General features: G+C 71.7%; 103 protein-coding genes, 3 tRNA genes, 3 pseudogenes and 3 riboswitches (2 of these 112 cut by a window edge). Of the genes and pseudogenes, 71 read left to right on the forward strand and 38 right to left on the reverse strand.

The annotated features are described in order from the left end of the window. The 4 genes from dnaG to KIK06_RS02620 form a co-directional block, all read left to right on the forward strand. A protein-coding gene (gene dnaG / locus KIK06_RS02605) for a DNA primase (RefSeq protein ID WP_268641764.1) crosses the window boundary here: on the forward strand, window positions 1-667 show its 3' portion. It extends 1,220 nt beyond the left edge of the window; only the last 667 of its 1,887 coding nucleotides appear in the window; its start codon lies beyond the left edge, outside the window; it ends in the stop codon at window positions 665-667. Between the two features lie 113 nt (window positions 668-780). After that, window positions 781-1,857: an RNA polymerase sigma factor RpoD gene (gene rpoD, locus KIK06_RS02610; RefSeq protein WP_268641766.1), complete on the forward strand. Its 1,077-nt coding sequence runs from the start codon at window positions 781-783 to the stop codon at window positions 1,855-1,857. 139 nt (window positions 1,858-1,996) lie between these two features. Then, the gene (locus KIK06_RS02615; RefSeq protein ID WP_442789733.1) at window positions 1,997-3,316 is read left to right on the forward strand and encodes a glycoside hydrolase family 18 protein; all 1,320 of its coding nucleotides are present in this window, start codon (window positions 1,997-1,999) and stop codon (window positions 3,314-3,316) included. An 87-nt stretch (window positions 3,317-3,403) separates the two neighbouring features. Then, window positions 3,404-6,346 carry an FAD-binding and (Fe-S)-binding domain-containing protein gene (locus KIK06_RS02620; RefSeq protein ID WP_268641767.1) on the forward strand — a complete coding sequence of 981 codons (2,943 nt, stop codon included), beginning with the start codon at window positions 3,404-3,406 and terminating at the stop codon, window positions 6,344-6,346. 135 nt (window positions 6,347-6,481) lie between these two features. Here the strand turns inward: KIK06_RS02620 and KIK06_RS02625 are convergent, their stop codons facing one another. Continuing rightward, window positions 6,482-7,000, reverse strand: a complete 519-nt coding sequence (locus tag KIK06_RS02625) for a hypothetical protein (RefSeq protein ID WP_268641768.1) — start codon at window positions 6,998-7,000, stop codon at window positions 6,482-6,484. Then, entirely contained in the window at window positions 7,000-7,338 is a 339-nt protein-coding gene (locus tag KIK06_RS02630) for a hypothetical protein (protein WP_017599621.1), read from the reverse strand. Before KIK06_RS02630 ends, KIK06_RS02625 begins: the two co-directional genes overlap by 1 nt. Window positions 7,339-7,502: 164 nt before the next feature. Between KIK06_RS02630 and KIK06_RS02635 the strand changes: the two genes are divergently transcribed. Together KIK06_RS02635 and KIK06_RS02640 are read left to right on the forward strand one after the other, a co-directional pair. Next, window positions 7,503-7,575 (forward strand) — tRNA-Asn (locus KIK06_RS02635). A gap of 344 nt (window positions 7,576-7,919) precedes the next feature. Further along, a tRNA-Asn gene (locus KIK06_RS02640) sits at window positions 7,920-7,992 on the forward strand. A gap of 119 nt (window positions 7,993-8,111) precedes the next feature. Here the strand turns inward: KIK06_RS02640 and KIK06_RS02645 are convergent. Further along, on the reverse strand, window positions 8,112-8,999 hold the full coding sequence (locus tag KIK06_RS02645) for an SAM-dependent methyltransferase (RefSeq protein ID WP_017599622.1): 888 nt from the start codon (window positions 8,997-8,999) through the stop codon (window positions 8,112-8,114). A 586-nt stretch (window positions 9,000-9,585) separates the two neighbouring features. Here KIK06_RS02645 and KIK06_RS02650 point away from each other — a divergent pair. Beyond that, window positions 9,586-10,293, forward strand: coding sequence for a RibD family protein (locus tag KIK06_RS02650; protein WP_268641769.1), 708 nt, complete (start codon window positions 9,586-9,588; stop codon window positions 10,291-10,293). Continuing rightward, window positions 10,290-10,760: a deaminase gene (locus tag KIK06_RS02655; RefSeq protein ID WP_268641770.1), complete on the forward strand. Its 471-nt coding sequence runs from the start codon at window positions 10,290-10,292 to the stop codon at window positions 10,758-10,760. Before KIK06_RS02650 ends, KIK06_RS02655 begins: the two co-directional genes overlap by 4 nt. Window positions 10,761-10,917: 157 nt before the next feature. Here KIK06_RS02655 and KIK06_RS02660 read toward each other — a convergent pair whose 3' ends face one another. Next, window positions 10,918-13,410 carry a DEAD/DEAH box helicase gene (locus tag KIK06_RS02660; protein WP_017599625.1) on the reverse strand — a complete coding sequence of 831 codons (2,493 nt, stop codon included), beginning with the start codon at window positions 13,408-13,410 and terminating at the stop codon, window positions 10,918-10,920. A gap of 177 nt (window positions 13,411-13,587) precedes the next feature. Next, window positions 13,588-14,577, reverse strand: coding sequence for a malate dehydrogenase (locus KIK06_RS02665; protein WP_268641771.1), 990 nt, complete (start codon window positions 14,575-14,577; stop codon window positions 13,588-13,590). A 264-nt stretch (window positions 14,578-14,841) separates the two neighbouring features. On the opposite strand from KIK06_RS02665, the gene KIK06_RS02670 reads away from it, so the two are divergent. Beyond that, window positions 14,842-14,915 (forward strand) — tRNA-Ile (locus KIK06_RS02670). A gap of 162 nt (window positions 14,916-15,077) precedes the next feature. Here KIK06_RS02670 and KIK06_RS02675 read toward each other — a convergent pair. Beyond that, window positions 15,078-15,653 (reverse strand): DUF4870 domain-containing protein, encoded by a 576-nt coding sequence (locus KIK06_RS02675; protein ID WP_268641772.1) that lies wholly within the window; start codon window positions 15,651-15,653, stop codon window positions 15,078-15,080. 530 nt (window positions 15,654-16,183) lie between these two features. On the opposite strand from KIK06_RS02675, the gene KIK06_RS02680 reads away from it, so the two are divergent. Beyond that, window positions 16,184-18,115 carry a GDSL-type esterase/lipase family protein gene (locus KIK06_RS02680; protein WP_268641773.1) on the forward strand — a complete coding sequence of 644 codons (1,932 nt, stop codon included), beginning with the start codon at window positions 16,184-16,186 and terminating at the stop codon, window positions 18,113-18,115. Window positions 18,116-18,139: 24 nt separating this feature from the next. Here the strand turns inward: KIK06_RS02680 and KIK06_RS02685 are convergent, their stop codons facing one another. Together KIK06_RS02685 and KIK06_RS02690 are read right to left on the reverse strand one after the other, a co-directional pair. After that, a complete protein-coding gene (locus tag KIK06_RS02685; RefSeq protein WP_017599628.1) occupies window positions 18,140-18,760 on the reverse strand; it encodes a TetR/AcrR family transcriptional regulator in 621 nt (206 codons plus the stop codon). Window positions 18,761-19,019: 259 nt separating this feature from the next. Next, on the reverse strand, window positions 19,020-19,742 hold the full coding sequence (locus KIK06_RS02690; RefSeq protein WP_017599629.1) for a glycerophosphodiester phosphodiesterase: 723 nt from the start codon (window positions 19,740-19,742) through the stop codon (window positions 19,020-19,022). Window positions 19,743-20,008: 266 nt separating this feature from the next. Here KIK06_RS02690 and KIK06_RS02695 point away from each other — a divergent pair, with 266 nt between their 5' ends. Continuing rightward, window positions 20,009-20,779, forward strand: coding sequence for a DeoR/GlpR family DNA-binding transcription regulator (locus KIK06_RS02695; RefSeq protein WP_017599630.1), 771 nt, complete (start codon window positions 20,009-20,011; stop codon window positions 20,777-20,779). Between the two features lie 62 nt (window positions 20,780-20,841). Here KIK06_RS02695 and KIK06_RS02700 read toward each other — a convergent pair whose 3' ends face one another. Together KIK06_RS02700 and KIK06_RS02705 are read right to left on the reverse strand one after the other, a co-directional pair. Then, window positions 20,842-21,291, reverse strand: coding sequence for a VOC family protein (locus KIK06_RS02700; protein ID WP_241479638.1), 450 nt, complete (start codon window positions 21,289-21,291; stop codon window positions 20,842-20,844). A 97-nt stretch (window positions 21,292-21,388) separates the two neighbouring features. Continuing rightward, entirely contained in the window at window positions 21,389-22,666 is a 1,278-nt protein-coding gene (locus KIK06_RS02705; RefSeq protein ID WP_268641774.1) for an MFS transporter, read from the reverse strand. A gap of 290 nt (window positions 22,667-22,956) precedes the next feature. Here KIK06_RS02705 and KIK06_RS02710 point away from each other — a divergent pair, with 290 nt between their 5' ends. From KIK06_RS02710 to KIK06_RS02720, 3 genes are all read left to right on the forward strand, one after another. Continuing rightward, window positions 22,957-24,573: a sensor histidine kinase gene (locus KIK06_RS02710; protein ID WP_268641775.1), complete on the forward strand. Its 1,617-nt coding sequence runs from the start codon at window positions 22,957-22,959 to the stop codon at window positions 24,571-24,573. A gap of 69 nt (window positions 24,574-24,642) precedes the next feature. Further along, window positions 24,643-25,305, forward strand: a complete 663-nt coding sequence (locus KIK06_RS02715) for a response regulator (protein WP_017599633.1) — start codon at window positions 24,643-24,645, stop codon at window positions 25,303-25,305. A 61-nt stretch (window positions 25,306-25,366) separates the two neighbouring features. Next, window positions 25,367-26,065, forward strand: a complete 699-nt coding sequence (locus KIK06_RS02720) for an HD domain-containing protein (RefSeq protein ID WP_268641776.1) — start codon at window positions 25,367-25,369, stop codon at window positions 26,063-26,065. A gap of 43 nt (window positions 26,066-26,108) precedes the next feature. Here the strand turns inward: KIK06_RS02720 and KIK06_RS02725 are convergent, their stop codons facing one another. Next, window positions 26,109-26,390, reverse strand: a complete 282-nt coding sequence (locus tag KIK06_RS02725) for a DUF4031 domain-containing protein (protein WP_017599635.1) — start codon at window positions 26,388-26,390, stop codon at window positions 26,109-26,111. Continuing rightward, complete coding sequence (locus KIK06_RS02730; RefSeq protein ID WP_017599636.1) at window positions 26,387-26,854, reverse strand: Lrp/AsnC family transcriptional regulator; 468 nt, start codon at window positions 26,852-26,854, stop codon at window positions 26,387-26,389. The genes KIK06_RS02725 and KIK06_RS02730 overlap by 4 nt, the downstream gene beginning before the upstream one ends. Window positions 26,855-27,053: 199 nt before the next feature. Between KIK06_RS02730 and KIK06_RS02735 the strand changes: the two genes are divergently transcribed. The 3 genes from KIK06_RS02735 (at window position 27,054) to KIK06_RS02745 (ending at window position 30,792) form a co-directional block, all read left to right on the forward strand. Then, window positions 27,054-27,932: a tryptophan 2,3-dioxygenase gene (locus tag KIK06_RS02735; RefSeq protein WP_268641777.1), complete on the forward strand. Its 879-nt coding sequence runs from the start codon at window positions 27,054-27,056 to the stop codon at window positions 27,930-27,932. 39 nt (window positions 27,933-27,971) lie between these two features. Beyond that, window positions 27,972-29,210: a kynureninase gene (gene kynU / locus KIK06_RS02740; RefSeq protein ID WP_268641778.1), complete on the forward strand. Its 1,239-nt coding sequence runs from the start codon at window positions 27,972-27,974 to the stop codon at window positions 29,208-29,210. 709 nt (window positions 29,211-29,919) lie between these two features. Further along, a complete protein-coding gene (locus KIK06_RS02745) occupies window positions 29,920-30,792 on the forward strand; it encodes a hypothetical protein (protein WP_017599639.1) in 873 nt (290 codons plus the stop codon). Window positions 30,793-31,065: 273 nt separating this feature from the next. Here KIK06_RS02745 and KIK06_RS02750 read toward each other — a convergent pair whose 3' ends face one another. Genes KIK06_RS02750 through KIK06_RS02760 form a run of 3 tightly spaced genes read right to left on the reverse strand, consistent with a single transcriptional unit; the run spans window position 31,066 to window position 34,574 of the window. Next, on the reverse strand, window positions 31,066-32,418 hold the full coding sequence (locus KIK06_RS02750) for a dihydrolipoamide acetyltransferase family protein (protein ID WP_268641779.1): 1,353 nt from the start codon (window positions 32,416-32,418) through the stop codon (window positions 31,066-31,068). Further along, entirely contained in the window at window positions 32,415-33,461 is a 1,047-nt protein-coding gene (locus KIK06_RS02755; protein ID WP_268641780.1) for an alpha-ketoacid dehydrogenase subunit beta, read from the reverse strand. Before KIK06_RS02755 ends, KIK06_RS02750 begins: the two co-directional genes overlap by 4 nt. Further along, the gene (locus tag KIK06_RS02760) at window positions 33,462-34,574 is read right to left on the reverse strand and encodes a thiamine pyrophosphate-dependent enzyme (protein ID WP_268641781.1); all 1,113 of its coding nucleotides are present in this window, start codon (window positions 34,572-34,574) and stop codon (window positions 33,462-33,464) included. Window positions 34,575-34,708: 134 nt separating this feature from the next. Between KIK06_RS02760 and KIK06_RS02765 the strand changes: the two genes are divergently transcribed. Both KIK06_RS02765 and KIK06_RS02770 read left to right on the forward strand, forming a co-directional pair. Further along, window positions 34,709-35,146 carry an Lrp/AsnC family transcriptional regulator gene (locus KIK06_RS02765; protein ID WP_017599643.1) on the forward strand — a complete coding sequence of 146 codons (438 nt, stop codon included), beginning with the start codon at window positions 34,709-34,711 and terminating at the stop codon, window positions 35,144-35,146. Window positions 35,147-35,225: 79 nt separating this feature from the next. Further along, a complete protein-coding gene (locus tag KIK06_RS02770; protein ID WP_268641782.1) occupies window positions 35,226-36,017 on the forward strand; it encodes a PhzF family phenazine biosynthesis protein in 792 nt (263 codons plus the stop codon). Window positions 36,018-36,209: 192 nt separating this feature from the next. On the opposite strand, the pseudogene KIK06_RS02775 reads toward KIK06_RS02770, so the two are convergent. Further along, window positions 36,210-36,269 (reverse strand): annotated as a pseudogene (locus tag KIK06_RS02775) (RNA-guided endonuclease TnpB family protein); the annotation flags it as partial. 110 nt (window positions 36,270-36,379) lie between these two features. Further along, on the reverse strand, window positions 36,380-36,730 hold the full coding sequence (locus KIK06_RS02780; protein ID WP_268641783.1) for a hypothetical protein: 351 nt from the start codon (window positions 36,728-36,730) through the stop codon (window positions 36,380-36,382). A gap of 144 nt (window positions 36,731-36,874) precedes the next feature. Here KIK06_RS02780 and KIK06_RS02785 point away from each other — a divergent pair. The 6 genes and pseudogenes from KIK06_RS02785 to KIK06_RS02810 all read left to right on the forward strand — a co-directional run. Next, window positions 36,875-37,663: pseudogene (locus KIK06_RS02785) on the forward strand (PhzF family phenazine biosynthesis protein); the annotation flags it as partial. A gap of 23 nt (window positions 37,664-37,686) precedes the next feature. Further along, window positions 37,687-38,130: a hypothetical protein gene (locus KIK06_RS02790; RefSeq protein ID WP_268641784.1), complete on the forward strand. Its 444-nt coding sequence runs from the start codon at window positions 37,687-37,689 to the stop codon at window positions 38,128-38,130. A gap of 57 nt (window positions 38,131-38,187) precedes the next feature. Continuing rightward, window positions 38,188-38,703: an isochorismatase family protein gene (locus KIK06_RS02795; RefSeq protein ID WP_268641785.1), complete on the forward strand. Its 516-nt coding sequence runs from the start codon at window positions 38,188-38,190 to the stop codon at window positions 38,701-38,703. Between the two features lie 246 nt (window positions 38,704-38,949). Then, window positions 38,950-40,710, forward strand: coding sequence for an ABC-ATPase domain-containing protein (locus KIK06_RS02800; RefSeq protein WP_268641787.1), 1,761 nt, complete (start codon window positions 38,950-38,952; stop codon window positions 40,708-40,710). Between the two features lie 338 nt (window positions 40,711-41,048). Next, window positions 41,049-41,975 carry a proteasome assembly chaperone family protein gene (locus KIK06_RS02805; protein WP_017599649.1) on the forward strand — a complete coding sequence of 309 codons (927 nt, stop codon included), beginning with the start codon at window positions 41,049-41,051 and terminating at the stop codon, window positions 41,973-41,975. Then, a complete protein-coding gene (locus tag KIK06_RS02810; RefSeq protein WP_268641788.1) occupies window positions 41,972-43,120 on the forward strand; it encodes a quinone-dependent dihydroorotate dehydrogenase in 1,149 nt (382 codons plus the stop codon). The genes KIK06_RS02805 and KIK06_RS02810 overlap by 4 nt, the downstream gene beginning before the upstream one ends. Window positions 43,121-43,275: 155 nt before the next feature. Here the strand turns inward: KIK06_RS02810 and KIK06_RS02815 are convergent, their stop codons facing one another. Together KIK06_RS02815 and KIK06_RS02820 are read right to left on the reverse strand one after the other, a co-directional pair. Next, a complete protein-coding gene (locus KIK06_RS02815) occupies window positions 43,276-44,832 on the reverse strand; it encodes a polysaccharide deacetylase family protein (protein ID WP_268641789.1) in 1,557 nt (518 codons plus the stop codon). A gap of 123 nt (window positions 44,833-44,955) precedes the next feature. After that, complete coding sequence (locus tag KIK06_RS02820) at window positions 44,956-46,521, reverse strand: polysaccharide deacetylase family protein (RefSeq protein ID WP_268645831.1); 1,566 nt, start codon at window positions 46,519-46,521, stop codon at window positions 44,956-44,958. A gap of 245 nt (window positions 46,522-46,766) precedes the next feature. Beyond that, window positions 46,767-46,978, forward strand: a riboswitch (cobalamin riboswitch). 144 nt (window positions 46,979-47,122) lie between these two features. Here KIK06_RS02820 and metE point away from each other — a divergent pair. Continuing rightward, entirely contained in the window at window positions 47,123-49,405 is a 2,283-nt protein-coding gene (gene metE / locus KIK06_RS02825) for a 5-methyltetrahydropteroyltriglutamate--homocysteine S-methyltransferase (RefSeq protein WP_268641790.1), read from the forward strand. 89 nt (window positions 49,406-49,494) lie between these two features. Here the strand turns inward: metE and KIK06_RS02830 are convergent, their stop codons facing one another. Next, window positions 49,495-50,511: a DUF3558 domain-containing protein gene (locus KIK06_RS02830; protein WP_268641791.1), complete on the reverse strand. Its 1,017-nt coding sequence runs from the start codon at window positions 50,509-50,511 to the stop codon at window positions 49,495-49,497. Window positions 50,512-51,166: 655 nt separating this feature from the next. Then, window positions 51,167-52,249, reverse strand: coding sequence for a coiled-coil domain-containing protein (locus tag KIK06_RS02835; RefSeq protein WP_268641792.1), 1,083 nt, complete (start codon window positions 52,247-52,249; stop codon window positions 51,167-51,169). A gap of 454 nt (window positions 52,250-52,703) precedes the next feature. On the opposite strand from KIK06_RS02835, the gene KIK06_RS02840 reads away from it, so the two are divergent. The 7 genes from KIK06_RS02840 to KIK06_RS02870 all read left to right on the forward strand — a co-directional run bounded on the left by KIK06_RS02840 (window position 52,704) and on the right by KIK06_RS02870 (window position 59,290). Next, window positions 52,704-53,660 (forward strand): methionine ABC transporter ATP-binding protein, encoded by a 957-nt coding sequence (locus KIK06_RS02840; protein ID WP_017599656.1) that lies wholly within the window; start codon window positions 52,704-52,706, stop codon window positions 53,658-53,660. A gap of 86 nt (window positions 53,661-53,746) precedes the next feature. After that, window positions 53,747-54,388 (forward strand): methionine ABC transporter permease, encoded by a 642-nt coding sequence (locus KIK06_RS02845; protein WP_241479641.1) that lies wholly within the window; start codon window positions 53,747-53,749, stop codon window positions 54,386-54,388. An 81-nt stretch (window positions 54,389-54,469) separates the two neighbouring features. Further along, complete coding sequence (locus tag KIK06_RS02850) at window positions 54,470-55,333, forward strand: MetQ/NlpA family ABC transporter substrate-binding protein (RefSeq protein WP_268641793.1); 864 nt, start codon at window positions 54,470-54,472, stop codon at window positions 55,331-55,333. 175 nt (window positions 55,334-55,508) lie between these two features. After that, window positions 55,509-56,906, forward strand: a complete 1,398-nt coding sequence (locus KIK06_RS02855) for a GH1 family beta-glucosidase (RefSeq protein ID WP_268641794.1) — start codon at window positions 55,509-55,511, stop codon at window positions 56,904-56,906. A 66-nt stretch (window positions 56,907-56,972) separates the two neighbouring features. Further along, on the forward strand, window positions 56,973-58,040 hold the full coding sequence (locus KIK06_RS02860) for a LacI family DNA-binding transcriptional regulator (RefSeq protein WP_394296856.1): 1,068 nt from the start codon (window positions 56,973-56,975) through the stop codon (window positions 58,038-58,040). A 142-nt stretch (window positions 58,041-58,182) separates the two neighbouring features. Further along, window positions 58,183-58,407: a hypothetical protein gene (locus KIK06_RS02865; protein ID WP_268641795.1), complete on the forward strand. Its 225-nt coding sequence runs from the start codon at window positions 58,183-58,185 to the stop codon at window positions 58,405-58,407. A gap of 205 nt (window positions 58,408-58,612) precedes the next feature. Further along, window positions 58,613-59,290, forward strand: coding sequence for a hypothetical protein (locus KIK06_RS02870; RefSeq protein ID WP_268641796.1), 678 nt, complete (start codon window positions 58,613-58,615; stop codon window positions 59,288-59,290). Window positions 59,291-59,317: 27 nt separating this feature from the next. Here KIK06_RS02870 and KIK06_RS02875 read toward each other — a convergent pair whose 3' ends face one another. Next, window positions 59,318-60,568: a M15 family metallopeptidase gene (locus tag KIK06_RS02875; RefSeq protein WP_268641797.1), complete on the reverse strand. Its 1,251-nt coding sequence runs from the start codon at window positions 60,566-60,568 to the stop codon at window positions 59,318-59,320. 588 nt (window positions 60,569-61,156) lie between these two features. Between KIK06_RS02875 and KIK06_RS02880 the strand changes: the two genes are divergently transcribed. From KIK06_RS02880 to KIK06_RS02940, 13 genes are all read left to right on the forward strand, one after another. Continuing rightward, window positions 61,157-64,507 (forward strand): sensor histidine kinase, encoded by a 3,351-nt coding sequence (locus KIK06_RS02880; RefSeq protein WP_268641798.1) that lies wholly within the window; start codon window positions 61,157-61,159, stop codon window positions 64,505-64,507. Between the two features lie 235 nt (window positions 64,508-64,742). Continuing rightward, window positions 64,743-65,144 (forward strand): roadblock/LC7 domain-containing protein, encoded by a 402-nt coding sequence (locus tag KIK06_RS02885; RefSeq protein WP_017599665.1) that lies wholly within the window; start codon window positions 64,743-64,745, stop codon window positions 65,142-65,144. Between the two features lie 98 nt (window positions 65,145-65,242). Then, window positions 65,243-65,659 (forward strand): DUF742 domain-containing protein, encoded by a 417-nt coding sequence (locus tag KIK06_RS02890; protein WP_369974511.1) that lies wholly within the window; start codon window positions 65,243-65,245, stop codon window positions 65,657-65,659. A 34-nt stretch (window positions 65,660-65,693) separates the two neighbouring features. Further along, window positions 65,694-66,287, forward strand: coding sequence for a GTP-binding protein (locus KIK06_RS02895; RefSeq protein WP_017572034.1), 594 nt, complete (start codon window positions 65,694-65,696; stop codon window positions 66,285-66,287). An 82-nt stretch (window positions 66,288-66,369) separates the two neighbouring features. After that, on the forward strand, window positions 66,370-68,085 hold the full coding sequence (locus tag KIK06_RS02900) for a DUF885 domain-containing protein (protein ID WP_268641802.1): 1,716 nt from the start codon (window positions 66,370-66,372) through the stop codon (window positions 68,083-68,085). Window positions 68,086-68,298: 213 nt separating this feature from the next. Next, the gene (locus tag KIK06_RS02905; RefSeq protein ID WP_017599667.1) at window positions 68,299-68,874 is read left to right on the forward strand and encodes an HIT family protein; all 576 of its coding nucleotides are present in this window, start codon (window positions 68,299-68,301) and stop codon (window positions 68,872-68,874) included. A 191-nt stretch (window positions 68,875-69,065) separates the two neighbouring features. After that, window positions 69,066-69,695, forward strand: a complete 630-nt coding sequence (pgsA, locus tag KIK06_RS02910; protein ID WP_017599668.1) for a phosphatidylinositol phosphate synthase — start codon at window positions 69,066-69,068, stop codon at window positions 69,693-69,695. Between the two features lie 31 nt (window positions 69,696-69,726). Beyond that, window positions 69,727-70,668: a phosphatidylinositol mannoside acyltransferase gene (locus tag KIK06_RS02915; RefSeq protein ID WP_268641803.1), complete on the forward strand. Its 942-nt coding sequence runs from the start codon at window positions 69,727-69,729 to the stop codon at window positions 70,666-70,668. Continuing rightward, window positions 70,665-71,858, forward strand: coding sequence for a glycosyltransferase family 4 protein (locus tag KIK06_RS02920; RefSeq protein ID WP_327084623.1), 1,194 nt, complete (start codon window positions 70,665-70,667; stop codon window positions 71,856-71,858). Before KIK06_RS02915 ends, KIK06_RS02920 begins: the two co-directional genes overlap by 4 nt. A 33-nt stretch (window positions 71,859-71,891) precedes the next feature. After that, window positions 71,892-72,419 (forward strand): hypothetical protein, encoded by a 528-nt coding sequence (locus KIK06_RS02925; RefSeq protein WP_268641804.1) that lies wholly within the window; start codon window positions 71,892-71,894, stop codon window positions 72,417-72,419. Between the two features lie 182 nt (window positions 72,420-72,601). Then, window positions 72,602-73,513 (forward strand): pyridoxal 5'-phosphate synthase lyase subunit PdxS, encoded by a 912-nt coding sequence (gene pdxS, locus KIK06_RS02930; RefSeq protein WP_017599672.1) that lies wholly within the window; start codon window positions 72,602-72,604, stop codon window positions 73,511-73,513. A gap of 75 nt (window positions 73,514-73,588) precedes the next feature. Beyond that, entirely contained in the window at window positions 73,589-74,197 is a 609-nt protein-coding gene (gene pdxT / locus KIK06_RS02935; protein WP_327084624.1) for a pyridoxal 5'-phosphate synthase glutaminase subunit PdxT, read from the forward strand. Next, window positions 74,194-74,943, forward strand: a complete 750-nt coding sequence (locus KIK06_RS02940; RefSeq protein WP_268641806.1) for a YebC/PmpR family DNA-binding transcriptional regulator — start codon at window positions 74,194-74,196, stop codon at window positions 74,941-74,943. Before pdxT ends, KIK06_RS02940 begins: the two co-directional genes overlap by 4 nt. Window positions 74,944-75,054: 111 nt before the next feature. Here the strand turns inward: KIK06_RS02940 and KIK06_RS02945 are convergent, their stop codons facing one another. Then, window positions 75,055-75,987, reverse strand: a complete 933-nt coding sequence (locus KIK06_RS02945; protein WP_268641807.1) for an NAD-dependent epimerase/dehydratase family protein — start codon at window positions 75,985-75,987, stop codon at window positions 75,055-75,057. 136 nt (window positions 75,988-76,123) lie between these two features. Here KIK06_RS02945 and KIK06_RS02950 point away from each other — a divergent pair, with 136 nt between their 5' ends. Beyond that, a complete protein-coding gene (locus KIK06_RS02950) occupies window positions 76,124-76,822 on the forward strand; it encodes a TetR/AcrR family transcriptional regulator (protein ID WP_017599677.1) in 699 nt (232 codons plus the stop codon). Between the two features lie 35 nt (window positions 76,823-76,857). Here KIK06_RS02950 and KIK06_RS02955 read toward each other — a convergent pair whose 3' ends face one another. After that, window positions 76,858-77,352 (reverse strand): hypothetical protein, encoded by a 495-nt coding sequence (locus KIK06_RS02955; RefSeq protein WP_268641808.1) that lies wholly within the window; start codon window positions 77,350-77,352, stop codon window positions 76,858-76,860. A gap of 197 nt (window positions 77,353-77,549) precedes the next feature. On the opposite strand from KIK06_RS02955, the gene KIK06_RS02960 reads away from it, so the two are divergent. Beyond that, window positions 77,550-78,026: a DUF4282 domain-containing protein gene (locus KIK06_RS02960; protein WP_017599679.1), complete on the forward strand. Its 477-nt coding sequence runs from the start codon at window positions 77,550-77,552 to the stop codon at window positions 78,024-78,026. 11 nt (window positions 78,027-78,037) lie between these two features. Here KIK06_RS02960 and KIK06_RS02965 read toward each other — a convergent pair. Next, window positions 78,038-78,235: pseudogene (locus tag KIK06_RS02965) on the reverse strand (PPOX class F420-dependent oxidoreductase); the annotation flags it as partial. Window positions 78,236-78,310: 75 nt separating this feature from the next. Here KIK06_RS02965 and KIK06_RS02970 point away from each other — a divergent pair. Continuing rightward, window positions 78,311-78,640 carry a DUF6247 family protein gene (locus tag KIK06_RS02970; RefSeq protein ID WP_017602422.1) on the forward strand — a complete coding sequence of 110 codons (330 nt, stop codon included), beginning with the start codon at window positions 78,311-78,313 and terminating at the stop codon, window positions 78,638-78,640. Next, entirely contained in the window at window positions 78,641-78,892 is a 252-nt protein-coding gene (locus KIK06_RS02975) for a hypothetical protein (protein ID WP_017602423.1), read from the forward strand. A 134-nt stretch (window positions 78,893-79,026) separates the two neighbouring features. Here the strand turns inward: KIK06_RS02975 and KIK06_RS02980 are convergent, their stop codons facing one another. The 8 genes from KIK06_RS02980 to KIK06_RS03015 form a co-directional block, all read right to left on the reverse strand. Next, on the reverse strand, window positions 79,027-79,296 hold the full coding sequence (locus tag KIK06_RS02980; protein ID WP_268641810.1) for a hypothetical protein: 270 nt from the start codon (window positions 79,294-79,296) through the stop codon (window positions 79,027-79,029). A gap of 308 nt (window positions 79,297-79,604) precedes the next feature. Continuing rightward, the gene (locus KIK06_RS02985; protein WP_268641812.1) at window positions 79,605-80,030 is read right to left on the reverse strand and encodes a PPOX class F420-dependent oxidoreductase; all 426 of its coding nucleotides are present in this window, start codon (window positions 80,028-80,030) and stop codon (window positions 79,605-79,607) included. A 9-nt stretch (window positions 80,031-80,039) separates the two neighbouring features. Next, on the reverse strand, window positions 80,040-81,383 hold the full coding sequence (locus KIK06_RS02990; protein ID WP_268641813.1) for an adenylosuccinate synthetase: 1,344 nt from the start codon (window positions 81,381-81,383) through the stop codon (window positions 80,040-80,042). Next, complete coding sequence (locus tag KIK06_RS02995; protein WP_268641814.1) at window positions 81,380-82,375, reverse strand: hypothetical protein; 996 nt, start codon at window positions 82,373-82,375, stop codon at window positions 81,380-81,382. The genes KIK06_RS02990 and KIK06_RS02995 overlap by 4 nt, the downstream gene beginning before the upstream one ends. 49 nt (window positions 82,376-82,424) lie before the next feature. Next, window positions 82,425-83,534, reverse strand: coding sequence for a J domain-containing protein (locus tag KIK06_RS03000; protein WP_268641815.1), 1,110 nt, complete (start codon window positions 83,532-83,534; stop codon window positions 82,425-82,427). A 67-nt stretch (window positions 83,535-83,601) separates the two neighbouring features. Continuing rightward, complete coding sequence (locus KIK06_RS03005; RefSeq protein ID WP_268641816.1) at window positions 83,602-84,402, reverse strand: NUDIX hydrolase; 801 nt, start codon at window positions 84,400-84,402, stop codon at window positions 83,602-83,604. Between the two features lie 113 nt (window positions 84,403-84,515). After that, the gene (locus KIK06_RS03010) at window positions 84,516-84,920 is read right to left on the reverse strand and encodes a type II toxin-antitoxin system VapC family toxin (RefSeq protein ID WP_268641817.1); all 405 of its coding nucleotides are present in this window, start codon (window positions 84,918-84,920) and stop codon (window positions 84,516-84,518) included. After that, entirely contained in the window at window positions 84,913-85,176 is a 264-nt protein-coding gene (locus tag KIK06_RS03015) for a type II toxin-antitoxin system Phd/YefM family antitoxin (protein WP_268641818.1), read from the reverse strand. The genes KIK06_RS03010 and KIK06_RS03015 overlap by 8 nt, the downstream gene beginning before the upstream one ends. Window positions 85,177-85,340: 164 nt before the next feature. Here KIK06_RS03015 and ruvC point away from each other — a divergent pair, with 164 nt between their 5' ends. The 7 genes from ruvC to KIK06_RS03050 all read left to right on the forward strand — a co-directional run bounded on the left by ruvC (window position 85,341) and on the right by KIK06_RS03050 (window position 93,256). Next, entirely contained in the window at window positions 85,341-85,889 is a 549-nt protein-coding gene (gene ruvC / locus KIK06_RS03020; protein WP_026127900.1) for a crossover junction endodeoxyribonuclease RuvC, read from the forward strand. 45 nt (window positions 85,890-85,934) lie between these two features. Next, entirely contained in the window at window positions 85,935-86,546 is a 612-nt protein-coding gene (ruvA, locus tag KIK06_RS03025; protein ID WP_268641819.1) for a Holliday junction branch migration protein RuvA, read from the forward strand. A gap of 21 nt (window positions 86,547-86,567) precedes the next feature. Then, the gene (gene ruvB / locus KIK06_RS03030; protein ID WP_268641820.1) at window positions 86,568-87,653 is read left to right on the forward strand and encodes a Holliday junction branch migration DNA helicase RuvB; all 1,086 of its coding nucleotides are present in this window, start codon (window positions 86,568-86,570) and stop codon (window positions 87,651-87,653) included. Between the two features lie 348 nt (window positions 87,654-88,001). Next, a complete protein-coding gene (gene yajC / locus KIK06_RS03035) occupies window positions 88,002-88,310 on the forward strand; it encodes a preprotein translocase subunit YajC (RefSeq protein ID WP_193789779.1) in 309 nt (102 codons plus the stop codon). A 95-nt stretch (window positions 88,311-88,405) separates the two neighbouring features. After that, window positions 88,406-88,960, forward strand: coding sequence for an adenine phosphoribosyltransferase (locus tag KIK06_RS03040; RefSeq protein ID WP_268641821.1), 555 nt, complete (start codon window positions 88,406-88,408; stop codon window positions 88,958-88,960). 639 nt (window positions 88,961-89,599) lie between these two features. Beyond that, window positions 89,600-91,777 (forward strand): RelA/SpoT family protein, encoded by a 2,178-nt coding sequence (locus KIK06_RS03045; protein ID WP_017600289.1) that lies wholly within the window; start codon window positions 89,600-89,602, stop codon window positions 91,775-91,777. A gap of 387 nt (window positions 91,778-92,164) precedes the next feature. Beyond that, entirely contained in the window at window positions 92,165-93,256 is a 1,092-nt protein-coding gene (locus tag KIK06_RS03050) for an IS110 family transposase (protein WP_268641451.1), read from the forward strand. A 172-nt stretch (window positions 93,257-93,428) separates the two neighbouring features. Here KIK06_RS03050 and KIK06_RS03055 read toward each other — a convergent pair whose 3' ends face one another. The 4 genes from KIK06_RS03055 to KIK06_RS03070 all read right to left on the reverse strand — a co-directional run bounded on the left by KIK06_RS03055 (window position 93,429) and on the right by KIK06_RS03070 (window position 96,901). Beyond that, window positions 93,429-93,896, reverse strand: a complete 468-nt coding sequence (locus KIK06_RS03055; protein ID WP_017600288.1) for a nitroreductase/quinone reductase family protein — start codon at window positions 93,894-93,896, stop codon at window positions 93,429-93,431. A gap of 80 nt (window positions 93,897-93,976) precedes the next feature. Next, window positions 93,977-95,170, reverse strand: coding sequence for an acyl-CoA dehydrogenase family protein (locus tag KIK06_RS03060; protein ID WP_017600287.1), 1,194 nt, complete (start codon window positions 95,168-95,170; stop codon window positions 93,977-93,979). Window positions 95,171-95,246: 76 nt separating this feature from the next. Further along, window positions 95,247-96,509 carry a CaiB/BaiF CoA transferase family protein gene (locus KIK06_RS03065; RefSeq protein ID WP_017600286.1) on the reverse strand — a complete coding sequence of 421 codons (1,263 nt, stop codon included), beginning with the start codon at window positions 96,507-96,509 and terminating at the stop codon, window positions 95,247-95,249. Between the two features lie 8 nt (window positions 96,510-96,517). Next, window positions 96,518-96,901 carry a DUF3870 domain-containing protein gene (locus KIK06_RS03070; RefSeq protein ID WP_017600285.1) on the reverse strand — a complete coding sequence of 128 codons (384 nt, stop codon included), beginning with the start codon at window positions 96,899-96,901 and terminating at the stop codon, window positions 96,518-96,520. 215 nt (window positions 96,902-97,116) lie between these two features. Beyond that, window positions 97,117-97,231, forward strand: a riboswitch (SAM riboswitch). Between the two features lie 58 nt (window positions 97,232-97,289). On the opposite strand from KIK06_RS03070, the gene KIK06_RS03075 reads away from it, so the two are divergent. The 3 genes from KIK06_RS03075 to KIK06_RS03085 all read left to right on the forward strand — a co-directional run bounded on the left by KIK06_RS03075 (window position 97,290) and on the right by KIK06_RS03085 (window position 100,092). After that, window positions 97,290-98,627, forward strand: a complete 1,338-nt coding sequence (locus KIK06_RS03075) for an aminotransferase class V-fold PLP-dependent enzyme (RefSeq protein WP_268641822.1) — start codon at window positions 97,290-97,292, stop codon at window positions 98,625-98,627. A 215-nt stretch (window positions 98,628-98,842) separates the two neighbouring features. Next, window positions 98,843-99,559, forward strand: coding sequence for an SAM-dependent methyltransferase (locus KIK06_RS03080; RefSeq protein ID WP_026127899.1), 717 nt, complete (start codon window positions 98,843-98,845; stop codon window positions 99,557-99,559). Continuing rightward, window positions 99,550-100,092: a DinB family protein gene (locus tag KIK06_RS03085; RefSeq protein WP_026127898.1), complete on the forward strand. Its 543-nt coding sequence runs from the start codon at window positions 99,550-99,552 to the stop codon at window positions 100,090-100,092. Before KIK06_RS03080 ends, KIK06_RS03085 begins: the two co-directional genes overlap by 10 nt. A gap of 31 nt (window positions 100,093-100,123) precedes the next feature. Here the strand turns inward: KIK06_RS03085 and KIK06_RS03090 are convergent, their stop codons facing one another. Then, complete coding sequence (locus KIK06_RS03090) at window positions 100,124-102,238, reverse strand: primosomal protein N' (protein WP_268641823.1); 2,115 nt, start codon at window positions 102,236-102,238, stop codon at window positions 100,124-100,126. A gap of 178 nt (window positions 102,239-102,416) precedes the next feature. Here KIK06_RS03090 and fmt point away from each other — a divergent pair, with 178 nt between their 5' ends. The 11 genes from fmt to KIK06_RS03145 form a co-directional block, all read left to right on the forward strand. Next, window positions 102,417-103,352: a methionyl-tRNA formyltransferase gene (gene fmt / locus KIK06_RS03095; protein ID WP_026127897.1), complete on the forward strand. Its 936-nt coding sequence runs from the start codon at window positions 102,417-102,419 to the stop codon at window positions 103,350-103,352. Between the two features lie 99 nt (window positions 103,353-103,451). Next, on the forward strand, window positions 103,452-104,918 hold the full coding sequence (locus KIK06_RS03100; protein ID WP_017600280.1) for an RsmB/NOP family class I SAM-dependent RNA methyltransferase: 1,467 nt from the start codon (window positions 103,452-103,454) through the stop codon (window positions 104,916-104,918). 268 nt (window positions 104,919-105,186) lie between these two features. After that, window positions 105,187-106,200, forward strand: coding sequence for a serine/threonine-protein kinase (locus tag KIK06_RS03105; RefSeq protein ID WP_268641825.1), 1,014 nt, complete (start codon window positions 105,187-105,189; stop codon window positions 106,198-106,200). Between the two features lie 106 nt (window positions 106,201-106,306). After that, a complete protein-coding gene (rpe, locus tag KIK06_RS03110) occupies window positions 106,307-106,978 on the forward strand; it encodes a ribulose-phosphate 3-epimerase (protein ID WP_017600279.1) in 672 nt (223 codons plus the stop codon). 178 nt (window positions 106,979-107,156) lie between these two features. Further along, window positions 107,157-108,197 carry a phosphatase PAP2 family protein gene (locus KIK06_RS03115; RefSeq protein WP_268641826.1) on the forward strand — a complete coding sequence of 347 codons (1,041 nt, stop codon included), beginning with the start codon at window positions 107,157-107,159 and terminating at the stop codon, window positions 108,195-108,197. A gap of 76 nt (window positions 108,198-108,273) precedes the next feature. After that, window positions 108,274-108,404: riboswitch (FMN riboswitch) on the forward strand. Window positions 108,405-108,513: 109 nt separating this feature from the next. After that, entirely contained in the window at window positions 108,514-109,146 is a 633-nt protein-coding gene (locus KIK06_RS03120) for a riboflavin synthase (RefSeq protein WP_268645833.1), read from the forward strand. 79 nt (window positions 109,147-109,225) lie between these two features. Beyond that, entirely contained in the window at window positions 109,226-110,518 is a 1,293-nt protein-coding gene (locus tag KIK06_RS03125) for a bifunctional 3,4-dihydroxy-2-butanone-4-phosphate synthase/GTP cyclohydrolase II (protein ID WP_017600275.1), read from the forward strand. Window positions 110,519-110,610: 92 nt separating this feature from the next. Next, complete coding sequence (ribH, locus tag KIK06_RS03130) at window positions 110,611-111,084, forward strand: 6,7-dimethyl-8-ribityllumazine synthase (RefSeq protein ID WP_017600274.1); 474 nt, start codon at window positions 110,611-110,613, stop codon at window positions 111,082-111,084. Between the two features lie 113 nt (window positions 111,085-111,197). After that, window positions 111,198-111,659: a PH domain-containing protein gene (locus KIK06_RS03135; RefSeq protein ID WP_017600273.1), complete on the forward strand. Its 462-nt coding sequence runs from the start codon at window positions 111,198-111,200 to the stop codon at window positions 111,657-111,659. Window positions 111,660-111,773: 114 nt separating this feature from the next. Beyond that, window positions 111,774-112,934, forward strand: coding sequence for an XdhC family protein (locus KIK06_RS03140; RefSeq protein WP_268641827.1), 1,161 nt, complete (start codon window positions 111,774-111,776; stop codon window positions 112,932-112,934). A 173-nt stretch (window positions 112,935-113,107) separates the two neighbouring features. Beyond that, window positions 113,108-113,452: the 5' portion of a nucleotidyltransferase family protein gene (locus KIK06_RS03145; RefSeq protein WP_268645834.1), read on the forward strand. It continues 228 nt past the right edge of the window; only the first 345 of its 573 coding nucleotides appear in the window; the start codon lies at window positions 113,108-113,110; the stop codon falls past the right edge of the window.

A 113,452-nucleotide genomic window follows, 5' to 3' on the forward strand; every position in this document is an offset into this window, starting at 1 on the left:
CATCCGCGACGAGGGCGTGCGCCGCAACTACGGTGCGAGCCTGGACCGCTGGACCGGGATCATGGACGAGGCCCTCGTCCAGCGCCGGGTCGCCCAGCACATGCGCGGGTCCGCCGCGCGCGGGGGAGAGCGGCGGCCGCGAGCCGACGCCCGTCCGGTCCCGACCCCGGACGCAGGGGAGGCCCCCTACGACCTGCGCGATCCCTCGGTCCAGCGGGAACGCCAGGCCCTCAAGATCGCCGTGCAGTTCCCGGGTCTGGCCCGGGGGTTCGACGAGTTCACCGATGAGGACTTCACCGTCCCGCAGCACAGGGCGGTGCTCGCCCTCATCGCCCAGGGCGGTGGGGTGGCCGCCGCACATGATCCGCAGGGCTGGGTGAACGACCTGCGCGAGGCCGCGCCGAATGAGGCCCAGCGCGATTTCCTCACGCGCTTGGTGGTCGAACCCGTGGAGTTCTATGGAGAACTCGACGAGCATTACGCCACTCAAATGCTGGGCACAGTCAAGACTCATTCCATCAATCGGCGGGTGGCAAACCTCAAATCCGAGCTCGCTCGGCTCGAAGGTACTTCTCAAGTCGATGAGCAGCAGCGGGTATTCACCGAGCTTATGCGCCTTGAGCAGGAAAGACGTGCTCTTCGAGAGTATGGCCAGGGGGCAATGTAGCAGTGGGGTGACAATAATGGGTCTCCCCTTAAGGGTGCCCGGACCGGCACAATGTAGTGGTGGCTCCCACAGTTGTGACGCACGAAATGCCGTCGGTTCGACAAGTGGTCCGGATGCTTCCGGACGCGGCTCGGGGAACGGTCAGTCGCGGTGAGGTCGCCTCTGCCCTGGAACGGCTGGACGCGCCCCCCGAGTCCCTGGATGAGGCAGTGCGGCATCTGGCCCGCATCGGGGTCGAGGTCGCCGACGCGGAGGAGAGCGGTCCTCCGACCGACGGCGGCAGACGCTCCGGGGCGGACCTGGTCCGCCTCTACCTCGGCGAGATCGGTCGGGTGCCGCTGCTGACCGCCGAGGAGGAGGTCGACCTCGCCAAGGCGATCGAGGCGGGCCTGTACGCCCAGCGCCGCGAACCGGACGCGACGGTGTGCACGGCCGAGGAGCTCGACGCGCTGGTGGAGGAGGGGCGGCGTGCCAAACGGCGGCTGATCGAGTCCAACCTCCGACTCGTCGTGTCGATCGCCAAGCGCTACATGGGGCGGGGCCTGCTCTTCCTCGACCTCATCCAGGAGGGCAACCTGGGCCTGATCCGCGCGGTGGAGAAGTTCGACTACACCAAGGGCTTCAAGTTCTCCACCTACGCCACGTGGTGGATCCGCCAGGCCATCACCCGAGCCATCGCCGACCAGGCGCGCACGATCCGGATCCCCGTGCACATGGTGGAGACGATCAACAAGCTCCTACGCGTGCAGCACCGGCTCCACCAGCAGCTGGGCCGGGAACCGAGCACCGCCGAGATCTCCTCCGCCATGGGGTTCGGCGGCGAGCGGGTCCTGGAGATCCAGCGGATCGCCCGCGAACCGGTGTCGCTCCAGTCCCCGATCGGGGAGGAGGAGTCCGACTTCGGCGACTTCATCGAGGACTCCGACGCCGTCGTCCCGGCGGAGGCGGCCTCCTTCACCCTCCTCCAGGAACAGCTGCGCACCCTGCTGGGCGACCTGTCCGAACGGGAGCGGCGGATCATCCGGCTCCGCTTCGGCATGGCCGACGGCCATCCGCGCACGTTGGAGGAGGTCGGCCGCGAGTTCGGCGTGACCCGCGAGAGGATCCGCCAGATCGAGGCCAAGACGCTGACCAAGCTGCGCCACCCCTCCCGGGCGGGCACCCTGCGCGACTACCTCACGAGCGGCTGACCACCGGGCGATGGCACCGCGAACGTGTCAGCGGCGCCCCGGGTTCCCCGTTCGCGGCGCAACGGAGCGATCTGGCCTGATGTGGCCGTCCCGGCCGGAAGGCCCTGCGCTCGCGCCGTTCGGTGCCTAGGGTCGAAGGGTGCAGGTCAACCGAACCTCCCCGGCCCGCCCCCTCCACCGCCGTCCCGTGACCCTCCTGGCCGCGGCGCTCGCGGTCGGCTCCCTCGTCGCGACCGCCCTCGTCCTGATCGGCGGCCGTGAACCCGAACGCGTCGCCTACTTCGCGGGCTGGAACGTGGCCGCTCGCGACTTCACCGTCGCGGACGTGGCGGCCAACGGCGCACCGGAACACCTGACCCGCCTCATGTGGGCCTTCGGGGACATCGACGAAGACGGCCTGTGCCACATCCCCACCGGTCGCGAGGACCAGCCATGGGAGCTCTACCAGCGGCCGTACACCGCTGGGGAGAGCGTCGACGGCCGGGCCGACGATCCCGACCAGGAACTCGCCGGAGGCCTCCACCAGTTGCGGCTGCTGCGCGAGGAGCACCCCGACCTGGGGGCGAGCCTGTCCCTGGGCGGATGGAGCTGGTCGACGCACTTCTCCACGGCGGCCCGCACCCCCGAGTCGCGTGCGGCCTTCGTCGCCTCCTGCCTGGACCTGTGGATCCGCGGCGACCTGCCGGTGCGCGACGGCGGACCGCAGGGTGGCGAGGGCGCGGCGGCCGGGGTGTTCGACGGCATCGACCTCGACTGGGAGTGGCCGGGGGGAGGAGGCCGGCCCGGCAACACGGTCCACCCCGACGACGCCGCGAACTTCACCCCGCTGGTGGCGGAGTTTCGCCGCCAACTCGACGCGCTGTCCGAGGAGACCGGGCAGGAGTACACGCTCTCGGTGTCGCTGCCGGGCGGCGCCGAGCAGAGCGCCGCCTACGACGCCGAACTGTTCGAACTCGTCGACTTCGCCACGGTCCAGGGTTACGACTTCGCGGGGCCCTGGAGCGAGCGGACCGCCCACCACTCCAACCTCCACGCCCCGGGGAGCGATCCCGACGCCAACAGCGTCGACCGTGCCGTTCAGCGCTACCTGGACCTGGGCGCGCACCCCTCACGACTGGTCGTGGGCGTGCCCGCCTTCGGCCGCGGCTGGCAGGGCGTGGGACCGGAGGGCGCGGGGCGCGGCCAGGTGCCCGAGGCGCCCGCCGAGGACGCCTACGACGGTCCCACCATGGCCTTCGCGGACCTGGAGGAACGCGAGGGGCGGCGCTTCCTCGACGAGGAGGCGGGCGCGTACTGGATCTACGACGGCGACACCTGGTGGACCTACGACAACACCGACGTGATCACGCTCAAGGGCGAGTACGTGCGTGACCGGGGGTTGGGCGGGCTCATGATGTGGAACCTGGACATGGACCCGGACGGCACACTGGTCCGGGCCATGGACGAGTCCCTGGACTGAGCCGGGGCGAGGGGCCTCCCCAGAACCGGTGACGATCCGGGCGCGCCACGGTTGCCACGGCCGGACCCGGGCGGCCACGCTGAGGACATGGCCGACGCGCAGCTCACCTCCTCCCGCACCGCCCCCGCCGACCTCCGACACGACCTGGAACGACGGGTCCGGGGCACGGTCGCCTTCGACCCGGGAACGCTCGCCCTGTACACCTCCGACGCCTCCAACTACCGCCGTGTCCCGCTCGGCGTCGTCATCCCGGAGACCGTCGACGACTGTGTGGCCGCCGTCCGCACCTGCGCCGAGCACGGTGTGCCGGTCGTGCCGCGCGGCGGAGGCACGTCGATCGCGGGCAACGCCATCGGCACCGGCGTCGTCATCGACACCTCCCGCCACCTTCGCGCCATCGAGGACATCGACCCGGTGGCGCGCACCGCCACCGTGCAGCCCGGTGTCATCCTCGACGACCTGCGCCGGGCGACCGCCGAACACGGGCTCACCTTCGCACCAGATCCCTCCACGCACAGCCGCTGCACGATCGGCGGCATGGTCGGCAACAACGCCTGCGGCTCCCACTCCGTGGCCTGGGGCACCACCGCCGACAACATCGTCTCCCTCGACGTCCTGCTCTCCGACGGCACCCGCATGACCGTCGGTTCCCAGCACAGTGCGCAGGAGTGGGAGGAGCTGACCCGGCGCCCCGGACGCGAGGGGCGGATCTACGCCGAGCTCACCCGGATCGTCGAGGACCACCGCGCCGAACTGCGCACCGCCATGCCCGAGTTCCGGCGCCGCGTCTCCGGCTACGCCCTGGACCGGCTGCTCCCGGAGAAGGGTCGCGACGTCGCCGCCGCCCTCGTCGGCACCGAGGGCACGTGCGTGTTCGTGCTCGGCGCCACGGTGCGCCTGGTCGAGTCGCCGCCCGCCCGCGCCCTGGCCGTCCTGGGCTACCCGGACGCCGCCTCAGCCGCCGACGCCGTGCCCGACCTGATCGGCCACGCCCCGCTGACGGTCGAGGGCATCAACGACCGTATGGTCGCCGCCCTGGACCGCCAGGGTTCCCGCTCCCGCGTGCCACTGCCCGAGGGCGGCGCCTGGCTCCTGGTGGAGATCGCCGGAGGGGACCCGGCCGAGGCCGCCGGGGCGGCGGAGCGGATGCTCTCCGGGCTCAAGGGCGCCTCCCGCCCGAGGGACGCGGTCGTGGTCACCGACGCCGCCCACCAGAGGGCGCTGTGGCGGATCCGGGAGGAGGGGGCCGGACTCACCCAGCGCACCCCCGACGGGAACGACGCGTGGTCCGGCTGGGAGGACGCCGCCGTGCCGCCGGAGAACCTCGGCGGCTACCTGCGGGCCTTCGACGCCCTCATGGAACGGCACGGCCGCTTCGGTGTCGTCTACGGGCACTTCGGCGACGGCTGCCTGCACGTGCGCATCGACTTCGGCCTCACCCACGAGCGGGGGCGGCGGGAGTACCGGGCCTTCATGGAGGAGGCGGCCGACCTCGTCGTCGCGCACGGCGGCTCCCTGTCCGGCGAGCACGGCGACGGCCAGGCCCGCTCCGAACTCCTGGGCCGCATGTACCCCGAGTCGGTCATCCGGGCGTTCGGGGCCTTCAAGCGTGCGTGGGACCCCGACGGCCTGTTGAACCCGGGCATCATCGTCGACCCCCTCCCCCTGGACGCCGACATCCGGGTGGCCTCCGACCTCCGGCCCGAGCTGCCGCTGCTGTCGGAGGTCGCCCTGGCCTACACCGACGACGACGGCGACTTCGCCCGGACCCTGCGCCGGTGTTCCGGTGTGGGCAAGTGCCGCCGCCAGAGCGGCCCCGGCGTCATGTGCCCGAGCTACCAGGTCACCCAGGAGGAACGGCACTCCACCCGCGGGCGCGCCCACCTGCTGTTCGAGATGGCGAACGGCGAGGTCATCACCGACGGCTGGCGGTCGGAGGAGGTGCGCGAGAGCCTCGACCTGTGCCTGTCGTGCAAGGGCTGCCTGAGTGACTGCCCGGTCAACGTGGACATGGCCGCCTACAAGGCCGAGTTCCTCCACCAGCACTACAAGGGCCGTGTCCGACCCGCGGCCCACTACTCGATGGGCTGGCTGCCCGTCTGGGCCCGCCTGGCGGCCCTGGCACCGGCCGAGACCAACCGGGCGGCACGCCTGCCCGGGGTGTCGCGGCTGGCCAAACGGCTCGCCGGGGTGGCTGTCCAGAGGGAGCTGCCCGCCTTCGCCGCCACCACCTTCACCCGCGCGTTCCGGCGCCGCGCCGCCCGCGGGGAGGCCCGCACGACCGGACGCCGGGTCGTGCTGTGGCCGGACACCTTCGGCAACCACCTCAACCCGGGGGTGCTCGCGGCCGCCACACAGGTCCTGGAGGACGCGGGCTGGACGGTCGTGCTGCCCGAGGGGCAGGTGTGCTGCGGACTGACCTGGGTGTCCACGGGTCAGCTGGACGTCGCCCGCACGGTGATGCGCCGCGCCGTCCGTGCGCTGGCGCCGCTGGTCGCCCAGGGGCTGCCCGTCGTCGGTCTGGAGCCCAGTTGTACGGCGGCCCTGCGGCACGACCTGGTGGAGCTGCTGCCCGGACGGGAGAGCGAGCGCGTCGCCGAGGCCGTACACACCCTGGCGGGTTTCCTCAACACGTACGCGCCCGACTGGCGGCCGCCCCGGCTCTCGGCGAAGGCATTGGCACAGGTGCACTGCCACCAGCACGCCGTGATGGGTTTCGACGCCGAGCGCGATCTCATCGCCAGGGCGGGGATCGACGGGGAGGTCCTGGACTCGGGCTGCTGCGGGCTCGCGGGGGACTTCGGGTTCACCGAGGGGCACTACGAGGTGTCCACCGCCATCGGGGAGCGCGAACTGCTGCCTCGGGTGCGCGCGGCGGACGCGGACACCCTGGTGATGGCCGATGGTTACAGCTGCCGCACCCAGATCGGCCAGGGCACCGGACGCAGGGCGCTGCACCTGGCCGAGGTCCTCGCCCGGGGGATCGCCGCGAGGGGCGTACCGGGTCCTGCGGGACGAGGCAAGCCGTGAACGAGGAACGAGCGGCAGGCGCCGCCGGGGACGAAGGATCCCGGTTCTTCGCGCCCCGAGCCCAGGCCGGGCGCGCGAGGCCGCACGAGCACGCGACGCGTGACGTGCGAACTCGTGGGCCCGCATGAACAGAGCTCAGACGCCCATCTGGTCCCGGAGCGTGCCCAGGACGCGTGAGACGGCCTCCGACAGGGCCTGGTCCTTCGGGTCCAGGCCCTCGCTCAGGTGCACGCGCCAGTGCGCCTCGCTGCCTCCGGGCGGCCTGCGCGCCACCAGGCGGAAACCGGTGGCCGAGTCGCCGCGGGGGTAGGGGAAGAAGCGGTTGACCAGGATGGTGGCGGTGACGCGCTCAGCCACCGTCTCGGCCATCCGGCGATAGTCGACGGCGTCCTCGGCGGGCTCGGAGCGCAGCCGGACGGTGCGCCGCCCCTCGCCCTCCTCGTCGAAGGTCAGTGTGTCCGGTGTCCACCGCGCCTGGTCGATGTTCTGCCAGGGCACCGCGTGCCCGTCGGGCAGGTACAGGGCCAGCGTGGTGGCGACCAGGAGGGGTTCCTCGCCCCCGGCCGCGCGCACCGGGGTGCGGGCGAGCACGCGCTCGCCCCTCTCCAACCGGGCGCGGACCGATTCGGGAACCCCCTGGCGGAACAGGCCCACTAGCGGTCCTGAGGACTCTCGGACGAGCCGTTCGCGCTCGACGGTCCGCCCTCGGCCATGTGCCGCTCCCACTCGACCAGTTCCCTCTCCTCCGCCGTGGGGCGGGCGAGGAAGTCGCGCAGGGAGGTGACGGGAAGGGTGTCGACGGCCTTGTCGTAGACCGTGCGCCCGGCGTTGCTGACCTGCGCCCCGACGAGCCCGGCCACCTCCTGCACCACGGGGCTGTCGGCGACCTTCCGGGCGGTGCGGGTGAGCTGGTCGTAGCGGGCCCTGCCCGCCTTGGCGCCCAGGACGTAACCGATGGCGAGTCCGGCGGCGAAGGTGATCCGGTAGCGCATGGGCTCCCTCTCCAGGCCTTGGTGGCGTTCGGGACGGTTCGTGCCCTGACGTTACCGCGTCGTGGCCGTGGCCACACGGCCCGACACCGGTCACGAGCACTCCGAAAAGCGCGCTAGGCTAGTGGCTGTCGCCGCGGCCCCGTGAGGGAGCCGGGCGGGCGCGATCCCGCGTAGCTCAATCGGCAGAGCAGCCGGCTGTTAACCGGCAGGTTACTGGTTCGAGTCCAGTCGCGGGAGCCGAACAAGGGTCCTTCCCGGCGGGGAGGACCCTTCGTCGTGCCGCGGCGGTTCCAGAAGGTCACTTCTCCCCGATGACGTCGATCAGTTCGTCGACGATCCCGTGCCGCCCGAGCCCGATCTCCTCTCGACAGCGCTCCGGTGTGCCGTGGATCCTTCGCGGGGGCTCCCGACCACGGTGCGGGGTTCTTCGCCACGGACCGTCGCACGTGCGGGGTCGGGAGGTGGCCCGGATCGCCGAACCCGGGGGAGCCGAGGGCAAAGAATGTGTCACGAGCACCCCTCGGGAGGCGCTAGGCTAGTGGCTGTCGCCGCGGCCCCGTGAGGGAGCCGGGCGGGCGCGATCCCGCGTAGCTCAATCGGCAGAGCAGCCGGCTGTTAACCGGCAGGTTACTGGTTCGAGTCCAGTCGCGGGAGCCGAACAAGGGTCCTTCCCGGCGGGGAGGGCCCTTCGTCGTGCTTCCGGGTGCACGCTGACGCCCCTCACCCGCTGTCGGGCCGGAGGGCTCCAACGCGGGGGAGAGGGGGCGACGGGTTCAGATCCTGCCCATGCCGCCGATGATCAGTCGGCGGTTGCGGCGCGGCATCTGGTAGCAGCCGGGGACGGGCGGCGCGACGGGCAGCGTGTGCCAGCGCTGGATCTCCAGGACTCCGGGGCTGAGGATCTCCCAGCCGCCGAAGAGGGCCTCCACCTGGCCGTGGCCGCGCCACCAGCCGGAACCGAGGCTCTCGACGAAGACATCCTCCAGGCGGTCGGCGCGCAGCGCGTCCTTGGCGTACCGGCTCCGGTCGGGGCGGCAGTAGTGACTCAGGACGAGGTGGCTGCCGGGGGCGAGCGCCTCGCGCAGGGTCGCGATGTGCTCCGCCGGGTTCTCGTCGTCGGACACGTGCGGCACGACGCCGGTGAGGAGCAGCCCGACCGGTCGGTCGAGGTCGAGGAACCGGCGGGTCTCGGGGTCGCTCAGAACCCGTCCGGGTTCGGTGAGCCCTCCGTGCACGGCGGTGGTGGTGCGGCCGTCGCAGAGGAGGGCCCGGTGGTGGGTGAGCACCATGGGGTCGTCGGTGGCGTAGACGACGCGGGCCTCCGGAGCGCTCTCCCGGGCGATCTCGTGCGGGTCCCCCGGCGCGGGCAGCCCGGCCCCGAACTGGAGGAACTGCGTGATCCCCGCCTCCTCCGCCAGCTGCCGGACGGCCCGTTGGAGGAAGGCGCGCTCACCGAGCACGATCTCCTGGAAGCCGGGCGCGGCCTGGTCGGCGCGGGTGGCGAGCTCGCGGTCGCCCTCGAAGTGGTCCTTGCCCTTGAGGTGGAAGGAGCGTAGTCGCGCGATGCTGGGCTGGGCCAGATCGACGACGGGCGGCGGCTTGGCTCGGAGGTGTTTGTCCCCCGCCTGCCTCAGGAAAGGGGGGGAGGTGAATCGCGACATCGCCGTCCTCTTGTCGTGAGGTGGGGAAGTGTGCTCGACTCCTGGGATTGTATTCCTCACGGGCGGTGTTTGTTAACCGAGTCGAGGATACGGGTCGTAAAAAAACGCGCGCTCAGGGATGCCCTTGTCGCGTCCCGTGCCGTGGGTCGCTCCAATCCAGGACGACCAGGTCATATACCCCTAATGTCCATTTTGTGGGGAATCCGGAGGGGGTGGAGCGTGTGTCGCGTGGGGCCGTGCCGCCGGCCTCGCGGCCCTACGGGGTAACCGATCGCGCGCTCCCGCGGGTGTGTGGGTGGCGTGGCCGGGGGCACTTCCTCGAACACGCGTCGGAACGTGGATTGTCCACCTATGTCGCCAAAGGGCCACGGGCCGCATACGGAGCGGAGTAGAATAAGGTCGCCGCCAAAACGGTCGAATAATTCCCTGTGCACACTCGCGGCCTGCGCGAATCCACTCCGGCCGCCACGAAAGCGCAGGAAGGGCGAAGGCGCGGTCGCCGTCGAAAACCCTTCACCGCCCGCACCGTCATGTCACGCGGCCTGAGCGGCTCCGTTCGGCCGCGCCGCGCGGTTAGCCTGGGGGGATGGACCGTCCCCACACCATCCTGAGCTGCGCCGTGTCGGTCGACGGGCGCATCGACGACACCGGCCCCGAGCGGCTCCGGCTGTCCAATGAGGCGGACTTCGCCGAGATCGACGAACTGCGGGCCGAGTGCGACGCGATCCTCGTCGGCGCCGGCACCCTGCGGGCGGACGATCCACGACTCCTCGTGCGCTCCCCGGAACTGCGCGCACGCCGTCGCGCCCAGGGCCGCTCCGGGAATCTGCTCAAGGCCGTGGTCACCCGGAGCGGGGACGTCGATCCGGCGGCCCGCCTCTTCTCGACCGGGGACGCCGGCGCGGTCGTCTACACCGGAGGCGGCGGAGTTCCCCTGGCCCGCGAGCGCCTTGCCGCGCGCCCGACCGCCGAGCCCCCCGCCGAGGTCGTGGACGCCGGAGACCCGCCCACCGCGGAGGCGATCCTGGCCGACCTGGCCGCGCGCGGCGTCGAGCGCCTGCTCGTGGAGGGCGGCGGGCACATCCACACCCTCTTCCTCACCTCGGGCCTGGTGGACGAGCTCCGCCTGGCGGTCGCCCCCTTCTTCGTGGGAGAGGGGGACGCCCCGCGCTTCGTCCTGCCCGGGGCCTTCCCGCACGGGCCCGGGGCGCCCATGCGGCTGATCGAGACCCGCGCGCTCGGCGACGTCGCCGTCCTGCGTTACCGCCTGGGGGCCGCGGAGGAGAGCAGATGACCGTCGGACCGCCCCCGGCCGAGGGCGGCGCCGACGCGTACTGGCTGCGCCGCGCCGTCGACCTCTCCCGGAATTGCCCGCCCTCGACCACGGCCTTCTCCGTCGGCGCGGTCGTGGTGGCCGCCGACGGAACCGTCCTGGGCCAGGGTTACTCCCGCCGTGACTGCCCGCGAGACCACGCCGAGGAGGTGGCCCTCAGGGAGGTGGAGGCGGACGACCCCCGTCTGGGCGGGGCCACCCTCTACTCGTCGCTGGAACCGTGCAGCGCCCGTTCCTCCCGCCCCGTGCCCTGCGCGGAGCTGGTGCTGGGTACCCGGGTCCCGCGCGTGGTCTTCGCCTGGCGCGAGCCGGAGCTGTTCGTGGACTGCGACGGCGCCGAACGGCTGCGCCGCGCGGGCCGGGACGTCGTGGAACGCCCCGACCTGGTCGGGGGCGTACGCGAGGTCAACGCCCACCTGCTGGGATAGAGGCCGGAACGCCCGGGGCGGGCGGCGCCCGAACAGAGTGGGTGCCGCGCCGGAGGCGCCGGTCGAGGGCGCCCGCTCCGCCGCTGAGCGGCCCCTCGGGCGGTGGCGGGCGACGGGCGGGCCGAAGCGAAGCGGCGGGCCCAGTGCGGACACGGCCTCAGAGCCGGTTGACGTCGGTGACCCGCACGACCGCGTGCCCCTCGGCGTCGGAGGCGGCCAGGTCGACCTCCGCGCTGATCCCCCAGTCGTGGTCGCCCGCCGGGTCGGCGAGGATCTGACGGATCCGCCAGAGCCCGTCCTCCTCCTCGATGAGCAGCAGCGCGGGGCCCCGAGCGTCGGGGCCGGTGCCGATCTCGTCGTGCTCGTCGAAGTAGTCCTCCAGGGACTCCTCCCAGGCCTCGGCGTCCCACTCGCCGTCGGTGTCCAGCTTCCCGAGGTCGACGTAGCGGCGGCGGGCGGCCAGCTCGACCCGGCGGAACATCTCGTTGCGCACCAGAACCCGGAAGGCGCGCGCGTTGGCCGTGATCGGGCGCACCCGCTCCTCGGCCTCGGCCTCCCCGTCCGGAGACTCCTCCTCCGGGTTGGTGAGCTGCTCCCACTCGTCCAGGAGGCTGGAGTCGACCTGGCGGACCAGCTCGCCGAGCCACTCCACGAGGTCGCGCAGCTCCTCGGTCTTGGCGTCGTCGGGCACGGTCTGGTTCAGGGCCTTGTAGGCGCTCGCCAGGTAGCGCAGCACCAGCCCCTCCGAGCGAGCGAGCTCGTAGAAGCCCACGTATTCGGTGAAGGTCATCGCCCGCTCGAACATGTCCCGAGCCACGGACTTGGGGCGCAGCGGGTGGTCGCCCACCCACGGGTGCCCGCGCCGGTAGACCTCGTAGGCGTGGTCGAGCAGTTCCTCCAGCGGCTTGGGGTAGTCGATCTCCTCCAGCCGCTCCATCCGCTCCTCGTACTCGATCCCGTCCATCTTCATCTGCTGGACGGCCTCGCCGCGCGCCTTGTTCAACTGGGCGCCGAGGATCTGCCGTGGGTCGTCCAGCGTGGACTCCACGACGCTGAGCACGTCCAGTGGGTAGCTGGGCGACTCGGCGTCGAGCAGCTCCAGGGAGGCCAGGGCGAAGGTGGACAGCGGCTGGTTGAGCGCGAAGTCGGCCTGGAGGTCGACCGTGAGCCGTGCGGTGCGCCCCTGCTCGTCGGGCTCGGTGAGCGTCTCGACGATGCCGCCGTCCAGCAGCGACCGGTAGATGGCGATCGCTTCGCGGATGTGACGGCGCTGGGTCCTGCGGTCGTCGTGGTTCTCCGTGAGCAGGTGCCGCATGGCGGTGAAGCAGTTGCCGGGGCGGCCGATCACGCTGAGCAGCATCGCGTTGCTGACCCGGAACCGGGAGGTCAGCGGTTCGGGCTCGGCGTCGATGAGCTTGTCGAAGGTGGCCTTGTCCCAGGAGACGAACCCCTCGGGAGCCTTCTTGCGCACGACCTTGCGCCGCTTCTTGGCGTCGTCGCCCGCCTTGGCCAGCGCCTTCTCGTTCTCGATGACGTGCTCGGGCGCCTGGGCGACCACGTTGCCGACGGTGTCGAACCCGGCCCGCCCGGCCCGCCCGGCGATCTGATGGAACTCACGGGCGCGCAGCCGCCGGACGCGCGTGCCGTCGTACTTGCTCAGGGCGGTGAACAGCACGGTGCGGATGGGCACGTTGACGCCCACCCCCAGGGTGTCGGTGCCGCAGATGACCTTGAGCAGCCCGGCCTGGGCCAGCCGCTCGACCAGCCGCCGGTACTTGGGCAGCATGCCCGCGTGGTGGACGCCGATGCCGTGCCGTACGTAGCGGGACAGGTTGCGGCCGAACCTCGTGGTGAAGCGGAAGTTGCCGATCTCCTCGGCGATCGCCGCCTTCTCCGCCTTGGTGCACATGTTGATGCTGGTCAGCGACTGCGCCCGCTCAACCGCCTGCGCCTGCGTGAAGTGCACGATGTACACGGGCGCCTGGCCGGTGGACAGGAGCTCCTCCAGCGTCTCGTGCAGGGGCGTGGCCCGGTAGTCGTAGTAGAGCGGGACGGGACGCTCGGCGGAGGCGACCACCGCGGTGGAGCGGCCGGTGCGCCGGTTGAGGTCCTCCTCGAACCGTGTGACGTCGCCCAGGGTGGCCGACATGAGCAGGAACTGGCACTGCGGCAGTTCCAGAAGGGGCACCTGCCAGGCCCATCCGCGGTCGGGCTCGGCGTAGAAGTGGAACTCGTCCATGACCACGGTGCCGATGTCGGCGCGGTCGCCCTCGGCGAGCGCGATCTGCGCCAGGACCTCGGCCGTGCAGCAGATGATGGGGGCGTCGGCGTTGACGCTGGCGTCGCCGGTCATCATGCCGACGTTGTCGGTGCCGAAGATCTTGCACAGGTCGAAGAACTTCTCCGAGACCAAGGCCTTGATCGGAGCGGTGTAGAACGCGCACTCATCGCGGGCCAGCGCCGCGAACAGCGCGCCCGTGGCCACCATGCTCTTGCCGGAGCCGGTGGGGGTGTTGAGGATGACGTTGGACCCGGAGACGACCTCGATGAGGGCCTCCTCCTGGTGCGGGTAGAGGGTGAGGCCCCGCTCCTCGGCCCACAAAGCGAACGCCTCGAAGAGGGAGTCGGGGTCGGGTTCGGCCGGAAGCACATCAATGAGACTCACGCTTCCTATACTGCCCGCTCTCACGCACCCTTCGGGACGGTCACTCCTCGGGCGCCCCGCCGAACGGCGAAGGGCGCGCCCCGAGGGAGGCGCGCCCCGCTGGTTCCGGTCCTTCGCTGGGACCGTCAGCCCCTTGGGGCCATCGCTCCGTGTGACGGGAGCCTAGACCAGGCCGAGCTTGCGGACGGTGTCGCGCTCCTCGACGAGCTCCTGGACGGAGGCGTCGATGCGCGCGCGGGAGAAGTCGTCGATCTCCAGGCCCTGGACGATCTCCCACCTGCCGTTCTTGGACACGACCGGGAAGGAGGAGATGAGGCCCTCGGGAACGCCGTAGGAGCCGTCAGAGGGGATGGCGGCGGACGTCCAGTCGCCCTCGGGGGTGCCGTTGACCCAGTCGTAGACGTGGTCGATGGCGGCGTTGGCGGCGGAGGCGGCCGAGGAGGCGCCCCGGGCCTCGATGATCGCGGCGCCGCGCTTGGCGACGGTCGGGATGAAGTCGTTCTCCAGCCAGGCCTGGTCGTCGACGGCCTTGGCGGCGTTGGCGCCGTTGACCTCGGCGTGGAACACGTCCGGGTACTGCGTGGCGGAGTGGTTGCCCCAGATCGTGAGCTTCTTGATGTCGTTGATCGACACGTTGAGCTTCTTGGCGAGCTGGGTGAGCGCGCGGTTGTGGTCGAGGCGGGTCATCGCGGTGAAGCGCTCGGCCGGGACGTCCGGCGCGTGGCTCTGGGCGATGAGGGCGTTGGTGTTGGCCGGGTTGCCGACCACCAGGACGCGGACGTCGTCGGCGGCGCCCGCGTTGATCGCCTCACCCTGCGGCTTGAAGATGCCGCCGTTGGCCTCCAGCAGGTCGCCGCGCTCCATGCCCTTGCCGCGCGGGCGGGCACCGACGAGCAGACCCACGTTGGCGCCCTCGAAGGCCTGGCGGGCGTCGTCGAAGATGTCGATGCCCTGGAGGAGCGGGAACGCGCAGTCGTCCAGCTCCATGGCCGTGCCCTCGGCGGCCTTGACGGCCTGCGGGATCTCCAGCAGACGCAGCTTCACCGGGGTGTCGGCCCCCAGCAGCTGACCGGAGGCGATCCGGAACAGCAGGGCATAGCCGATCTGGCCAGCGGCGCCGGTGACGGTGACGTTGACGGGTACTTGGGCCATGACGTGAACTCTCCTGACGACGAAGTGCGACCCGCGATGTTACCAACGGGTACGAAGCGGCGTCCGTGCCGGGGCGCTGGGGTCCGACCAGGCGCGCGCCGCACCTCACCACCCTAGACCGACCGTGCCCGGGGCGTGCGACCCAGGTACGGGGAAGGCGGCCACGCCCAGATGGGACCGTGCGTCAATCTCCCGTGGGCCACGGATTTACGGCGCGGAAACGTCGGACGCACCCTGTTAGGATGACGTTTGCCGAACGACGGCGGGCCGGTAGCTCAGCTGGTTAGAGCAGGGGACTCATAATCCCTGGGTCGCGGGTTCGAGTCCTGCCCGGCCTACCCCCTTGTCGAACGCGAAATCGGGTGTCGTCGCCCCGTGCCCACGGGTCGACGACAGGGGGACATCGGCCTGATGTCCCCCTTTTTCGCATTTGTGTGGGATTGTCGCCCTCGCTGGGTCGGCCCCGCAACGGATGGCGGCCGCCCCCGGCGCGTCGGCCGCTACTTCACCCAGGTGACGTTGAACGGGTAGGCGAACGGTTGCCCCTCGTTGGCGGCCTGCCCGGCCCTGATGCCCATGACCACCGAGAAGACCCACGCCGCGAGCCAGGTCAGGTAGCCGATGAGCACGACCATGAGCACGGCGGAGACCAGGTACACGATCAGCATGACGAGCTGGAAGTTCAGGGCGGCGAGCGCCTGCTGGCGGGCGTACGGGGAGTCGTCCTTCTTGATCACCCAGATGATGAGCGGGACGACCCACCCGAAGACGCCGCCGCCCACGTGGGCGAAGAAGGCCATCTGCTTGTCGTCCGGGTTGGGCTGGCCGCCGTAACCCGGCTGGCCGCCGTACCACTGCTGCTGGTCGTACGGGGAGGGGTGGCCCCCCTGCGGGGGCGGGCCGTAGCCGGGCTGACCCTGGGGCTGCCCCGGGTGGGGGTGGCCACCGGGCTGAGCCGGGTAGCCGCCGCTCTGGTACCCCGGCGGAGGGGTGTAGCCGCCGGTTCCGCCCTGGTGGCCGGGCTGGTTCCCCTGGCCGTAGGGGTCGCCCGGTGGGGGAGTGTCGGGGTGGGACATGGATGTCTCCTTCACGTGGATGTGGGACGAGGTGTTGCGGTCCTACCTCAGCAGACGGTCGCACACCGGGTATCGGTTCCGGATATCCCCGTGCGGATGTGCGCGGGTGGCGGGGCGGGGTCGGCCCGCGGCTTGTGGGCCCGGGCCGCCGCTCTCGGTGGGGCGCGGGGTCGTGACCATCATTCCAGGAGCGTGGTCCCGTGGCCGCCGGACGCGTGCCTTCCGTGCGCGGAGGACGCGCCCGCCACGCCTCGGACGTCCCGGCATTTCGTGGTGGGAACAGGTGTACCACACATATCCGCAAAACGTGAGAATCATTCATGAACTCCGCACGGCACAGTGCATTATGTTCGGTTGGCTATTCATTATGTGGATTCCCGTGTGTTCTCCCTGGCCTTCCGTCCCGTCCGTACCGCGCCTGATGTCGTGTTCCTCCCTTCCGTTTCGGATGCACGCCTTAGACTGGCGATCTGCCCAGGGCGGTGGTGTCCCACGTCTCATCAACCCCAGTGCGCCCCGCACCGTCCTCTATGTCGGTGACACGTGGATCAGTGGAGAGGCGAGTGGTGAACGCGGGCAGGAGACGGCGGCGTGCACGGACCGGGCGTCGGGGACGGCTTCCCTCCCGCCTCGCGCGTGCCGGAGCAGCCCTGGTCGTGGTCGCGCTCGTTGCCGTGGTCGTCCACGTCCTCCCCCGAGAACCCGAACCCCGGTCGTTCGAGCACCGGCCGATCACACCGGAGGCCTTCGCCGACCTCGTCGACAGCGTGGGCATCACCCGTGACGGTGCCGCACTCACCGGGGACCTCGACGGCGCGGGCAACAGCCTGTCCGCGTGGACCCTGGCCGAGGCCGGGTGGCACCCCGGCGGTGAGGTCACCGTCCTGGGCGTCCCGATCGACCTGCCCTCCTACGGTGACGGGCGCCCCGACCACCTGGTCTGTCGCGGCCAGCTCGTGGCCCTGGAGGAGGAACGCGTACGGTCGGTCGCCTTCCTCGTCACCGCGACCCGCAGCGACGATCTCGACGCCCCCGTCCTCGGTACCGGCCGCGTGGTCTACGCCGACGGCACGGAGGAGGAGTTCACCCTCTCCGTGCCCGACTGGGCGACGGGACCCGCGGCTGACGCCGTCCTCTCCCTCCCCTACACCAACTCCACCTCCCTGTTCGGTCGCGGCGCGGTGGGCGGTGCGCGCCTGTACGCCCGAACGGTTCCGGTCGACCCGCTGCGCGAGGTCTCCCACGTGGTGCTGCCCCGCGGACCGGTCGGCGGTGACATCCAGGTCTTCGCGGTGGAGGGGACGCCTGTGGGCGACGACTGGGTCGGCACCTGGTCCCGGGCCACCTCCGCCCTGTTGGAGGTCGGTCCCTGGGAGGACCAGACTCTGCGCCTGGTCGTTCGTACCAGTACCGGCGGCACGGGCGCGCGCATCCGCCTCGACAACACGTTCGCGGACCGGGCCGTCACCATCGGGGCCGCCTCCCTGGCCTTGCGCGGAACAGGCGCCGGCACGGAGGGCGCGGCGGTTCCGCTCACCTTCGACGGCGACTCCCGGGCCGTCATCCCGGCCGGGGGACAGCTCTTCAGCGACCCGGTCGCGATCGGCCTGCCCGCCGACACCGAGCTCCTGGTGAGCATGTACCTGCCGGGGCACGTGAGGAGCGCTCCAGTCCACTACGCGGCCGTGGACACCGGTTTCACGAGCGCTCCGGGGACCGGGGACCGCACCCTGGACACCAGCGGGGCCCCGTTCACCGGATTCGTCACCCAGTGGCCGTTCCTGACCGGGGTGGAGGTCCTCGGCGCGCCGGGCGCGGTCGTCACGGTCGGTGACTCCATCACCGACGGCGTCGGCGCCACCCGCGACGCCCACGCCCGCTGGCCCGACGTGCTCAGTGAACGGTTGGCCGCCCAGGACGGCATCCCCCACCTCGGGGTGCTGAACACGGGCGTGGCCGGGAACCAGGTCGTCAGCGACGTCTACCCGGGCGAGGGGCTGGCCGCCACCGCGGCCGGTGTCAGCCTGCGCCACCGGTTCCCACGGGACGTGCTGGCCCAGAACGGAGTGGACACCGTCGTCGTCTTCGCCGGGATCAACGATCTGCGGTGGGGGGTGCCCGCGCGAAGGGTGATCACCGGACTCGAGGAGATCGCCGTGCTCGGCCGGGAACGGGGGTTGCGGGTCTTCGTGGCCACCCTCGCTCCCTGCGGGGGCGAGCGCCTGTGCACATCGCGGGTGGACCGGGCCCGCCAGGAGGTCAACGCCCACCTGCGGGCGCAGGCGACCGCGCCGGACTCCGTGTACGACGGGGTGTGGGACTTCGACCTGGTGTTGCGGGACCCGGCCGATCCGACGCGTCTGCTGCCCGCCTACGACTCCGGTGACCACCTGCATCCGGGAGACGCCGGGCTGCGCGCGATCGCCGAGTCCGTGGATCTGTACGCGCTGGTCGGGGGCTGACGTCCGAGCTTCGCGCGGTTCCGGTCAGCGAGGGCAGCCCAGGTGGTGGTGGATCACCAGATCGACGTAGACCGCGCCCAGGTCGTCCAGGCTCAGGCCGCCGTCGGGGTCGTACCAGTGCAGGAGCGAGTCGAGCGTCTCCAGGACCTCGTCGGCGGTCCTGCCGGGATCGAGGATGTCGAAGTCACCCGAGACGACGCCGTCCGCGATGATGGTGCGGAGGTGCTCACGGTAGGCACGAGTGAGACAGGTGATGTCCCGGTGTCGGGAGGGGTGGACCGCACGCAGGACCGGCAGCAATTCCTGCCCGAGCGCGGTCGCCGCGCGGTGCTTCCACCCGATCTCGACGTGCCGTTCGACCAGCCGCGCCACGCGTTCCAGCGCGGAGGCGCCGGTGTCGTCCGTGTCCAACTGCCCGTCGACCCGCTCGTGGGTGGAGCGTAGGACGACCGCGTAGGCCAGGTCGAAGCGCGTCGGGAAGGCGCGTCTGAGGGAGGCGGCGTCGGCCCCGGTCTCGGCCGCGATGTGCGCGGTCAGGTCGGACATGGCGATGCCGCGTGAGCCGTGCTCGGCGAACAGGCGTGCCGCGCAGTCCAGGACGGGGGCCGTGGTGCGGAGGGCGTGAGGGGAGGTCTCGGCCGTCATCTGTCGTTGGTGTCTCGTCGATCGGAATGCGCCGCGGAGGCGGGCAGCGCGGGGACTGATTCGGTGGGAATCCGTTCCGAGGGTATCCTCAGCGCGTCGTCGCGACGGGTGGAATGCAGGAAGTCGGCGTGGAATCGTGTAGTTATGCGGCACGTGGTGTTGATGTGCCCGTTCCCAGGCGAATGGGGGCACGAAACCCGTTCCGCACGTGGTTCGACGCCCCCAGTCGATGCTGTTGACCTGCTGAATCCGCTCTTGGTCAGGCGGATTCGGCGGTTTGTCGGCCCTCCTTCTCGGCGTCCTTCGTCAGTGAGGTCAGGTCCTCGATCCGTTCCGTGGCGAGCGCGTCGACCCCCATTCCAACGTACCGAGCCATTTCCGGAAACTCATTCACGTTCCACACGGCCACGCGATATCCGAAACGGTGGATCTCGCCGATCCGTTCACGGTTCAGGAAGGTGTTCCGCACTCCGAGGTAGGTCGGGTGCAGCGTCCGCGCCACGTCTTCCGGGGGCAGGCCGGGCTGGTCCCACGCCAGGAGCAGCGGCGCCTCGGAACTCCGTGATCGCAGTGCGCCCAGTGTCTCGACGGAACCGGTGAAGAGGACCCGGTCGGCCAGCCCCCGCTCGCGCAGAAGGGCGTCCGCGGCCAGCACGGCGTCCGGTGCGGCGGCGTCGATCAGCAGGGGCGGGGCGACCCCGGGACGGAACTCCCCCAGCACCTCCATCAGGGTGGGGACGCGCCGCTCCACGTCGTCCCGGGCGGCCGCGAGCTCGGCCAGGGTGAGGTCGGTGACCGGGCGGGGCGGGGCGCCCGGTGCGGTGGCGACGCGTTCGTCGACCAGGACGGGATATCCGTCCGAGCTCAGGTGGACGTCGACCTTGACCAGGTCGGCTCCTGCGCGCCACGCTGATCGCAGGGCGGGGAGGGTGTTCCCCGGGAAATGTGCGGTGTCTCCGCTCAGTGCGATGGACAACGTCATGGTGACAGGGTGGCAAAGTCGGCGGCCGTACGTGGTGCAAACAGGAAAAACGTCGACCAAGGCGGACTGGCACCATGGATCGCGGAGCCCGGTGGCCGGGGCGGCGCATCCGGTCCTCCGTTCGCCCGTGTGGCCGCGGGTGCGGTCACTGCGAGCCGTGTCACGTCGTCAGACCGCTGTCCTGGTCCCTCGACCTGGGAAACTCTGTTACATGGCGTCGTATCCGCACGGCGTCCCCCTGTCGGCCCTTGAGTGTGAGGCGAGCGATGATCCCGGACCAGCGACGAGAGCACATCCTGAAGCTCCTTCAGGAGCGTCACGTGTTGAGCATCAACGAGCTCACGTCGATGCTGTCCGTGTCCCACATGACGGTCCGGCGTGACATCCAGGCCCTGGAGAACGACGGCAAGGTCCTGTCGGTGACGGGCGGCGTGCGGCTGGCGGCGCGGCTCAAGAGCGAGCCGTCCTACCTGGCCAAGGCGCAACTGGAGGTGCCCGCCAAGCGGGCGATAGCGCGCGCGGCCGCCGAACTCGTACGGGAGAACTTCACCATCTACCTGGACGCGGGGACCACCACGCTCCAGATGGTCCCGCTGCTCACCGACAAGGTCGGCCTGACCGTCATCACCAGCGACTTCAACGTCGTCGGGCACCTGATGGAGTACCCGGGGATCGAGCTGATCCACACCGGTGGCGTGGTGTCGCACTCCGACCACTCGTCAGTGGGCCAGTTCACCGCCGACTTCCTGCGCAAGGTCAACGTCGATCTCGCCTTCATCGCCAGCAGCTCCTGGGATTCCGAGCGCGGTTCGACGACCCCCTCGGAGGCGAAGGTCATCGCCAAGCAGGAGTTGCTGCGCATCGCCTCCAAGAGCGTGCTGACCGTCGACAGCACCAAGTACGGCAAGTTCGGCACGTTCAGGGTGGCGAGCCTGGAGCAGTTCGACCTGATCATCACCGACGACCGGCTGCCGCGCTCGGCCGTGGACGAGCTGGCCGAGCGGGACGTGCGTCTGAAGCTGGTGGAGTGCGAGTGAGTCGCTTCTAGGCCGTGTTCACTCGGGCCTTCGCTCCGCTTCGACCTGGGAGGAGCGGCGGCTCAGTCCTCGTCGTCGTCGAGCTCGGCCGGGGCGAAGAGCGCCAGCTCGGTACCGTCGGGGTCGAAGAAGACGAGGGTGGAGCCGTCGGCGTCGTGGCTGGCGGGGGTGTGCTCGACGTCCATCCTGGTGAACCGGTCCTCCCATGCCTCCAACTCGCCCAGGTTGCTCACCTGGAGGACGAGGCGGTCGAGGCCGCAGCGGCGGTGGTCGAACTTCCCCTTGAAGTTGTCCCGGTGCTGGACCAGGTCCAGGAGGAACCCGCAGGAGTGACGGCACTCGGTGCGCAGGGTGCCGTTCTCGTCCTCGCTGCGCAGCTCCTTGAATCCCAGGACCGAGCGGTAGAAGCGCACGCTCTCGTCGCGGTCACGGACGGAGAGGGTGACGCGGGAGAGTCCGCAGATCTGGGGCACCTTGACCTCTCTTCGCCGTCGGCCGGACCTGGGTTTCATGGTGGTCAGTAGATCGAGCACGGTCATCGAGCCTAGGGCCGATCAGACGGTGCCTCGCCACGCCTTAACGCGTGCTTAACACATGATGTTCCGAGGGTCACGTGCCACCGTTCCCACGTGTCGCGGAGACCGCCTCCCGGGGGTCCGTGGAATCCGCCTCCGTATCGCCCCTTCGCACGTACCAACGGCTCCGCATCACCAGCGTGTTGACCGCGACCGCGACGAGCGCACCCGCGGTGGCCAGGGCGAACGCTCCTTGGTGGCCGTAGGCGTCGGCGAGCGATCCGGCCACGATCGACCCCACCGACTGGCCCAGGATGAGGAAGCTCAGGATGAGCGCCATCGACTGTGACATCCGGCTCGGTGGAGCCGCCCGCTCGATCAGCCCGAACAGGCTCACCAGGTGCGGGCCGATCGCCACGCCGAGCGCCAGGATGGCCAAGGAGAGGCCGGTGGCCCCGTCCGCCAGGTAGAGCGGGAACGTGAGCAGGAACAGCGCGCCCGCGGCGACCCGGACCCGTGCGGGCAGGGTGAACGCGACGGGCAGGGACGCCATCATGAGACCGGCGACCGCGCTGCTGGAACCCTGGAGGGCGTACATCAGTCCGGACAGGTCGCCGTGGCCGGAGTCGGTGGCGAACGCGGTCACGCCGGTGGACATGCCGCCGAAGAACAAGCCCTGACAGAACATGGGGACGGCGATCACCATGAGGGCGGGCGTGGCGATCCTGCCGCCCGCCCCCCGTACCGGCGGTGTCCCCGGCGGCGCGGTCGGGTGCAGAGCGAACACGGCCCCGAACACCCCGATGAGCACGGCGGCGCCCAGAACGCTGGCCGAGGGGGAGAGGGTGACGGTGAGCACGCCGACCAGGGCCGGGCCCAGGACGAAGGCGGCCTCGTCCAGCACCCCCTCGACCGACATCGCCGCCGCGAGGGAGCGTTCGCGGTCGGCCCCGCGCCGGTCGGCGGCCCGGATGAGGCCCACCCACCGGGTGCGGGCCATGGGGCCGATCTGGGGCATGCACAGGCCCGACAGGGCGGCGAGCACGGTCAGGACGGCGGGTGACCGGTCCGCCGAGACCGCCGCCACGAGGAGACCGATGAGGACGGCGTCCACGAGCGCGGTGGCCAGAACCGGCCGCCGCTGCCCGTGGCGGTCGGCGAAGCGCGCGATGACGGGCCCGCCCACGGTCTCGCCCAACGCGAAGGCGCCGCTGACGACCCCGGCCACGGCCACACTGCCGGTGGCGGAGGTGACCAGGGTCAGCAGGCCGATGAGGGCCATGGAGACGGGGAGCCGGGCCAGGAACGTGGCCGTCAACAGCGGCCAACCGGCGATCGCATCCATGCGTCGCAGCGTTTCCAGTGGTGACATCCGCTCCCCGTCCCCGCCCTTCCTGCCCGTCTCCCGGAGGCCGCCGCGCGAAGGAGTGGACACCCTCGACGGACACCTTCGGCGCGGTGGCTCTCTAGGGATTGCAGCACGGAGGCTTGAACACGGACAATCGTCGGAGAGACCAAAATTCATCCCATGATATGGCCGTTTCGGGTCGGATCTCGTGGGTCCGTACGTCCAGTGCACGTCAGCGACGTGACGAAGGTGGTGTGAACCTCTGACTTTCGCTGGTTCCACCCCCTCCGGACTGACTGTGTAGGTTCGTCCGCATGGACTTCTCCGAGCCGCTTCGGGCCCTGCGCCACGCCCTGCGGCCGCTGCCCGGCTGGCCGAACCGGCGCGCGCTCACACGCGACGCCGTTCTGGTCGCCCTGGTCGGTGTGGGTCTGTTCCTGGAGGCCGCCGCGGCGTGGGGCCGAGGGGACACGGACCCCGGATCGATCCTCGTCCTCCACACGGCCCTGTTCGCGGTCGGGCTCCTGGTGATCGTGCTCACTCGCCTGTACCCCGTCCTCGCGGTGATCGTGGTCCTGTTCGGGGGGCTGACGTCGATGACCTTGGGGGTCCTGGTACCCGGCGCCGCCTTCCTCCTCGGGCGCCGCTCCCCGAGCCTGTGGCCCGCGGTCACCGTCTTCGCCACCGGCACCGCGGTCTGGCTGGCCGTCCTGGTCACGGTGTGGTCGGGCGACGTCGACGCCTGGACGATCACCGTCATCACTCTGGTCTTCTACCTCGTCCTGCCATGGCTGATCGGCGTCTACCGGCGCCAGCACGCGGCGCTGACCGCCGCCGGGTGGGAGCACGCCCGCCACATCCAACGCGAGCACCGGCTGACGGAGGAACAGGTACGACTACGCGAACGCTCACGGATCGCCCAGGACATGCACGACTCGCTCGGCCACGAACTCAGCCTCATCGCCCTGCGCGCCGGAGCACTGGAGGTCACGCCGGACCTGGCCGACGAACACCGCCGCGCCGTCGCCGAACTGCGGGCCGACGCGGTCAACGCGACCACACACCTGCGGGAGATCATCGGCGTTCTGCGCGCCGACGCCGAACCCGCCCCCATGGCTCCCGCCGACGAGGGCGTGCCCGCACTGGTCGAACGGGCCCGCGACTCCGGTATGCGCGTCATGCTCGTACGCGACGGTGACGTGTCCGATCTGCCGCCGATGGTCGGCCGGGCCGCGCACCGGGTGGTCCAGGAGGCCGTCACCAACGCCGCCAAGTACGCGCCGGACGCCTCGGTCACCGTGTGGCTCGGCGTGGGTGACACGGCCCTGGAGGTGCGGATCACCAACGCCCCGCCGGTCGGCGTCCTACCGGAGACCCCCGAGGGCGGGGGCCGGGGCCTGATCGGACTGCGCGAGCGCGTCCGGGTGGCCGGAGGGTCGTTCACCGCGGGGCCGCGCGACGGCGGTTGGGAGGTGGTCGCGACCCTACCGCTCGGGGACACGGTCCCCGTCGCCTCGGCGGACGACACCGCGCATGAGCGGTCGGACGACATCGACCGGCTGCAGCGGGCGGCCCGCCGCAGGTTCCGCGGGTGGACCGTGGCACTGGCGACCCTGCCCGTCACCCTCCTGGTGGTGGCCGTGGTCGTGTCGGTGGGACCGATATCGCTGATGGCGGAGGAGCAGATCCTCCCGTCCGAGGATCTGGCGAGGATCTCGGTCGGTGACACCCGTGAGGAGGCCGAACGGTACCTGCCGGCCGACTCGGTCCCGCTGACCACCGCCGAACACCGGATGTACCGCGAACCCGAGGACGCCCAGTGCGCGTACTACCGCGACGGGTCGCCGCTGCTCGCCCCGGAGGCCGTCCTCCACCAGGTGTGCTTCCGTGACGGTCGTGTGGTCCGCGCGGGAACCGCCACCACCGACTGAGGGTCCGTGAGGGGCCCCACCGCGTGCGCGGACCCGCGCGCGCCTACCGACCGCAGGAGGAGACCGACCGTGATCCGGGTGCTGATCGCCGACGACGAGACGATGATCCGCGCGGGTGTGCGCGCCATCGTGCAGAGCGACCCGGGGATCGAGGTGGTCGCCGAGGCCGCCGACGGGCGCGAGGCGGTGGAACTGGTGCTCTCCCACCGGCCCGACGTCGTCCTGCTGGACATCCGCATGCCGCGTATGGACGGACTGGCGGCCACCGCGGAGATCCGCAGTGTGGCGCCCGACACGGCCGTCGCCATCCTCACCACCTTCGGCGAGGACGGGTACGTCTCCCGGGCCCTGGGTGACGGCGCCGCCGGGTTCCTGCTCAAGGCGGGCGACCCGCGCGAACTCATCGCCGGGGTGCACGCCGTGGCCGAGGGCGGTGCCTACCTCTCACCGCGGGTGGCCCGGCAGGTGATCGCGCACTACGGAGGTGGGCGCGCCGCCCGGGAGGCGGCCGCCCTGGCCCGGGTCGGGGAGCTCACCGACCGGGAGAGGGAGGTGCTCGCCCTGGTCGGGGCGGGGCTGTCCAACGCTGACATCGCCCGCCGCCTGTTCCTGGTGGAGGGCACGGTGAAGAGCTACGTGAGCGCGATCCTCAGCCGCCTGGGACTGCGTAACCGCGTGCAGGCGGCGATCCTGGCCTACGAGGCCGGGCTCCCGGACGCGGTCGACACCTGATCCCCGCCATCCCCGTGGTCCGGACACGGTGCGGTCACCGGATGCGGGGAATACTCGGGACATGGTGAGGACGAGGACTTTCGAGGACCGCCCCGGGCCGAACGGGGCCGTGGAACTGGCGCCGCTGCGGGCGGCCTGGCGGGAGCTGGCGGGGCGGGGCCCCGAGGCCGTGGCGGTGGGTGACGAGCTGCTCGGCAGGTGGGGCGAGGAGCACCGCAGGTACCACACGCTGACGCACCTGTGGGAGACGCTCCGGGCCGTCGACGTCCTCGTGGACCAGGCCGACGACCCGGACGCCGTGCGGTACGCGGCCTGGTTCCACGACGCCGTGTACGAGGGGCGCCCGGGGGAGGACGAGCACGAGAGCGCGCGCCTGGCCGAGCGGCTGCTCACCGAACTGGGCGTCGATCCGGCGCGGGTCCGCGAGGTCGTGCGGTTGGTGGAGGCGACCGCCGACCACCGAACCGACCCGGGTGATGCGGACGGCGCGGTCTTGTGCGACGCGGACCTGGCGGTGCTGGCCTCGGCTCCCGACGAGTACCTGGCCTACACGGCGGCCGTGCGCGCGGAGTACCGGCGGGTGCCAGACCGTCTCTTCCGGGAGGGCCGGCTGTCGGTGTTGCGCTCCTTGAGGGGCACCCCGTACCTGTACGCCACGCCGTACGGCCGTACCCACTGGGAGGAGCGCGCCAGAGCCAACATCGACGCGGAGATCGAGCGTCTTGAGGCCGCGGAGGAGGTGGAACCGCCGCACCTGTGACAGTGCCTCCGTGACCGGTGCGTCCAGGCGCGCCGCGGCGCGGTCAGTCCCGGTCCCCGTCGGGCGGGGTCCGTCGTCGCCGCAGGCCCGAGGCGCGCAGCCGGGTGACGAGTTCGCGTCCGCTGACGTGTTCGGCACCCAGCTTCACCGCCCGTGCGTGCAGGTGCTCGGGGATGTCGTAGTGGTCGCGGTCGAAGGCGCGGGGGCCCACACCGAGTGCGCTGGCGAAGGCGTGGAGTTCGTCATAGGAGTGGTCGCTGACCAGGTGGGCGAAGAGCCAGCCGCGTGGTCCGGGCCAGAGGGGTGTGTCGATGAGGACGCTCATGAGGTGCGCGGTGTGGTCACGGCCCGCCAGGGCACGGGGCTGGAGAGGACCATGGTGCTGGAGGGGCGGCCGTGTTCAGCTAGCCGGTCGATGACCTCCTCGAAGTGCTCCATGGACCGCACCGCGATGAACAGGACGCAGCAGGCGTCCCCGGTCACCCGGTGCACCTGGAGGATCTCCGGCAGGTCCAGGGCGGTGGGTTCGCGCAGCAGGCAGTGCGCGCCGAAGCACTCCATCCGCACCAGTGCCGTCACCGGGAGTCCGGCCGCGGCCGGGTCCACGTGCGCGTGGTAGCCGGTGATCACTCCGCGGTCGGTGAGGCGGCGGACGCGGTCGGCCACGGACGGGGCGGACAGGTTGATCCGGCGGGACAGCTCGTTGAACGACAGGCGCCCGTCCTGTTGAAGCTCGGTCAGTATCCGCTGGTCAACGCTGTCCAGCGGGGTTGCCGGTCTCGAGGTCATACTTTGCGATCCCAAACTAGGAATGTCTTTTACGTCATGGATACCAGGTAAACGCCCGACTTGTGGCGTCATCGCCCATTCCTCCAGCCGCCTTCCGTGGTCGATCATGTGAACCTGCGTCACCGTGGACCGCGAGGGGATCCTCCCGCCCGCCACGGGGACGCAGCGGAAGACGACGCAGCACCGACGAGGGGTTCCCATGCTCTCCACGACCGCCCAACAGTGTCCGTACATGCCGGGCGGTGACGACGACGGAGTCGAGGCGGGCGGCGGCCCGACGCTCGCCTTCGAGCGCGCCACCCCCTATGTCGACTATGTCGGCGTGGACACCCTCCTCAGCCTTCAGAACACACGCACCGACGAGCCCGCCGAGTCCGCGTTCATCATCAGCACCCAGGTCATGGAGCTGCTGTTCACGCTCGTGCAGGAGCGTTGGGAGGCGGCCCGGGACGCCTTGGAGACCGACGACGTCCCCGGGGCGATCGCGTGGCTGCGCCGGGCCTGCAACGCCCAGGACGTGCTCAACGCCTCCTGGGGGCTGCTCGCCGACATGACGCCGACCGAGTTCAACCGGTTCCGCCCCGCCTTCGGCGAGGCCTCCGGTTTCCAGTCCTACGGCTACCGCAAGCTGGAGTTCCTGCTCGGGAACAAGTCCGCGGCGATGATCCGCCCGCACAAGGCGATGGGCGGGGTGGTCACCGAACTGACCCGCCTCCTGGAGGGGCCGAGCCTGTACGACGCGGCGCTGCGCCTGCTGTTCCGTCGCGGACTCCCGGTGCCCGAGGACCACGCTGAGCGCGACTGGACCGCCGACTACGAGCCCAGCCCCGAGGTCGAACGGGCCTGGACCGAGGTGTACCGCGACGATCAGCCCGGAAACGAGCTGTTCCTGCTGGCCGAGGCGCTGCTCGACGTCGCCGAGCGGGTGACCCGGTGGCGCCACTCCCATCTCGTCGCGGTCAAGCGCACCATGGGACGCAAGCCCGGCAGCGGCGGCTCCAACGGTCTCAACTGGCTCGCGCGCCACGTCGAGCAGGACGTCTTCCCGGAGCTGTGGTCGCTCCGGAACACCATCTGAACCACCGGTACCACTCGCATCACCAGGAAGCAGGAACCGATGACGCCCACCACCCGTGAGGAGTGCGCCGCCCTCGACGCGGCCGACCCCCTCGCCCCCCTCCGCGAGGAGTTCGTCCTCCCCGAGGGGGTGATCTACCTGGACGGCAACTCGCTGGGGGCGCTCCCGAGATCCACTCCCGGACGGGTCGCCGACATGATCGAGCGCGAATGGGGCCAGGACCTCATCCGGAGCTGGAACACCGCCGGGTGGTGGGACAAGCCGCGCACCCTGGGCGCCAAGGTCGCCCCGCTGGTCGGGGCCGACCCCGACGAGGTGGTCGTCGGTGACGGCGTCTCGGCGAACCTGTTCAAGGTCCTCATCGCGGCCCTGCGCATGTCCGACCGCTCCGTCGTGCTGGGCGAGGCGGGCAACTTCCCCACCGACCTGTACGTCACGGAGGGCGCGGTCGGGCTCGCCGGGGCCACCCAGCGCCGGATCGACCCCGACGGCCCCGCGCTGGGGGAGGCGCTCGCCGCGGGCGACGTGGCGGTCGTGCTGCTCAGCCACGTGGACTACCGCACCGGAACACTGCGGGACATGCCGGGCATCACCCGCACGGCCCACGAGCACGGCGCCCTGGTCGTCTGGGACCTGTGCCACAGCGCGGGCGCGGTGCCCATCGACCTGTCCGGCTGCGGTGCGGACTTCGCCGTCGGCTGCACCTACAAGTACCTCAACGCCGGACCGGGCGCACCCGCCTTCCTGTACGCCGCCCGGCGTCACCACCCGGTCGTCGACCAGCCGCTCAGCGGTTGGCACGGGCACGCGCGCCCGTTCGACTTCACCGCCGACTACGAGCCGGCGCCCGGGGTGTCCCGCTTCCTCAGCGGTTCGCAACCGCTCGTGGCCGACGCCGCCCTGGAGGCGAGCCTGGACGTGTGGGCCAAGGCCGACATGGACCTGGTGCGCGCCAAGAGCCTGGCGATGACCGACCTGTTCTTGCGTGTGACCGGCGAGGCGGGGCTCGTGTCGGCCACCCCGCTGGACCACGGGCGGCGGGGGAGCCAGGTGGCGCTGCTCCAGCCGGAGGAGGGCTCGGGGTACCCCATCGTGCAGGCGCTGATCGAGCGCGGAGTGATCGGTGACTTCCGCGCCCCTGACGTCATGCGGTTCGGGTTCACCCCGCTTTACCTGCGATACGTGGACGTCTTCGACGCCGCCACCGCCCTCGTGGAGGTCGTCCGGACCGGCGAGTGGCGTGAGGAGCGCTTCGCCCAGCGCGCCCAGGTGACCTGATCCGTCGCCGTAGCGGACGTTTCCCGTTGCCCCGGAGGACCGCGGTCCTCCGGGGCAACGCCTTTTCCGAAGACAGCTGGCAGGGTGACCTGGGGCACGTGACAAGGTTACGTGGCCTTTGCCACACGGGCGTGTGATCGCCTCTTGTCGGGGGTGGCCGCGATAACGCGCACTACCAGTGGGTAAACACTGTTGCTGAGGGCTTTCCGCAGGTGAGAGCTGGTGTCATCTGAGTGTGGTGCCAACCACGACCACGGTCTCCGATGTGGGTCCAGAAAGTGCTAAACCGCCTGTGAAATAGGCGTTCCGGCACTGCCGTGTCGCTTTTTACTTTGTTTCTCGGTGTTTGTCGATGACTACGACGCGTCATTTTACTCGCGATCCTTCGGCACTTTACCGAAGCGTGGGCTAGTGTCGCTCGTGATCGGTTCGTGATGAGTATCGACGATCCGATGCCGAGCCCTTGAAGGCTGAGTGCCGCAAGGGAGTCGAGACCCTCTCCCGGGAACCGGGCCGCACGAAACCACGTGCCGCCATCCGGAGTGCCGAGCCCATCGGCGCCCCTCGTTCCCGCCCGCCTTCGCCGTCGGCGACGCGGGAGCCCCATGAATGTCGCCCTGACACGGGTGTGCTCTGAGCGCGCCCGTGTGTCCAGGACGCGCCATACCCACGGTCTTCTCGGCCCTGTCGCCTACCTGGCTATTTCTTCATGAGCAACGAGACTCCGATTCAGCACGGCCACGTCACCGCTACCTACTTCTGGGACGACGGTTCCGGGATCAACGGGGACACGGGCGCCCCCGCATACGGCAAGCCCATGCAGGAAGGCCTGTTCTCCAGCCCGAGCTGGCCGCTGGGAACCGAGGGTTACATCGTCTACGAGGGCGAGGAATACGAGTTCTTCATCGGTGACCGCGGTCCGGGCGTCCCCTCCCACGACTGCGACGTGCTGCTCGACATCGACGGCAAGACCTTCGCCAAGATGACCGGCGAGACCTTCAACGACACGACCCTGACCGTCAGCGGCGGCAACGGCCACGCCGAGGTCGAGTACTACATCACCGAGTGGGGCGACGGCTACGGCACCCCCGGCGCCCCGCACCCCTTCCAGCAGCCCGACAACAAGTGTGAGGACGCGGTCTCCCCGCTGCCCGAGCCGGAGCCCGAGGAGGAGCCGGAGCCCCAGCCCACCGAGGCCGAGGAGGAGGCGAAGAAGGAGGAGTCCGCGAAGGACTCCGACGAGGTCGCCAAGCCCAAGGCCACGGAGGAGCAGGAGGACCGGTCCGAGGAGGCCGCCGCGGCCGACGCCCAGGACGGCGACGACTCCGGCGTGACCGCGCAAACCGCGGCCAACGACCTGTCCGCCATGGAGCTGACCGGTGCCGACGGCGCCCTGGGCGCCACGGGTCTGCTCACCCTGGCCCTGATCCCGGCCGTCCTCATCGCCCTGTTCTTCGCCTGGACCCGCCGCCCGTCCGGCGCCCACGCGGGTGCGGCCGACGGCGAGGGCAAGGGCCTGCTGTCCATGAGCTCCGGACGCCACGCACTGGCCTCCCTGGTCGACCGACTGCGCCGCAAGTAGCCGGAAAACCTCCCCGCGACGAGGGCCGGAAGGGGCCGCGGTGCCGACCGCGGCCCCTTCGTCGTGTTTTCTTCGGGCCCGCCGCTTCGCTTCGGCCCGTGTTCGGACGCCCCGAAGGCAGGGATGCTTCATCCTCGCCCTCGCCCGCCCGTCGCTCGCCACCACCCTCAACCGACGCCTGCGGCGCAGTCCCGTCCACAAGACCCCCGCCGGCGCCCGAACGACGAACCCCTGCGGTGACCGCTGTGCTCTGGGCGGCTGCTCAGGGAGGACCTAGACGTCCCCGATGAGCAGCCCCGGCCGCTCCACGCAGTCGGCGACGAAGCGCAGGAATCCGCCCGCGACACCGCCGTCGCACACTCGGTGGTCGAAGGTGAGGGTGAGTTCGGTGACCGGCCTGGGCACCACGGCGTCGCCGACCACCCACGGGCGACGGAGGATTCGGCCCAGGCCGAGGATCGCCGCCTCCGGGTGGTTGATGATGGCGGCCGACCCGTCCACGCCGAACACGCCGTAGTTGTTGACGGTGAACGTCCCACCGCGCAGCGCCTCGGGCCCCAACGCGCCCGACCGCGCCGCCTCGGCGGTCTCACGCAGGCGGGCGGACAGATCCCGGGTGGTCAGGCGGTCGGCGTCCCGCACGACCGGTACCACCAGGCCGCGCGGCGTCTGCGCGGCGAAACCGAGGTGCACGGGGTCGAAGCGCACCACCTCGTCACCCGCGGTGTCGAAGTGCGCGTTCAGTTCGGGGAACCGCGCCAGGCCCAGGAGCGCGAACCGCGCCACCAGGGCCAGGAGGCTCACCGGCCGCTCCGGCGCCGCCTCGTTCAGCTCCCGGCGCAGCTCCACCAGCCCGGTCGCGTCGGCGTCCACCCACACCGTCGCCTCGGGGATCTCCCGTCTCGACCGTTCCAGCCCCCGGGCCATCGACCGGTGAGCACCGCGCAGCGGCGCCCGGTGCGTGCCCGGCGGGTCCGTCCTCCGGGCGCTATCGCCCGCGGCACCGCCGGAGATCAGGGCCGCCACATCCCTGCGCAGGACCAGTCCGCCCTCCCCGGTGCCACGCACCGCCGACACGTCGATCCCGTGCTCTCGGGCCAGGCGCCGCACCAGCGGCGACACCACCCGCGTGCGCTCAGCTCCCGCCGTCCGTCCGACCCCGGAGGGGTGTCCGGCCCCGGCGCCCCGCGTGTTCGGGGGAGTGGGTGGGCCGCTGGTCCCCGTTGACCCTCGCGGCCCACCCGCCCCGCGGGCGCGCCGACGCGTGGCCGGTGCGCCCCCTCCCGTGCCGTAGCCCACCAGGACGGCTCCCGACCCCACGGATTCCCCGGCGGCCCCATCGCCGCCGACGGGGTCGGAGCCCTCCCGTGCGTTCGGCACGGTGGTCTGTGCGACGGTGATGAGGGGCGTGCCGACCGCGACCACCTCACCCACCGCGCCGTGCAGTTCGGCCACCGTGCCCGCGTACGGACACGGCACCTCGACCGAGGCCTTGGCGGTCTCCACCTCGGCCACGGGCTGGTCGACGCAGACCTCGTCGCCCACCGCCACCAGCCAGGTCAGGATCTCGGCCTCGGTCAGCCCCTCGCCGAGGTCGGGCAGTGCGAACGACCGTGTTCGGCTCACCCGTCCACCCCCGTTCCGTCGGCGTCGGCCACCCACCGCGACTCCCACTGGAGGCGGTCCACGGCCGCCAGGATCCGGTCGACCCCGGGGAGGTGGAGGTGTTCCAGCTTGGGAGGGGGATAGGGCACGTCCAGGCCGCCGACCCGCAGCACCGGGGCCTCCAGGTAGTGGAAGCAGCGCTCGCTGACCCGCGCGGCGACCTCCGCCCCGTACCCGCCGAACACCGACGCCTCGTGGACCACGACCGCGCGCCCGGTGCGGCGCACCGACGCCGTCACCACCGAGTCGTCCCAGGGGGTGAGCTGGCGCAGATCCACCACCTCCAGGGAACGGCCCTCCTCCGCGGCCACCGCGGCCGCCTCCAGGGCGGTCTCCACCATGGGCCCGTAGACGACGAGGGTCGCGTCACTTCCCGTCCGCCGTACGACGGACCGCTCCATCGGCTCGGTGCGCACCGGGAGCTCGACGGCCTCCTTGGACCAGTAGCGGCGCTTGGGCTCCAGGAAGACCACGGGGTCGTCGCACGCGATGGCCTCGCGCAGCATCGAGTACGCGTCGGCCGGGGTGCCCGGGGTCACCACGCGCAGCCCGGGGGTGTGCGTGTAGTAGGCCTCTGAGGAGTCGCTGTGGTGCTCGACTCCACCGATCCCGCCGCCGTAGGGCACGCGGACGACCACGGGCACGGACACGGTTCCCCGGGTCCGGTTGCGTATCTTCGCCAGGTGGGAGACGAACTGTTCGAAGGCCGGGTAGGCGAAGGCGTCGAACTGCATCTCCACGACCGGGCGCAGGCCGTACATCGCCATGCCGATGGCGGTGCCGATGATGCCGGACTCGGCCAGGGGGGAGTCGAAGACGCGGTCGGCGCCGAGCTCGCGGCTGAGGCCGTCGGTGACCCGGAAGACACCGCCGAGCGCGCCGACGTCCTCGCCGTAGACGACGACGTCGGGGTCCTCGGCGGCGGCGTCGAGCAGGGCCCGGTTCAAAGCGGCGCCCATCGAGACCTCGGAGGGGGCGGGGGAAGTGGGGGGTGTACGCGTCATTCAGGCCTCCCGCAGCCCGTCCACCAGCTCCTGTCTCTCCTCGCGGAGTATCGGCGGGACTTCGGCGTAGACGTCGCTGAACAGGGACGCGGGGTCGAGTTCGTCCTCGCCCGCCATCCGGTCGCGCACGGCCGTGGCCACCTTCTCCGCCTCGGCGTCGAAGGCGGCCAGCGCCCGCTCGGTCTCCTCCTCGTCACCGAGCACGCCCTCCCGGCGGATGAGCGCCGCCATCCGGGTGAGGGGGTCGCGTTCCCTCCAGTACGCCACCTCGGAGTCGTCGCGGTAGCGCTGGGGCGCGTCGGAGTTGGTGTGCGGGTCCACGCGGTAGGTGAGTGCCTCGACGATCGCCGGTCCGCCCCCGGACCGCGCCTCCGCCAGGGCGTGGGAGACCACGGCGTACACGGCCGCGGCGTCGTTGCCGTCGACGTGGTAGCCGCGCATCCCGTAGCCGACGGCCTTGTGGGCGAGGGTGGGCGCGGCGGTCTGCGCGTGCAGGGGCACGCTGATCGCCCAGTGGTTGTTCTGCACGAGGAACACCACGGGGGTGTTCCACACGGCGGCGAAGTTGTAGGCCTCGTGGGCGTCGCCCTCGCTGGTGGCGCCGTCGCCCATGATCGCGAGCGCCGCCACGTCCCGCCCCTTGCGCCGCGCCGCGTAGGTGAGGCCGACGGCGTGGGAGGCGTTGGTGGCCAGCGGCGTGCACTGGGGGGCGCAGCGATAGCGGTGCGGGTCGTACCCGGCGTGCCAGTCGCCGCGGAAGAGGGTCAGCGTCTCCACGGGGTCGACGCCGTGTGTGACCAGGGCGACGCTGTCGCGGTAGGTGGGAAAGAGCCAGTCCTGGTCGCCCAGGGCCAGCACGCCGCCGACCTGTGCCGCCTCCTGGCCCGTCGACGACGGGTAGACGGCGAGGCGGCCCTGGCGGGCGAGCGTGCTGGCCTGTTGGTTGAAGCGCCGGCCGATGACCATCGCACGGTGGAGGTCGGCGAGCCCGGTGTGGTCGGGAGCGGTGAAGAAGGAGTGACTCACACGCTGGCCGTGCCGGTCCACGAGGCGCACCGGCTCCGTCGAGGGGAGTGGAGGAACCGGTCGGTTTCGCTCATCGGTGTGCTTCATGTCTTGAATATGAGGTGAATCACCCCATACTGTCGATATCCCCATGGCGATGCTGGACGAATTGTCTCGCATCAGCCCAAGGCGGAACGGATCATCTCAGACGGTGCACGCCCGAGCGGTATGAGGTAAGACACATGGCAGCCCGGTTGGACGACACCGACAGGCGGATCATCGCGCTGCTGCGCGCCGACGGACGCATGTCCATCCGCGCGGTGGCGGAGCAGGCGCACATCTCCCGCGCCAACGCCTACTCCCGACTCGAACGGCTTCGCGAAGAGGGCGTCATCCGCGGTTTCACCGCCGTCATCGACCCGGAGAAGTACGGCACCGGGCTGTCGGCGTACGTGTCGGTCCGCATCGAGCAGCACTCCTGGGACCGGTTCCGCGGCTATCTGCGCGACATCCCGGAGGTGGACCACGCCGCGCTGGTCTCCGGCGACGTCGACCTCCTGCTGCTGGTGCGGGTCGCCGACGCGGCCGCCCTGCGCACGTTCGTGCTGGAGCGCCTCCAGCGGCTCCCAGAGGTGAAGAGCACCCAGACGATGTTCATCCTCGACGAGCCGCACCTGTGAGGGGCCGCCGCTCCACCGGGGTCCACTCCTCCCGGAATTGGCTCTTCAGGGCCGCGGGTGGACCGCCGAGAATGGACCCATGACCGAATACCGCATCGTCGACGCCTTCACCGACCGCCCCTTGGCGGGCAACCCCGCCGCCGTGCTCATCCTGGACGAGCCCTACACGGACGAGTGGGCGCAGGGGGTGGCGGCCGAGTTCAACCTCGCCGAGACGGCCTTCGCCCGTCGGATCGAGGACCCCGAGGCCGACTTCGAGCTGCGCTGGTTCACGCCCACCGTCGAGATCGACCTGTGCGGGCACGCCACCCTCGCCACCTCCCACGTTCTCACCGAACTGGGCGTTCCCGGCCCCTACCGCTTCACCACCCGAAGCGGGATCCTCACCGTCACCGCCGACGGCGACCGGTTGTGGATGGACTTCCCGGTCAACCGAGCCGAGAAGTGTGAGGTCCCCGACGGCCTCGTCGAGGCCCTCGGCGCCCCCGCCGTGTGGACGGGGACGGTGGGGGAGTTCCTGCTGGTCGAGTTGGCGGACGAGGACACCGTCCGGGGGCTCGCCCCCGACCTGTCGGCGCTCGCCGGGCAGCCCCAGAACGTCGTCATCGTGACCGCCCGGGGAACCGCGGCCGACATGGTCTCCCGTGTCTTCGGCCCCAGCATCGGCATCCCCGAGGACCCGGTGACCGGAGCGGCCCACACCGTCCTGGCGCCCTTCTGGGCCGAGCGGCTCGGCCGCACCGAGCTGACCGCCCACCAGGTGTCCCGGCGCGGCGGTGGCCTGGAACTGCGCCTTCCGGCCGACGCGCCCGACCGTGTGCTCATCGGCGGTACCGCGGTCTCGGTCGCCGCGGGGAGGCTCCACCTCTGACGGGGACCTCCCCCGGGGCGCCCCTCGGGAGAGAAACCGGGCCCCACCCGCAGGTCCTGGTCTGGCGTCATGCGTCAGCTTCCCGGTCGTGAACGACCGAGCTCGCGGGTAGGCGTCCGGTCGACGTGCGCGGGCGACGCCGCACGACCGGCAGGTGAACAAGGCTTGGGACGTCCGGTCGCGCCGGTGGGTGTGGGAACACTCCGCGCACTCCCGTGAGGAGTGCGCCGGGTTCACGAACACCACCGGCACACCGGCCCGGCGGGCCTTGTCGGTGATGAAGCCTCCGAGCTGGGCGAAGGCCCAGGAGCGCAACGCGGCCCGTGGGGACCTTCTCCGCCGTACCCTGCGCCGGATGCCCTTCAGGCACGGTGACGGTGACCAGCAGGAACCACACCCCGTCCCGGTACAGCGGACCGGACTCGCCCCGCCTGTGCTCGGCCAGTGTCTGGGCCGCCTCGGGCGAGCAGGCGAACGGCACGTTCTTCGGCGGCCTTCTTGACGGTGTGCTGGGCCGCCTGCGACCCCACCCCTGCCTGACGCAACCCCCGATAGGCGAGCTCGCGCAGGGGGTGGTTGTGGTACACATCCTCGGCGTGGGCCATGCCGGACACCCGGTTGGCGTGGTCGTTCGGCGCATGCGGCGTCGAGGCCGGCACCGCCGCCTGCTCGGGCGTCGGTGTGAGCTCGGGCCGCACCACGATCGTCGACACGCCCACATCCCGCACCCGTCCAGTGACAGAACGCAGCCGAAGGCACATCAAAGGGAGTGACCTGTGACACCGGAAAGCTCGACATGGTCCGCGCGGCGATTCCCCCCGGGGCCGAAACCCCAGGGTTCCTCGCCAAGACAGGCTGAATTCCACGTGGTCGACGCCTTCTCCGCCCGCCCCCTGGAGGGCAACCCCGCCGCCGTCCTCGTCCTGGACGAGGCCTACACGGACGGGTGGGCGCAGGGGGTGGCGGCCGAGTTCAACCTCTCGGAGACGGCCTTCGCCCGTCGGATCGAGGACCCCGAGGCCGACTTCGAGCTGCGCTGGTTCACCCCGAAGGTGGAGGTCGCCCTGTGCGGGCACGCCACCCTGGCCACCGCGCACGTGCTCGCCGAGATCGGCGTGTCCGCCCCCTATCGCTTCAGCACGCGCAGCGGTGTGCTCACCGTCGTCCACGACGGAGACCGGATGTGGATGGACTTTCCCGTCCGACCCGCGACACCCGTCGACGCCCCCGAGGGCCTGGCCGCCGCGCTCGGCGCCGACCCCGTGTGGGTCGGTCGAGGCGGGACCCACGACCTCCTCGTCGAAGTCGCCGACGAGGCCACCGTCCGCTCGCTCACCCCGGACCAGGAGGCGCTGGCCCGGATCGACGCGCGCGGGATCATCGTCACCGCGCCCGGGGCCGGCCACGACATGGTCTCCCGCTTCTTCGCGCCGAACGTCGGCGTCCCCGAGGACCCGGTGACCGGAAGCGCCCACACGGTGCTGGCGCCGTTCTGGGCCGAGCGGCTGGGCCGTACCGAGCTGACCGCCCACCAGGCCTCGGCACGCGGCGGCGACCTGGAACTGCGCCTTCCCCCTGACGCGCCCGGACGGGTCCGCATCGGCGGGACGGCGGTCACCGTGGCCCACGGCACCCTGCACATCTAGGGTGTCGGGGACGGAAGACGACGATGAGGGGGAACACCGTGGCCGAGCAGTGGGCGACCAAGGAGCGGATCATCCGGGCCCGGGAGGAGCTGGAGGCGGCCCACACCGGATGGCGGCGGCCCGCCGCCTACGGGATCGGTGTCGAGAGGGACGGCGGCACGGTGTTCGGCCTGACCAACGTCGCCGGTAACTACCTGCCCGCCGTCATCCTCGGGCGCACGCTGGGTCACGTGTCGGGGACGGCCACCTACCGGATGACCGTGGAGCAGTTGGACGCCGCGATCACCGGGCTGGCGCCGGCCGAGGCGTGCCCGGACTTCCAGCACCCGAACCTGCACCACTGGCGGGATCTGCGCGCCGAGGTGGCGGAGAAGGGCGGTCGGCTCGTCGCGGTGTTCGTCGGCGACCTGGCCGACGCGCCCGCCGACGGTCACGACGCCGCCTTCCGCGCCGCCCTCGATCGGTAGCGGACCCGGGCGCCGTCGGGTCTGGTGCCGGTATGACGTGTCGGCCGTGATGGATCGATGACTTTCGCACTGATGTTCGTTGATGTGCAGCGGAACATGCTCCAAGGGCAGGCTCCCGTGCCCGACGCGGCGGCGGTCCGCCCCGTGCTCGGGAGGCTGCTCGACCGCGCCCGCGCGGCGGGCGCCGTCGTCGTCCACGTCCTCAACGACGGTGGGGACGACGACCCCGACAGACCCTTCACCCCGGGGTGGGAGCCGGTCTTCCCCCACCTCGACGGGGAGCGGGTCGTCCGCAAGACCGAGGCGAACACGTTCTCGGTTCCCGGACTCGCGGACGCGTTCAGGAGCCGAGGAGTGGCGACCCTGGTCGTCTGCGGGTTCCAGAGTCAGATGTGCGTACTGGAGACGAGTCTGGGCGGCCGGCGCGAGGGCTTCGGGGTCATTCTGGCCTCCGGCGCCCACGCGACCTATCCGGACAGGTCGGGCGCGGCGGAGATCGCCGCGGCCGTCGAACGGGAACATGAATCCTCCGGAATCAAGGTTTCCCACGCACGGGGCATCGACTTCCGGTAGAAATGAACCCGGCACCTCCCCACCCCTCCCGGGGAGGTGCGATGTCCCAGCCGACCCGGAACACCCCTTGGTACCGGGTGGGCTGGGGCCACCCCGAAGGGATCGGCCCCGGTACCGCCACCGGGGCCGATCTCCGTCGGGACGGGCCCGGCCCGTCGCCCGCGGTCGTCCACAGGGCTTCTCCAGCGGTAGGCGATTCGTCCTACCCTGGCTTGAGCAGTGCCACGAACACGGGGGGAGAACACGATGGCGGGACGGTACGGGAGCGGTGGCCAGGGGCGCCGGCACGGCGGCGGGGGAGGCCGCGGCGGCGGTGGCCGCAGGCCCGAACCCGAACCGATCCGCGGCGTGCGCGACGACGCCCGGCTCTCGTCCGAGTTGCTGCGCATGGACGGCGACTCCTACGGCCGCTACAAGTCACTCAAGGGCGACTGGGACTTCGGTGACTTCACCCTCACCGTGCAGCACGCCCAGTCCGACCCGTTCGCCCCGCCCTCGCGGGTGCGCGTGCTCGTTCGGGACGCGGGCATCCCCAAGAGCGCCTGGGCCGACCCCGTCCGGCGTCGCGCCACGGCCGACTACCTCGGCCGCCGCGCCCGCCGTCTGCTCAAGGGGTCGCTGCTCAGGATCGACACCGGTGGCCAGGAGGTCATCGAACGCTCCTCCTGCCAGGTCACCGAGGGTGGTGGCATCGACCTGCGCATCGGCATCGACCTGCCCGGCCGCGGCCGTCGCATCGACGGCCGCACGGCCGAGCGCGAGCTGTGCTCCACCCTGCCCGACCTCGTCGACGACCTCGACTGGGAGGAGATCGACGCCGCTGAGGCCGAGGCTTTCGCCGACAGCGTCGCCGACACCGTCGCCCTGCGCTCCCAGCTGGAGGAACGGGGCCTGGTGGCCTTCGTGGCCGACGGCGCGACCCTGCCCCGGCGCAGCGGTGTCAGCGACGAACCCATGGCCAGCGGTGCGGTGCCCTTCGGCTCACCCGAGTCCCTGCGGGTGAGCGCCGACCTCCCGCACCGCGGCACCGTCACCGGCATGGGGGTGCCCGAGGGCATCACCCTCATCGTCGGTGGCGGTTTCCACGGCAAGTCGACCCTCCTGCACGCCCTGGAGCGCGGTGTGTACGACCACATTCCCGGGGATGGGCGTGAACTGGTCGTGAGCAGGGGCGACGCGGTCAAGATCCGCGCCGAGGAGGGCCGTCGCGTTGAGCGCACCGACGTCAGCCCCTTCGTGCGCGGCCTGCCCACCGGCGCCGACACCGGCGATTTCCGCACCGAGAACGCCTCCGGCTCCACCTCCCAGGCGGCCAACATCTGCGAGGCCGTCGAGGCCGGATCACGCACCCTGCTCGTGGACGAGGACTCCACCGCCACCAACCTGATGATCCGCGACGAGCGCATGCAGGCCCTCGTCCACGGCGACCGCGAACCCCTCGTCCCGTTCATCGACCTCGTCCGCCCCCTGCACCGCGAACACCGCGTCTCGACCGTCCTCGTCATGGGCGGCAGCGGCGACTACTTCGACGTCGCCGACCAGGTCGTCATGCTCGACGCCTACCACCCACACGATGTCACCGAACGTGCCCGTGCCCTCGCGCGCGAGCGCACCGACGCCGACTTCACCCCGCCCCGCCACCGGATCGTCGATCCCGGCTCGGTGGACCCCACCACCGCGCGCGGCCGGAGCAAGATCAAACGCCGCGACATGGACGTGCTGGTCTTCGGGGACCACGACATCGACGTGCGTTCCGTCGAGCAGTTCGTCGACCCCGGACAGATCACCGGCGCCGGGCTCGCCCTGCGCGAACTCGTGCGCGGTCGTCACCTGGACGGTGCCCGCACTCTCGCGGAGGCCCTGGACTCCCTGGAACGGGACCTGGTCAGGGACGGCGTCACCCGGCTCGGCGGGGACTTCGGCGGTGACTACGCCCTGCCGCGCCGGTACGAGATCGCCGCGGTGCTCAACCGCCTGCGCGCCCTGCGCGTCGCAAAACTGCGCTGACTGGGAGGCGGCCTCTCCGAGCGGTCGCTCCAGGGACGCGGCCGGGGTGCTTCACGCGGGTGCCGCGCCGGAGGCGCCGGGTGGGCCGAAGCGAATCGGAAGACCACGACGAACACAGCCGTGCCCGGCGCGCGGGCCGGTATGGCCACCGTCACCCCCGAGGGGAGAGGGCTGCCGAGGCCAGCTTCCACGGGTCGTGGGTCGGTATTGTGGGAAAGCGGGACAGACCCACCCACGCGGTGCGCGGGCAGGTCCCCTGGGCCGCGCGGCGGCCGAGGCCGTGGCCGCCGCTCGGGCGTCGCCCCCGCGATCCCGACCACTTTGGAGACGAGAACCCGGTGCGTGAACCCGCTGATCTGTACGAACTCCATCCCGGCTTCGACGACGTCGCCGGACTGGCGATGCTCGTCTGTCTGGACGGCTTCGTCGACGCCGGTCACGCCGGGCGCCAGCTGGCCTCGGCGATCTTCGACCGGTTCACCGCGGAGGAGATCGCGACCTTCGACACCGACCGGCTCGTGGACTACCGGTCCCGTCGCCCGACGATGACCTTCGTCGAGAGCGCCTGGACCGACTACGCCGCCCCCAAACTGGCCCTGTACCGGATGCACGACGAGGAGGGCGCACCCTTCCTGGTCCTGCACGGCCCCGAACCCGACCGTGAGTGGGAGCTGTTCGCCGCTGCGGTCAGCACCCTCCTCGACCGCTTCCGAGTCACGCTGTCCGTCAGTGTCAACGGCATCCCCATGGCGGTTCCGCACACCCGGCCGGTCACGGTCACCCCCCACTCCACCCGCCCCGAGCTGGTCGGGGATCACACCCCGTGGATCGGCCGGGTCGAGGTCCCCGGCAGCGCCGTGTCGCTGCTGGAGTACCGCTTGGGCCAGATCGGCCACGACTTCGTCGGCTACGCCATCCACGTCCCCAGCTACCTCGCCCAGTCCGAGTACCCCCGAGCGGCCCTCGCCGCCGCGGAGCACGTCTCCGGGGCGACCGGACTGGCCCTGCCCACGAGCGGGTTGGAGGACGTGGCCGGAGCCACCGACGTCGACATCGCCGAACAGGTGGCGGCCTCTGAGGAGGTCCAGCGTGTCGTGGCCAACCTGGAACGGCAGTACGACGACATCATGTCCTCACGGGTCGACAGCGAGGAGCGGCCCACGCTCCCGCTCGCCGACGACGAGGGCGGACTGCCCACCGCCGACGAGCTCGGCGCGGAACTCGAACGCTTCCTCGCAGAGCGCGAGGGCGACGGAAACGGATGACCGTGTTCTACCAAGTGCTCTTCAGCTCGGTCCTGCGTCACATGGACGCTGAGAAGGCCCACAAGCTGAGCTTCGCCGCGCTGCGCGGCGCGGCCGCCGTTCCCGGTGTCGCCGCGGCCATGGGCCGGGTCCTGGGTCCGCGCGAGCCGGAACTGACCGTGCACGCCCTGGGCCGTGAGTTCCCCGGCCCGCTGGGCATGGCCGCCGGGTTCGACAAGAACGCCGAGAGCCCGCACGGACTGGCCGCGCTCGGGTTCGGGTTCGTCGAGATCGGCACGGTCACCGCCCAGCCCCAGCCCGGCAACCCGAAGCCGCGCCTGTTCCGCCTGGTCGAGGACCGTGCCATCGTCAACCGGATGGGCTTCAACAACGAGGGCTCGGCCCTGGTCGCCGAGCGCCTGCACCACCAGCGGTCCGCCGGGCGCCCGCTCCTGGGCGTCAACATCGGCAAGACCAAGGTGACGCCCGAGGAGGACGCCCCGGCCGACTACGCGACCAGTGCCCGCCGACTGGCTGGGTACGCCGACTACATGGTCGTCAACGTCAGCTCGCCGAACACCCCCGGGCTGCGCAACCTCCAGGGCGTCGAACAGCTGCGCCCGCTGCTGGCGGCCGTGCGCGAGGCCCTGGCCGAGGCCGGCCACCCGAACCTGCCCCTGTTGGTGAAGATCGCGCCCGACCTGGCCGACGAGGACGTCGACGCGGTCGCCGACCTCGCCCTGGCCGAGGGCCTGGACGGCATCATCGCCACCAACACCACGATCTCCCGCGAGGGGCTCGCCGCCTCTGACGAGGAGGTCGAGGCGGCCGGTGCCGGCGGCCTCTCCGGCGCTCCGCTCAAAGACCGCTCGCTGGAGGTGCTGCGCCGTCTGCGCTCCCGGGTGGGCGACCGCGTCACCCTGGTCGCCGTCGGCGGCATCGAGACCGCCGAGGACGCCTGGGCGCGCATCCGCGCCGGCGCCACACTGGTCCAGGGGTACACCGGCCTGATCTACGGCGGCCCGCTGTGGCCGCGCCGCGTCCACCGGGGCCTGGCCCGGCTCGTGCGTGAGGCGGGGTACGCCTCGGTCGGCGACGCCGTGGGAGCCGACGCGCCTCCACCGGGTCTGACCGTGGTGGGCGACGACGTCGAAGCCGTTTCCTGACCTCTCCGGCCCTGATGGGGCCCGGACCACGACACCCACCGACGCCCGGTCGACGACCTCGACCGGGCGTCGGCGCGTGCGGGCATCGCGCGTGGGCGCCCGTGCCGGCCGGGCAGGGCCCCGATGAGACGGTTCCCGGGACGGCGTGACCCCGGTCAGGACTCCGGGGCCTCGCCCTCGGTTCCGGGCACCCGGCCGTGCCGGGGGTAGGACTCCCCGGGCTCCGGATCGCCGATCACCTGTGAGGCCGTCGCGAACACGAAACCGTCCTCGCGCAGCCGCTCGATGATCTCCGGGACAGCGGCCACGGTCGGCGGCAGGGTGTCGTGCAGCAGCACCACCGAGTCCCGCTCCGCTGCCTCCACCACGCGGTCCGCGATCTCGTCCGGGGCGAGCCCCGTCCAGTCCTCGCTGTCCAGGTTCCACAGGACCTGGGCCATCCCCTGGTCGCCGATCTCTCCGAGCACCTCGGGCGAGCTGTCGCCGAAGGGCGGCCGGAACAGCCGCACCGTGTGCCCGGTGTGCCTGCTGACGATCGCGCTCACCGCCGCCACCTGCCCCGGCAGGTCGGCCTCGGGCATGTCCGGCATGTGCTCGTGCTGGTCGTTGTGGCTGGCGATCTCGTGCCCCGCGGCGTAGGCGCGCCGGTAGTCGAGGGGGCGGGTCAGCGCGGGGTCGGCGTTGAGGAAGAACGTCGCCGTCACCTCCTCCTCCGCGAGCAGGTCGAGCAAGGGCGCGGTGGTGTCGGCCGGACCGTCGTCGAAGGTCAGCGCTACGCACCGCACCCTCTTGGCCCGACAGTCGACGTCCTCGTCACCGGCGACGACCTCTCCCGGCACGGCGCGTCCGGGGTCGGGGGCCCGACCCGGCTCGGGCACGGCGTAGTCCGGCTCCTCCCGCAGCGAGGCCGCACGCGCGCGCTCGCCCAGGTCGGACAGGAGCGGCTCCGCCTCGGCGGAGTCGACCACCGAGGCGACGCGGCCGGGGGAGGAGTCCGGCGGATGGCCTTCGCGTACCGGGGAGAGGTGCCCGTCGTCGAACTCCACGACCAGGTCTCCGTCGGTGTTGAAGCCGAGGGAGTCGTAGCTGGCCCGGATCGGGAAGAGGCTCCCGGTGTCGACGTCGGGGCGGCCGGCCAGGTCCGCGCGGACGATCTCGTTCAACTCCGTGAGCTCCTCCTGCCCGGCGATCAGCTCCGAGGAGTAGTGGGTCAGTCCGGTCCCGGCGTCGTACCAGTACGTCTCGTACCCCTGCCGCAGTCCGTGCAGGTCCTCCTCGGTGCGGATCAGGCGCACCCCCAGCACGCCGTCACCGGCGGCGGTGACCTCCCAGCCGAGGGTCAGGGACACCGGGTCCCGGCTGGCCCCCCGGAAGTCGAGCACCTCCCGGTCCACGAGTTCGGCGAGCCCGTCGGCGAACTCCGGGGCGCCCTCGAACTCCGGGTAGGCGACGGTGACGTCCAGGCCCTGGGGGATGTGGGGGTGGCCGTCGTAGTCGGCGGAGCCGCCGGTCCACTCGGTGACGGCCCCCTCCGGCTCGTCCAGCACCACGGTGATCCGGTCGGCGGACTCCGCGTCACCGGTGGCCGTTCCACAGGCGGTGGCGGTCAGCGCCAGTGCCACGGCCGCGGCGCCGGACCGCCGGAGGCCTCCGCGTCCGCTGTCCGGAGGGTGGCTGCTCTGCTGCTGACGCGCTCGGATCGACGGCTCCACCGGACTTCCTCACCCCTGCCGGACGGTTGGCGGCTGACGGGAGCAAGATAGGTGACCTGGACCACGCGCCCGGGGCGATGGCCACATGTGGTCACCCCCCTGGCGCGTCCGTCGGCGGGCGTGTCAGTCCTCGGCCGGCCCGTCCTCCTCCTCGTCACCGCCGGTCTCCTGGCCCTCGGACCCGTCCTCGGCGTCCTCCTCGGGCTGGCCGTCGTGGTAGGCCGCTCCCGGGGTCGTGGTCCCGAGCAGCTGGGAGACGGTCACCATCGTGTAGCCCCGGGCGTCGAGTTCGCGGATGATCTCGTGGGAGGCGTCGATGGTGGTGCCGTGGATGTCGTGCATGAGGATGATCGCGCCGTCCGACGCGCCGCCCAGCGCGCGGCCGGAGACGACCGAGGCGTTCCGGTCCTTCCAGTCGTTGGTGTCCACGCTCCACAGGATCTGGGCGAGCCCCATGTCCTCGGTCACGGAGGCGACGCCGTCGTCGGTGGCGCCGTAGGGCGGGCGCATCAGGTCCATGGTGTAGCCGGTCTCGCGGTACACCTGGGCCTGGACGGTCTCCAGTTCGGCCCGGGCCGCGCCCTGCCCCATCGCGGACAGGTCCGGGTGGCTCAGGGTGTGGTTGGCGATCTCGTGGCCCTCCGCGTAGGCGCGCCGCACCGTGCGGGGGTGCTCCAGGACCGGGACCCCGGTCACGAAGAAGGTGGCGCGGGCGTCGTACTCGGCGAGGGTGTCCAGCAGCTCAGGGGTGCGTCCGCCGGGCCCGTCGTCGTAGGTCAGGGCTACGCACCGGGTCTCGGGGTCGGAGCAGTCCACCGCGTCGTCGACGGGGGAGATCAGGCCCGGGCGCTCCTCGGTGGTCCCGTCCTTGTCCGCTTCGGGCGGGCCCGACAGGGAGAAGTCCTCCACACCCACGGTCGCGGCGTCACGGGCGCGCACGCCCAGGTCCGACAGGAGCGGCTCGGCCTCATCCCGGTCGACGACCACGTGCACGGGGCCCTCGCCGACGGGGGCGATCTGCCCGGTGTCGAACTCCACGACCAGGTCGCCGTCGGGGTTGAAACCGACCGAGTCGTAGAGCGCGGCGACGGGAAGGACGGCCGGACCGTCGACCGCGTCCGGGCTCTGTTCCCGGACCAGCGCGTTGAGCTGATCCAGTTCGTCCTGGCCCGCGATCAGTTCGTTGGAGCCGTGGGCCAGGCCGGTGTCGGCCTCGTACCAGTACGTGCTGTGGCACTCACGAGAACCCTCGGAATCGGTCTCGGTACTGGTCATGCGCACGCCGACCAGGTCGTCGTTGGCGGCGGTCAGACCCCACTCGGCGGTGTAGTCCGCCGCGCCGGGGTTGGCCGCCTCGAAGGCGGCCACGTCGGCGTCGAGGGTGCGGGCGAGGAAGTCGGTCAGCGGTTCGGCGTCGGGAAGGGAGGGATAGGTCACGTCCGCGGAGACGCCGCCGTCGTAGGACAGCGTCTCCTCGGCCACGTCGACCACGTCGGAGGGGTCGACCACCGTCAGCCGGTCGGGTTCTCCCGTGGCGGGAGGCAGGGGGCTCTCTTCCCCCGACCCGTGCGCGGTGTTCTCCGCGGGGTCGGGGCCGGGAAGTACTCCGGATTGGGTGACGAGCAACACCAGCCCCGCCAGCACCGCCATCGCAACCACGACCGTGACGAGGGGGCGTCGGGTCGCCATGGTCCGTGGGCTCTGTTTGTTCACCAGGGGTTCTCCACGTTCATCGTCAGACGAACGTTCGCGGGGCGGCGGGGGAGGGCCGTCCCACGTAACGCTTTATGTCAGGTGTGACGCGCGCCACGTGGCTGGGGTTCGCGATGGGGGTGGCGCGCGGGAATGGGGTTTCCACGCCGGGGGCGGGGGCGTGAGGGGGCCTCCCTATACTTGCAGGCGTGGAAGGTACGCGCTCCACTTCCAGGCCGGGTTTGACCGGTTCGGGGTGTGGTTCGCGTCGCGAGAGGGAACCCGGTGGGAATCCGGGACTGCCCCGCAGCGGTATGTGGGAACGACAGTCGCCAAAAGCACTGGTAATCCGGTCGTTTTGGTCGGAATCTGGGAAGCGGCGGCCAGTAGGTCGTCGGTGCGCGCACCGACGGTGCCCACGAGTCCGAAGACCTGCCTCCACCCGGCGGCGCACCCGTGTCGCCGGTGGTCCCGTGCCCCGAGGGAGGGCCGAGGGCGGTGACGGACGGGTACGCGCCCGCGGCGCGTACCTCGCGTGGCCTACCCTCCTCATGCCCTCGTGGCCGGAACCTGGCTTTCGACGAGGGAGAGAAGCTTCATGACCACGTCACCGGCCGCGAAGGCGGCCGTGCGCTCCACCGTGCACGGTTACCCGAGGATCGGCCCGCGCCGCGAACTCAAGCGCGCCAGCGAGTCCTACTGGAAGGGCCGCACGAGCGCCCGGGAACTGGACGCCGTCGCCGCCGACCTGCGCGAGGGCGTCTACGTCCAGCTGCGCGAGGCGGGCGTCGACGACCTGCCGTCCAACACGTTCTCCTACTACGACCACGTGCTCGACACGGCGGTCCTCTTCGACCTGGTGCCCTCCCGGTTCGCCTCCCCGTCCACCGCGGAGGACCGCGACGAGGAGCTGCGCCGCTACTTCGCTCTGGCCCGGGGCGAACAGGGGGCGCCGCCGCTGGAGATGACCAAGTGGTTCGACACCAACTACCACTACCTCGTCCCCGAGCTCTCCCCGAGCACCCGTCCCCGCCTCGTCGGTGACAAGCCGGTCGCCGAGTTCCGTGAGGCCGCGGCGGCGGGCCACCACACCCGCCCGGTCCTGGTCGGCCCGCTGACCTTCCTCCTGCTGGCCAAGGCCGCCGACGACGCCCCCGAGGGGTGGGCGCCGATCGAGCTGCTCGACCAGCTCCTGGACGCCTATGGTCGCCTCCTGGCCGACCTCAGGGCGGCCGGGGCCACCGAGGTGCAGCTGGACGAGCCGATCCTGGCCACCGACGAGGGCCGCGCCGCCGTCGACCACCTGGAGCGCGTCTACCAGCGTCTGGGCGGTCTCACCGATCGTCCCTCCCTGCTGGTCTCGACCTACTTCGGGTCCATCGGCGCCGCCGCGCTGCGCGTGCTCAAGGACTCCCCGGTCGAGGCGGTCGGCCTGGACCTGGTGACCGACGCCGAAGGCATCGACGACCTGGTGAAGGTCTCCGGCCTGGGCTCAACACGCCTGGTCGCCGGTGTCGTCGAGGGCCGCAACGTGTGGCGGACCGACATCCCCTCCGCCGTGGCCACGCTCGGTACCCTGCTCGCCCTCACCGACGAGCTGACGGTGAGCACCTCCTGCTCGCTGCTGCACGTGCCGATCGACCTGGACGCCGAGACCTCCCTCGACCCCGAGCTGCGCGCGGCCCTGGCCTTCGCCAAGCAGAAGGCCGAGGAGGTCGCGCTGCTGGGCCGTGTCCTGTCCGAGGGGACCGAGGCCGAGTACGCGGCCGAGGGGGCGAACGGCGCCGACCCGGCCTTCACCGACGCCCGGGTGCGCGCCCGCCTCGACGCGCTCGGCCCGGAGGCCTCCGAGCGTCCGCAGGACCGGGGCGTCCCCACGGACACGCCGCTGACCACGACCACGATCGGGTCCTTCCCGCAGACCGCCGAACTGCGGCGGGCGCGCGCCGCCCACCGCAAGGGTGAACTGGGACGGGAGGAGTACCACCGGATCCTCCGCGAGGAGATCGACCGGGTGATCGCGCTCCAGGAGGAGATCGGTCTGGACGTGCTCGTCCACGGCGAGCCCGAGCGCAACGACATGGTGCAGTACTTCGCTGAGCAGCTGCGGGGCTACGCCACCACTGAGAACGGGTGGGTGCAGTCCTACGGTTCGCGCTGCGTGCGTCCCCCGATCCTGTACGGGGACGTTTCGCGCCCCGAGCCGATGACGGTCGAGTGGATCACCTACGCCCAGTCGCGTACCCGGAAGCCGGTCAAGGGCATGCTGACCGGCCCGGTGACCATGCTCGCCTGGTCGTTCGTGCGTACCGATCAGCCGTTGGGTGACACCGCTCGCCAGGTCGCGCTCGCCCTGCGGGACGAGATCGCCGACCTGGAGCGCGCCGGGATCCGCCACATCCAGGTGGACGAGGCGGCGCTGCGGGAGCTGCTGCCGCTGCGTGAGGAGCTGCGTGAGTCCTATCTGGACTGGGCTGTGGGCTCGTTCCGACTGGCCACCTCCGGGGTCGCGCCGACCACGACCATCCACACGCACATGTGCTACTCCGAGTTCGGGCTGATCGTCGGTGGGATCGAGGCGCTCGACGCCGACGTCACCAGTGTCGAGGCTGCGCGTTCGCGGATGAAGTTGGTGGAGGACCTCGGCCGCCGCGGCTACAAGCGGGGGATCGGCCCGGGCGTGTACGACATTCACTCGCCGCGGGTGCCCTCCGTGGAGGAGATCGAGGAGTCGCTGCGCCTGGCGGTCGCGCACATCGACGCGAGCGGCCTGTGGGTCAATCCGGACTGCGGTCTGAAGACGCGCGGGTACGCCGAGACCGAACAGGCCCTGCGCAACATGGTCGAGGCGGCCAGGCGGGTGCGCGCCGACCTGACCTAGGCGGGGTGCCCCCGGCCGAGCCCGTGAGGCCGCATGAGTGAGGGGGCCGTGGCGATGCGCCACGGCCCCCTCACGCGTCCGGAGCGGGATCAGGTGCCGACGAGGGCGAGCGCCTCGGCCCCGGCGTTGAGCATGATGTCCTCGGTGTTGTCCGGCAGGACCAGGTCCTCGGTGTCGCCCTCGGAGAGGAACGACGGACTGACCTGGTACTCGATGCGGATGTTGAGGTTGGCGGTCCGGATCAGCAGGACGGCCTGGGGCACCTCGTCGCCCACATAGTCGTAGCGGGTGACGACGTACTGCGCCTGGTCGCCCAGGTCGACCTCGCGGTTTTCCTCGATGGCGTCGGCGATGTAGTACGAGTAGTCGGTCGCCCCGGTGACGTCCTCGATGCCCGACTCGAAGTCCTCGGTGGCCTGCTCGATGGAATCGGAGGCCGAGTAGGGCACGGAGTAGGTCAGCCGCAGGGAGGCGTAGTCCTCGGAGTTGTTGCCCTCCGGGGCCTCGGCCAGCGTGCTGGAGCACCGGGAGGTGGCGTCCTGGACCGACTTGTCGCCTTCCTCGGTGAGCAGGAAGTCGGTGTGCACCTGCTCGGTGAAGGCGTCGCAGGGTTCGGCGGGCACCGCGTAGGGCGGTTCACCGGCGGGCGCGGCGTCCGTGTCGGGGGCCGGCGCGTCGGTCGGGCCGTCGGTGTCCCGGGTGCCCTGGTCGGCCTCGGTCGATTCGGCGACCGGAGGGGTCGGCGATCCGTTGGTCACGAGCGTGACCAGGACGGCGATCACCAGGACGACGATCACGACGCCGCCCACGATGACGACCCACAGGCCCGCCTTACCGCCACCGCTCTTGGGGGGATGGGGAGGGGTGAAGCCGGGGCCGCCGGGGCCACCGGGACCGCCGGGGCCGTAGGGCGGCTGCGCGCCTCCGTACATGTGCTGCTCGCCCCCGGGGTAACCGGCGCCGTAACCGGGCTGGCCACCGGTGCCCGGGTCGCCGTAGGGGGCGCCCTGGGGCGGCTGGGGCTGGCCGTAGGGCGGCTGGGCCCCCTGCTCCCCGCCACCGTAGGGGTTCTGGGGTGGCTGGTTGTAAGGTCCGTTTTCGCTCATGGCTCCCCTCGCCCGGTGGTGTGCTGTGTTGGTGACGCGTGAACGCGTCCTGGGTTCGCGGGTCCGCCGCAGTGCTGGGCCACCGGTGGTGCGGGGCGGCGGCCACGGGACCGCGGGGGTGAGCCGCCCGCTCGTACCGGCCCGTGGGCGAGGACGGGCGGTGTGGAACGGGGGATCCCCGGTGTCGTGAGGAGGTCCCTGGTGCCGGGTGTGCTCCGAGGTCGGGCCGGGCACGTCATCCCCACAGGCCAGGGCCGGGACGTGTTGCATCCTAGCTGCGCTGAGTACCCGTGCGGCAGGTGGGATACCGGTCGGGTGGGTGAATTGTCACCGTTTCGTGTCGCTCACGTGGGACCGGAGGTTCCTGGCGGGCGGGTGGCCGGTTCCGGCCACCGGGCGATCCCGGGCCATGAAGACGCCTGGCCGCGGGGGAGTTCCTCCTCGGGCACGAGGGGTCTCACCCGCTGCGCGGGGATGTCCGGGCCGGTGCGGCCACGTCCGTCGGAGGGCGCCGGCCGGGGCCCGAACGACCACCGGGGCGCGGAGCCGGGATGACGCACACGCTCCGACAGGCGGTGTGGTTCGAGCCGGACTCCGTGCGTCCCCTCGCGGTCGAGGGCCCCGCCGACCGGGTGGTGGGCGGGGACGCGGCGCCTCAGAACATCGAGATGTGCACGTGGTCGAAGTGGTTCTCGGTCACGCTGCCGCGGTCGGACATGGCGCGCCAGCCCTCGTTGCCGCGCCGGATGTCCCAGATCTCCTGCCGGTAGATGATGTACATGATCCCGAAGTCCTCGGCGTTCTCCTTCGCCCACTCGGCGATCTCGTACCCGCGCTGGACCTGGTCCTCCGACGGCATCTGTCCGTTGCCGTCGACCATGAAGTCGCAGGCCCGGCCCTTGGGGTGCTCGCCGACCACCCAGCCGCCGACCGCCCGGTAGCAGCCCACCCCGCCGACGTCGCTGCCCCGACCGAACCGGGAGATGATCTCGTCGCGCATCTGGCGCGTACGCGGGGTGATGTTGTCCGGCGGCTCCATCGGCTGGTTGGGGTGGTCGGCGATCATGCGCTGAACCTCGCGCCGGCGCTCCTCCAGCTCGTCCAGGTCCGCCTCGACCTGAGCCAACTCCTCCTGCGCGGTGGCCTGCGCGGCCTCGTCGCGCTCCATCGCCTGTTCCAGCTGGTCGATGAGGTCATCGTGGGTGGAGGACAGATAGTCGATGAGCACCGCGCGGTCGATGATCTCGTCCGGGTCGGAGTCGACGAAGAGCGACATCGAGGGGTCGATCCCGTTGGCGGTGTAGGTGGCCACTGCCAGCGACCGCACCTCCGCGCGTGCGGCCTCCACCTCCTCGCGCGAGGTCTCGGCGCGGGCCTCGGCGTCCTCGGCCTCGTCCATGACCGCTTCCATGTCCCGCAGCTCACCCTGGAACTCCTCGGTGAGCGACTCGGCGCGGGCGCGCAGGCTGTCCATGTCCTCGGGCTCGCGCGGCGCGATGGTCGCTCCGGCGCTCTGGGGCACGGCCACCAGGAGGGCGGCCAGGGCGACGGCCAGGGCGCCCGCCGTGGCGCGGGCGGGGCGGCCGACGGGGCCAGGCCCGGCGGCACGGGGCACAAGGTGGGCCAGGACGTCGTGCCATGTCCACGCGCGGGGGTCCGGTGCCCAGAAGTCGGCGAACGGGTCGTCCCCGGACGCGCGGGAGGCGCCGCCCCCGCGGATCGGATCGTCGGGCTGCACGGTGTGATCGCTCCTCGAACCCGTACGTTCCCCGTGGTCGGGAGCGTCGGGCACTGCTGCTCGTGTGTCCCGGAACGGGTGTGGGGACCGCTCGGGCCGGGCTCTCGCACACGTGGAACGGCTGGAGCGAGAGTCACGGAATCGTCATGAGTGTAGGCCCGACCGTGCGGATTCGGAAAAGACGGGGTCAAGCCACCACATTCCAAAATACGCGATGTGGTCAAAATAACCTGATCACGGACATTAAAATCGCTGATCGGACCCGTTCGTACGTGGTTGAGTTGGTGCGGCGACGGCTCCCGCGCGCTCCGGCGCGTCGCTTCCACGCGGCCCCCGGGCCCTCCGTACGCTCGGACGCGGGCGTCGAACCCGCGTTGAGTCCCGCCCTGGGCGATCCCCACGAGCGCCGAGACACCACCGCTGAGACGTCGATGGGAAGACCGTGATTGACGCAGTGGGCCTGCACAAGGCCTACCGGTTGAACAAGCACCGGGTGAGAGCCCTCAATGGCGTCGACCTGCGTGTCGAACCCGGGGAGATCTACGGGGTCGTCGGGCAGAGTGGTGCGGGCAAGAGCACCCTGCTGCGATCGGTGAACCTCCTGGAACGCCCCGACGCAGGAACGGTCACGGTCGACGACCAGGAGCTGACCGCGCTGCGTGGCGCCCGCCTGAGGGCCGCCCGCCGTGGGATCGGCATGGTCCACCAGCACTTCGCCCTGCTGTCCTCGCGCACGGTCGCGGGCAACGTCGGCTTCCCGCTGGAGGTCGCGGGCGTGGACCGCGCCCGCCGCCGGGCCCGTGTCGGGGAGCTCCTGGAGCTGGTCGGGCTCGGTGACAAGGCGCGGGCCTACCCCTCCCAACTCTCCGGCGGGCAGAAGCAGCGCGTGGGCATCGCCCGCGCGCTGGCCTCGGCGCCCAAGGTCCTGCTCAGCGATGAGGCGACCTCGGCCCTGGACCCGGCCACCACCGAGTCCATCCTCGCCCTGCTCGGCCGCCTGCGCGACGAATTGGGGCTGACGATCCTCCTGATCACCCATGAGATGGACGTGATCAAGCGGATCTGCGATTCCGCGGCCATCATGGAGAACGGCGAGTTCCGCGAGTCCGGTCGCGTCCTCGACCTCATCGGAACCCCGGGCTCCCTCCTGGCGCGCTCCCTGTTCCCCATCCCGGAGGGCGGCGGCCCCGACACCGTCGTCGTCACCTACCCGCGCTCCTTCGACGAGCCGCTGATGTCGGAGCTGACCCGACGTTTCGACGTGGACGCCAACATCCGCGGCGGCGGCGTGGAGCGCGTCGCGGGCCAGTCCGTGGGCCGCCTGAGCGTCGACGTGCGCGGCGCCCGCCGCGCTGAGGCGCTGACCTTCCTGTCCGAACGCGGTCTGCTGGTCGAGGAGGCCGGAAAGTGATCGACTCCGCCCTGTCCCTCGCCTCGACCACCGAACCGACGGGGGCGTGGAACGCCCTGGTCGCCTTCGTCCGGGACTGGCCCCAGATGTGGCCGAACCTGTGGCTGGCCACCATGGACACCGTCTACATGGTGTGGTGGGCGACCGTCTTCAGCGTCCTGTTCGGTCTGCCCTTGGGCGTGCTGCTGGTGGCCACCGACCGCGGTGGCCTCACCCCCGCACCGGCCGTGCGCGCCGTGCTCGGCGCGATCGTCAATATCGGCCGCTCCCTGCCGTTCATCGTCCTGATGGTCGCGGTGCTCTCCCTGACCCGCTTCCTCGTCGGTACGACCCTTGGCCCCACCGCCGCGATCGTCCCGCTCAGCATCGGCGCGATCCCCTTCTTCGCGCGTCTGGTCGAGACCGCGGTACGCGAGGTGGACCGGGAGGTGGTCGAGGCCGCGCACGCCATGGGCACCCGCAAGCTCACCATCGTGGGCAAGGTGTTGCTGCCCGAGGCGCTGCCGGGGCTGATCGCCGGACTGGTGATGACCGTGGTCACCCTCATCTCCTACTCCGCGATGGCCGGTGCGATCGGCGGCGGGGGACTGGGCGACCTGGCCATCCGTGAGGGTTACCAGCGTTTCAACGACCACTACCTGTGGGCGACGGTCATCCTGCTCATCGTCATCGTGCAGGCGGTCCAGAGCCTGGGGGACCTGGTCGTCCGCCGCCTCTCACGGCGCTGACGACCGCTCCCGTCCCCCGCCCCCAGCGTCCCCCTCTCCCCTCAGCGAGGTGTCCGAGTCCCATCGGGAAGGGAGACTGTGATGTCGGGGAGCGCGAAGGCGCGCGTGAGCGTGGTCGCGGGGGTGGCGGTGGCGCTGCTCGCCGCCTGCGGGAGTCCAAGCGAACGCGCCGAGGAGGAGGGCGGGGGCACGGGGGAGGGGCTGACCACGCTGACGGTCGGCGCGACACCCGTGCCGCACGCCGAGATCCTGGAGTTCGTGGACGAGGAGCTCGCGGCCGACGCGGGGTTGGCCCTGGACGTGGTCGTCTTCACCGACTACAACCAGCCCAACGCGGCACTGGCCGAGGGCGAGCTGGACGCCAACTACTACCAGACGTTGCCGTTCCTGGAGGAGTATCTGGCGGGCAACCCGGAGGTCGGCCTGAGCTACCTGTCGGACGTGCACCTGGAGGCGTTCGGGATCTACTCCCAGGAGGTCTCCGATCTGGAGGCCCTGCCGGAGGGGGCGCGGATCGGTCTGCCCAACGACGCCTCCAACATGGGGCGGGCGTTGGACCTGCTCGCCTCGGAGGGGGTGATCGCCCTGTCCGACGACGTCGGTCCGACACCGACGCTCGACGACGTGGAGACGGCGGAGTCGCGGGTCGAGCTGATCCCGGTGGAGGCGGCGCAGCTGCCCAGGTCGCTGCCCGACCTGGACGCCGCGGTGGTCAACGGCAACTACGCCCTGGAGGCCGACCTCCCGACGACGGCGAACGTGCTCGCCTGGGAGGCCACCGAGGGCAATCCCTACGCCAACGGCCTGGTCGCGCGCACCGAGGACGCCGGCGACCCCGACCTGCTCCGCCTGGACGAGCTCCTGCACAGCGAGGAGACCCGCGCGTTCATGGAGCGGCGCTGGGAGGGCGTCGTCATCCCGCTGGGGGTCGAGGAGACCGAGTGAGGGCCGCCGTGTCCCGGGCGGCGCGCGCCACCCGGGACACGGTCGGGGCACCGGCGGGAGGCCGTAACGGTTGTGTCTCGCCGTCCCGAGCGTTCGTTGACAGCCGAGCGGACGTTCTGCTTCGGTTATGGGAGCGCTCCCATGCATCCCATCACGGAAGGTGTGTGCCGACATCGTGACCGACCACGAACAGTTCCCCGAAGGCTTCCTGTGGGGGGCCGCCACCGCCTCGTTCCAGATCGAGGGCGCCACCACCGCCGATGGTCGCGGACCCAGCATCTGGGACACCTTCTGCGCCACCCCCGGCAACGTCCTGGGCGGCGACACCGGTGAGCCGGCCGTCGACCACTACCGCCGCTATCCCGAGGACATCGCCCTCATGCGCCGCCTCAACCTCGGCGCCTACCGCTTCTCCGTCGCCTGGCCGCGTGTCCTGCCCGAGGGTTCGGGCCAGGTGAACCAGGCGGGGCTCGACTTCTACGACCGCCTCGTGGACGCGCTGCTGGAGGCCGGGATCCAGCCGTGGGCCACCCTCTACCACTGGGACCTGCCCCAGCGGCTCCAGGACGCGGGCGGCTGGCCGAACCGCGACACGGCGCTGCGCTTCGCCGACTACGCACGGGTCGTCGCCGACGCGCTCGGTGACCGTGTCGAGAACTGGATGACGCTCAACGAACCCTGGTGCGCGTCCTTCCTCGGCCACCACATCGGTGAGCACGCCCCCGGCCAGCGCGACGCCGTCGCCGCGCTCACCTCCGCCCACCACCTGCTGTTGGGCCACGGTCTGGCCACCGAGGTCCTGCGCTCGACCGGTCACCGGGTCCGGGTCGGCCTCGCCCACAACCAGGCGGTGATCCGCCCCCACGGCGCCACCGCCGAGGACGTGCGCGCCGCCCGCCGGGCCGACGGCGTGCGCAACCGCGTCTTCACCGACCCCTTGTTCCGGGGCGCCTACCCGGCCGACGTGGTCGCGGACCTGGCCGACATCACCGACTTCTCCTTCGTCGCCGACGGTGACCTGGCGGCCGTCGCTGCCCCGCTCGACTTCCTCGGCGTCAACTACTACATGCCGGAGTGGGTCGCCGCCTCCCCCAAGGGACTGGACCCGGACACCGTCAGCGGCCAGGGCGGAGCGTGGGTCGGGGCCACCCCCGACGAGGTGCACGTCTCCCAGGGCCTGCCGGTCACCCACATGGGGTGGGAGGTCGACCCCACCGGCCTGTACGACGTCCTCCGTCGCCTGGCCGCCGACAGCGGCGGGATCGACCTGTACGTCACCGAGAACGGGTGCGCCTACGACGACGCCGTCACCGACGACGGACGGATCCACGACACCGACCGCGTCGACTACTACGAGGGCCACGTGCGCGCGGCCCTGGAGGCCGTACGCTCGGGCGTGCCCCTGCGCGGATACTTCGCCTGGTCCCTGCTGGATAATTTCGAGTGGGCGTGGGGATACTCCCGCAGGTTCGGACTCGTGCGCGTCGACTACGCCACCCAGGAACGCCTGGTCAAGGACAGCGGCCTGTGGTACGCGCGGCTGGCACGGGAGGGCCGCGTACCGACCCGGTGACGCGGTCCGCGCGGACCGCGTGCCGCGCCCACCGCCCCCGTGCGCGCTCCGTCGCGGCGGGGGCGGATGCGACGACTCGATCCCAGAGGGAGCAGCGAAGTGGCCAGAAGCGGTGGCGGTCGGCGGCGTCCGACCCTGGAGATGGTGGCGGAGCGCGCCGGTGTCGGCCGCGGCACCGTCTCGCGGGTGATCAACGGATCGCCCCAGGTGAGCCCGCGTACCCGCGAGGCCGTGCACAACGCGATCGCGGAACTGGGGTACAGCCCCAACCAGGCCGCGCGCACCCTGGTCACCCGGCGCACCGACACCGTCGCGTTGGTGGTCTCCGAGCACCGCGACCGACTGTTCACCGATCCCTACTTCGCCGACGTCATCCGCGGCGTCAGCTCCGTCCTGCACGAGCGCGACCTCCAGTTGCTGCTCACCACCGCCCGGACCGAGGGCGAGCACAAGAAGATCGGCGACTACCTCAGCGGTTCCCACGTGGATGGAGCGCTGCTGGTCTCCCTGCACCGGGACGACCCCCTTCCGCGCCGGTTGGAGGAGGCGGGCGTGCCCGTGGTGCACGGCGGCCAGCCGCACGCCGCCGACCGGACCGGCGGTGTCTTCGTCGACGTGGACAACGCGGGCGGCGCCCGGTCCGCGGTGCGACACCTGCTCGACATCGGCAGGCGGCGGATCGCCACCATCGCCGGCCCCCAGGACATGGCGGCGGGTGTGGATCGCCTGGCCGGATACCGGCAGGTGATGGAGGAGGCCGGACTCGGCGTCGACGAACGGCTCGTGACCGCCGGGGACTTCAGCGTCGACGGCGGAGCGCGGGCGATGGAGCGCCTGTTGGAGACCGCCGGAGACTTCGACGCGGTGTTCGCCGCCTCCGACCTGATGGCCGTCGGAGCCCTGCGCGTGCTGCGAGAGCGCGGACTGCGCGTTCCCGAGGACGTCGCCGTGGTCGGCTTCGACGACACACTCGTGGCCCAGCACTGCGAACCGCCGCTGACCACCGTGCGCCAGCCCACGGTGCGCATGGGCCAGGAGATGGCCCGGTTGTTGGCCGACGTCGTGATCCCCCGTACCGGCGAGGCCGAGTCGATCGTCCTGGACACCGAGCTGGTGGTACGCGACTCGGCCTGAGCCTTCCGGGCCACCGCCCACAGGCCCCCGGACACCTGCCCGGACCCGCTCTGACCCGCCCATTCGCCGCTATCACGGGTGGACGCGTGCCCCGCCGCTGTGCGAGGCTGGTCGCGATTTCGCGGGGAGACGGTGGGAGCGCATGGACCCGACGCGGGAACCGACACACACCCGGTGCGCGATAACCTCATGCGGCTGGTGCGAGCGGAGCGGTGTCGACTGCCGCTTCTGTTCGGGGACGGGGTGGTGGCGGCCGGAGCAACCGCACCGGGACGGCAACGGCGTCATCGTGTGGCGACGGGTGGAGGAACCATGCCGGGGATGCGCCGGAACAGGTAAGGAACACAGCCCGGTCGCCGTTGTGTAGACGGGCTCGGGTTCTGTTTCTCGGAGCGGGTGCCCACGGGTTCGCCGTTCGGGCGCCGCCGGGGCGCCGAAGGCGAGTACCGTGCCCGCGGGCGCTCGTCGGGGGTGGTGCCCACGCGTCGCCTGTGGCGCCTCTGCGGGCGATGGCGGGCGAGGCGAGGCGGAGGGCCCGAAGAACGGTCTCGCCCTGATGAGGAGGATCGACGTTGGACTGGGTGACCTACCTGTCGCCGAGCGGAGGCGGTGCCCGTCTCGGCGCTCTGGAGGACGGTGACGTTCTCGGCTGTCCCATGACCGACGACCTGGCAGCCCTGCTGGACGCGGGGCCGGAGGCGATGGCGGAGGCGTACGCCCGCGCCGTGGACGACCCCGTGGAGATCATCGTCGAGCCCGAGGCCCGGATGTGCGCCCCGCTGGTTCCCGACGACCCCGTCCGGGCGCGCTTCGGCGGCACCGAGGTCGAGGTCGCCCCTGACCTGGTCCGCGGCGTGGACGACGGTGTGGTGTCCGGCGCCCTGAGGGCGTGGGTCGGCCTGGCCGCCGTCTCGGGCTCGGAGGGGGCCGCGACGGCCTTCACCACGGCCTGCCTGTGGCTCGACGGGGCCGGGACGCCCCTCCAACTGACCCTCGGCCCGGACCTGGTCACACGGGACGAGTTCGTGGACGGCGAGGGCGAGACGGTGGAGGAGTTCTCCGCCTCCGTCGGCGAGGAGGAGAGGGGCCGCGGAGGGGTCGCGCCGTGGGATGCGTGGTTCACCTCCGGAACCGGCCGGGTGCGCGCCCTGCTGTGTCTGGACACCGGGCCCCTGGAACCCGACGACGAGCTGAACGTGTACCCCGGTGTCCTGGGCGGGTTCGAGGTCCGGGTGGGCTCACTGGTCTGACTCTGGTCGGGGACGCCGGCCGGGGTCTCACCCGGTGAACTCCCAGTGCCAGGGCTCGAAGCCGTTGCGCGCCCAGTGAGGGTTGACCCAGCCGTGCGTGGGCGCGTGGGAGAGCATCCAGGCGTGTTCGGGGCTGCCGAGTTCGTGTACGCCGCCGCACAGGTCCACGGCCAGGCCCAGACCGTGCTGGCTGGTGCCGGGGTGGGCGGCCATACCGGGCAGCATCTGCTGGAACAGCAGCACCTGCTCGTGGTACGGGCGGTAGGAGTCGGCCACGCACAGCGGACTGCCGAACCGCTCCCGGTAGGCGGCGTCGAGCCCGACGAACGCCACCGCCGCGTCCGGCCGCAGCCGCTCGCCCGCCTGGGGGAGCGGGCAGAGTGCGGAATCGGGGAGGCGGCCGTTGGTGTGACCGCCGCCGTCACCGCTCGCGCACGCCAAGGTGTGCGCGGCCGGAGCGGTCACCGCGTGGCCGGTGTCAGCCACATGGTCCCCTTCCGCCCCATCGGCCCTTTCCGCCTCCTCAGCCTCCTCCGAAGCGGCTTCGGTCCCCCGCGTCGCGCGGCGTTCGGCGAGCAGCGTCTCCAGCCGGCTCCGCTCGTCCAGCAGCTCCTCGAACCGCTCCTCCTGGGTGCTGACCGCGGCTTCGGCGCGCTCGCGGGCGGCGGCCGCCGCCTCGGCGGCCTCGGACTGCTCCTCCTCGGCTCCCCTGGCCAGGTCGGCGAGGGTGCCCGCCGCCACGCGCGCGGCCTCGGCCCGGTCGAGCTCGGCGGTGCGGTGCCCGGCGAGCAGTGTCAGGTAGGCCCCGCGTTCGAGCAGCTCCTCCGGCCCACCGAACCAGGCCGCCGCCGGGTGCGGTGCCCCGCCCTTGTAAGCGGTGGCGGCATGGCGCGCGGCGGCCAGGCGTGAGTCCTTCCGCCGGGCCCGGGCGGTGGCGGCCCGTTCGTCGGCCGCCTTCCGGCGGGCGGAGACCTCGGCCAGGTGCTCGGCCTCGTGCCGGTAGTCCGCGATCCGCTCCACGGCGGTGCCGCGCAGGTCCTCCAGCTCGGCGCGCAGGACCGCCAGCTCCACGCGCACGTCGCCGAGTTCGGCCTCCTCCGGGGAGTCGGATGTCGCGTGGGCCGCGCCCGACGCGGCGGAGGACAGGACGAGGAGGAGAGCCGTCCCCCATGCGAGAGCGGTGTTGACCGAAAAGTCGCGTCGGATGTCGCGGGAACGCTCGGTTCGGAAGCCGGTACTGACCGTGCGCGGAGATGGGCGCGACGGGGTGCGCATCATCAGTTCCTCCCCGGACCTGCATATACGTCATGTCACGATGTCATGTCGGGTCGGTCGTGATGGGGAGGCTGGGTGCGTGTCCAAATAGTTACCAGGCCTGAATGGGGGTTTTCGGACAGCACGGATGACCTGGGAAGTTGGTCAAAATGTCGACGTACGGGGCAGGATGGGTCCGGATGCGCGTGGATGATCCCGCCGAAGGCCATCAAACGGTCGAAGCGAGTCCTTCTCGCCCATTGGTACGCTATCCACCGCACGCGCACCTAAGAATCCTGTTAGGTGGGCGGCGCCTCTCCTCCCAGGCGAGTCCGGCGGACAGTCTTCCCATCTTCCCCAAACTCCCACCGCTTCCTGATCCGGCGGGCCGCATGGTCCGATCCGATCCCATCCGAGGGCCTCTTCGGTCAGGAGTGGTCAATCCCTGGGTTCAACAGCCGTTCGAGGCGGTGACACGAAAGGTTGCGAGGGTCCGTGTCGACACGAGCGACAGCAAGCGGGGCCAATGCGCAGAGCGGGGCAGCGCAGGCCGAACATGCCGATGCCGCGCCTCGGCGCAGAGCCGACTGGTGGCGGCCACGTAACTGGCGGGTGCGCTCCCGACTGGTGGCCCTCATCGTCATCCCCACAGCCGTGGCCCTCGCGCTCGGTGGTCTGAGGGTCTACGAGTCCACGGACACCACCATCACCCACGCGCACATCGAGGACCGCGCCAACGTCGGTGTCATCATCGTGGAGTTGGCCAACCAGCTCGGTCGGGAACGCTCGGCGAGCGCGGTCTACATCTCCGACGACCCCGACCCCACGCGCCGCTCCGACGAGCTGCGCCAGCGGTTGGAGGAGGAACGCGACGCCTCCCGCGAGCTCCAGACCAGCCTCACGGCCGAGCTCTCCGCGATGGGCGACATGGACGGCAGTCTCGCGCAGACCCGCCTCGACACCATGCTCAGCCAGTTGGACAGCCTGGACTCCCTGCGCAACGAGGTCGACGAGACCCGTGTGACCGTCCTGCCCGTGGTCACGAACTACCGCACGATCTCCCGGTCGCTGCGCGAGTTCAACCAGACCATGGCCGACCAGAGCTCCGACACCGACCTGCGTGAGGCCGTGCGTGCCCTCACCGCGCTGTCCAGCGCGCGTGACCAGCTCTCCTACGAGACCGCGCTGATGAGCCACTCGCTCTCGCGCAACACGATGACCGGTGGTATCGCCGAGGCGATCGAGTCGAGCCGCGCGCGGTACGAGAACGAGCTCTCCAACTTCGTCCAGGCCGCCTCGGTCGAGCAGCGCGCGATCTTCGACGAGAACTTCACCGGCCTGGAGGTCAGCCAGGTCTCCACGATGCGCATGCGCGTCATGTACCGCGCCGAACGCAACGACTCCCTGACCGGTGTGACCTCCAACGACGGTCCCGAGGACTACCAGGAGATCGCCGACACCGCGCTCGACCTCCTCCAGACGGTCGAGAGTGAGATCGCCGGGGCGATCGCGGAGGACGCCGACGAGCTCGGCAACGCGGCCATGATGCGCACCATCACCGACCTCGTCGTCGTCGCTCTGGTCCTCCTCGCGGTGTTCATCCTGACCTCGCTCGTGGTCCGCTCCCTGGTGCGCCCCCTGCGCACCCTGGAAGACGGGGCCCGCCGCATCGCCGAGCGCGACCTTCCCGACGCGATCAACCGGATGCAGGAGGCGGGAAGCGCCCCCGACGTTCGGGTCACCCCGATCGAGGTCGAGACCAACGACGAGATCGGCGAGGTGGCCCGCGCCTTCGACGACGTCCACCGCGTGGCCCTGACGCTGGCCTCCGACGAGGCCGCCCTGCGCAGCAACGTCAACGCGATGTTCGTCAACCTCTCCCGCCGAAGCCAGACCCTGGTGGAACGGCAGCTGCGCCTCATCGACGGTCTGGAGCAGTCCGAGCAGGACGCCGACCGCCTCTCCGACCTGTTCCAGCTGGACCACCTCGCGACGCGTATGCGCCGCAACAACGAGAACCTGCTGGTTCTGTCCGGCCAGGACAACACCCGCAAGTGGGCTCAGCCCGTCCCGCTGGTCGACGTCCTGCGCGGCGCGGTCTCCGAGGTCGAGCAGTACGAGCGCGTCAACGTGCGCGCCCCCTCCCACATCTCCGTGCTCGGCCGTCCGGTCAACGACGTGATCCACCTGGTCGCCGAGCTGGTCGAGAACGCCACGTCGTTCTCGCCGCACGACACCGAGGTCCTGGTCAGCGCCAAGACCCTCGCCGACGGCGGTGTCCAGGTCGATGTCACCGACAGCGGTATCGGTATGGCTCCCGAGGACCTGGCGGCGATCAACGCCCGCCTCGCGGCCCCGCCCGTCATCGACGTCGCGGTCTCGCGCCGCATGGGTCTGTTCGTGGTCTCGCGCCTGGCCCACCGCCACGGCGTCCGACTCACCCTCATGGAGGCCCACGGCGGCGGCACCACCGCCCGCATCATCTTCCCGGCGGACCTGCTCATCACCCCGGTCGAGGGCCAGCACGCCGTCGGCGGGGCCGAGGCCCGCCCCGAGCTGTCCGCCGGCGCGCCCAACACCTACGCCGAGGCCGAGGCGGCCTTCGCCTCCAGCCCCGCGCCCGCCGAGCCCGGCGACCCGTGGCAGGGACAGGACGCCGGGTCCGACCTCAGCTCCCTGGGCGGTCTGCCCAAGCGCCAGCCCGGCGGAAGCCGCGGCGACGAGCACCCGCCGAGCGGCCAGGACCTGTGGGACACCGGCCAGGGCACGGGCGGATCGATGTTCGAGCCGACCAGGGGCGCCGGGACCACGGGGTCGAACGGTTCCGACCTGAACGACGCCCAGCCGGTGGTCGACCCCTACGACGTCTCCGACGAGGAGGAGACCCGGCCCGACGGCACGGGCCGCAGCCTCTTCGACCCGGCTCCCCGTTCCGAGGACGGCGGCGGGTCGGCGTTCGGGGGCGGGACGCCCGGCCGCTCGATGGACACCGGTTCGTTCGGCCGTCCCAGCGACACTTCCGCCTTCTCGCGTCCCACGGACACCGGGGCCTTCAGCCGCCCCACGGACACCGGTGCGTTCTCCCGTCCCACGGACACCGGGGCCTTCAGCCGCCCCACCGACACGGGGAGCCACGGGCGTTCCGACGACCGTTCCCAGGACTTCTTCGGGAACCCGACGCCCGCGGCGGACGGCCACGCCGACAACGGCACCGCCTCCGGCAGGGACACCACCGGCGCCCACGAGCGCCCCGCCGCCCCGTCGGGTGAGGACACCGAGTCCTTCCCCGCGGTCTCCTCGGACTGGACCTCGCGCCCGTCGACGCCCGAGCGTCCCGCCGCCCCGTCGTCCAACGACACCGGGAACTGGCGTACGGGCGGGACGGACTCTCGCGAGGGGTACGGGTCGACCGCGTACCTGTCCCGCCGCTACGGGGGCGCCCAGGGGCCGAACAGCACCGTCGTGCCGCCGACCCCGGCGGGTGAGGGTTCCGACTCGCTGCCGATCTTCGACGCCATCGAGTCCAACTGGTTCAAGCGCCGCAGCGGCGGCCCGACGGTGGACGCCACCGAGACCGGACCGATGCGGCAGGTCGACGCGGACCAGACCAGCCGGCAGCCGGACGGCGGGCAGCCCTCCCGCCCTGGTCAGAGCGGTCAGGAAAGCCAGAGCGGCCAGAGTGGCCAAAGCGGCGCTTCGGAGAGCGAATGGCAGTCCGCGGCCGACCGCGGGTGGAAGGCCGCGCGCACCGCGGCTGAGCCGCTCGCAGGTGGTCTGACTACCTCGGGCTTGCCAAAACGGGTTCCCAAGGCAAACCTTGTCCCGGGGACCGCCCCACGACCGGAGAACTTCAAGCAGATGCCCACGCGCAGCGCGGACCGTGTCCGCAACCGCTTCGCGGGCTTCCAGAAGGGCGTCCGGGAAGGGCGGCACCAGCTGGGTGAGGGCTCGACGGAGGGATGACCTCAGTGGAACATGGTGGGACGGGGTCCCCCTTATTCGCGGAAGCCGGATGCAATAGCATCTACCGAGCTTCTCGGACGGGCCACACCCAGCGCTTGACGAGAGTCGAACACCAGACCCCCGGTGGCCGCCCCCTCAGGCGGGACCGGGCAGGACGCAGGAACAGTGCTGTCACATGCCGTGCCGGCGGTAGCAGTGCGGTGAGACCAGCCGGCGAACTTGGACAGGAGATCAGATGAGTCGACAGGTCAATGAGCTCAACTGGTTGATCACTGACTTTGCCGACCGGGTTCCCGATGTCGCCCACGCGATCGTCGTCTCCTCTGACGGCCTTCCGTTGGCTTCGTCGGCGGGCTTCCCGACTGACAGGGCGGACCAGCTGGCGGCCATCGCCTCCGGCCTCTCCAGCCTGACGCAGGGAGCGTCCCGGGTGTTCGAAGGCGGAGCGGTCGCCCAGACCGTCGTGGAGATGGAACGGGGGCTGATGCTCATCATGGCCATCAGCGACGGTTCCTGCCTGGCGGTACTGGCTGCGGCCGAGAGTGATCTGGGTCTGGTCGCGTACGAGATGACCCTGCTCGTCGAGCGGGCGGGGCGGGCGCTGACACCAACGGCGCGCACCTCGGGAATCCACTGATCCACCACCGACAGGAGGAAGTGGTGGCACCTCACAGTAGAGATGCCGGGAGCGCCTCGTGGTTCGGACAACAGCCGAGCGGTCCCTCCACCGGAGGGATCCCGTCTGTGCCGGGCGGCGGAGATGTTCCTCGACCAATCCAACAACCGTATGAACAACGACCCGCGGCGGGGAGCGCGCCCAGTTCACTGGTCCGCCCCTACGCCGTGACCAAGGGCCGCACCAAGCCGAAGTCGCAGCTTCCCCTGGAGGCGCTGATCTCGGCGACGGCGGCGGCCCGTAACGAGTCTGGGACGCTGACGCCCGAGTGGCAGGCGATCAGCGACCTGTGCCGGGAGTGGCGGTCCGTGGCGGAGATCTCCGCCCTCTTGCGGATGCCGCTCGGTGTGGCACGGGTGCTTGTGGCGGACATGTCCGAGCAGGGACTGGTCCAGATCAGGTCTTCGCTGAACAACGACGCCCGTCCCAACACCAACCTGCTTGAAAGGGTGCTCAGTGGACTTCGCAAGCTCTAGCCCAGCCGAGGAAGGCGGTGCTGGGGGGAACGCGATGACGTCGGTCAAGATCGTCGTCGCCGGGGGCTTCGGTGTCGGGAAGACGACATTCGTTGGCTCCGTCTCCGAGATCGTGCCGCTGACCACCGAAGCGGTGATGACCAGCGCCAGCGTCGGGGTCGACGACCTCGCCAAGACGCCGGACAAGCAGACCACCACCGTGGCGATGGACTTCGGCCGTGTCTCCCTCGACTCCGACCTGATCCTGTACCTGTTCGGCACCCCCGGACAGCACCGGTTCTGGTTCATGTGGGACGACCTCGTCAAGGGCGCCATCGGCGCCGTCGTCCTGGTGGACACCCGGCGCCTGGCCGACTGCTTCCCCGCGATCGACTACTTCGAGGAGGCGCGCCTGCCCTTCATCGTGGCGATCAACGGGTTCGACGGTTACTATCCCCACGCCGCGGACGAGGTCCGGGACGCGCTGACGCTCAGCCCCGAGATCCCCATCGTCCAGGTGGACGCCCGTGACCGGGCCTCCACCAAGTCGACGCTCATCACCCTCGTCGAGCACGCCATCACGGTGGGGGACCCCGAGGGCGCGGCAGGGCAGCCCACCTCCACTGGCGGCCAGAACTCCTGGCGCTAGCCACCGGGCCGGGGTCCCGCACAGAGCACGGCCCGGTTCCCGCACGGCGGGGACCGGGCGTCCGTGCTGGCATCATGGGGGAATGAGCTCTCCCTCCCAGCCCGACGCCGAGGCGATGACACAGCGGTTCCGACGGGTGGCCGAACAGGTGCTCGACGCCCTCCTGGAGGACGCGCCCGAATGGGCACTGGAGCTGGGTGACGCCCGAGGGGCGGCCCGACTGTCCGACCACTCCGCCGAAGCCGACGCGCGTCGTATCGCCGTGCTCACCGACGCCCTGGGGTCACTGGACGAGATCGACGGCGACCTGATCCCCGAGGGCGACCTGGTCGACCTGGAGATCCTGCGCGCCAAGGTCAGCGCGGACCTGTGGCACACCGCCGAGCTGCGTCCGCGCACCTGGAACCCCCTGCTCCACTCACCGGGAGAGGCCGTCCACGCGCTGCTGGAGCGCGACTCACTGCCGGTGCCCGACCGGTTGGAGGCGATCGCCGCGCGCTGTGCCGCGCTGCCCGACTACCTCGACACCGCCCGCACCCGGCTCTCCGACGGGCCGGGCATGCCGCGCGTGCACGTGGAGACCGCCCTGGCCCAACTCGGAGGGGCCCGCGCGCTGCTCACGGACGGGATCTCGTCCCTGCTCGCCCGGGAGCCCGCGCTGGCCTCCCGGGTCGACCCCGCGCGCGAGGCCGCCCTCGCGGCGGTCGGGGAGTACGGGGACTGGTTGCGCGACCGGGTCGAGACCGCCACCGCCGACCCCCGGCTGGGCGCGCGCGACTTCGCCGCCCAGCTCTGGTACACGCTGGACTCCGAACTGTCCCCCGAGGCGCTGTTGGTGCGCGCGGAGAGCGACCTGCTCGCCACCGAGGAGGCCATCGCCGAGGTCGCCGCCGAGTACGAGGGGCGCCCCCGCCGTGCCGGCCAGGTCGCCGGGGTACTCGCCGGACTGGCCGACGCCACCGCCGCGGACGCCGACGGAATCCGTCCGACCTGTGCCGACGCGCTGTCCCACCTGTGGGACCGGATCCGTGAACTGGACCTGGTCACCGTGCACGACGACCCGGTCCGGATCATCCCGATGCCCGAGTCGCGGCGCGGTGTGTCCGTGGCCTACTGCGACCCGCCGGGGCCGCTGGACCCGAACGCGCGAAACCTGCCCACCCTCGTCGCGGTGGCCCCACCGCCCGGGGAGTGGCCGCGGGCACGCCAGGACTCGTTCTTTCGCGAGTACAACGGCACGATGCTGCGCAACCTCATGGTGCACGAGGCCGTTCCCGGCCACGCGCTGCAACTCGCGCACGCCGCCCGCCACGACGGGGGGACGCGAGTCCGCAACACGCTGTGGAGCGGCACGTTCGTCGAGGGGTGGGCGGTCTACGCCGAGGAGGTGCTCGCGGGCCACGGCTGGGCCGACGGCACCGCCGCGGCGGCGCGCCGCGACAACCTGGCCCTGCGGCTGATCCAGCTGAAGATGCGGCTGCGGGCGGTCCTCAACGCCGTCCTCGACGTGCGCACGCACACCCGGGACATCACCGAGGCCGAGGCGATCGCCCTGCTCACCGAGCGCGGTCACCAGGAGGAGGGAGAGGCGGTCGGCAAGTGGCGCCGGGCCCAGCTCACCAGCGCGCAGCTGTCGACCTACTACGTGGGCTACACCGAGGTCGCAGAGATCGCCCGCGACCTCGCCGCCCACCGGCCCGGGCTCACCGAGCGAGAGCGCCACGACGCGATGCTCGCGCACGGTTCTCCGCCACCGCGCCACCTGCGCACCCTCCTGGGACTGGAAGGGCCGTACTAGTTTCCCGGGCCTGCGACGCAATCGCTCCCTCCCACGGGCGCCTGCGGCGCGGTGCCCGCCCGTCGCCCTCCACCACCCCCGAAGGACGCCTGCGGCGCGGCACCTTCCCGTTGTGCTCCTATGCTGGGGACGCAGCATCCCATGAGAGACGTGACGAAGGAGGCAGGGGCTCCCTCCCCGGTGCGAGACCGGGGCACCCGCCCCGGAAAACCGATGAGCGGTGTCGAGAACGAGCCCCAGGGCGGGCAGTCCAACCCCCCCGGCGCGGGGACCGGAACCCCCGACGGGTGGGAGCGGCTGTGGACGCCGCACCGCATGGCCTACATCAAGGGCGAGGGCAAGCCCACCGGGTCGGGCCCCGAGGACGGCTGCCCCTTCTGCGCGGCGCCCGGGCTCGATGACGCCGAGGGACTCGTGGTCGCTCGAGGCAAGACCGCCTTCGTCGTGCTCAACCTCTACCCGTACAACAGCGGACACCTGCTCGTGTGCCCCTACCGCCACGTGTCCGCCTACACCGCGCTGGACGAGGACGAGACCGCCGAGGTCGCGGCCCTCACCCAGGCCGGAATCCGCGCGCTCACCGACGCCTACGGGCCCCAGGGGTTCAATGTCGGCATGAACCTCGGTACCGTGGCCGGTGCCGGGATCGCCGCCCACCTGCACCAGCACATCGTCCCCCGCTGGGGTGGCGACACCAACTTCATGCCGGTCATCGGCCACACCAAGATCCTGCCCGAGATGTTGGAACAGACCCGCCGAAAACTGGCCGAGCACTGGCCCGTGGACTAGGTCGTGCGGGGTGGACGCCCCCCGTCGCGCGGCAGAGGACGTGTCCGCCGCACACGCCCCCACGCCCAGCCGTCCCGCGCCGCCCGCACCGACGACCGGGCGGCGCGCCACCCCCGCCGGGCGCGGATCCCACCCCCGAGACCGTTCCCGCCCTACCATCACAAGAAGACATGCTGAGAATCCTTCGCCCCATGATCTCCCGGGTCACCACTCCGCTCGGCCGGAGTCTGGCCCGGATCGGCCTTACGCCGAACATCGTCACCGTCATCGGAACAGTGGGGGTCGTCGCCAGCGCCCTGTACTTCTACCCGCGCGGTGAGCTCTACGCCGGATCGGTCGTCATCACCGTCTTCGCGCTCTTCGACATGCTCGACGGCGCGGTCGCCCGAGCCAACGACAGCGCCAGCTCGTTCGGCGCCTTCCTCGACTCCAGCCTCGACCGGGTCGCCGACGCCGCCATCCTCGCCGGGCTCCTGTGGTGGTTCATCGGCGAGGGCGATGAACCCCTGCTCGCGGGTGTCACCCTCTTCTGCCTGATCACCGGGTTCATGGTCTCCTACATCAAGGCCAGGGCCGAGGGGCTCGGCGTCAACTGCGACGTCGGCATGGCCGAGCGGACCGAACGGCTCATCATCATCCTGGTCGCCGCCGGTGTCGGCGGGTTCGGCGTCCCCTACGTCCTGGCGGGCGGGCTGTGGCTGCTCGCGGGCATGACCCTGCTGACCGTGCTCCAGCGGCTCGTGGAGACCCGAGCGCGCCTGAACGAGCTCGACGAGGGTCCCAGGGACGTCGACACCAACGGCGCCAACAGTGGGGCCTGAGCCGCTCCCAGGGAGGACGAGGAAGCACGACGTGGACGAACGCATGGCCGACCTGGCCTACTCGGCCGGGTGGACGATGGTGCGGCGCTCACCCGAACGCGTCGGCCGGGCGGTGTTCGAGCGGATGGCCGACCACGCCTGGCGCAACCACAACGAGGGGACCCGGGGGCTTGAACGCAACCTGCGCCGCCTGCTCGGCCCCAAGGCCACCGACGTGCAGCTGCGCGCGCTCTCCCGTGCCGGGATGCGCTCGTACATGCGCTACTACTACGAGATGTTCCGCCTGCCCGCGATGGACCGCGAACACGTGCTGGCGCACACCCGGCACAGCGGGATCGAGGCTCTGGAGCGAAACCTGAGATCCGGACGCGGCGTCGTCGCGGCCCTGCCGCACATGGGCAACTGGGACCATGCCGGAGCCTGGATCACCATGCGGGGCTTCGCGCTGACCACGGTCGCCCAGCGGCTGAGCCCGGAACGGCTCTTCCAGCGGTTCACCGCCTACCGCGAGTCCCTGGGCATGGAGGTCCTGCCGCTGACCGGTGGCAAGGACGTCGTCGGGACCCTGGCGCGGCGGCTGCGCGCCGGGGGACTGGTGTGCCTGCTGGCCGACCGCGACCTCGGCGGCGGCGGACCCGAGGTCGAGTTCTTCGGCGAACCGGCGCGCATGCCGTCCGGACCGGCGGCCCTGGCCCTCAACACCGGCGCCGCCCTGATGCCCGTCTCCCTGTGGTACGACGGCCCGTACTGGAACATCCGCGTCCACGACGAGGTCCCCGTCGCCTCCGGCGCCACACGCAGTGAACGGATCCGGGCCACCACCCAGGAGCTGGCCCGCGTCTTCCAGAGTGAGATCGCCGCCCACCCGGAGGACTGGCACATGCTCCAGACCGTGTTCAGCGCCGACCACGAGGCCGACCGCCTGGAGCGGGAGCGGTCCGAGGCGCTCCGGCGTCTCGAACGGGGCGCGTGACCGTGGGCATGCGTGTCGGCCTGGTCTGTCCCTACGCCTGGGACGTCCCGGGCGGGGTGCAGCAGCACGTCGGCGACCTGGCCGACGCGCTGACCGGCATGGGCCACGAGGTGTCGGTCCTGGCCCCCGTCGGGGAGGCCGACACCGACCTGCCCGACCACCTGGTGCCGGCGGGCCGCCCCGTCCCGGTGCCCTACAACGGTTCGGTGGCGCGCGTCAGTTTCGGACCGCGCACCGCGGCGCGGGTGCGCCGGTGGATCGACGACGGCGCCTTCGACGTGCTGCACATCCACGAACCCTCGGCGCCCAGCGTCTCCCTGCTGTCGTGCTGGGCGGCCGACGGCCCCATGGTCGCCACCTTCCACACCAGCAACCCGCGCTCCCGGGCGATGTCGGCCGGGTCGGGGGCGCTGCGCTCGGCCATGGAGAAGATCAACGCGCGTGTGGCCGTCTCCGAGGCGGCCCGGCGCACACTGGTCGAACACCTCGGCGGGGACGCCGTGCTCATCCCCAACGGCGTGTCCGTGCGCCGCTTCGCCCACGCCGACCCGCTGCCGGGTTGGCCCGGGGACGGCGGCTCCCTCGCCTTCCTCGGCCGCCTCGACGAACCGCGCAAGGGCCTGGCCACCCTGCTGGAGGCCTTCGCGCTGCTCGCGTCCGGGCGCCCGGGGCTGCGGGTCCTGGTGGCCGGGCCCGGTGACCCCGGACCCGCCCTGGAGTCGGTTCCCGCCGACCTGCGTGACCGGGTCGTCCTCCTCGGACGGCTCGACGACGCCGACAAGGTGCGCGCCTACCACTCCGCCGACGTGTTCTGCGCGCCCAACCTCGGCGGGGAGAGTTTCGGGATCGTCCTCACCGAGGCGATGTCGGCCGGGGCGGCGATCGTCGCCAGCGACATCCCCGCCTTCGCGTCCGTCCTGGACGGGGGCGGGGCGGGCGAGCTCTTCCGCGCCGGCGACCCCGCCCATCTCGCGGAACGGGTCGGAGTGCTTCTGGACGACCCCGCCCGCCGCGCCCGACTGGGCGCCGCCGCACGCCGTGCCGTGCGCGCCTATGACTGGGAGACCGTCGCCGCCGAGATCGTCCGCGTCTACGAGACCGTCCTGATGTGGGGCGGCGCGCCCGCCGCCGGGGTCCGCCTGGACAGCGGCCCCCGCGCCAGTGCGCTGCTGCGCCGCGGGGTGGGGTGATCGGTCCTGGTCGAGGACGTCCTGTTCGTCATCATGGTGGCCGCGGCGGTTCTCGCGCTGGTGCTGGTCGCGTTCTACCTGTCGTGGCGGGCCACCCGGCTGGACCGCCTCCACCACCGTGTGGAGACCACCCGCGCTGCCTTGGACGCGGCGCTGCTGCGACGCGGCTCCGCGGTCCTGGACCTGGTCACCGCGGACGGCCTGCCACCCGAGCGCGCCCGGGCGCTCGCCGACGCCGCCACCGCCGCGCGCCGGGCACCGGAGACGCAACGCGAACTGGCCGAGAGCGCGCTGTCGCGGGCGCTGCGCGCGGCCGTCGAACCATCCGACGCGTCCGGGGGGCTCCCCGACCACCTGACCGAGGTGGCCAGTGCGGCCCGGCGCGTCCACCTGGCCCGCACCTTCCACAACGACGCCGTGGCCGACACCCGCCGCGCCCGTCGGTCCCGGCTCGTGCGCGCTCTGCGCCTGGCGGGTACGGCACCCCTTCCGGATTTCTTCGAGATCGACGACGAACCCCCCGCGATCCCCCCGCCACCGGCCGGACCCGACACCCTGTAAGGGGCCGACCCGCGAAAACACCGATCTGGCCAAAGTGGTCGGTAGGGGGAGGAACTACGATGGAGTGTCGGTAGACCCAGGGTGCGCGGCGCCGGAGGTATCCGCGGACCCCCGCGTGACCGCCGCCGCCGTTTTGGGCCCTACCCACGCTGTCAACACCTACGGGACGGGAGTCCACCACCGTGGCCACCAACGCATCGAACACCGCCGACAACGCCGTCGGTACGCAGCGCGTCAAGCGAGGCATGGCCGAACAGCTCAAGAACGGCGTCATCATGGACGTCGTCACCCCGGAGCAGGCCAAGATCGCCGAGGACGCCGGTGCCGTCGCGGTCATGGCCCTGGAGCGCGTCCCCGCCGACATCCGCAAGGACGGCGGAGTGGCCCGCATGTCCGACCCGGACATGATCGACGGCATCGTCGAGGCCGTCTCCATCCCGGTCATGGCCAAGGTCCGCATCGGCCACTTCGTCGAGGCCCAGGTGCTGGAGCACCTCGGCGTCGACTTCATCGACGAGTCCGAGGTCCTCACCCCGGCCGACGAGGCCTACCACATCGACAAGTGGGCGTTCACCGTCCCGTTCGTGTGCGGGGCGACCAACCTGGGTGAGGCGCTGCGCCGCATCGCCGAGGGCGCGGCCATGATCCGCTCCAAGGGCGAGGCCGGGACCGGCAACGTCGTCGAGGCCACCCGCCACATGAGGTCGATCCGCGGCGAGATCCGCCGCCTGGGCGGGCTCGACGAGGCGGAGCTGTTCGGCGCCGCCAAGGAGCTGCGCGCACCGTACGAGATCGTCAAGGAGGTCGCGACCCTGGGCAAGCTCCCGGTGCCGCTGTTCTCCGCGGGCGGCGTGGCCACCCCGGCCGACGCGGCGCTGATGCGCCAGCTGGGCGCCGAGAGCGTGTTCGTCGGCTCGGGCATCTTCAAGTCCGGCGACCCGGCCAGGCGCGCCGACGCCATCGTGCAGGCCACCCTGCACTACGAGGACCCGGGCGTCATCGCGCGCGTGTCCCGTGGTCTGGGCGAGGCGATGGTCGGTATCAACCTGGATGACCTGGCCGACTCCGAGCGTTACGCGGGTCGGGGCTGGTAGACCGGCTCCGGGTGGCGGGTCCGCCCGCCACCCGCGCCCGCGTATCGATCGATGACACGACGAGTGAGGCCGTTCTTGACCGCCAGACCCACCATCGGCGTCCTCGCCCTCCAGGGCGACGTCGCCGAGCACCTGCACGTCCTGGAGCAGTTGGACGTGCGGACCGCCAAGGTGCTCGGGCCCGACCAGCTCGACACCGTCGACGCCCTGGTCATCCCCGGAGGCGAGTCCACCACCATGTCCAAGCTGGCTGTCCGGTACGGTCTGCTGGAGCCGCTACGCAAGCGCATCGAGGCGGGGATGCCCGCCTACGGCACGTGCGCCGGGATGATCATGCTGGCCGACCGCCTGCTCGGCGGGATCGACGGTCAGGAGACGATCGGCGGCATCGACATGACGGTGCGCCGCAACGCCTTCGGTCGGCAGACCGAGTCATTCGAGGCGGCGGTCCCCCTGGAAGGCGTCGGCGAGGAGCCGTTCGACGCGGTGTTCATCCGCGCGCCCTGGGTGGAGTCGGTGGGGCCGGAGGTGACCGTCTTCGGTCGCGTCCCGGGTACCGACGGTGCCGGTAGGATCGTCGCCGTACGACAGGGCGGCCTGATGGCCACGTCCTTCCATCCCGAACTGACCGGCGACGCGCGCATCCACCGCCTCTTCGTCGACATCGTGAAAGGACACGCATGAGCGGCCACTCAAAGTGGGCCACCACCAAGCACAAGAAAGCCGTCATCGACGCCAAGCGCGGCAAGCTCTTCGCGAAGCTGATCAAGAACATCGAGGTGGCCGCGCGGACCGGTGGTGGAGACCCCGAAGGCAACCCGACGCTCTACGACGCCATCCAGAAGGCGCGCAAGAACTCGGTGCCGCTCGACAACATCGAGCGCGCCCGCAAGCGCGGCTCCGGTGAGGAGGCCGGCGGCGCCGAGTGGCAGACCATCATGTACGAGGGCTACGCGCCCGGCGGCGTGGCGATGCTCGTCGAGTGCCTGACCGACAACCGCAACCGCGCCGCCTCCGAGGTGCGCGTGGCCGTGACCCGCAACGGCGGGAACATGGCGGACGCCGGTTCGGTGTCCTACCTGTTCAACCGCAAGGGCGTCGTCATCGTGCCGAAGGAGGGCACGACGGAGGACGACGTGACCCTGGCGGTGCTGGAGGCGGGCGCCGAAGAGGTCGAGGACATCGGTGAGGCGTTCGAGATCGTCTCCGAGGCCACCGACATGGTCGCGGTGCGCACGGCTCTCCAGGAGGCGGGGATCGACTACGAGTCCGCCGACACCAACTGGCTGCCCACCATGGAGGTCCCGGTCGACGCCGAGACCGCCAAGAAGGTGATGCGCGTGGTGGACGCGCTGGAGGACTCCGACGACGTGCAGAACGTCTTCACCAACGCCGACATCCCCGACGAGGTCATGGCCGAGATCGGCTGACCCTTCGGCGAACCCACGCCGGTGGCCGCACCCCCGCGGGGGCGCGGCCACCGGCGTTGTGAGCCCCGAACCGAGCACACCGCCGGAGCCACGTGGGGAACCGGCGGTCAATCAGGTGTTCAGGTGCTCGCGCCACCACTCCACCGTCTCCTTCAGGGTGGTCTCCAGGGGGGTCGGTGCCAGGCCGAAGGTCTCCTGGAAGTCCGTGGAGTCGACCACGAAGGGCCGGGTGAACTGGTAGCGGACCTCCTCCATCTCGCGCAGGGTCGGCGAGGCCACACCCAGTGCCCGCACCAGCCAACGCGGCATGACGCTGACGTTGACCGTGTCCAGCCCCGCGATCCGCCCGATCTCCTCGGCCATGTGGCGCGCGCTCACCGGAGGGTTGGAGGGCACGTGCCAGGCGCGTCCGAAGGAGCGCTCGTCGGTACCCGCCATGATCAGGGCCTCGACCACGTCGCCGACGTAGCTCCAGGTGTGCGGCTGGTCGGCGTCGTAGAGGAAGCTCGCCGCCCTGCCCCGGAGCAAACGGGGAACGAACCGCTCACCCAGGTGTGACTGGCTCACGCACCCGGGCCCGTAGTAGTCCCCGCACCGGATCTCGGTCACGCGGAACCGCCCCGCCTCGCTCGTGGCGAGGGCGTCCCGCCACATCCGCGCCCGTGCCAGGGCCTTGGCACCGGGCGGATCGAGGGGGTCGGACTCGCGCATGGGGCCCTTCGGCGGCGCGTACACGTAGAGGTTGCCGAGCAGGACGTAGTCGGCGCCGGTGTCCTGGGCGGCGCCCAGCAGCGCGGCGGCCAGGGGCGGCCAGTCCTCGGGCCAGCGGTGGTAGGGCGGGTTCGCGCAGTTGTAGAGGACGTCGGCCCCGTTGACGATCGTGGTCAGACGTGCCTGGTCGGAGGCGTCGCTCGCGATCCGTTCGACCTCCTGGGGGCCTCGCCCCGAACGGCTGACCAAGGTGACCCGGTGCCCCCTGCGATGGAGCGCGCTGGCCAGCGGTGCTCCGATCTGGCCCGCTCCGACGATGACGTGGTGTCCCATGGCCGTGTGTCCGCTCTTGTGTGGGTGCGCGAATAGGAGATCAGTGATCTCCTTTGAGATCAATGCTCTCTGCTGCGGCGGTACGAGTCAAGAGCAGTGCTCTCGAAAAAGATCGCCGTTCTGTTAGCCTGTCCTCATGAGAGCCAGCCAGACCGCCCGTGAACGCGCCCGCGCCGAACTGACCCGGGAGATCATCGAGGCCGCACGCCGCCACCTGGCCACCGAGGGCGCCGTGGGACTGTCTCTGCGTGCCGTCGCCCGCGAGCTCGGTATGGCCTCCTCGGCCGTCTACCGCTACTTCCCCTCCAAGGACGACCTGCTCACGGCGCTGATCATCGACGGCTACAACGCTCTCGGAGAGGCGGTGGAGGAGGGCGACGCCACTCAGGACAGGGCCGACTTCACCGGAAGGTGGCGGGCCTCATGCCACGCGGCGCGCGCGTGGGCCCTGGCCCACCCGCACGAGTACGCGCTGCTGTTCGGTTCCCCGGTGCCCGGCTACCAGGCCCCGCAGGACACCGTCGGCCCCGCCGTCCGCGACACGGCGGTGCTCGGCCGTATCGCGGCGGAGGCCCACCGCGACGGAGCCCTCGGCGCGGGTGGCGACCTTCCCCCCGTCCCGGAGCCGCTGGAGACCACCCCGATCGTCCGTGAACTGTTCCTCGACAGCCCGGACGAGGTGGTGGCCCGCGCCCTCAGCGCCTGGGCGGGGCTCTACGGCTGGATCGGTTTCGAGGTCTTCGGTCAGTTGGACGGTGTCGTGGGCGACCGGGCGGCCGCCTTCGACCAGCACGTGGCGCGCCTGGGGGCCATGATGGGGCTCACCGGCCCCTGAGGGGACGGCCCGCCCGGATTCGACCCCGTGAGTGCTCAGCGCTGAGGGTCTCGGCTCGCCATCCGGACGACCCTGTCGGCGGTGACGTCGAACCCCAGGGCCGGATGGTCGTAGTCGACGCCGCCCTCGGAACCCATCAGGACCGGCTTGCCCAGTCGGCGTCCGATCGCGCACAGGAAGTCGCAGAACACGTCCAGCCGTTCCTGCCCCCGCAACTCCCGCAGATCCACGTCGAAGTCGATCTCCTCCGGTGACATGAACCGGAAGATCGCCAGTACGTCGTCGGTCGGCCACACGCGCAGTTCCGGGCGCCCGGAGCCAGCGAGGCGGGACAGCACGGCCTCCGCCGACGGCGGGGCCGTCACGACGGAGTCCTCGGAGTACCGGTGCCGCCAGCCCCTCTCCACCACCAGGTCGAGGAGCGACTGCCAGTCCCGCGCCGAGGTGTCCGGGACACCGACGTCCGGCAGGGCGCCCATCACCTCGGCGTCGAACAGGTCCTCCACGTCTTCCCAGAGCAATCCGTCCACCCGGTCATGGTGGCACGAGCGGATTCCTCGCCCGCCCACGGAACCCCGGCCTGACCGGTTCCGGCCAACGGGTCCTCGACACGCGTGGGAGGCGTCGAAGCGTGATCGGGCGGCGACGCGGAGGAGTAGAGTGTGGCGCGCTGTCCAGCGCCGATTCCGTGCGCTGCGGCTCCCCTATCCGCAACCGAGGAACCAGTATGAGCACCCCTCCGGAACACCCCCACGATCCCTCCCAGCCCTACGGCCAGCAGCCGCCACAGTATTTCGGGCCGCAGGGGGCGCCTCCCGGCGGTCCCGGGCCCCAGGGATACGCCGGACCCGGGAACCAGCCCTACCCGCCCCAGCCCGGATTCGCGCAGGGGGCACGGCCCTCCGGGAAGGGGTTCCTCGGAGCGCTGTTCGACTTCTCGTTCCGCGATTTCGTCACCCCCAAGATCATCAAGGTGCTGTTCATCCTGTGGCTGGCCCTCATCGGGCTGTTCACGCTGATAGGTGTGGTGAGCTCCTTCATCTCGATGGGCGAGGAACCGTTGCTGGGCATCGTCATGCTCTTCGGCAGCCTGCTCATCGGTGCGATCTACGTGCTGCTGTCCCGCGTCGGGCTGGAGATACTCATCGTGGTCTTCCGGATCAGCGAGGACCTCACCGCGATCCGCAAGCAGCGCGGACTGTAGCCCGGGCCTCGTCACTCGGTGACGTCCAGGCCGGCGATGACCTTCGTGGGCCGGATCCGCACCACCAGTTCACCGGGCACGCCGTTGCGGCGGCCGAACTCCTCGGCCCGGTCCTCGCCCATGTACCGGGCGGCGATGACGGTCGCCGTCCGCAGCAGCTCGTCGGGGTCCTCCGACCACGTCGTGGGACATCCGCCCTGGACGGTGATGTGGAAAGCCTGTGGAAAACGTCCGTGGAGGACGGTGGCGTCGTACTCTGGAGCGGAGTTCACGAGGAGGTTCCGATGTCGGCAGACGCGCGGTGCGCGCACGAGGGTTCGGTCGAGGGGCAGCGGGGACGGATCGGGAGAAGCCCGAAGGAGATCCGAGCCGCTCTGCTTCCCGAGGACGTGGGTGAATTCGATCGTGAGTTCCGTCGGGTGATGGACGAGGCCAAGGAACGTCTTGACCTCACTCCCGTCAACGAGTGCCTGGAGCGCTGGTGGTGGATGGCGGTGTCGTCACAGGACCCGGAAGCCCACCGCCGCATGCTGGAGGTGGCCGACCGCGCGCAACGTGGTGAGCCGGTCTCGTCCGTGCCCTGGTCGGAACTCAAGGCGGAACTGGGTCTGTAGTTGTACCGGATCGACATCGAAGACATCGCGAAGGAACAGATTCGCGCCCTGCCGGAACACCTACTGCCAGAGCTCGCGTCCTTGTTCGCGCTCCTGGAACTGCAACCGTGGAGCGGGCCGCCCATGGACGCGCGCCGTCCTTCCGGGAACATCCGTCGACACGACTTGGGGGAGGGCGGGGAGTGTTCCGTCGTCTACCTGGTCCTCGACGATCAGAAGCTCGTGCTGCTCCTTCGACTCGTCTGGGTGTGAGGGTCCGTAGTCGGTGGCCGCACACTCATAGGGACGCGACTATCAGCGTTCTCCCTGTTCCTGGGTAGCGACACCGGCCATGAACACCGCCCCCGTCACGGGTGAACGTAAGGTGCCCGAGGCCGCGGTTCCTTTCACCACTGACGGCGATGACTTCTGTGCCGTCCGGGTGGGTTCGGGGGTGGAGTGCCCACGCGCGCACCGGCCATGAGTTCCCAGGGGTCCCCTGGGTTGAGCTTTCCTTCGGTGAAGTCCCTCTTCGCCATCAGGTAGCCCCGTTTGTTCAGCGCGTCGACGGCGGAGCCGAGAGAGGCGAATGTGCCCATCGGATGACGGTCGCCGTGTGAGTTGGGGGCGTAGCTGGCGTAAAGCTTGCCCGACTCTTTGTTGTAGACGAAAACCATCGGTCTATTGGGTCGGGTGTTGCTCAATCCGGGCCTCTTCTCCAGAGCCGCCGTCGGCGGCGGAACAGGGGGCTGACCAGATCCGTGGTCTGTCGGAAAACCACGCTATGTCGCGCCTTCGGCCCGATCAATGAGGATGCGGGTGGTTGTGGAAAACCGCGTGGAGCCTTGTAGTGGAATGTCGGGGTGGATCTCCTGGTGACGTGGCCGGAACGGACACGGACCCCCGACCTGACCGGTTCCGGCCACCGGAGGTGGGGACGCCTCCCGGCGATCCGCAAGCAGCGCGGACTGTAGCCCGGGCCTCGTCACTCGGTGACGTCCAGGCCGGCGATGACCTTCGTGGGCCGGATCCGCACCACCAGTTCACCGGGCACGCCGTTGCGGCGGCCGAACTCCTCGGCCCGGTCCTCGCCCATGTACCGGGCGGCGATGACGGTCGCCGTCCGCAGCAGCTCGTCGGGGTCCTCCGACACCTCTGCCATCCCCTGCACCTGAACGAACGCGTACGGAGGCCGTTCCAGGTCCACGCTGAGCGCCACGCGGGGGTCGCGCAGGATCGACCGGCCCTTGGCCGAGGTCCTGCCGGTGTTGAGGACGATCTCGTCACCCTCGACGGTGAACCAGACCGGCGCGACCAGGGGGCGGCCGTCCGAGGCGGTGTAGGCCAGTTTCCCCGTACGGGTGCCTTCGAGGAGGAACGAACGGACGCGGGGATCGGTCAGGGAAGCCACCCGCCCACGCTAACGCGGGACGGGGGAGCGCTCCAGCCCGACACGGCCGGGCTCGGACCGGGAACGGGCGTCCTCCCGGGTCGGTCCGGAGAACACCGCCTCGACCGGCACTCCCAGCGCCTCGCCGATCGCGTCCGCGGGCTCGTCCGGCATGGCGCCCAGCACCGGGCGGGCCGCCACGAGCGCGGTGGTGACGCGTTCCTGCCGGTCCAGGTCGGGCACCGCCCCGGGGGTGATCCGCAGCGGCGCGGCGTCGGCGCCCGTGTACCCCGTGCACCAGCGCGGCGCCGCCCCGGTTTCGGCCCGCATCCGGTCGGGCGCGTCGGCGTGGGTGACCACCAGTGTGTCGACGCCTCCCGTGGCCTCCAACGCGTACCGGTGCGCGACCAGGTCGAGGTGGCCGACCCGGAACGCGCCCTGCCAGGGACGGGTCCCGTTGTGCCGTTCGGGGAGCGCGCCCCCGAGCGCCGGGTCCTCGGTGACCAGCGGCCCCGCGCCGTGCCGTGTGGTGTAGGTCCGCACCACCCCGATCCGCCGCGCCTCGCCCTCCCGCCCGGCCTCGGCCAACAGCGTGAGCGGGTTGGCGGTCGTGGTGGTCGACCACGTGGTGTGCGGGTGGAACCCGTGCCACTCGTCCAACAGCACCCCCTGGGCGCCCTCGAACACCACGGGGGAGGCGTCCAGCAGTGCGGGTAGGTACCGCTCGTCCACCAACCGCACCCGGTCGGCGAACGCCCGGTAGGTCAGCAGGCACTCCTCGACGTCGGGGGAGCCCTCTCCTCGACCCGCGTGCTCCGCCAGGTACTCCGCGAGTCGGAGCAGCTTCCTCCGCAACCGGCCCGGGTGCGCGCAGTCGCCGACGGTCGGCGCGTCCCCGGGGCGGGTGAGCGCGTAGGCCATGGTCTCGCCCACCCCCATGCCGCAGGACCCGTGCCGCTCCGCGCCGCGCGCCCTCTCCCGCGCCCGGTTGACCGCCTGGTGCCAGGGCGTGCTGATCAGCGCCCGGCGGTCCACCGTCACCAACGCGAACGGGTCGGGCACTCCCAGCGACGCCAGGTGTCGCGCCTCGGCGGCGAGTGCGAACGGGTCCACGACCGCGAACCGCGACAGGTGCGTGGGCACCGGGCCGCTCGGGGCGAGCGTGCCCGAACCGAACTGCGCGAACGTGTGGTGCCGCCCGTCAGGTGTGACCACGTTGTGCGCGGCCTGGGCGCCTCCGTTGGCGCGTACGACGGCGCCGAAGCGCCGCCGCGCGCACAGCAGGTCGACGGTCACGCCCTTGCCCGCGTCGCCGAAGCCCAGGTCGACGACGACCGCGTGCTCCTCGGCCCGCCGGTCGGGACGCCCGCTCACAGGCGGTCCACCCCGTCCCCGGAGGATCCGCCGGTGAGTCCGTCCGGCGCCTCGGACACCACGACCGAACCGCGCGCCTCCGACAGCGGGCGCAGGGCCTTACCGACCACGTCACCGGTGCCGGAGCCCGCCTCAGCGAGGTCCTCCAGCCCCTCCTGGAGGTCGATGGCCTCCTCGCCCAGGCCGACGGTGACCGCGATGGTCTCCGACACCGCGTCCAGATCGTCCAAGTAGATGACGTTCTGCCCGAGATGGGTGTCCCAGAAGCCGCGCACCCTGTCGTCGTGGAAGTAGTGGCTGCCCGTCGGCATGATGTAGAAGACCTCGAACTTGCGGCGCAGCTCGGCGAGGATCACCGGGAACGGGATGTTCTCCCCGAGTTCGTCGCCGATGACCTCGCGGACCTCGCGGGACTTGACCGCCCCGTAGGCCATCTCGTCGCCGATGAGGAACAGGTAGCCGCGCCGCCCCCGCTTGTCCAGGCAGTCCATCGCGGTGTGCCGGGCCATGAAGTACATGGCCAGCTCATAGGACTCGGTGGCCTGGCCGCCGCCCCCGCCCTCCAGCAGGATGTTGCCCAGGTCGTCCTCCAGCTCGTTGCCGGACTCGAACTGGCCGACCTGGAGCGGAGCGCGATCGCAGGTGGCGTCCCCGATCGCGCCGAACATGATCTGCGGGTCCGCCACGTATCCCTTGCGCAGCAGCAGGCCGAACAGGTCGGGCAGCTTCGTCTGGAGGACCCGGGGAACCCTGCCCATGGACCCCGTGACGTCGAACAGTACGGAGATGGCGAGCGAGTCGGGGTGGGCGTCCGAGTCACGGCTCTCGCGAACGGTCACCCCCCTGGGGTCGAGCGAGTCGTGGACCTTCCAGGTGTGGCGCGGCCTGGACGAGGCCACGTGGTCGGTGTAGCCGAAGCTGCTGGAGCCGACGGAGGCGTTGTAGGCCTGTCGGGCGTGGTAGGCGTCGGTGGACCAGTTACTGCTTCCCATGGGGACTCCTTCGTCTCGTTACCGGTGGTCGGTGGGGCCGGCGTGGGGGTCAGGACGCCTCGGGCACGTGGAAGGGGCGGAACCGTCGCGGACCGAACTCCCGTTCCAACGCCTCGTCGAGTTCGTCCAGTAGGGCGAGCCCGTCGCTCGGTCGCCGCTCGGGGGCGGGCAGTCGGCAGCCGCGGGCGAAGGCGCGCAGCCGCCGGGGCAGACGGCCCGCGGTGACGTACTCGACGCAGCGGGTCGCCATGAAGACGTCGGTGGCGGGTACGGCGGGCTTCCGGTCGATCACCTCGGGCGGGTACAGGTCCTTGCGGTGGGCGACCATCGCCGGGATGTGCGGTGCCGTGCGCGCGGCGTGGAAGGTCACCGAATAGCACCAGTCGATGAGGACCAGGCCGTGCAGCTCGGGGTGGATCAGCACGTGCTCGGGCACGACGGCGCCGTGCACGACACCCGCGCGGGAGGCGTCGCCGACCGCGACCAGCAGCCGCCGCCACATCCACGCCGCGTCGCGCGGGTCGATCCCGTCCGGGTAGGCGCGGCGCACGTCGGCCAGGCTGTGGAAACCCCGGAGCCGCCGGAGGACGTTGCCGCGCCGCTCGACCCCGGTGGCCGCGTCGCGGTGCCGGATCTGCTCGACCAGTTCGGGGTGGAAGGCCCGGTAGCGCTCATGGCCCTCCTCCCGAATCCTGCGCAGGGCCGTCGTCTCGGCCATGAGCAGGTCGTTGTCGCGGTGGGACCGGGGCAGTTTGAGGACCGCCTCGTGCCACGCGCCGCCGTCCTTGTAGCGCACCTCGTGCAGGTCGGCGACGTCACCGCGCGCCAGCGGACCGGAGCCGCGCCGCACGTGGTAGGTGTGCTCCCTGGTGGCCAGGGTGAGATCGGCCAGGCCCAGGTCGCCCTCGACCAGGTCGCGGTAGCGGGACCAGCTCTCGGTGAGCCGGGTGAACGCGACGGCGGCCTCGGCGGACCGTCCGGCCGGGGCGCGGTCGGGGTGGACCAGACGGGCCAGGCGGCGGTACTCCGCCGTCGCGGCCGGAGGAGGGGTGCCGCCGCCCTCGGGTACCGGGCCGAACAGGGTGGTCGGGTCGTCGGCCAGCGCGAGGGCGCGCAGGGCCGCGTCGAAGGGGGCGGTGGCGTCCTGGTCCGTGCTCATCTGCTGCCCTTCCGGGACGGGGGTTGACGACGGCGCGGGGACGGGGCGCGCGGAGGAGGTCAGCGGTTCACTGGGCGCCGCGGAGCAGGGGCGGGTGGAGCACGGCCGCGCCGCCCGCGCGGTAGAGCCGGGGCCGCCGCCCACCGCCGGACCCGCCGCGGTCGGCGAGCTCTCCGGTGTCCTCGACGAATCCGGGCGTGGCGAGGATCTTGCGGTGGAAGTTGGCGCTGTGCAGCCGTGTGCCCCAGACCGCCTCGTACACCTCGCGCAGCGCGGTGATGGTGAACGCGGGTGGCAGGAACGCGGTGGCCAGGGCGGTGTACTCCAGCTTGGAGCGGGCGCGCTCGACGGCGTCGGCGACGATCCGCGCGTGGTCGAAGGCCAGCGGCCGGCCGGACCGGGCGCCGTCGCCGTGCCCGAGTTCGCTCCAGGGCACCCACTCCGCGGCGTCGGTGCCCCGGCCGACGTGGGGTTCGGGCAGGTCGGGGGCGAGCAGCAGGTAGCCGACCGAGACGATGCGCATGCGCGGGTCGCGGTCGCGCGCGCCGTAGGTCCGCAGCTGCTCCAGGTGGAGCTCGGAGGGCAGCGCGGTCTTCTCCGACAGCACGCGCAGGGCGGCGTCGGGCAGGTCGGGGTCGGCGGGTCCCTCCGGTCCGTCCACCGCCCGGACGAACCCGCCCGGCAGGGCCCACCAGCCGCGCTGCGGAGGCGCCGAGCGGCGCGTCAGCAGGACGCACGGTGTCCCCGCCCGAATCGTGAGGGCCGCGACGTCCACGGTGACCGCGGTCGGCGCGAACGCGCGCGGGTCGTAGCCGTCGAGGAACCGGCGTTCACCGTCGTCGTGCGGTGGGGTTCCGCCGGTCTCCATGGGTCCTCCCGTTATTCTCAAGTTGAGTTTTTCTCAACTTGAGATGAATCTAGCAGGGAGTCCGGTCGGCGTCCACCCCTTTTCCGGCGGGCGAGGCGGAGCGGGTGGGGGGTTCACACCTCGACGACCTCCAGGGCGTCACCGAGTCCTTTGAAGTCGTCCACGTTCCGTGTGTAGAGGGGAAGGTCCCGAACGGAGGCCACCGCGGCGATCATCAGGTCCATCCGGCGTGGTTTCGGGCTGCGGTTGGCCGCGACGGTCAGAGCCACCAACGTCCCGTAGCGGGCGGCTGCCTCCCCGTCGAACGGCAGGGGCGCGAAATCGACCGCCGCCGCCTGGAGTCTCTCCGTGCGCTTCGCTCTCGTGACCGGGTCCTTGGCCATGGCGACCCCTTGGTGGAGTTCAGCCATCGTCACCGACATGATCTCGGGAAAAGTCGGCAGTATCGCTGGGTCGAGGGTGGCGAGGTCGATGAGGGCGCAGGTGCCCAGCACGCCGGACTCGTGGTGTTCAGACATGGTCGTCCTCGCTGATCCGATCCTCGCCGCCGAAGAACTCGTCGGCTTCGGCGCGCATCTCGGCATGGTCGACCGTCGGGAGTCGCCGGTGGCGCTCCACCAGCTCCCGGGCGCTGAGCCTGTGTCCGCGGGTGATCGGCCGCACCTCGGCGACCTCCACCCCGTTGCGGGTCACGTGAAAGGTCTCGCCCGCCTCCACGGCGTCCATGACGGCGGCGGCCTTGTTGCGGAACTCCCGCTGAGAGATGGTCTTCATACATCGAGTGTGGCTCCCCGTGTCTCGGTGTGCTGCGCCTTTCCCGTGGTGCGTCTGCGACAGTGGGGGAACGCATCGACACACCCGCGCGGACCGGCTCCGGGTGACGGTGTCCGCGGCTAGCATGGTGCGAACGAACGTTCGAGAAGGTGAGGGTGGAACGCGTGCGCGTGGTGGGGATCGACCCAGGGCTGACCCGGTGCGGCGTCGGAGCAGTCGAGGGATCCATCGGCCGACCGCTCGCCCTCCTGGGGGCCGACGTCGTCCGCACCAGCGCAGACACCGACCTGCCCCAACGCCTCGTCGCCATCGAGCGCGGTATCGAGGACTGGCTCGACCAGCACCGGCCCGACGCCGTCGCCGTCGAGCGCGTCTTCGCCCAGCACAACCTCAGCACCGTCATGGGCACCGCCCAGGCCAGCGGCATCGCCCTGCTGTGCGCCGCCCGCCGCGGCCTGCCCGTGGCCCTGCACACCCCCAGCGAGGCCAAGGCCGCCATCACCGGCAGCGGCCGCGCGGACAAGGCGCAGGTCGGCACCATGGTGGCGCGTATCCTCAGACTCGACGGTCCTCCCAGACCCGCCGACGCGGCCGACGCGGTCGCGCTCGCCATCTGCCACATCTGGCGGGGCGGCGCCGACGCCCGAGTCGCCCAGGCCAAGCAGGACTTCGCCCGCAAGGTGGAACTGGCGCGCCGCAATCGCGCGCGGTGACCCCCGCTCCCAGGAAGGAGAAGGGCGCCCCGGCGCCCGCACGAGATGATCGCGTTCCTCACCGGCCGGGTGGCCGCACGCGGCGCGGACACCGCCGTGATCGACGTCGGCGGGGTCGGCATGACCGTGCGGTGCACCCCCGCCGCCCTCTCCGGCCTCCACGTGGGCGAGACCGGGACCGTCGCCACCAGCCTCGTCGTCCGAGAGGACTCCCTGACCCTCTTCGGGTTCGCCGACGAGGACGAGCGCCAGCTCTTCGAACAGCTCCAGACCGCCTCCGGCGTCGGCCCGCGCCTGGCCCTGGCCATGCTCGCCGTCCACAGCCCGTCGAGCCTGCGGCACGCCGTGGCCACCGAGGACACCGCCGCCCTCACCCGCGTGCCCGGCATCGGCAAGAAGGGCGCCCAGCGCATCGTCCTCGAACTGCGCGGCAAGCTCGACGCCCCCGTCCTCACCGACGGGACCCCGCCCACCGCGCCGGAGGCGGCCGAACCGAACGGCGCCTGGCGCGGCCAGGTCGTCTCCGGTCTGGTCAACCTCGGCTGGTCGGCCAAGGCCGCCGAGGCCGCCGCCTCCGCCGTCGCCGCCGAGGCCGAGGACACCGCCGACGTCTCCGTCCTGCTGCGCAGCGCCCTGCGCAAACTCAGCCGCGCTTAGCACGCCCTAGGAGTCCCTCCCATGCACGAACGCGACGCCGTGTCGCCCGACGCCCACGGCGACGAACGCCAGATCGAAGGCGCCCTGCGGCCGCGGGGGCTGGACGAGTTCGTCGGCCAGGAGCGGGTCCGCGAACAGCTCTCCCTGGTGCTGCGCAGCGCCCAGCGGCGCAACCGGGCTCCCGACCACATCCTCATGTCCGGCGGCCCTGGACTCGGCAAGACCACCCTCGCCATGATCATCGCCGCCGAGCTGGGGGCCCCGCTACGCATCACCTCGGGCCCGGCCATCGAACGCTCCGGCGACCTCGCCGCGGTCCTGTCCACCCTCCAGGAGGGCGAAGTCCTCTTCCTCGACGAGATCCACCGCATGGCCCGACCCGCGGAGGAGATGCTCTACGTCGCCATGGAGGACTTCCGGGTCGACGTGGTCGTGGGCAAGGGGCCCGGCGCCACCGCGATCCCGATCGACATCGCGCCGTTCACCCTGGTCGGGGCCACCACCCGGGCGGGCATGCTGCCCGCGCCGCTGCGCGACCGCTTCGGGTTCACCGCGCACATGGACTTCTACACCCCCGACGAGCTCGAACTCATCCTCCACCGCTCGGCGGGCCTGCTCGGGGCGCCCCTGGACGAGGACGCCGCCCGCGAGATCGCCGGGCGCTCGCGCGGCACCCCCCGGATCGCCAACCGGCTCCTGCGCCGCGTCCGCGACTACGCCGAGGTCCGGGGGGACGGCACGCTCTCCCTGGACACCGCCCGATCCGCCCTGGAGCTGTACGAGGTCGACGCGCTCGGCATGGACCGCCTCGACCGCGCCATCCTCGACGTGCTCCTGCGCCGATTCCGGGGCGGCCCGGTGGGCCTGTCGACGCTCGCGGTGTCGGTGGGTGAGGAGGCCGAGACGGTGGAGGTGGTCGCCGAACCCTTCCTGGTCCGTTCCGGCTTCCTGGCCCGCACCCCGCGCGGCCGGGTCGCGACCCCGCAGGCCTGGGCGCACATGGGACTGACGCCGCCACCGGACGCCGCGTTCGGCGCGGCCGCGTCCGCCGGTAACGGATCCTCCCCGAACGGCGGCGCCCCGGCGAACGGCCCGGCCCAGCCGTGATCGCGGTTCCTCGGACCCGTGGCCGTGGGCCGTCCCGACCGTTGCGCCACCGAGCCCTGACCGTGGGATCACGGTGACCGGCGCCACGTAAGCTGGAGGTATCCAGCCATGCGGGGGCCTCGGTCCCCACGTGTCGTTCGACACCAGCGGAACGCGCGAGCGGTCTGAAGCGTTATGGACTGCGGGTGCGGTCCGTGACGCGACGTCCGGGTCGGCACGATGAAGGTGGTCGTCGCGGTTGCGAGCCGACAACGGTCGGCCACACGACGAAACGTCAGGAAGGACGCCCCAGTGCAGGGCATTTACACTCTCGCCGCCGAAGGAGAGCCCACCGGGGGCCTCCTGAACATGATTCTGCCGTTCGCGCTGATCCTCCTGGTGTTCTGGCTGCTGTTCTGGCGGCCGAACCAGAAGCGGCGCCAGCAGGAGCAGCAGATGGTGAGCGCGCTCGTCCCCGGTGTCGAGGTCATGACCAAGGCGGGTATCTTCGCCACCGTCGTGGAGGTCCACGAGCAGGACGTCCTGCTGGAGATCTCCCCGGGCACCCGCATCCGCATGCTCAAGGCCGGCGTGGGCGAGGTCATCACCCCCGCCGCCGACGACACGCCGGTGGAGGACCGTCCCGACTTCGGCGACGACGACAAGCCCAACAGCTGACCACGGCCAAACCGGCCACACGTTCCCCGGTACCGGCCCCGACCAGGGCCGGTACCGGCGTGTTCGGCCCCTGGATGAAGAAGGTCCCACCGCCCATGTCCCACGATTCGGCGACCGCCGGCACCGGCCCGCTCCTCGGCATGATCCGGTCCCACGTTCGCGACGTGCCCGACTTCCCGCAGCCCGGGGTGCTGTTCAAGGACATCACACCGCTGCTCAACGACCGGGAGGCCTTCGGGGCCACCGTCCACGGGCTCGCCGACCCCTTCCGGGCGGAGGGTGTGGACCACGTGCTCGGTCTGGAGGCGCGCGGCTTCATCTTCGGCGCCCCGGTCGCCCTCGCGCTGGACGCGGGCTTCGTTCCCGCGCGCAAAGCTGGGAAACTCCCCTCGGAGACCATCGGCCAGGCCTATGATCTGGAATACGGCACCGCGACCGTGGAGATCCACGCCGACGCGATCCCCGCGGGCAGCCGTGTGCTCATCGTCGACGACGTGCTCGCCACCGGCGGCACCGGCAGGGCCGCGGTGGAACTCGTGCGCAAGGCGGGTGGTACGGTCGTGGGATTCTCCGTCCTGATGGAACTCTCCGCGCTCCAGGGACGCGAGAAGCTGTCGGACGTGGAGCTGCACAGCCTCCTGTCGGTCTGACCGGGGACCCCCGACGCGTGTGCCCGCCCGCACGGGAATGCGCGACGAATCCCTCCGCGTTGACGGAAGGACCCAGTCCTCACCGCACCTCGCCCGCACGGGGACGCCATCACCGGACGCGGCACGTTCGGTGATCCTCGCCGTACCCGTATCCGTGCCGCGGTGGTGCACGACCCGGGCGCCGGCGGCCGGACGGCCTCTCCGCTCACGCGGGACCACGGACACTAGACTGGTGGGAGAGGTACCGCGGCGGCCACGTTCAGCGACTGGCCCTGACAACACGCACGTGCACCGGGCGGGCGTCGGCGACGGCGTCCACGTGACCGGGTGGATCCGCGGGAGGTAGGCATGCCAAGCGAAGTGGTTTCGACCGGGGCGGTACCGGACCGTGGCGAGCGTCCGGAGGCCACCGGCGAGCGGCGCCCCGGCATGCCGGGAGGGCACGCGGACGGCAGCGGTACGTCGGCCGCGCACAGACCACAGGGGGACCGCCCGGAGGGCGCCGCGACCGAAGCGGCGCCCTCCGACGTCTCCGAGGCGGGCTCAGACGGCCCCCAGGGGCCGCCCGGCTCCACCACGCCCTCCACCGTGCGAGTCCGCAGAAGGCTCGCCCGACTCGGCGCCCAGCGGGGAGTGACGATGAACCCGGTGCTCGAACCACTGATCAAGACCGTGCGTGCCACCCATCCGAAGGTGGACGTCCGGCTCATCGAGCGCGCCTACGAGGTGGCCGCACACCACCATCGCGACCAGAAACGCAAGAGCGGCGACCCCTACATCACCCACCCGCTCGCGGTCGCGACCATCCTCGCCGAGCTGGGCATGCAGGAGGCCACCCTGGCCGCCGCCCTGCTGCACGACACCGTCGAGGACACCGAGTACTCCCTCGACGAGCTGCGCGCCGACTTCGGCGACGAGATCGCCGAACTGGTCGACGGCGTCACCAAGCTGGACAAGGTCAAGTACGGCGAGGCCACCCAGGCCGAGACCGTCCGCAAGATGGTCGTGGCCATGGCCCGCGACATCCGGGTCCTGGTCATCAAGCTGTGCGACCGCCTGCACAACATGCGCACCCTGCGCTACCTGCCGTCCCGGGCCAAACGGGAGAAGAAGGCCCGCGAGACCCTGGAGATCTTCGCGCCGCTCGCCCACCGGTTGGGCATGAACACCATCAAGTGGGAACTGGAGGACCTGGCCTTTGCCACCCTCTACCCCAAGCGCTTCGACGAGATCGCCCGCCTGGTCTCCGAGCGCGCCCCCCGCCGCGACGTCTACCTCCAAGAGGTCATCGAGGCGGTCTCGGGGGACCTGCGCGAGGCCAAGCTCAAGGCGACCGTGCGCGGACGACCCAAGCACTACTATTCGATCTACCAGAAGATGATCGCCCGCAACTGCGGCTTCGACGAGATCTACGACCTCATCGCCGTGCGGGTCCTGGTGGACAGCGTCCGCGACTGCTACGCGGCCCTGGGAACCATCCACGCGCGGTGGAACCCGGTGCCCGGGCGGTTCAAGGACTACATCGCGATGCCCAAGTTCAACATGTACCAGTCGCTGCACACGACGGTCATCGGTCCCTCGGGCAACCCGGTCGAGCTCCAGATCCGCACCCGCGCGATGCACCGCCGCGCCGAGTACGGCATCGCCGCGCACTGGAAGTACAAGGAGGACCGGGGCTCGGGTGGGGAGCCCAAGGCCAAGGGCACCTCCGACATGCAGTGGTTGCGCCAGCTCATCGACTGGCAGCAGGAGACCAAGGACCCGGGCGAGTTCCTGGAGTCGCTGCGCTTCGACCTGTCGGTGCAGGAGGTGTTCGTCTTCACCCCCCAGGGCGACGTCATCTCCCTGCCGCAGGGCGCCACCGCCGTCGACTTCTCCTACGCCGTGCACACCGAGGTCGGCCACCGCACGGTGGGCGCCCGGATCAACGGCCGCCTGGTGCCGTTGGAGAGCGAGCTGCACAACGGCGAGACGGTCGAGATCCTCACCTCGAAGGACCCCCACGCCGGGCCCAGCCGCGACTGGCTCAACTTCGTCAAGAGCGCCCGCGCCCGCAACAAGATCCGGCACTGGTTCACCAAGGAGCGTCGCGAGGCCGCGATCGACCGTGGCAAGGACGAGATCGCCAAGGTCATGCGCAAGCAGGAGCTGCCGGTCAAGCGCCTGTTCAGCGGTGAGGCGATCATCGCCCTGGCCCGGGACCTGCGCTACGCGGACGTGGACTCGCTCTACGCCGCCGTCGGCGAGCACCAGGTCAGCGCCCAGAGCGTGGTCAGCAAGCTCGTCGACTCCCTGGGCGGCCTGGAGAGCCACACCGAGGACATCGCCGAGTCGGCCCTGCCCACGAAGGCGGTGACGCGCCGCCGCCACCCCGGCAACCCGGGCGTGGTCGTGGAGGGCGACGCCGACGTGTGGGCACGCCTGTCCAAGTGCTGTACGCCGGTGCCGGGCGACGGGATCGTCGGCTTCGTGACGCGCGGCAACGGCGTCTCGGTGCACCGCGAGGACTGCGTGAACGCCTCGACGCTGGACACCGACCGCATGGTGCGGGTGGAGTGGTCGCCCACCGAGGACTCGATGTTCCTGGTGGCGTTGCAGGTGGAGGCGCTGGATCGGTCCCGACTGCTGTCGGACATCACCCGGGTGCTGTCCGACCAGCACGTCAACATCCTGTCGGCGACCGTCCAGACCAGCCGCGACCGGGTGGCGCAGAGCCGGTTCACCTTCGAGATGGCCGACCCCGCCCACCTGGGCAGCGTCCTGCGGTCGGTACGCGGCGTGGACGGCGTCTACGACGTGTACCGCGTCCGGAACTGAGGCTGTGCCCGCCTCGGGCCTGCCGCTGCGCTCCGGCCCGTGTTCGGGCGCCCTCAAGGCAGGGGTGCTTCATCCTCGGCGGAGCCTGACGCTCGTTCCTCGCTACGCGGCTTGCCTCGCCCGCCCGTCGCCCTCCACCGCCCTCAACGGACTGTGAGGATGTGTGGTGGCTTCTCCAACGGGCTCTGACCCACCAACGGACTGACGCCCTCAGCGACTGTCTCGCAGACGATCTGTCGACCCGTACGGGGAAACCACCGCACACGACCGGACGGGCATGTGACCTCATAGGAGCTTGGCCCAACAAGCCCCACCACAGTCTTGTCCGCCCGCCCGGCCGACGCGTGCCACCCCACCGGAACCAACGACAGGACAGCGGTAACCAGCATGACCGATCAAGCCCTGAAAGTCACAGCGGGCGTGGACACCCACCACGACACCCACCACGCCGCCGTCATCGACCACCTGGGCCGCCACCTGGCCGACAAGGAGTTCGACGCCACCGGCACCGGCTACCAACAACTGCTCACCTGGCTGGACTCCTTCGGCCCCCTGGCCGCCATCGGCGTGGAGGGCACCGGTTCCTACGGCGCTGAACTCGCCCGCACCCTGACCCGCACCGGCCTGAGGGTCGTGGAGGTCGACCGCCCCGACCGCAAGACACGCCGGTCCAAGGGCAAGTCCGACCCCATCGACGCCTACGCCGCCGCCCAAGCAGTGGCCTCCGGCCGGGCCAGCGGCACCCCCAAGACCCGCGACGGCGCTGTGGAGTCCATCCGCGCCCTGCGCGTGGCACGCCGCTCAGCGGTCAAAGCCCGCACCCAGGCCCTCAACCAGCTCCACCAGTTGCTGGTCACCGCTCCCGAACAGCTCCGCTCGACGCTGCGCGGGCTCTCACCCAAGGCCCTGGTCCAGGCGTGCGCCCGGCTGCGGCCCGGGCCGGACCTGGCCGACCCGACCCAGGCGACCAAGGCCGCGCTGCGCCGCCTGGCCAAGCGAATCGGTGCCCTGGACGAGGAGATCACCGAGCTCGACACCCACCTCAAGCCCCTGACTACCCAGACCGCTCCTGGCCTGCTGAACCTCAAGGGGGTGGGCCCCGAGGTGGCCGGGCAGCTACTGGCCACCGCCGGGGACAACCCCGACCGGCTGCGTTCGGAGGCGGCCTTCGCCCACCTGTGCGGGGCCGCACCGATCCCGGCCTCCTCCGGCAGGCGGGACCGGCACCGGCTCAACCGGGGCGGTGACCGGGCCGCCAACCACGCGCTGCACACCATCGTGCTGACCCGGATGAGCTGCGACGGGCGCACCCGCGCCTACGTCGAACGCCGCACCCGCGATGGGCTGTCCACGAAGGAGATCATGCGCTGCCTCAAACGCTATGTGGCCCGCGAGGTCTATCCCGTCCTGATGCGGTCGATCCGCACCACCAGCACCGTCTGCGGCACCCCACGCAAAGACCTCACCCAAGCCGTTTGACACCCATAGGAGCATCGCCTCCAGCGCAGCCCCATCCATAAGAACCCTGCCGGCGCCCGAACGGTGCCCGCCTCGGGCCTGCCGCTGCGCTCCGGCCCGGGGGACCGGGGGCCGGGGCCCTCACCGCGGCGAGTGCGGCGAAGGCCCCGGCCCCGTGGACGGGCGCGGACGCTCAGATGCGGATCGTGGTCGACCGCACGATCTCGAACACCGGGTGGCGGTCGGCCTCGGCCGCGAAGGCCTCGTCCGGCGCCTCCGGCGGGGCCTCGAAGTACGGACCCACGACGAACGCGCGCGGGTGGTCCAGGTACTCGCGGAGCACCGGGGCCGCCTCGTCGGGACCGAGCTCACGCACGCTGGCCAGCTCGATCCACCCGCCTTGGCGCAGGGTCGCGAACCCGTCCTTGCGCAGGTTGCGCACCCAGTCGACCGCCCCGTAGGGCGCCACCAGGTACCGGCCCCGGTCGCTGTCCAGCACGCTGACCGGGGTGGTCCGCAAGAACCCCGACGTGCGTCCGCGCGTCGTCAGCAGGTGCATGTCGGGCGGGCACACCCCGTACTTGACGAAGCCGCTGACGAAGGCGTTGGCGGTCCGCCGCACCCGCGTCATCTCGAACCGCTTCGTCGGCTCGTTCACCATCTTCCGCAACTCCCTCAGTCGGATGCTCCCCATTGTGGTGGTTGTGGGGGACTGTCGGCACCCGAGTACCGCTCCGCGCGTCAGCGGAACGCCGAGACACCCGTCACGGCCTGCCCGATGCTCAGCGCGTGGATCTCCTCGGTGCCCTCGTAGGTGGCCACCGTCTCCAGGTTCACCATGTGCCGCATCACCGGGTACTCCAGGGTGATGCCGTTGGCGCCGTGGATGGAGCGCGCGGCGCTCGCCACCCGCTGTGCGGCCGCCACACACGAGAACTTGCCGAAGCTGACGTGGTTGTGGTGGCAGTTCCCCTCGTCCTTGAGACGGCCGATCCGCAGCGCCGTCAGGTTGGCGTGGTTGACGTCCACGACCATGTCGGCGAGCTTGCGCTGGGTGAGCTGGAACCCGCCGATGGGACGGCCGAACTGCTCGCGGGTGGTCGCGTACTCCAGCGCCGCCTCGTAGCAGGCGCGCGCGGCCCCGGCCGCGCCCCACACGATCCCGTAACGGGCCTCGTTCAGGCACGACAGCGGCGACCCCAGCCCCCTCGACCCGGGCAGGAGCGCGTCGGCGGGTAGCCGCACGTCCTCCAGCACCAGCTCGGAGGTGATCGAGGCGCGCAGGGACAGCTTCTTGTGGATGACGTTGGCGGTGAAGCCGGGCGTGTCCGTGGGCACGAGGAAACCGCGGATGCCGTCGTCGGTGGCGGCCCAGACCACGGCCACGTCGGCGACCGACCCGTTGGTGATCCACATCTTGGTGCCGTTCAGCACCCAGTCGGACCCCTCACGCCGCGCGCGGGTGCGCATCGAGCCCGGGTCGGATCCGGAGTCGGGCTCGGTCAGACCGAAGCAGCCGATCGCCTCGCCCGCCGCCATCCGCGGCAGCCACGCGTTCTTGTGCTCCTCGGAGCCGAACTTGTGGATGGCCGCCATGGCCAAAGAGCCCTGGACGGACACGAAGCTGCGCAGCCCGGAGTCGACCGCCTCCAGCTCGCGGCAGGCCAGCCCGTAGGCGACGGCGCTGGAGCCCCCGCAGCCGTACCCCTCCAAGTGCATGCCCAGCACCCCCAGATCGCCGAAGGCCTTGGCGAGGCCTCGGGGGTCGGGCAGGGTGCCCGCGTCGAACCAGTCGGCCACGTTCGGCAGCAGTTCACGGGAGGCGAAGCCGCGCACCGCGTCGCGGACGTCCCGTTCGGTGTCGGAGAGCGTGGCGTCCACCGCGAGGAAGTCGTGCGGGTCCGGGGCGGAGGCTTTGCGCTGGGTCTCGCTCATGGGTGGGTGTCCCTTCGTGGTTCTGTGTGCTTCCAACGGTGGTCGGGTGCGCGGTTGGACTCCGCGCGGGAGAGCGTCAGGGCAGGTCGGGCTGCTGGACGGCGCCGCGCTTGACCATCGCGTCGATGAGCCCGTCGTCCAGGCCCAGTTCGGTGAGCAGGCTCCGGGAGTGCTGGCCGAGCAGGGGCGGGGCGGTCAGCGGGGCGGGCGTCCCCTCCAGCCGGAAGCCCGCACGGACCTGTTCGAGCGGTCCGACGGTGGGGTGCTCCACCGTGCGCAGGACGTCGTCCCCGCTGGCGTCGGCGGTGCGCAGCGCGTCCAACACACCGCGCACCCGCCCGGCCGGGACGCCGGCCGCCACGAGCGCGTCCATCCAGTGGTCGGCGGGACGGGAACGCAGGGTGCCCGACAGCTCCCCCACCAGCTCCTCCCGGTGCCCCACACGCCCGGGGTTGGTGGCGTAACGGGGGTCCTCGGCCAGGTCGGGCCGGTCCAGGGCGGCACACAGGCGCTGGTACAGGGCGTCGTTGCCCGCCGCGATCACGATGTCGGCGTCGGCCGTCGGGAAGACCTGGTAGGGCACGATCGTGGTGTGCGCGTTGCCCATCCGCGTGGGCTCGGTCCCCGTGACCAGCGCCTGCTGGGTGAGGTTGACCAGGCCGGACAGGGTCGAGTTGATGAGTGAGACGTTGATGTTCTCGCCCCGGCCCGTGGCCCGCGCGCGCATCAGGGCACCCAGGATGCCCACGGCGGCGTTGAGACCGGTGAGGACGTCGGTGAGCGCCACCCCCACCTTGCTCGCCGGGCCCTCCACCGGACCGGTGGTGGCCATCAGGCCGCTCTCGGCCTGCACGACGATGTCGAAACCGGGACGCGTGGCGGGCTCGTGCTCGGGCCCGAACCCGCTGACGGAGCAGTACACGACCGCCGGGTTGCGGACGCTCACGTCGGCGTAGCCCAGGCCCAGGCGGTCGATGACCCCGGGGCGGAAGTTCTGGATCACCACGTCGGAGGAGGCGCACAGGTCCTGGACGGCGGCCAGGCCGTCGGGGTCCTTCAGGTCCACCGCGAGACTGCGCTTGTTGCGGTTCACCGACAGGAAGTAGGCGGCCTCCCCGGGACCGTGCTGGTCGGGACGGGTCCCGGACGCGTCCGCCCAAGGCGGGCCCCAGGCACGGGTGTCGTCCCCGCGTCCGGGCTGCTCGACCTTGACCACCTCGGCGCCCATGTCGGCGAGGAGCATCGTGGCGTAGGGCCCCGCCAGGACGCGGGACAGGTCGGCCACGCGCACCCCGGCCAGCGGCAGGGGAGCGGTGGGTTCGGTGTTGGTGTCGGACACGGGGCCGCTCACTCCTTGGCGTCGACGTCACCGGGCAGCTGGTCGCCGTCCCGCAGCTGGTAGTAGGTCTCCAGGCAGCGGCGGAGCGCGGTGGTGAGGGCGGCGCCGGACTGGCCCGCGTACCGCGTCTGCACCCGCTGGACGATCTCGGCGATGTCCTCGGTCACCGAGGCGCCCTCGACGAGGGCGCGGAAGAACTGCTTGGCCAGGTCGGTGAGGAGCGTGGTGTCCGCGGCGACGATCCTGTCGTCGGCGGTGTCCACGGCGAGCACGACGCCGAGCCGCTGGTACTGGGAGTGGCTCGCCACCGTGTCGGGAAGACGGGCGTAGCCGGAGATCAGGACAACCCTGGGGTTGCGGAAAAGCTGCTGGATACGGTCGTCGCCGTGCAAGGCAAACACACCTCTCGCTCGCGGGCATGCGAAAACTCCGATGCTCTGGAGTCTCGCGCCTGGAGGGCGACCGGGGAAGCCGGACACCCGCGGCGTGAGGGCAGGCGGGACCAGTATGTCCCAGCCTCCGTGCCGGGTGTCAAGCGGGGGTGTGTCCGGGCGCACACGGAGGGGTCGGTGTACGTCCCGCGGGGCCTGTGCTACCTTTCTGGCCAGGTCACGAGTGCCAGCGTCAAGCCCCGGCTTGCTGGCCGGCAACCCTCCTTCCGCGGTGGGGTGCCCCGGGTGAGGACCAGGTCCCGACACGACCGTGTCTGACAAGCGCGGACCCCGCCGATGTCGCCGTGAGGCGCCCCGTGGGTCCCCCGACCCACGAAAGAGGTGCATCTTGACCACGGTCCATCACATCCACTCCCTGCGTTCCCCCGAATCCCCCGAGTGCGCGATCGTCACGGCCGACACCGGCGTCCCCCTCGTCACCGGAGAGCGCGTCGACTACGCCAACTTCGACTACGCGGCCAGCGCCCCGTGTCTGACCTCCGTGGCCGACGCCCTGTCGGCCGCCCTGCCCTACTACGCCAGCGTGCACCGCGGCGCGGGCCACCACTCCCAGGTGAGCACGGACGCCTACGAGCGCGCCCGCCGCGGCGTCGCCCGCTTCCTGGGCGCGCGCACCGAGCCCGCCGACGCCGTGGTGTTCGTGCGCGGCACCACCGACGCCCTCAACCTGCTGGCGCGCTCCGTCCCCGAGGGCTGCACCGTGGTCGTCTTCGAGTCCGAGCACCACGCGAGCCTGCTGCCCTGGGAACACCCCGCCTCCCGTGCGGGTCGGGTCGTGCGCCTGCCCCTGCCCGAGTCCCCCGAGGCCGCGGTCGCCGCCGCCCGTAAGGCCCTGGAGGAGGCCCCCGCGGGGCCGACCCTGCTGTGCGTGACCGCCGCCTCCAACGTCACCGGCGAGATCTGGCCCGTCGAGGAGCTGGTCCGGGTGGCCCACGCCGAGGGCGCCCGCGTGGTCGTCGACGCCGCCCAGTACGTGCCGCACCTGCCCTTCAGCCTCGCCGCCACCGGCGCCGACTACGTGGCCCTGTCCGGGCACAAGCTCTACGCCCCCTTCGGCTCCGGCGTGCTGGCCGGGCGCGCCGACTGGCTGCGCGCGGCCACCCCCTACCTGTCCGGGGGAGGGGCCACCAAGCTGGTCACCGAACACGACGTCCAGTGGAACGACCTGCCCGCACGGCACGAGGCGGGCAGCCCCAACGTGCTGGGCGCCGTCGCCTTGGCCGCGGCCTGCGACACCCTCACCCCCGCCACCCAGGAGCTCCTGCACATCCGTGAGTCAGCGCTGTTGGAGCGCCTGCGCGCGGGCCTGGCCGGGATCGACGGGGTCCGCGAGCTGTCCCTGTGGGGGGCCGACCACGCGCGCGTGGGCATCGTGTCCTTCACCGTGGACGGGTTGCCCGCCGAACTCCTGGCCGCCGCCCTGTCCGCGGAGTACGGGATCGGTGTGCGCGACGGCCTGTTCTGCGCGCACCCCCTGACCCGCCGCCTGCTGCCCGAGGGGCACGCGCAGGCCGTCCGGGCGAGCCTGGGCGTGGGCACCACGACCGAGCACGTCGACCGGTTGGTCGGGGCGGTCGCCGACCTGGTGGCGCACGGCCCCCGGTGGGAGTACGCCGACTGCGACGGACGCCTGGCGCCGGTCCCGGATCCGCGCAACGTGCTGTGAGGCGGTGCGGGACCGGACACGGGAGTGGGCGCCCCGCCGCGGATCACGTCGCGATACCACCCAGACGGAGAAGCGGGGCGCAAATCACCCAACCCTGTGTGGCGGATCACGTTGCCGGGGGTAGCATCGGGCCCTGACGGTACGGCGCGTTGTGGACGATCCCGATCGGTGAGCCCGTGCGCCGTGCCTCCCGCGAGCGGACCGGCTGGGGGAGCATGATCGTGACGGACGTCCGAGGATCGAAGGCAGGCCCGCTCACGGCAGCCTCCCAGCGGCCGGACCCCGTACCGCTCCCCGGACGACAGCCAGGCGTCGTCGGCCTCGGCCGCCGGGCGCAGACATGGCTCCCCGACCCCCGCGCCGCCGACCACCTCCGCCGACACGAGCGCTTCCTCGGCAGGATCATCGACTACCTGTGCGCTGACGCCGGAGTCGACCAGTTCGTCGACTGGGGGTGCGCCGTGCCCGGGACGGGCACGCGTGTCCGGGAGCGCAGACCCGGCGCCGCGGTCGTGCACGTCGCCCCGTACGGGACGGCGGGCGTCCTCTCCAGCTCCGACACCGCGGTCCTGTCCGGAGACGGCGCCGACCCCACCACACTCCTACACCGCCTGCGGACCTCCGGCCACGTGGACCTCGACCGCCCCCTCGCCGTCCTCCTCACCCGCCCCCTCACCGCCGACACGTCCCCCACCTGGATCGACGGGCTGCACTCCCTGATGCGTGGCGGCGGCTACCTCGCCCTGACCTCCTCCGCGCCCCCCGCGGACACAGAGTCCGCCTTCGCCCCGTTCCGGCTCCTGGAACCCGGTGTCGCGGACATCACCTGGTGGCCCTATCCAGACGAGGAGGTGTCCGCCGAGGGCAGCGGGGTCCTCGGTGGACTGGGCCGGGCTCGGACACGGACGAGGGGGTCGTCCCGATGGCTGTGAACTGGACGGGGGAGACGCTGGCGCAGCTCCAGTTCTACTGGGACTACTCCCTGTGGCCGAGGCTGGAGGGCCTCACCGACGCGGAGTACCTCTGGGAGCCCGTCGCCGGGGCCTGGACGGTGCACCGGCTCCCCGACGGACGGTACGCGCCCGACGGGGCCGGGGCCGAACCGGATCCGCCACCGGTGACCACGATCGCCTGGCGGCTCGGGCACATCGTCGTGGACGTGCTGGAGACCCGGGTGAACTGGCATTTCGGCGACCGGACGGCGACCCGGGACACGATCGACTGGCCCAGCGGCGCCGACAACGCCCGCGCACGCCTGCACGCGGCCTACCGGGCCTGGTCCGACCACCTCCAGGAACTCGACGACGAGGCGATGGCCGCACCCGTGGGCGGCGCCGAGGCACCCCAGTGGGCGGACTTCCCCATGGTGGCGCTGGTCCTGCACCTGAACCGGGAGATCTTCCACCACGGTGCGGAGATCGCCCTGCTCCGCGACCTGTACCGGGCCGGGTACGGCCGGAGCTGACCGTCCTTCGCGCGGGGCCCCGACCGTGCCCTCAGACCACGTGCAGCGGATCCACCCGGACCTGGGCCAGATGCTCGTCGCGGCGCGCGCTACGGGCCGAGGCGGCCACCTTCAGCGACCTGGCCAGCGCTCCGACACCGCCACGAGGGACCCGGAGCAGGGCGCGCTCGGTCTGGTGGACGCCCTCCGCGGTCTCCTCCCTCGGGGAGCCCACGGGCACCGGCCCGAGGAGTTCGGTCCCCTCGGGCAGTTCGAGCTGGTCGAGCAGCTCGCGGACGTGCTCGGGGGCGCCGGTGACCGAGGCCATCGTGACCGCCGGGGGGAAACCCAGCTCACGCCGGTCGGCCAGCTCGCGTTCGGCGAACCCGGCCGGATCCCAGCGCACGAGCGACTGCACGACCGGTAGCGCCGCGTCGGCCGACACCACCACCGTTCCGCCGGGCCGGACCAGGGCCGACGCGTTCAGCCAGCGTCGCAGCGCCTCCTCCGACGCCCGCAGGTCCAACCGGTTGAGCAGCGCCCACCCGTCCAGCAGCACGGCCGCCGCGTACCCGTTCTCGGCCGTGGGTTCGGCGCCGGGCGTGGCCACGATGATCGAGGGCCGGTCGGCGACCGCGGACAGCACCTCCTCCCGGCCGGACGTGCGCACCGTCAGCGAGGGGAAGGCGCGGCCCAACTCCTCCGCCGTGCGCCGGGCGCCCACCACGACCGCGCGCATGCGGGTCACACCGCACTCGGGACAGGCCCACTGCCCGGCCACCCGGCCGCACCAGCCGCACGAGGGCATCGCGTGCGAACCGCGCACGGCCAGTGGCCCCCGGCACGCGTCACACCGGGCGGGCTCACGGCACCCCGCGCAGGCCAGCGTGTTGAGGTAGCCCCGGCGGGGCACCTGGAAGAGCACGGGACCCGTCCGGGCCGCGTCCCGGGCCGCGCGCAGGGCCAGACTCGGCATCCGCGCCGACCGCGCCGCCTCGTCCCGGGCCAGTTCCCGGTCGTCTCCGGCGGCCCGCACGATCGGCACCCGCCGCCGCAGGGTCGCCCGGTCCGCCGCGAGCGGACGCGCCCACCCCGACTCCACCAGCAGCTGGGCGTCGGTGGTACGCGTGTGTCCGCCGATCAAGGCCCCGGCGTCGGCGCGGTGCGCGCGCATCGCCAGGACCGTGCGGGCGTGGGGGTAGGGGGCGTGCGGTTCGGCGTGCACGTCGTCGCCGTCGTCCCAGAGCACCACCAGCCCCAGGTCGCGTATCGGTGCGAAGACCGCGGCCCGCGTGCCCACGACGACCCGGACCCGTCCGCGCAGGGCCGCCAGCCACCTCCGGTAGCGTTTGGCGGGCCCGAGACCGGCGGTGAGCGCCACATGGCGGCCCTCGCCGAGGCGGCGGGTGAGCGCGGCGTCGACGGCCTCGACGTCTCGGCCGTCGGGCACGACGATGACCGTTCCGCGCCCTCCGTCCAGCGTCGCCCCGGCCGCGTCCGCCACGGCGTCCGCCCAGTCCGCGCCGGGGAGGGCACTCCACACCGCGCGCGCGGCTCGGCCCTCGCGCAGGGCCTGGAGGAAGGCGGACCCCTCGGGGTAGTCCGCCCACGGGCCCGGGTCGGCGTCCTCGTCCCGCGGCGTGTCCTCCCCCTCGGCCCCGGTCGCCCCGGCACCGGCCTCGGGCTCCCCGGACTCCTCCTCGGGGCTCTCCTCCCGTTCCACCCGGGCGTGGCGCGGGGGGACGGCCAGGCGCAGGACGTCGCTCAGCGTGCCCGCGTACCGGTCGGCGACGGCACGGGCCAGGCTGAGGACCTCCGGGGTCAGGACGGGCTCGGGGGAGACCACCGACTCCAGGTAGGCCAGGCGACCGGCGAAGTCCGAGGTCTCCGTCCGCTCGACGAGGAACCCGCCGAGCTGGCGGTTGTTGAAGCGCACCTTGACCCGGCAGCCGGGAACGGCGGCCTCGTCCATGTCGGCGGGCACCCGGTAGTCGAAGTAGCGGTCCAGGTGGGGGAGCGGAGTGTCCACGACCACGCGCGCGACGGGCAGGCGGTCGGCGGGCCGCTTCCTGGCCGCGTGGCGGGCCTTCGCCAAGGCGGCCTTGGGCGGGTCCTGTTCGGGAAGGTCGAAGAGGACTCCGTCGGGCGGGCCGGGCTGCGCTGTCATCACCTCTGGTGTACCAGAAGCCCCCGACAGAGCCCGTGGTTCATGGCTCCGAGCCGCCCGCACGACTGGTAGAACTGGGACGCGTACAGACCGTGCACGGGGGTGTCACGCGGTCCGGGGCGCCGGGGGCGCGGCGCGACCCGGGACGGTTTCCGTCAGCAGTGGAGGGGACCCGTAGATGAAGCTCGTCTTTGCTGGAACGCCTGAGGTGGCGGTGCCGTCCCTGCGGGCGCTGATCGACTCCGACCACGAGGTGGCGGCGGTCGTGACCCGCCCCGACGCGCGCTCCGGGCGCGGGCGGAGGATGTCGGCCAGCCCGGTCGCCGAGCTGGCCGCCGGCGAGGGGATCGAGGTCCTCAAGCCGGAGAAGGCGGGCGACCCCGAATTCCTGGAGCGGCTCGCCGAGATCGGCCCGGACTGCTGCCCCGTGGTGGCCTACGGCGCCCTCCTGCCCCAGCGCGCGCTCGACATCCCCGAGCGCGGCTGGATCAACCTGCACTTCTCGCTGCTGCCCGCCTGGCGCGGCGCCGCCCCCGTCCAGCACGCCATCCTGCACGGCGACGACGTCACCGGCGCCTCGACCTTCCGGATCGTCAAGGAGCTCGACGCCGGCCCGGTCTTTGGCACCCTCACCGAGACCGTGCGCCCCACCGACACCAGCGGCGAACTCCTCGACCGCCTGTCCGTGGCCGGGGCCGAACTGCTCGTGCGCACGATCGACGGCATCGCCGGCGGCCAGCTCACCGCGGTGCCGCAGGAGGGGGACGGGGTCTCCTACGCGTCCAAGCTCACCCCCGAGGACGCCGAACTCGACTTCACCGCCCCCGCCCAGCGCGTGGACCGCGTCGCCCGCGCCTGCACGCCCGCGCCCGGCGCGTGGACCACCTTCCGCGGCACCCGGCTCAAGGTCGGCCCGGTCAGCCCCCTGCCCGATGCCGACACCCCCGCCCTCGACCCCGGGCAGGTGCACGCCGACAAGCGGCGGGTGGTCGTGGGGACCAGCACCAACCCGGTGCTCCTGGGCGAGGTACAGCCCCAGGGCAAGCGTGCGATGGCGGCGGTGGACTGGGCCCGTGGCGTGCGTCCCACCGAAGATGACCGCCTGGGCCGCTGAGCTGCCGTAGTCTCGTCTAGGGCATGTGCCCTGGCCGCGCGGTCCGCTCCGGACCGCCCCCACCAGACCCCGTCCCCGGTTCGTTGAGGCAGAACACAGTTGAGCGAGCAGTCCCGATCCCCGTACCGCCGACCCCGACGGGGCGGGAAGCCCGCGCAGGGCGGAGGCCGGGGAACCTCCGGACCGCCCAAACCCCGTGACCCGGCCCGCCGCGTCGCCTACGACGTCCTGCTCGCGGTCGAGCAGCGCGACGCCTACGCCAACCTCCTGCTGCCCGCCCAGCTCGCCGACCGGGGGATCAGCGGCAGGGACGCCGCGCTGGCCACCGAGCTCACCTACGGGACGCTGCGCCGGCAGGGCACCTACGACGCGATCCTGGAGGCCTGCGTGGACCGTACGCTGGCCTCCGTGGACCGCGAGGTGCTGCCCGTGCTGCGCCTGGGCGCCCACCAGCTGCTGTCGACGAAGATCCCACCGCACGCGGCCGTCAGCGCCACCGTCGACCTGGCCAGGAAGGTGGTCGGCCACCACCGGGCCAGGTTCGCCAACGCCGTCCTGCGCAGGGTGTCCGCGCGCGACCTGGAGGCGTGGATGGAGGTCGTCGCGCCCGATCGCGCCACCGACCCCAGCGGATACCTGTCCGTCGTACACAGCCACCCGAGGTGGGTGGTCAAGGACCTGGCCCGCGCGCTGGGGGAGCGCTCCTCCACCGGGTTGGTCGAGACGGAGCGTCTGCTCATCGCGCACAACGAGCGCCCCCGCGTCACCCTCGTCGCCAAGCCCGGCCGCTCCACGGTCGCCGACCTGGTCGCCGCGGGCGCCGAGGAGGCGCGCTACTCGCCGTTCGGCGCCTACCTGCCCGAGGGCGACCCCGCCGCCATCCGCGAGGTGCGCCAGAACCGGGCCGCGGTGCAGGACGAGGCCAGCCAGTTGGTCGCGCTGGCGCTGACCCGGGTGGACGCCCACGGCGACGACGCCCTGTGGCTGGACATGTGCGCCGGCCCCGGCGGGAAGGCCGGGCTGCTGGCCTCCCTGGCCGGGCAGCGCGAGGCCCGCCTGCTGGCGTCGGAGGTTCAGCCCGCGCGCGCCGGACTCGTGGCCACGGCGGTGCGTCGCGCGCCGCGCGACGCCGGTCGGGTCGTGGTCGCCGACGGCACCGCGCCGGCGTGGCGGCCGGGTGTCTTCGACCGCGTCCTGGTGGACGTGCCCTGCACCGGGTTGGGGGCGCTGCGGCGCCGCCCGGAGTCGCGCTGGCGCCGCACGCCGGAGTCGGTCGCCGCGCTGGCGCCGCTCCAGCACGACCTGCTCGTCAGCGCGGTCGAGTCCGTGCGCCCCGGCGGGGTGGTGGCGTACGTGACGTGCTCACCGCACCTGGACGAGACCGACGGGATCGTGCGCCGCGTGCTCGACGAGCGCGACGACCTCACCCTGCTGCGCGCCGCCGACTACCTGGACGGGATCCCCGACCTGGCGGCGGGTCCCGAGGGCGGGTACGTCCAGTTCTGGCCGCACGTCCACGGGACCGACGCCATGTTCCTGGCGCTGCTTCGCAGGTCCGAGGCGTGACGGCGGCGGGAGTCCGGCACACCGTGAGCCGGGACGAGGACGGGGGATGGTGCGCTGGGGCTCACGCGGGCGCGGCTGGTGTGGCCTTCGGACAGGGGGACAGCCGGGCCGAGGCACCGGCCGACCTCCGGGAGGGGCCGGCCCTCCCGGAGGATGTCGACGGGGCACCCGCGGTCCATCCGTGAGTCCGGGGCGGGGTCGGATAGGGTCGTGCCGCGCCCCTGCCCCCGGCGCGTATCGGCCATCGCCCCCCTGGAGCCGTCCGCGCATGAGTACCCCACCGCCGTCGCCGCACGATCCGGCCCCTGCGTCGGTCGGCGGTTACCGCGTCCTCCGCCGCCTGGGCAGTGGCGGGCAGGGCACCGTCTACCTGGGCGAGGACGGCACCGGCGCCCGGGTGGCCGTCAAGACCCTCACCGAGGAGGCGATGGCCGACCCCGGCATGCGCCGACGGTTCGCGCGCGAGGCCGAGGCGGCGCGCAAGGTCGCCACCTTCTGCACCGCCGCCGTGGTCGACGCCGACATGGACGCCCAGCCGCCCTACATCGTCAGCGAGTACGTCGAGGGACCCACCCTCCACCAGCGCGTCCGCGACCGGGGACCGATGTCCGGCGGGGACCTCAACCGCCTGGCGGTGGTCACCGCGACCGCGCTCGTGGCCATCCACGAGGCCGGGATCGTGCACCGCGACCTCAAGCCGGGCAACGTGATCCTCGGCGAGGGCGGCGCGCGGGTGATCGACTTCGGCATCGCCCAGGTCCCGAGCGGGGCCGGTACCGTCACGCACTCCACCATCGGCACCCCCGCGTTCATGGCTCCCGAGCAGATCGCCGAGGGCGACGCCACGCCCGCATCCGACGTGTTCGCGTGGGGGACGCTCGTCGCCTTCACCGCGGGCGGCTCCTCCCCCTTCGACGGGCCGACGGTGCCCACCGTCCTGTACAAGGTGCTGCACGCCGACCCCGACCTGTCCGCGCTCCCCGAGCCGCTGCGTACCCTGGTCGGCCGGGCCCTGGCCAAGGACCCCGCCACGCGTCCCACCTCGGAGGCACTGCTGATGTCCCTGCTCGGCCGCGCCGACCCTCCGGCGGCCCCGGCAGCGCGAACGAGGACCCTGGATCAGGCGCGCTCCTCAGCTGTCTCCGAGCCCTCAGGAACGGATGACGCGTTGAGCGGATCGTCCGTCGCGCCCAAAGCCTGGGACGTGAACTGGGTTCTCTGGGGGTTTCTGGCCCTTGTGATCGTCCTTTGGTTCGTACTCAGGCACTTGACGTACTCGTGATAGTCCTGTCCGGGGGCACGGGTGGGCGCCATCGTCATCGGACAGGGCGGAACCGGCTGACCTGGGTGCAAGCACCGGCCCGAACGCTCCTCGCTACACTGCGGGTGTGGCAATCCAGATCTCACCCAGCATCCTCAGCGCCGACTTCGCCCACCTCGCGGATGAGGCGGCGGCCGTGTCCCCCTCCGCCGACTGGCTCCACGTCGACGTCATGGACAACCACTTCGTCCCCAACCTGACGCTCGGCCTGCCGATCGTGGAGTCCCTGCGCAAGGCGGCCACCACGCCGCTGGACTGCCACCTGATGATCGAGGACCCCGACCGCTGGGCCCCCGCCTACGCCGAGGCGGGCGCGGGCAGCGTCACCATCCACGCCAAGGCCGCGGGCGCCCCCGTGCGCACCCTGCGCGAGATCCGCCGCCTCGGCGCTCGCGCCGGGCTGGCCCTCAACCCCGCCGAGCCGGTCGAGCCCTACGCCGACCTCATCGGCGAGATGGACATGCTCCTGCTCATGACCGTCGAGCCCGGCTTCGGCGGCCAGAAGTTCCTCGACGTGGTCCTGCCCAAGATCCGCAAGGCGCGCGAGATCCTCGACACCCGCCAGTCCTCCGTCTGGCTTCAGGTCGACGGCGGCGTCAGCGCCGAGACCATCGAACGCGCCGCCGAGGCCGGAGCCGACGTCTTCGTCGCGGGCTCGGCCGTCTACGGCGCCCAGGACCCCGCGGGGGCGGTCGACACCCTGCGCTCCCTGGCGACCAAGGCCAGCCCCCTCGCATAACGATCCCGGCGCGCAGCCCGTGTGGCTCTGGTCACGCGGGCGGCCCGCGTCCTATGCTTCCCGTCCGTAGTCGTTGATTCCGCTTGGTCGCGGCTCCGTCTTCCCCTCGCGCCAGCGCGCGCCCCGGGGGAGCGGCGCGGCGTGAGGCGTTGCCAGGCGCGGACCCGTGGAGTGCGCGTTGAACGCTTGGACACCCGAGCACCTGGCCATGGACGCCCTGTGGGAGGCCGAGACCACCCCGATCCTCTGGGTGCAGGGGTGGGGCGACTGGTTGGCCCCACCCCTCGGCCTCATCACCGGGCTCGGCTCCCAGACCTTCATCGTCCTCCTGCTCACCCTCGTCTTCTGGTGCGTGAACGCCGGGACCGGCGCCCGGCTCTTCGTGGCCGTCGTCGCCTCCGGCGCGGTCAACTACCTGCTCAAGGGGCTCATCTACGGGGCCCGCCCCTTCTGGTTCAGCCACCAGGTGACCGCGCACGCCGCCGAGTCCAGCTTCGGGATCCCCTCCGGGCACGCCCAGGCCTCCACAGTCCTGTGGGGCTACCTGGGCCTGCGCTCGGGCAGCCGCGCCTGGCTCGGAGCGGCGGCCGCCCTGGTCGCGCTGATCTGCCTGTCCCGCCTCTACCTCGGTGTGCACTTCCTCAGCGACGTTCTCGCCGGCCTCCTCGTCGGCGTCGCCGTCCTGTGGGCGTTCCTGCGCTGGGAGGAGCGCGTCCTGCGCTGGTGGCGGCGTCTGTCCACCGCGGCCTGGGCGGGCTGCGCGGCGGCGGTCTCCGTCCTGCCCTGCGCGGCGGCCGTCGTGTGGCAGGGCCTCGTGCGCGCCGACTGGGCCGCGCCCGCGGAGTGGATGGGCGCGGTCCCCGCCGATCCGGCCGGAACGACGCTCACCGGGCTGTTCACCGTCTGCGGTGCCCTGCTCGGCGGTCTCGTCGGCTTCACCCTGCTCCACGGTCGCGGCTGGTACAGCGCTGAGGGAGCCCTGACCGCCCGCGCCGCGCGCTTCGTCCTCGGCACCTCGGTCGTGGTGCTCCTCCAGGTGGCCGAGGACCTCCTCCTCGGCGGACTGACCGGGTTCGCCGAGGCCGCGGCCGCGTTCGCCGTCTACACCCTCATCGCGCTGTGGGCCTCCTTCGGGGCGCCCGAGACCTTCGTCCGCAGCGGCTTGGCCCGCCGCCCCGAGGCCGCGGTCGCCGCCACGGACGGTGCCGCCGACGCCTGAGTGAACCCGTGAGTAGACTCACACCGCCTAGGCCCCGAGGGCACGACCAGGTAGGATCCGGATCGACGACAGTCGAACGCGTGCTCCGGGGTCGGTGAAAGTCCGAACCGGCGGTGACAGTCCGCGACCCGGCCGAAGCCATCGGCCGGTTGAACCGGTGGAATTCCGGTACCGACGGTGAGAGTCCGGATGGGAGGCAGTACGCGTGGGGACGGGTCCCACCGGCGTGCCGCGCGCGCCTTCGGCCCCGCCCCGTCGTGGACCCGATTCCACACCCCCATGCCCCGGAGCGCCATGAGGCGAAGGGATGACAAGGGTGTTCACCGGAATCGTGGAGGAACTCGGCGAGGTCGTGTCCATCGAACCCGCCGGAACCACGGGCGAGTCGCTCCTACTGACCGTGCGCGGACCGCTGGTCTCCTCCGACGCGGGCCACGGCGACTCCATCGCGGTCAACGGCGTGTGCCTGACCGTGGTCGGACAGGGTGAGGGCACCTTCACCGCCGACGTCATGAAGGAGTCCCTCGACCGCTCCTCCCTGGGCGCGCTCGTCCCCGGCTCCCCGGTCAACCTCGAACGGGCGGCCCGCGCCGACGGCCGTCTCGGCGGCCACATCGTGCAGGGCCACGTCGACGGCACCGCGCGTCTGGTCTCCCGAAACCCCGGCGACAACTGGGACGTCCTGCGGTTCGACCTGTCCGCCGAGCTGTCCCCGTACGTGGTCGAGAAGGGTTCGATCACCGTGGACGGCACCAGTCTGACCGTCTCCGCCGTCAGCGCCCCCGACGCCTCCGAGGAGTTCTTCGAGGTCAGCCTCATCCCGGAGACCCTGCGGGCCACCACCCTGGGCGAGCTCGCCCTCGGCGCCACCGTCAACGTCGAGGTGGACGTCGTCGCCAAGTACGTCGAGCGCATCGCCGCCGTCACCGCGGCCCGTGCCCGCGGCTGACCCGACCTCCGGGGGCGAGACCCCCGACGGGCCGCCACGCACCCACCACACCACCAGCAGTCATCTCCTGGGAGCCGTCATGACCGTCACCGACACCACACCAGGCACCGCGGACACCACCGAACCGGCCGTGGTCCTCGACTCCATCGGCGACGCGGTCGCCGACTTCGCCGCCGGACGCGCGATCGTGGTCGTGGACGACGAGGACCGCGAGAACGAGGGCGACATCATCTTCGCCGCCGAGCTCGCCACCCCCGAACTCCTGGCGTTCATGATCCGCCACACCTCCGGCGTGGTGTGCGTTCCCATGGAGGGCGACGACCTCGACCGCCTCGACCTCCCCCTGATGACCGCACGCAACGAGGAGAGCCTGCGCACCGCCTACACGGTGACCGTCGACGCGCGCGAGGGCGTCACCACCGGCATCTCCGCCGCCGACCGGGCCCGCACCATCCGACTGCTGGCCGACACCGACAGCCGTCCCGTCGACTTCGTGCGCCCCGGCCACATCCTCCCGCTGCGCGCCCGCCCGGGCGGCGTGCTCGCCCGCCGGGGCCACACCGAGGCCTCCGTCGACTTCGCGCGGCTGGCCGGGCTGCGCCCCGCCGGGGTCCTGGCCGAGGTGGTCAACGACGACGGCACCATGGCGCGCCTGCCCCGCCTGCGCGAGTTCGCCGACGAGCACGGCCTGAAGCTGGTGTCGGTCGAGCAGTTGGCCGCCCACCGCGCCGCCCTCGGTCACACCCTCACCTCCGACCAGGCCGCCCCGCCGCTGGTCACCCGCATGGTGGAGACCCGCATGCCCAACGAGCACGGGGAGTGGCGCGCCATCGGGTTCAAGGGCACGACCGACGGCGCCGAGCACGTCGCGCTCGTGTACGGCGACCTCACCGACGGCACCGACGTCCTGGCCCGTCTGCACTCGGAGTGCCTGACCGGAGACGCCTTCGGTTCGCACCGCTGCGACTGCGGCGCCCAGCTCGACGCGGCCATGGCCGACATCGCCCAGGAGGGGCGCGGCGTCGTCGTCTACCTGGGCGGCCACGAGGGCCGGGGGATCGGACTGCTGCACAAGCTGCGCGCCTACAGCCTCCAGGACCAGGGAGTGGACACCGTCGACGCCAACCTGCGCCTGGGCCTGCCCGCCGACGCGCGCGAGTTCGGCGCGGGCGCCCAGATCCTCACCGACCTGGGCGTCACCTCGGTCCGGCTGCTGTCCAACAACCCGGCCAAGGCCGAGGGGCTGACGGCGCACGGCGTCCACGTGGCGGAGCGGGTGGCCATGCCCTCCTTCGTCACCCGGGACAACATCACGTACCTGCGCACCAAGCGGGACCGGATGGGACACGAGCTGAGCGGCGTGGCCCAGTAGGATCCGATCCGCCGCCCCGCCACCGCCGACACCGCGCCCGTCACGGGGACGCGTCGGCACCGACCCCCACCGCACCGACACAGGGAGAACACATGAGTGGAGAAGGCCGCCCCGACGCCCAGGAGGTCGACGCCTCGGGGATGTCGGTGGGCATCGTCGTCACCCGCTGGAACGCGCAGATCGTCGAACCGATGCTGGCCCGGGCCCTTGACGTGATCAAGGCCTCCGGCGCGGTCGACCCCGTCGTGGTGCGGGTGGCCGGCGCGGTCGAGATCCCCGTCGTCGCCCAGGAGCTGGCCCGCAAGCACGACGCGGTCATCGCCCTGGGCGCGGTCATCCGCGGCGGCACCCCGCACTTCGACTACGTGTGCCAGTCGGTGACCCACGGGCTCACCGAGGTCGCCCTGCGTGAGGCCACCCCCGTGGGCAACGGGGTACTCACCTGTGACACCCTGGAGCAGGCACGCGACCGCGCGGGCCTGCCCGGAAGCGCCGAGGACAAGGGCGCGGAGGCGACCTGGGCCGCCCTGGACACGGCGGCGGCCCTGCGCGGTCTGCGACGTTGACCCCCGCCTTCCGGTCGGCCCGACCGGAACGCGTCGACCCCGGGGACGACGCGTAGTGAGCCCCGCAAGCGGGGCCGAGCCTGGAGCAGTAGGTGCGAACGAGGGAACGACCGGTGGACGAGACGGAGCGCGGGCCCGCACTTCCGCGGACCTGGCGGCCGAGGGCGGTACGGATCGTCGCCTACGGGATGGGGCTGCTGGTCGTGGCCACCATGGTGGTGCTGACGGTGATCCTGCCCGAGGACTGGCGGTTGCAGGACCGGGTGCTGCTGGTCATGCTGGGCCTGGTGATCGCCGCCGGCCTGCACCTGCTCGCCCGGCCCAGGCTCGTGGCCGCCGAGCACAACGTGACCGTGGTCAACGGCATCCGCACCCACGTGCTGGCCTGGCCGGAGATCGTCGACATCCGTATGCCGGTCGGCGAGCCCTGGCCGTCGGTGGACCTGTCCGACGGCACCACCCTCGCCGTGATGGGCATTCAGAGCGCCGACGGGGAGCGGGCGCGCCGCGACCTGGAGGAGTTCCGCGCCATGCTGCACGAGCGCGGTGAGGCACCGGAACCCGGCGGCTCGTAGACATCTACCAGGGGGGTCCCCGTTTCTTGGCGGAACGGGGACTCCCTTTGTGTTGGGTGGGGCACATACGTTGGTATCGAAGGTCGTGTGGGGGAACGCGGAAGGGGTATCCGAGTGCGCGACATCCGAGCGGCCGTGGCCGATCTCCACGCCACCGGCGAGACGTTCGCATTGGCCACGGTGATCGACACCGACAAGAGCGCGCCCCGCGATCCCGGAGCCGCCATGGCCGTGGGCGACTCCGGCGAGGTCGTCGGCTCCGTCTCCGGCGGTTGCGTGGAGGGCGCGGTCTACGAGGAGGCCCTGGAGGCCATCCGCACGGGCCGACCGGTCCGCCGCACCTACGGTGTGAGCGATGAAGAGGCCTTCAGCGTCGGCCTCACCTGCGGCGGCACGCTGCACGTGTTCGTCGAGCCGGTCAGCCGGGCGACCTTCCCCGAGCTGGGATCGGTCCTCGCGGCCATCGACGAGCACCAGCCGGTCGCCGTCGCCACCGTGGTGTCCGACCCCTCCGACTCCGGTCGGCTGGGGCGCCGCCGCGTCGTGTGGCCGGACCACGCCGAGGGCGACCTGGGGCCGACCGCCGGCCGCCTCACCGACGCCCTCGACGACGACGTGCGCGGGATGCTGGCCCAGGGCAGCACGGGCCTCCTGCGCTACGGGGTGGACGGCCAGCGGCGCGGCGACGCGCTGGAGGTCTTCGTCCAGTCCTTCGCGCCCGCCCCGCGCATGCTGGTCTTCGGCGCGATCGACTTCGCCGCCGCCGTCGCCGACCTGGGCTCCTACCTCGGTTACCGGGTGACGGTCTGCGACGCGCGTCCGGTGTTCGCCACGCCCAAGCGCTTTCCCACCGCGGACGAGGTGGTCGTCAAGTGGCCGCACGTGTTCGTGGACGAGATCGCCGACCAGATCGACGAGCGCACGGTCGTGTGCGTACTCACCCACGACCCCAAGTTCGACGTCCCCGTCATCAAGGCGGCCCTGGCCACCCGGGCGGGCTACATCGGCGCGATGGGGTCGCGGCGCACCCACGAGGACCGGCTGGAACGCCTGCGCGAGGCCGGGGTGGGCGAGGAGGACCTGGTGCGCCTGCACTCGCCGATCGGTCTGGACCTGGGTGCCAGGACCCCGGAGGAGACCGCCGTGTCCATCGCGGCCGAGCTCGTCCAGACGCGTTGGGGCGGGAGCGGTCGTGCCCTGCGCGAGACGAGCGGTCGTATCCACCGCGACACGCGCCCGCTCGTTCCGGCCGGATTCGGTCACACCCACAAGTGAACCGAAACCCGACGTCCTGTGAAGTGCCTGGTCACAGCGGTGTCGGCGCGCGGAGCCGGGAAGCTCCTCCAGCGGACCAGCGCGCGTACGCCACGCACCCGCCGGGCGCGTGGCATCATCACGACATGGTGACTGGGGACACGGGGAACGCGGGGAGCGAACGGGCGGGAGCTGTGGCGGGGCTGCTGCTGGCGGCGGGTTCGGGGAGTCGCCTCGGACGCCCCAAGGCCCTGGTCGAGGTGGGCGGTGAACGCCTGGTCGACCGGGGCGTGCGCACTCTGGCCGCGGGTGGCTGCGCCCCCGTCCTGGTGGTGCTGGGCGCGGCGGACACCTCCGTACGCGGCGCCCTCACGGTGCTCAACCCCGACTGGGCCACGGGGATGGGCTCCTCGGTGCGGGCCGGGATCGACGCCCTGCCCGACACGGTGGACGCCGTTCTCGTCGCCCTGGCCGACCAGCCCCTGGTCACCCCGGAGGCGGTGCGCCGACTCCTGAGGGTCCACGCCCAGGGCGCCCGC

Source organism: Nocardiopsis sp. EMB25 (assembly GCF_026797795.1).
Taxonomy (GTDB): Bacteria; Actinomycetota; Actinomycetes; order Streptosporangiales; family Streptosporangiaceae; genus Nocardiopsis; species Nocardiopsis lucentensis.

Coding starts and splice junctions, on each gene's coding strand:
- KIK06_RS03080 (WP_026127899.1), top strand. CDS start 98,843: ATGATCGTGACGGACGTCCGAGGATCGAAGGCAGGCCCGCTCACGGCA.
- KIK06_RS02765 (WP_017599643.1), top strand. CDS start 34,709: ATGGCAGCCCGGTTGGACGACACCGACAGGCGGATCATCGCGCTGCTG.
- KIK06_RS02655 (WP_268641770.1), top strand. CDS start 10,290: ATGACCGTCGGACCGCCCCCGGCCGAGGGCGGCGCCGACGCGTACTGG.
- KIK06_RS02925 (WP_268641804.1), top strand. CDS start 71,892: ATGGTGGCCGCGGCGGTTCTCGCGCTGGTGCTGGTCGCGTTCTACCTG.
- KIK06_RS03015 (WP_268641818.1), bottom strand. CDS start 85,176: ATGAAGACCATCTCTCAGCGGGAGTTCCGCAACAAGGCCGCCGCCGTC.
- KIK06_RS02995 (WP_268641814.1), bottom strand. CDS start 82,375: ATGGGAAGCAGTAACTGGTCCACCGACGCCTACCACGCCCGACAGGCC.
- KIK06_RS02850 (WP_268641793.1), top strand. CDS start 54,470: ATGTCGGGGAGCGCGAAGGCGCGCGTGAGCGTGGTCGCGGGGGTGGCG.
- KIK06_RS02820 (WP_268645831.1), bottom strand. CDS start 46,521: ATGGCGACCCGACGCCCCCTCGTCACGGTCGTGGTTGCGATGGCGGTG.
- KIK06_RS02790 (WP_268641784.1), top strand. CDS start 37,687: ATGAGGGGGAACACCGTGGCCGAGCAGTGGGCGACCAAGGAGCGGATC.
- KIK06_RS02900 (WP_268641802.1), top strand. CDS start 66,370: ATGAGCTCTCCCTCCCAGCCCGACGCCGAGGCGATGACACAGCGGTTC.
- KIK06_RS02735 (WP_268641777.1), top strand. CDS start 27,054: ATGCTCTCCACGACCGCCCAACAGTGTCCGTACATGCCGGGCGGTGAC.
- KIK06_RS02710 (WP_268641775.1), top strand. CDS start 22,957: ATGGACTTCTCCGAGCCGCTTCGGGCCCTGCGCCACGCCCTGCGGCCG.
- KIK06_RS02885 (WP_017599665.1), top strand. CDS start 64,743: ATGAGTCGACAGGTCAATGAGCTCAACTGGTTGATCACTGACTTTGCC.
- fmt (WP_026127897.1), top strand. CDS start 102,417: ATGAAGCTCGTCTTTGCTGGAACGCCTGAGGTGGCGGTGCCGTCCCTG.
- KIK06_RS02645 (WP_017599622.1), bottom strand. CDS start 8,999: ATGTCGCGATTCACCTCCCCCCCTTTCCTGAGGCAGGCGGGGGACAAA.
- KIK06_RS02770 (WP_268641782.1), top strand. CDS start 35,226: ATGACCGAATACCGCATCGTCGACGCCTTCACCGACCGCCCCTTGGCG.
- ruvB (WP_268641820.1), top strand. CDS start 86,568: ATGCACGAACGCGACGCCGTGTCGCCCGACGCCCACGGCGACGAACGC.
- KIK06_RS02860 (WP_394296856.1), top strand. CDS start 56,973: ATGCGACGACTCGATCCCAGAGGGAGCAGCGAAGTGGCCAGAAGCGGT.
- KIK06_RS02745 (WP_017599639.1), top strand. CDS start 29,920: ATGAGCAACGAGACTCCGATTCAGCACGGCCACGTCACCGCTACCTAC.
- KIK06_RS03085 (WP_026127898.1), top strand. CDS start 99,550: ATGGCTGTGAACTGGACGGGGGAGACGCTGGCGCAGCTCCAGTTCTAC.
- pgsA (WP_017599668.1), top strand. CDS start 69,066: ATGATCTCCCGGGTCACCACTCCGCTCGGCCGGAGTCTGGCCCGGATC.
- kynU (WP_268641778.1), top strand. CDS start 27,972: ATGACGCCCACCACCCGTGAGGAGTGCGCCGCCCTCGACGCGGCCGAC.
- rpoD (WP_268641766.1), top strand. CDS start 781: ATGCTTCCGGACGCGGCTCGGGGAACGGTCAGTCGCGGTGAGGTCGCC.
- KIK06_RS03005 (WP_268641816.1), bottom strand. CDS start 84,402: ATGGAGACCGGCGGAACCCCACCGCACGACGACGGTGAACGCCGGTTC.
- KIK06_RS03000 (WP_268641815.1), bottom strand. CDS start 83,534: ATGAGCACGGACCAGGACGCCACCGCCCCCTTCGACGCGGCCCTGCGC.
- KIK06_RS02960 (WP_017599679.1), top strand. CDS start 77,550: ATGAGCACCCCTCCGGAACACCCCCACGATCCCTCCCAGCCCTACGGC.
- KIK06_RS02845 (WP_241479641.1), top strand. CDS start 53,747: ATGTGGCCGAACCTGTGGCTGGCCACCATGGACACCGTCTACATGGTG.
- KIK06_RS02730 (WP_017599636.1), bottom strand. CDS start 26,854: ATGACCTCGAGACCGGCAACCCCGCTGGACAGCGTTGACCAGCGGATA.
- KIK06_RS03050 (WP_268641451.1), top strand. CDS start 92,165: ATGACCGATCAAGCCCTGAAAGTCACAGCGGGCGTGGACACCCACCAC.
- KIK06_RS02970 (WP_017602422.1), top strand. CDS start 78,311: ATGTCGGCAGACGCGCGGTGCGCGCACGAGGGTTCGGTCGAGGGGCAG.
- KIK06_RS03045 (WP_017600289.1), top strand. CDS start 89,600: ATGAACCCGGTGCTCGAACCACTGATCAAGACCGTGCGTGCCACCCAT.
- KIK06_RS02725 (WP_017599635.1), bottom strand. CDS start 26,390: ATGAGCGTCCTCATCGACACACCCCTCTGGCCCGGACCACGCGGCTGG.
- KIK06_RS03010 (WP_268641817.1), bottom strand. CDS start 84,920: ATGTCTGAACACCACGAGTCCGGCGTGCTGGGCACCTGCGCCCTCATC.
- KIK06_RS02620 (WP_268641767.1), top strand. CDS start 3,404: ATGGCCGACGCGCAGCTCACCTCCTCCCGCACCGCCCCCGCCGACCTC.
- KIK06_RS02690 (WP_017599629.1), bottom strand. CDS start 19,742: ATGACGTTGTCCATCGCACTGAGCGGAGACACCGCACATTTCCCGGGG.
- KIK06_RS02675 (WP_268641772.1), bottom strand. CDS start 15,653: ATGTCCCACCCCGACACTCCCCCACCGGGCGACCCCTACGGCCAGGGG.
- KIK06_RS02865 (WP_268641795.1), top strand. CDS start 58,183: ATGGACCCGACGCGGGAACCGACACACACCCGGTGCGCGATAACCTCA.
- KIK06_RS03125 (WP_017600275.1), top strand. CDS start 109,226: ATGACCGTCACCGACACCACACCAGGCACCGCGGACACCACCGAACCG.
- KIK06_RS02700 (WP_241479638.1), bottom strand. CDS start 21,291: ATGAAACCCAGGTCCGGCCGACGGCGAAGAGAGGTCAAGGTGCCCCAG.
- KIK06_RS02795 (WP_268641785.1), top strand. CDS start 38,188: ATGACTTTCGCACTGATGTTCGTTGATGTGCAGCGGAACATGCTCCAA.
- KIK06_RS03090 (WP_268641823.1), bottom strand. CDS start 102,238: ATGACAGCGCAGCCCGGCCCGCCCGACGGAGTCCTCTTCGACCTTCCC.
- ribH (WP_017600274.1), top strand. CDS start 110,611: ATGAGTGGAGAAGGCCGCCCCGACGCCCAGGAGGTCGACGCCTCGGGG.
- KIK06_RS02800 (WP_268641787.1), top strand. CDS start 38,950: ATGGCGGGACGGTACGGGAGCGGTGGCCAGGGGCGCCGGCACGGCGGC.
- KIK06_RS02720 (WP_268641776.1), top strand. CDS start 25,367: ATGGTGAGGACGAGGACTTTCGAGGACCGCCCCGGGCCGAACGGGGCC.
- yajC (WP_193789779.1), top strand. CDS start 88,002: ATGATTCTGCCGTTCGCGCTGATCCTCCTGGTGTTCTGGCTGCTGTTC.
- metE (WP_268641790.1), top strand. CDS start 47,123: ATGACCACGTCACCGGCCGCGAAGGCGGCCGTGCGCTCCACCGTGCAC.
- KIK06_RS03055 (WP_017600288.1), bottom strand. CDS start 93,896: ATGGTGAACGAGCCGACGAAGCGGTTCGAGATGACGCGGGTGCGGCGG.
- KIK06_RS02705 (WP_268641774.1), bottom strand. CDS start 22,666: ATGTCACCACTGGAAACGCTGCGACGCATGGATGCGATCGCCGGTTGG.
- KIK06_RS02895 (WP_017572034.1), top strand. CDS start 65,694: ATGACGTCGGTCAAGATCGTCGTCGCCGGGGGCTTCGGTGTCGGGAAG.
- KIK06_RS02685 (WP_017599628.1), bottom strand. CDS start 18,760: ATGACGGCCGAGACCTCCCCTCACGCCCTCCGCACCACGGCCCCCGTC.
- KIK06_RS02630 (WP_017599621.1), bottom strand. CDS start 7,338: ATGCGCTACCGGATCACCTTCGCCGCCGGACTCGCCATCGGTTACGTC.
- KIK06_RS02950 (WP_017599677.1), top strand. CDS start 76,124: ATGAGAGCCAGCCAGACCGCCCGTGAACGCGCCCGCGCCGAACTGACC.
- KIK06_RS02650 (WP_268641769.1), top strand. CDS start 9,586: ATGGACCGTCCCCACACCATCCTGAGCTGCGCCGTGTCGGTCGACGGG.
- KIK06_RS03040 (WP_268641821.1), top strand. CDS start 88,406: ATGTCCCACGATTCGGCGACCGCCGGCACCGGCCCGCTCCTCGGCATG.
- KIK06_RS02830 (WP_268641791.1), bottom strand. CDS start 50,511: ATGAGCGAAAACGGACCTTACAACCAGCCACCCCAGAACCCCTACGGT.
- KIK06_RS02755 (WP_268641780.1), bottom strand. CDS start 33,461: ATGACGCGTACACCCCCCACTTCCCCCGCCCCCTCCGAGGTCTCGATG.
- KIK06_RS02945 (WP_268641807.1), bottom strand. CDS start 75,987: ATGGGACACCACGTCATCGTCGGAGCGGGCCAGATCGGAGCACCGCTG.
- KIK06_RS02695 (WP_017599630.1), top strand. CDS start 20,009: ATGATCCCGGACCAGCGACGAGAGCACATCCTGAAGCTCCTTCAGGAG.
- KIK06_RS02980 (WP_268641810.1), bottom strand. CDS start 79,296: ATGGTTTTCGTCTACAACAAAGAGTCGGGCAAGCTTTACGCCAGCTAC.
- KIK06_RS02875 (WP_268641797.1), bottom strand. CDS start 60,568: ATGATGCGCACCCCGTCGCGCCCATCTCCGCGCACGGTCAGTACCGGC.
- KIK06_RS03060 (WP_017600287.1), bottom strand. CDS start 95,170: ATGAGCGAGACCCAGCGCAAAGCCTCCGCCCCGGACCCGCACGACTTC.
- KIK06_RS02680 (WP_268641773.1), top strand. CDS start 16,184: ATGTCGGTGACACGTGGATCAGTGGAGAGGCGAGTGGTGAACGCGGGC.
- KIK06_RS03105 (WP_268641825.1), top strand. CDS start 105,187: ATGAGTACCCCACCGCCGTCGCCGCACGATCCGGCCCCTGCGTCGGTC.
- KIK06_RS02760 (WP_268641781.1), bottom strand. CDS start 34,574: ATGAAGCACACCGATGAGCGAAACCGACCGGTTCCTCCACTCCCCTCG.
- ruvA (WP_268641819.1), top strand. CDS start 85,935: ATGATCGCGTTCCTCACCGGCCGGGTGGCCGCACGCGGCGCGGACACC.
- KIK06_RS02940 (WP_268641806.1), top strand. CDS start 74,194: ATGAGCGGCCACTCAAAGTGGGCCACCACCAAGCACAAGAAAGCCGTC.
- KIK06_RS02905 (WP_017599667.1), top strand. CDS start 68,299: ATGAGCGGTGTCGAGAACGAGCCCCAGGGCGGGCAGTCCAACCCCCCC.
- KIK06_RS02665 (WP_268641771.1), bottom strand. CDS start 14,577: ATGGCCCAAGTACCCGTCAACGTCACCGTCACCGGCGCCGCTGGCCAG.
- KIK06_RS02810 (WP_268641788.1), top strand. CDS start 41,972: ATGACCGTGTTCTACCAAGTGCTCTTCAGCTCGGTCCTGCGTCACATG.